We start from the raw sequence: 115343 nt of genomic DNA on the forward strand, positions 1-115343 counted from the left end.
CGCTTTTCGCCAAAGTTTTAATGGCAAATTAATTTGAGACGACAAATACCATTTCAGTTTCATAGCCTGCCCTGCATCAGAAAGTTGTTCATAGTTTACAGGCTTTCCAGAACCTAAGTTTACTTGTGCGTCTTTGTTCTTATTCACATTTAAAACGAGAACGATCTTGCTGCCCTTTTTGATTAGCTTTGAAGTAAAGCGAGCGTTAACTATAGGTACACGACGTTTTTGATTTGGGATTAATAAACGTCTTTTACCCATGTCTTCTGCGTAACTAACACGGCTTCGATAATTGTTTAGGTGGAAAACTTCACCACTGGCGGTAACTTCGTAATAGTTAAAGCCGATATCCACATCTCTCTTATTGATTGCTATGTCAAAGAATCCAGAGATCGCACCTGTGAGCTCCATATCCTGCTCAAATACAGGTGTCTCCAATTGAATGCCACCTTGCTTATCAATGTTGTTTTTAATGACTGGCCAGGGCGCTAGATTGCGTTGCTCAGTTCTGTCGGTCATATCAATGGTTTGTTCAATGTATTTATTGGCTTGTATTGAGGGCGCAATCCCCAATATATGATTTTGCTCTGCGTTTGGATTGGTCTCTTGAATGTAAAAGCTAACAGTTTGCTGGTTTAACGTTTGCAACGAGTCAGCATAGCGCCATTGGTTTGCGCCCATTACTTGATAGTTAACATTATTCTGAACTAACTTTGGCTTCGGTTTGCCATATAAAACGTGATCAAACCATTCAAACACTACTTCTTCGGAGTCCTTTTCAAGAGCGACGAGATCAAGCTCATAGTTGCTGTGGTGCGAACGAGGTTTGCCTTGTGCGGTCATGTGATTATAGGGACCAATTAACAACGCATGGTTAGCTCTATCGTTGTACTTGAAGTGCTCATACAAATACGTAAGTGCAGAAATTTGACCACCCTCAAAGTACCCCGTAATACTAAGCACCGGAATATCGATTCGTTGGTACTCTTCTCGATAAGGAACCATGTTTTGATAGAAAGTACTGTCTTCTGGGTGAGATAGCCACTTTTGAAGCCACGGACTCGGCTTGTTAGCTATTTTGTCAATATCTGAGATAGGCCGGCCACTGGTATACAGTTCATTTACAATATCTTCTGTACGCTGCCAGTCATTATAAATAGTGTTATCGACCGTTTTATTGTTGGTAACATACAAAGGCCATTCAAAGTTACCCGTCAACGCGATGTTGTTTTCATACGGTAAGCCAGTGATGAGATTAGCGGCCACATAAGGGGCCATCGCTTTTAAGCCCTTTGGCATGTATTTAGCTGTTGCCCATTGTGTAAAACCATTGTAACTACCACCGTACATAACAACGGTTCCATTGCTCCAAGCTTGCTCTGTGATCCAATTAATAAGTTGCGACGCATCTTCTCCTTCATGTTCCCAAGGCACTATCTTATTGCTGCTTGAGCGCTTTCCACGGGAGTTAGCCACGATACCAATATACCCGTGCGCAGCGGCATGCATGGCGGTTTTTATATGAGACGCTTCATCGGCATAGATTGTATATTGCAGAGCGGTACTTTTGGGTTTGAGTTGACTGCGACTGCGTACGATAGTGGTTGATAGCTCGATGCCGTTCTTTAATTTAACTAACACATCCGGTTGAATGATAAAACGACGTTGTTGTTCTTGCTTTATTATTTTGTCAGTTATTGGAATGATGCCGTGTAATACCTGATATAAATGACTGTTAACGGCAATAGAAATCATGTCACTTTGCGAAAGTTTTTGCTTATTTTGTAGGCGTTTGTACACGTTAAAAACGTAACTTTTAGCCCCCGAAACAGACCAGCCCAAAGCTAGAGACATTTGCACAAACGCTTCATCGTTCAGTTTCTCAAATTTATCTTTAATAAAGTCACTAGGCTCTTCTGCTAGACCAGTTTGGTGATATAGCTGGTAATGAGAAAATTCCAGTGTATTGTTTTGTTGTTTAATCGTGTTGGAGATTGCAGAAAGGTCGCCACGCAATGACAATAGCGCCATTTTATTAAACGTACTTTGTTGTTCGATTTCATCTACTGTTAAATTGTTTGCAAATGACTTGAGCTTTTTCGTTAGTTTTTCAGACGCTAAAATGGCATCGACGCCATCTGAGGTACTTAAATCAGTCACTGCAATAATAGCAGGCAATGGGTATTCACCAGAATTAGCAGCGTAGGTATTTGGCAAAAAGTTTAGTAAGATAATGAGCGAATAGATCACCAAAGACGTTTGACTTAATTGTTTCATTTGAATTTCCATTTTGAGTTCGCATAAATCGTGGGCCCACTGTATTGAGGTGTAAGTGATAAGTCCTGACAAAGCGGTGAATACTTGTGACTTTTTATGACCGCCCTGTTTTAAGGGCTTGTGAAGCAGATACAATGGATAGATATGCGCTGGCAAATTAAAGATTTTGAATTTTGTGAACAGCAACACACCTTAACGAATGAGCAAGATAGGGTCCGAATGGAGCCTATGATGAGTGAATTATTAGCGTATTTCTGTCAACATCAAAATCAAATTATCAGCAAAGAACAGTTGCTCGATGGTGTTTGGCATGGCCGTTATGTCAGCGACAATACGGTCAGCAAACTGATTACAAAACTCCGAAAAGCACTGCAAGATAGCGCTCGAAATCCTGAGTTCATTGTCACTGTGCCTAAAAGAGGTTACCGACTTGTCGCCACTGCCGCGCCAATTGACGATCAGGGAACGCCCCCTGCAGACATTGAAGGTTGTACGGAAAAGCGTCCTATAAACAAACATTTTCTATTTTTGATGGCGCTCTTTGCCATTGTCTTATCTATTGGTTTTTTGTCATCAAACTTTTCCTCTTCCAACGTCATTGTTTCTGCTAAAGCGGTCACCTCAGATAAAGGTAGAGAATATTTCCCTAGCTTTGCGTCAGATGGCGTTCGTCTGGCGTATATGAATCATGATGGCACAAGGTTCAGACTGTATATAAAAAACATTTATTCAGGTGAGCAAGTTGAAGTCCATCATGGCGAAGAGAATGGTGTTGGACCAGGCAGTTGGAACGATGCCGGTACAAAACTCGTGTATTTGGTTGCAACACAAGAACGTTGCCAATATTTTATTCGCGAATTTGATGGGCTAGAGATGTCTGATCCCCAATTAATATACACCTGCAAGCCTGGCAGTTTTGGGATTATTAAGTTTACCCATGACGATAATATGCTTATTTTCTCTGAGTCACCGGGGATGGGAAAACCCTACTCCCTATATTCTCTTGAGCTAGATTCCGGCAGCACTCAGTGGCTTCCTCAGCCAGATATACACCTAGGCGGTAATAATCAGTTTGACATGCACCCGACCCAAAATAAGTTGCTCATCTCTTCGCCAGATGAACAACAGTGGGAAGGTTTTTATCAGCTCGATTTAGAGACACAGCAGCTAAGTTTACTGTTTAAACTAAATGCCTATATTTGTTGTGGAATATGGGCTCATGATGGCGAGCACATTGTTATGATGGGCGAGCATCCGGCCCATGAAATAGTGCAATATGATCTCGATGGCAGCAATAAAACAGTCCTGTTTACAGGTCCTCAACAGCTGCGTCGACCAGAGCGGCATAGCAACGGTGTTGATTATGCGTTTACCGCTTTTAAGAATGATTTAAATGTCGACGAGTATAATATCTCGCACAATCAATCGTTTTCGATATTAGAGGACACTTTTGATGAAAGGTTGGCTGTGTTGTCACCAAACGCCAATCAAGTCGCTTATATTAGTTTAACTTCAGGCAACGAAGAACTCTGGTTGTATAATCGTGATACGCGTAAAAAGAAGAAAGTCAGTCAGTTTGCAGATGGCCGACATTATGTTGATTTAACTTGGTCACCAGATGAACGTAAAGTAGCAGGACTCACTTTAAATGCGATTCATATCATAGACATAAATTCAGGAGAGACAAGGTTATTGCCGTTACCTGAAAAAGAGTTTAGGGGGCTGTCTTTTAAGTCTCCAAACAAGGTAGCCTTTAGCATGAAACTGGGCTCAGACTGGCAAGTTGTCGAGTTTAATTTACAAGATAATTCAATGGAGAGGCTTGAGCCTCATTGGCAAAGCGTTCAATACGCCAATTCTGTAGATGACTGGCTTTGGGTTGATCAAGATGGCAAATGGTATCAAGGAGCACACCCAATACCATTAGAGCTACCTAAACCGAACATCAATGCTTTTTATGGCAGGCAGTTTAATGTCAAGAAAAGTGGCGAGCGCATCGCGTTTTATAACTGGCAGGACAGGAAATTTGAGGTATACCTCAAAGGTTCTCATAAACCTGTCCAAACCTTGAATAGTCAAGTAGGCCACTTTTCTATCAATGGTGACGTTTTACTCATTGGGCAAAAGTCGTCAAAAACCAATGACAGTGACATTTATCAAACTTATCGCGTGAACACTGAGTGAAAATTGTTCTACTTTCATTAGCGTTCGGCTGGCCTACGATAGCGGTAGACACACATATTTATCGTGTTTCAAACCGCACTAAGTTAGCAATGGGTAAAACCGTTGATGACGTTGAACAAAAGCTACTTTACTGATCGTAAGTCATCCATGACCTCCCAGCATCAGCATATACCTATGCTAGAAAAGTTGTCCCTAAAGAGTTCAAAGTAGACGTGCACCACTGACTTATTTTGCACGGTCGTTACGTTTGTGTGGCTAGAAAACCTAAATGTGGTGCCTGTTTGATTGAAGACTTGTGTGAATTTAAGGACAAAACTGAGTAAAAGACAGCCTAGCCCCTGATACTATCAACCTCTGTAGAATTACGACTTACAGAGAAGCTATAACAACAATATAAGCTCCTAAAAAAATAGACTATATTGAACAACTAAGCAATCGCTTCTAACCGCGTTTAACAATGTTAATAAGCCACAAATTAGTGTCATCAATTGTGCTACTGCAATGTTAACCTAGGCTTAATAAAGTCAATAAAAGCTGTCACTTTTTCTGCTACCGATGAAGACTTGTAGTAAACCACATTGACCAATTCACGGTCAGTACCATTTTGCCTATATGGCTCAAGCAATGATATTAGTCGACCTGACTTAATGTCGTTGCTAACCATAAAACCGGATAAGCAAGTGATTCCATTGCCTGTTAAAGCAAGTTGCCGAACATGGTTTGATGAATACACCTTGGGTAGGCGCTATAGTTGTTTTAGTTGCTCTTGTTTTAACTCGCTATAGTGGAATGCTTGATAAAAGTGCGACAAAAACAGTTGTAACTTAACGTCTGTATTTATATTTCACTTCATTATTTAAAGGGAAATTAATAATTATTAGCGATTTTCAAAGTATTAATTTCACAAGTCTATAACCTTTAGTTATTCTTCAATCATTATTAAATTTAAGTGCGAATCCACAATGCTACCTTTACTTCGAATATTGCTTATTGAGCAAGAACTTACGACGTTGCAAGAACTTACAACAAACCTATCAAAGACGATTCCTAACTTTGAGCGAGAAGATATTAACATCGATATAATCGAGTGTGATGATTTAGCTAGAGCATTAGAATATGTAAAAGATGATGGCGATATTCAGTCGGTCGTACTTAGCTGGGACGCACACAACAAAAGTGGCGAACAAATATATAGCCGCTTTATCGAGCAGTTAAAAGAAATTCGTCTTGAGCTTCCTGTTTATGTGATTGGAGACGACACGCAAGGATTAGAGATAGTCAATGAGTCAGAAGAAATAGAATCTTTTTTCTTTAAAGATGAAGTCATCTCGGATCCAGAAGCGATTTTAGGATATATGATCAATGATTTTGATGACCGAGCAGAAACGCCATTTTGGTCGGCATACCGTAGCTATGTTGGTGAATCAAACGACTCCTGGCACACTCCAGGTCATAGTGGCGGCTCAAGCTTTAGAAACTCTCCTTACATCAAGGACTTCTACCAATTTTATGGCCGAAATGTATTTGTAGGCGATCTGTCAGTTTCAGTGGACTCCTTAGGTTCGTTATCAGATAGCACAAATACAATTGGTCGAGCACAAGAATCCGCAGCCGCAACGTTTGAAGTGAAACGTACATACTTTGTCACTAACGGGTCTTCAACCTCGAATAAGATCATTCTACAAACCTTGCTTCGAAAAGGCGATAAAGTCATTATTGACCGAAATTGCCATAAATCAGTTCACTATGGCATTTTACAGTCGGGCAGTTACCCTATTTATTTATCGAGCGTTTTAAATCCGAAATACGGAATATTTGCACCGCCGTCTTTAGACGACATCAAGCAGACGATTGAACAAAATACCGATGCCAAATTATTGGTTCTTACAGGCTGTACTTACGACGGACTGCTAAGTGATTTGAAACAAGTGGTGGATTTTGCCCATCAACATGGTGTTAAAGTCTTTATTGACGAAGCTTGGTTTGCTTACTCTTTGTTCCATCCAAGTTTACGCTACTATTCCGCGATTCATGCTGGTGCCGATTACGTTACTCATTCAGCTCATAAAGTTGTATCAGCTTTTTCTCAAGCATCTTATATACATATCAACGATCCTGACTTTGATGCCGATTTCTTCAGAGAGATTTACAGTATCTATGCCAGTACATCGCCTAAATACCAACTTATCGCTTCTCTCGATGTATGTCAGAAGCAGCTAGAAATGGAAGGCTATAAGTTGCTTAATGCACTGTTAAATCATGTCGAAGAGTTTAAACAACAGATGGCCTCACTCAAATACATAAAAGTGTTAGGTAAACAAGACTTTATGGAGATATTTCCGCACTTTAGCGGCGATAATATGGGGCATGATCCGTTAAAAATTCTTATTGATATTAGTAGCTTACCGTATTCTTTAAAAGATATTCATAAGTTCTTACTGGATGAGATTGGACTGGAAATTGAAAAGTACACACACAGTACCATCTTGGTTTTACTTACATTGGGCGGTACCCGTTCGAAGATAATTCGTCTGTACAATGCATTAAAGAAACTAGACAGCGGCAAGGTAAAACTTTCAAAATCAACAAGACGCGCTCGTTTGCCGGAGAGTTTGCCGGCTATTGATTTGGCTTGTATTCCAAGCGATGCTTTTTATGGCGAGCGGGAATCGGTGCAGATAAGTAAGTGTAACAACCGCATTTGTGCGGGTTTAGTAACTCCTTATCCTCCGGGGATTCCATTGTTAGTCCCAGGTCAGCATATTACTCAAGATCATATCGACTACCTCAAAGAGTTAGCCGGACAAGGCTTGACGATTCAAGGAAGCTTTGACGGTGAAATCTACGTTTTAAAAGAACAAGTCGTTAACTAAAATATCCATTAAATATATCTATTCAGCCAGTATGAGTTATAACGCACTGGCTGAATAATAAATGGACAAAGTTGTTCGGGTTAGATTGTTCGACTTAAATTTTAGGTATTAAACTTTAGATAACTATATTTTTATCATCAGCAGTCACATTTGTCGGTTCATTTAAACGTGTGACCAAAAGTTGCTCGACTCGAATGCCGTTGACATCAATAGCCTCAAACTTAAACCCTTGGTAAATGACATAGTCAGTTCGTTTGGGTAATCGCTTTAACATATAGATCAAAAACCCAGCGAGTGTTTCATATTGACTATCATTAGGAAATTCATCAATACTCAATAGCTTCATTAAATCAACAATTGGCGTCGCTCCATCAACCAACCAAGAAGAAGCATCCCTCTGCACGATTTGTTCTTCACCTTGAAACGTGACTAAGTCACCCATAAAGCTGCTCATCAGATCTTTTAAAGTAACTAGTCCAACAACCATGGCATACTCATTAACCACTAGTGCAAAAGGTTGCACGGCGGACTTAAACTCGTTTAATGCCTCAGACAAAGTCAAAGTCTCAGGTAAATAAAACAAATCTTTTTGAATCATGCTGGGGTTTAAGTCAGTTGATTCACCTTTTAGTAATTGTCGCAATATCTGTTTCGACTCAACTGAACCAACAACTCGATCTAGGTGGCCATCACATACCAAGAAATAATTGTGTGGATGATCTAAGATTTTTGCGCTTATTGCTTGGCTGTCATCATTAACATCGAAATAGATAATTGCATCACGCTTCGTCATTGCTGAAGAGAGTGTTCGCCCTTCTAATTCAAATACGTTTCCTAACAACTGATACTCTTGTTGTTGCAACGAGCCGTGTTCCGCGCCGGCTTCCATCATGGCAACGATGTCTTCTGTTGTAACTACATCTTCCCGTACTGTTGGCATTCTAAAAAGGCGCAAAATGAGATTTGTAATACTGTTAAAAAACATCACTAACGGCGACAGTCCATAGGTGATCCCATTCATTAAACCAACAATACGTGAAGCTACAGCTTCTGGCATGATCATCGCGATACGTTTCGGTAATAAATCAGCAAATAAAATGAATAAAGACGTAATAGCTAAAAACGACAATATGAAACTAATTTGTTCAGCTAGCGGCCCAGTGTACATAAGTGCAACTAGCTCAGATGTATATGGAGTAAGGGTCTGTTCGCCAATTATGCCACCTAAAATTGCAATCGCGTTGAGAGCAATTTGGATCATGGCAAAAAAACTACCCGGCTGTTCCTGTAATCGTATCACCGCCGCGGCTTTTTCATTACCTTCATCGGCCATAACTTTTAATTTGATTTTGCGGGAAGCAGCGATTGAAATTTCTGACATAGCAAACAAAGCACCAAATAAAATCAATATGGCGATGCCTAATAAGTCATTCATGTTTTTCTCCAATTTCTTTGGTTTAGCGGACGCTAACCGTCATTTTGCTTCACTAAAAAGCGCGCAATTATTATTGAATATTAGTTATACAGCAATATATTTATCGCACCTGCTTTAAAATAAAAAAACAAAAAATCTTTCGAAAAAAAAGAAAGGTTACTCCTATTAAAAGCAGTTTACTTATAGCTAACTAGATATAAACTAAAAGCTTGTATAGAAAGGATATTTGGCCATGTTAAAAAATTCCACAGAAGGTTACGGGAAAATTCAAATCATATTTCATTGGCTTAGCGCCATAATAGTATTTGGTTTGTTTGGATTAGGCCTTTGGATGATGGACTTAAACTATTACAGTGAATGGTATCGGACCGCACCAGATTTGCATAAATCCATTGGGTTGACTTTGCTTATTCTGACGATATGCCGCGTCATTTGGAAATTAGTTAATCCAAGTCCAAAAGCACTGTCGACTAATAAAATTGAAAACAAAATGGCTAAAGTCGCTCATTTAGCCCTATACCTGTTGATGTTTGCGATTATGATCAGTGGCTACCTTATATCCACTGCAGATGGTCGCGGTATTGACTGGTTTTGGCTTTTTGAAGTGCCTAGTTTGGGTGAATTTATCCCTCAACAAGAAGAGGTAGCAGGTGATATTCACGAAATACTCGCTTACTCCCTAATCGGTTTAGTGGTTTTTCATGCTATAGCGGCATTGAAACATCACTTTATTAACAAAGATAAAACGTTAATCAGAATGGTTTCATTTAAAACTCAAGAAACCTCTAAAGATGACGTTTCTTAAATACAATAAACTTTAATTAATAGTCACAAAGGAAAACAACATGAATAAACTTCTAACTTCGCTAGTTGCTGTAGTAGCTTTAGGTGCAAGTGCTCTAGCCACAGCTGCTGAATACAAGGTAGATATCAAAGGTGCCCACGCATTTATTAACTTTAAAGCAAGCCACTTAGGTTATAGCTGGTTAACAGGTCGCTTTAATAAGTTTGATGGTACGTTTAATTACGACGCCAACAACCCTAATGCCAGCAAAATTGTTATTAACATTGACCCTTCTAGCGTTGATAGTAATCACGCTGAGCGCGATAAGCATTTGCGCAGTGCTGACTTTTTGTCGGTTGATAAATTTCCAGAGTCAAAATTCGTAAGTACGAAGATAACTGATTTAGGAGACAATAAACTAAAAGTAGAGGGTGACTTTACCCTACATGGCGTTACTAAACCTATCGTTATCGATGCAGTTAAAATTGGTGAAGGTAAAGATCCATGGGGTGGTTACAGAGCTGGATTTACTGGCAACACCACTATTAACGTTGCAGACTACGATTTTAAAAGCGCTTGGGTTGGCGACGTTCAATTAGAACTTCACATTGAAGGTATCAAGCAATAAGCAATAAGTAATAAGCAATAAGTAATAAGTAATAAGTAATAAGTAATAAGTAATAAGTAATAAGTAATAAGCTTATCTTTAATTAAAAAGGCCACTTTAAATTGTGGCCTTTTCGTTTTTAAAATATTACTTGTAAGCCAATTGACGGTATTGGCGACTCAGGAAATTGGTATTCTTCTTCTCTTTCTGAGTAATCGGCATTGTATTCATATCCTCGCACACTTTTTTGTCCGTATAGGTTCAATACTTCAAAATAGATATTTGCTTCTTTTCCCCACAATGTGGTCTCATAATCTAAACGAATATCAAGTCTATGAAAATACTCTAGGCGGTCTGAGTTAAAAGCGGCTTCAACCGGGTCATAAAAGATCGGTGGTTGGCTTGTGTCTGGTTGTCCATTATCGCTTTGCGGGTAAACCGGATCCGCACCAACGATAGGTGTATACAGGCTTCCGCTTTGCATACGCCAACGCCCACCAATTTGCCAGCGTTCATTAATTTCATAATTACTAACCAAATTAATAATCCACGGTAAGTCATATTGGTAACTAAACGCTTCGCCCGTTATTTGATTAACACGTTCGGTTTTACTGTACGCTATGCTCAACCAGCCATACCAGTCATTTGATATCGCTTTGTTTACTAATAGTTCTGCACCATAGGCATCGCCGACGCCTTCATTTAAGTAGTTGCTGTCTTGACTGCCATTTGGCACACCACCTAGACTCGTTACCTGTAAATCAGGGTTACTTACCACTAACTCGTCCATATCTTTATAATAAGTTTCAAGTCGCCATGCCCAATCAGATTCACCTAAGTATTCGATACCTAACACATAGTGGTTTGACTGACTTAACTTTAAGTCTGGGGCGCCAAACGTATCAGACAAGTATTTGTATTGTCTAAACCATTGATGGTGTTGCCCTGCAGCTAGCTTTAATCTGTACTCATCATTTAATTGATATCGTAACGTCAATCTAGGCTCAATAAATGTTTCTTCTGTGTAGTCATTGTAGGAATAAGCAACGCCTAATCGAGAAGACCAATCACTGTTGATATCCCAATCGTAATCTGCGTATAGATTGTAAAAATTAATGTCAATTTCACTACTTTCAAATTCAGTATCCGCATAATAACTTGGCGGACAGACCTCAAACTCGTTATTACAAGGTTGCTGCTTACCTGTCACCGAGTAATCAACTGTTTGACTTCTAACTTCTATTCCGCTGTAAAGAACACCATCGGCTACGTCTTGGTTATTCTTAACCTTAAACATATAGTCAGTTGTAGTAGCATCTAAATCTAACAACCTACCAATAACAATGTCGCCACTGCGCTCTAAACGGTTAACAATTGTTTTTGTTTCACCAAAACTACTGTAGTTTGTCCATATTACACTCTGATTGTGGTAGTACTGGTCTACACCAATGCCCCCTTTTAAATCAGGGTTCTGTAGTACTTCATCGGCATCATCATCAAACAATAACGCAACTTCATCGTTTGAACCGGTTGCCTGCACCGTTAGTTTGTTATTGTCGTCTATATAGTTAACGTATTTGAATTGGTAGTCGTTATTAATTGGCGCTTGGTCAAACTCAAACTGCTCCTCGTCATCAAGCACTTTTTCAATATATAAATGAACAAGGCTCTGTCGCATTGCAAAATAAAATGCCGAACTTTCATTAATTTTCGACTCGAACAATAGGCCTGTTCTTAAAAAGCTAATATCGAATATCGCAGTTGGGTCAACAATCTCAGGATCTTTAAGGCGAGTATCTATAACACCACCAATGGCATCATTAAATTCTGGTTCCCAAGCGCCTGTTTTTAATTCAAAGCTACGGATTAAGTTGGGATGAAATGTGCTAAAGCTATCAATATGGAATACGTTGCCCACAGGTACGTCGTCAGATTGATAGTACATGTCTTCCGGTGAACTACCTCTGACTGCTGGCGCAAAACCTCTTGCTAAAACAATACCAGGAAGGCTTTCTATTGCTCGAATAGGATCGTTACCAGCACCTGGTACTTTTAAAATTTTATCTGAGCTGAGTTCTAATCCAGCATCTTTGGAACCAACCACTCGAATTTTTTCAATCTTTGTGTTTTTTGCTGATTCGGTAGGTTCCTCGTTTAGACCATCAAAGTCTTTAGTTGGTAATGCTTTCGCATTAAAAGAATAAAGTATCGATAGGGTGATAAATGATAAAATAAAGCGTGAGTTCACGAAGATGTCCTTTCCAAAAAAAGCTTAACTAGCTGAATTACGTAGTAACTTAATTAATAGTTTATTTTATTTGGAAACGCCTAACATTAAATTTTATGTAAGATACGAACACTATTTTTTATGTTCGGAAAACAAATCCAACGTCGGCTCATTTTCAGGATTAACAACACCCTGTTCTTCCAAGTTATTAATTTGCTTAAGCTCAAGTTTTTTGGCTAACCAACGACGCTTTCTCATCTGACAGAGCTTGATGACATGGCGTTTGTGCTCATCTCCTAACTTGGTCCAGCCAAAACGCTCATCTCGACTTCTAAAACAACCATAACAATAACCATTGGGTCCGTTTTGACAGAGTCCAATACATGGGCTGGGAATTTGAAATAGTTCTAACTGAGGCATTACTTGAGTTTAAGTGACGGATTATTTTTATGCAACAATCGCTGTGTTTTGAGGATAAATAGTAATAACTAACTGTTTATACGTTAGGTTTTAACAAAGCAAAAAAAAGCCCTGCGTTTGCAAGGCCATTATATTATATTTGATTTATTCAATTAAATCGGTTGGGAACGCATCGCGCATTTGAGTCCATATTTTTCCCGAATCAATACCGTACTTTCGTATCATGTAAATTGATTCGTCGTGCTTTTCAGCACTCGCAAATTTTTCTAAATCCGCGTAATAGTCTCTTGCTAACTGTCGAGCTTCATCATTTGAGAAGTAATGACCTGCAATCTTTTCCCAAAAGCCTTTAAAGCCATTCAGTACTAATACATAAATTGCGTTGCCTGAAGCATGCGCTAATTCATGGTTTAGTCGATAGTCAAAGTCAGCAAACTGTTGAGGGTCGTCAGACACAGCTAATGCTTCTTGTGCTAATTCAATGACTCTCTGTGGGTTATTTTTAATCGCACCACGAATGTAAATTGCGCTTAAATTTGTACGTGCTGATAGTAGCTGATCAATTAAGTCCACTGCACCGTCGATATCCAATTTTGCAAGGGTGGATAAAATGTTAACGCCACAGGTGTCCCAATAGTTATTTACCCGAGTCGGTTTACCGTGCTGTATCGTAAGCCATCCATCACGAGCTAATCGCTGAAGAACTTCTCGAAGAGTTGTGCGAGTAACGCCAATAAGCTCAGAAAGCTCGCGTTCCGCGGGTAAAATTGAACCTGGAGGGAAGCGATCATTCCAAATAGAGTCTACAATATATTCTTCGGCAAATCCCGCTGGGCTCTGCGCTTTTATTATTTTCATGTAAATATTCGTATCTGGTTTTAGTAAAAAACTGATTGTACCAGATGCTTTAAATTGCACAACAAATCAATTTTTAGTGTTCAAAACTAACAAAAACCGTTAAAAAGCACTAAATTAGTTATCAATTCAATTTTATTTTTAGTACATTGCTATGATACTAAAAGTGAAAAACCTTAATAATCAGAAGGAAGGCTAGGAAAGTATGCAGCAAAGTTCTCTGAGTGCTTTTTATCAAAACTTTTTAGGAAACTCTCCTGAATGGTACAAGCTAGCAATTATTGCTTGTTTGATAATCAACCCTATTATATTCATGATAGACCCTTACGTAGCTGGCTGGGCGCTAGTTATAGAGTTTATCTTTACATTGGCTATGGCTTTAAAGTGCTACCCACTTCAACCTGGTGGACTACTAGTTATAGAGGCTGTTGCCATCGGAATGACCAGTCCGGGTCATGTTCAGCAGGAGATATCGGCGAACATAAGCGTACTATTGCTTCTTATCTTCATGGTTGCCGGCATATACTTTATGAAAGACTTACTGATGTATTCTTTCACAAAGATGTTACTTAGAGTTAAATCTAAAATCGCCCTCTCCTTATCTTTCACCTTTGCAGCCGCTTTTTTATCGGCTTTTCTAGACGCACTTACCGTTGTAGCCGTAATCATTACCGTTGTTACTGGCTTCTACATGATTTACCACAAGGTCGCATCGGGAAAACAGTTTAATCATATTGAACACGACCATACTTCGGACGACCATTTAGACAACTTAAAGCGTTCTGATTTAGAAGAGTTTCGAGCTTTCATGCGAAACATCATGATGCACGCTGGTGTTGGTACAGCTTTAGGTGGCGTTTGTACCATGGTTGGTGAACCACAAAACTTAGTAATTGCTGAACGCGCTGGATGGCAATTTGTAGAGTTTGCACTAAGAATGGCGCCAATTACTATTCCTACTCTTATTGCAGGCTTGTTAACTACCTATTTAGTCGAAAAGTTCAAGATCTTTGGCTACGGTGCGAAACTACCAGAACCTGTTCGCTTAATTCTTATGGATTACGACGCTGACAGTGACGCAAAAATGACAAAACGTGACAAAGTTAAGCTTGCGGCACAAGTTGTGATCGCGATCTGGCTTATTGTTGGATTAGCCCTTCACTTAGCTGAAGTTGGTTTAATAGGTTTAACAATTATCATTTTAGCAACATCAGCAGCTGGTATCACAGACGAACATCAAATTGGTAAAGCGTTCGAAGAAGCATTGCCATTTACCTCGTTACTGTGTGTGTTTTTTGCCGTTGTCGCGGTAATTATCGACCAAGGCTTGTTTGCTCCAGTAATCTCATGGGTACTCACCTTTGAGGGCAAAACTAAATTAGTCATGTTTTTCATAGCCAACGGCTTATTATCTATGGTCAGTGATAACGTGTTTGTTGGTACTGTTTATATTAATGAAGTAGCTGCGGCGCTTAAAAAAGGCATCATTACTCGTGATGAGTTTGACATGCTAGCCGTGGCAATTAATACAGGTACAAACTTACCTTCTGTTGCGACACCAAATGGTCAAGCCGCATTCTTGTTCCTACTAACATCTGCATTAGCGCCATTAATTAGATTGTCTTACGGTCGCATGGTATTCATGGCAATACCTTATACAATTGTACTGTCGGTAGTTGGTATATTGGCTACCTATTACGGCTTATATGAAGCAACCGAATGGCTGTACCAAAACCACTGGATTGAACATCATGTGGGCCTTGGTGAGCCGAGTTCTGCTGGACACTAATAATGTCGGTAGTAAATAACCTTTCCACTTGGCCAGCTTCGCGCTGGCCTTGGTTTATATTGGCGCTTAGTGCTCTCGTATTAGAGTTAACCGCTTTATATTTCCAATACGGCATGGGCTTAGAACCATGTATTATGTGTGTTTATCAACGCGTCGCGGTATTAGGTGTATTAATTGCGGCTATTCCTGCGTTAATTCGCCCTGATGTAATACTATTGCGTGCGGTGAGTTTTTTAGCATGGATTGTTGCATCTGTGTGGGGCCTAAAGCTAGCGATTGAACACGTTCGAATGCAAAATCCAGACAACTTTATGTTGCTTATGACCTGTGACATATATCCAAATTTCCCAAGTTGGCTTCAGTTACACCAATGGTTTCCAAACGTATTTGAACCACGAGGCACCTGCGGTGATATCGACTGGGTGTTTTTGTCGTTATCGATGCCGCAATGGATGGTGATCACCTTTAGCATTTACGTTTTGACGGCAATATTTTTCCTCTTTGTTCGCCTTGTCAAAAATAAGTCATTATAAACTCGGTTCTTTTTTCCCATCATAAATAGCTGGAGACTCCTGAAAACGTGAGCTTCCAGCGCTCCCCACCAAAAATAATATTTTTATTTAAACAGGCAAACTTTGGCACAAAAACTGCTTTTTATTTGTTTCATAATAATAATAAAAGGTTTTAAGCATTATGTTTTTACCAAGATTGAGCAATAAAAAATGGACTTTGTCGTTTGCTGTTGTAGGTCTTGTTGCAGTCGTATTAACTCTGACTGGAATGAAAAGCTACCAATCACACCAAGCATATATTTTGCAGGGTGCTAGCAAAGGTTCAATGATTTCATTAGTAAATGAAATTGGTGGTGAAGTTGTACATGACTTTGCCGTAATACCGGCAATTTCTGCCATGCTGACAGACGATCAAGTTTCAGCAATTAAAAAGAACAATCCACTAATTCGTCTTTTCTCAGACGCTAAAGTAAAGCTTGATGGTAAATCGGAAGAATGGCATAACAAAAAGCCTCTTCGTTTTAAAGCAAAACAGAGTAAAGTGGTTTGGACAGCAAAAAATAAAACTAGTGAAGATGCAGAACTAGAAAGCATCACTATTAACTGGCCTGCCGCAAACGGTGCGTTAAAAAACTTAAAAGTTAACGGTGAAAAGCTAGTTAAAAATGTAGACGGCAATTCTTACACTCACTATTTCGATAATTTAGTTTCTGTTCAAAGTGGTAGTAAAGTAAAACTGGCCATGAAGTTTGATTCTCTATCAAGTGTTTCAGACTCAGATTATTACATCGCTTTAAACTTATCTGATGGCTCTGTTGTTGAACTAGACTCGGTTAAGCAAAATATTACTCGCAATGAACAGCGTGATACCTACTTCCCGACTCAAGTACGTGCAAATGAGCTACACGAAATGGGTATTACTGGTCGCGGCGTCGGTGTTGCTGTAATAGACTCTGGCTTAGCTAATTTTGAACAACTTGAATACAATTCATTTGGCGAAAAACGTGAAATCCACCGTTTATCACTGGTTGGTGGTAAAAAAGACAAGTTTGGTCACGGTACTCACGTAACAAGCCTTATCGCAAATAGCGAAGTAACTTACACTGAAGATGGTCAACCTACTAACTCTTTCAACGGTATCGCTCCAGATGTTGACCTTATTTCTATCAAAGCATTTGATAAAAACGGTGACTCTACATATTCAGATATTTTATCTGCCATTATTTATGTTATCGAAAATAAAGATCGCCTAAATATTAAAGTTTTAAACTTATCTTTTGGTTCTGAAGTTCAATCCTTGTATTTCTACGATCCTATTAACGTTGCTTTAATGGCTGCATGGGATGCCGGTATTACAGTTATTACTTCTGCTGGCAACACAGGCCCTAACGGCATGACAGTTGGTGTTCCGGGTAACAACCCATATTTAATTACTGTCGGTGCAACTTCTGATAATTACACGCCTTTTAATTTTGAAGATGATTTTGTTGCTAGCTTCTCAAGCTCAGGTCCTACTCACGCTGGCTTTATCAAGCCTGAACTAGTTGCTCCTGGCGCGCACCTACAAGGCTTAATGTCTGAAAAATCATCGTTATTCAAAAACTATAGCGTTTACGACGACAACAATGGTTACTTCCTATTATCTGGCACGTCTCAAGCGACGGCAGTGACTTCTGGTATTGTTGCGCTTATGTTGCAAGACCAACCAAACCTTTCACCTGATGATGTTAAGTGTCGTTTAATTGACACCGCTCGTATGGCACAAACAAAAGAAGGCGATTTAGGTTTTAGTATTTTCCGTCAAGGCGCAGGTATGGTTGATGCCTATGAGGCAGTAATGAGCCAAGCTTCTGGCTGTGCTAATACGGGTATGGACATCAAGAAATCGCTTCAAGCAGAAGAGTTTTACTCTGGTCCAGCACGCTGGAACCCTGAAACTGAAGAATACTATGTTTTAGAAAACGATGGATTCGAATGGGATGGTACTGCTGAAGATGCACTAACAACTCAAGCGATTATTTGGCCTCCAGGAGGATCAAGTAAAGACTTGCCACACCCGAAGAAAAAGGAATCTACATCAAATGCTATTATTTGGCCTCCAGGTGGGTCTAGCAAAGATTTAAAAACGAGTGCTATTATTTGGCCTCCAGGTGGGTCTAGCAAAGATTTAAAGACAAATGCTATTATTTGGCCTCCAGGTGGGTCTAGCAAAGATTTGAAGACAAATGCTATTATTTGGCCTCCAGGAGGGTCTAGTAAAGACTTGAAGACAAATGCTATTATTTGGCCTCCGGGTGGGTCTAGTAAAGATTTAAAAACAAATGCTATTATTTGGCCTCCGGGTGGCTCTAGTAAAGACTTACCTCATAAGAAAGTGACTACGAATTGGGTAAATCAAGAATAAAAATAAAAGGCTCCTCATGAATTGAGGGGCCTTTTTTTGTCATGTGACATATTAGTTTTTACATGATATAAACTAACAACTTCTCACTTTTTTTTGGTCGTTATGAGTTTTCCAAAGTTTTTTAGAACTATCTGTACATTTTCTATTGCATTAGTCTCAGTATTAACAAACTTCGCTTCTCAAGCATCAGAGAAGAATATTTCGAGTATCAACCAAAGCGAGCCAAAAACGTTTCTCCAATCCACAATTATATTCTCATCTCTAGATTCCAATAACCTTCTATCGAATAATACAGTCAATGACATTGCTCAAGATAAACTTGGCTTTATTTGGATTGGTACAAATGACGGTTTAATCAAATATGATGGTAGAGTCGCTCAACACTTTAAATTTAAAATTGGCGAAAAACTAAAGCTCAATAGTAACCTCATCAGAACTATATTTAGAGATTCAGAGGAAAGACTATGGATTGGACGTGATGGAGGCTTGAGTTTATTTTTACCTGAAAAAAATACGTTTTTAAGCTTCGAGGAGCATAAAGACTACAATTACATTAAAGGATTAGAGTTTGTAACAATCGCCGAGGGTCCAGATAAAACAATTTGGTTTGGCACGTCAAAGTCAGGTTTAGTTCAGTTTAATCCGAGCTCAAATTCATTCACGAAGTATACTTCTGACGAAAAGTCGAATCTATCATCTAACCGTATTAGTGATTTAACCTTCGATGCTCATGGAACAATGTACGTCGCAACCTATGATGAGGGAATAAACGTCAAAAACTTTTCCGATTTAAAGTTCCAGCAGTTAACAATAGAGTCTAGCTCTAAATCACAAATAAACGACATAAGAACACTTCATGTAACACAAGACGATCACCTTTGGGCTGGCACAGAATACCACGGCGTTCTTTTAGTTAATTTAAATACAAGAGAAACGAGACATTTCCAGCCAGATAAATCTAACCCATACTCTTTTTGTGACAATATGGTAAATGATGTCATGGAAGACTCTAACGGTTCGTCGTGGTTTGCTACGCAAAATGGCCTTTGCAAGTTTAATTCTCAGTCTCAAAGTTTCACACGATATATTGCAGAAAACAATCGAAATACAAGCTTATTAAGCAATCAGATTAGCTCAATATTTGAAGATGATGGGGGAGTAATTTGGTTAGGTTCTATTAAAGGAGTTAACTACTGGAACGCGTCTAGCAGACCTTTCCAACATATCAGTAGTGCCACATCACCTTTAATGGAAAGTGATGACATTTTATCGTTTGCAGAAACGGACGATAATACTTTTTATATTGGTAGTTTGGAGGGGGGAATAAGTAAATATGAAAAAGTATCTAATTCGCTCACTCATTTTTCGCTTTCTGATGAACTAGGACCAAAACAGCCGATTGCTGTGCCAAGTTTAAATGTTTCATCTTCCAACCGGTTGTGGATTGGCACAATGGACGCTGGTGTTTATGTCAAAAATTTAGAGAACGGGCAATTAGCTCAATACAACATTGAAAATAGTTCTAATACTGAAAACGCACTATCCTCAAATGCAATATCCAAAATAATAGAAACCAAAGAAAGATCGACTGTGGTATCTACTTATGGTGGGGGCCTGAATATTTTCGATTCTGAAATGAACCTTTCTAAAGTTACTGCTTCCGACGGCCTGTCTTCGAATTATATTATAGACGTAACACAAGATGAAAAAGGAAATATCTGGGCTGGTACGCTCGGTGACGGACTAAACAAAATAAACTTGGCGACTGGTGAAGTTGAAGTCTTCAAAATTGATAAAAACAATCCAAATACAATAAAATCCAATTCGATTCTAGGCTTGTTAGATACTAAAGACTACCTATGGATGGCGACTAAAGATGCGGGTGTAGCGAGACTGGACAAGGCAAAACTTGAGCAAGGTATTGTCGACTTTTTGCATATTGGCACAGACCAAGGTTTAGCCAGCAGCTTCACCTATGGTGTGCTAGAAGACGAAAACGGTTTAATTTGGATTAGCCATTCTAAAGGGCTCAGTCGTTTAAATCCGGTTAACCTCTTTTCGGTCAATTTCAACACCAGTCATGGTTTACAAGGCAATGACTTCCACAGTGGCTCATTTTTTAAATCAAAATCAGGCCGCATGTTTTTTGGCGGACCAAATGGCTTTAACACCTTTATACCAAGTGAAGTTTCGTTAAACACGTACAAGCCCCCTATTAGGCTTACTAAATTTAGCCAATCAAATAATGAAACCCCAATACACCAACTCTTTAATAAGAATGGTACTTTAGTTTTAGATTACGATGAAACTGTAATCGATTTTGAATTTGCAGCATTAGACTACACAAAGCCAGAGCTAAACCGTTATAAATACAAAATGGAAGGCTTAAGCGAAATTTGGTCCGACCTTGGGACCAGCAACCACGTATCATTTTCATCGCTGCCAGATGGTTTTTATACGCTTAAAGTAAAGGGTAGTAACAACGGTGGGGTTTGGAGTGACGAACTCGCTATTCCAATTCGAGTTATGCCTCCTTTATGGCGCACATGGTACGCTTATTTATTCTATTTCATTGCCGCCAGTATTTTATTTTTAATACTTGTTAGACAGCAGCAGATTAAAATCCAACAACAAATCGCTAATGAGAAAAAACTGCATAAACTCGCTTATTTTGACAGCTTGACTGGACTGCCTAATCGTCAAAGTTTCTATGAGAGTATGGAACGCTTTTTATCTTTAGCTAAGCGCGGCAATTATAATGCTGGCGTAATGTTTATCGACTTAGACCGATTTAAACGAATAAACGATACTTTAGGTCACAATTTTGGTGACAAAGTATTAATGCAAGTTGCTGAACGGTTACGCCAAAGCGTTAGGAACAGTGACTTTGTCGGCCGAAACTACGATGTAAAGTCATTTAAAAATGAAATAGCTCGATTGGGCGGTGATGAATTTACCGTCTTCCTGAGTCATTTAGACAGCCCAGAAGAAACAACCAATGTTACTCAACGCATTATTGAAAGTATTTCTAAACCAATTACGGTAGATGGCTACGAGGTTTCAGTGACGCCTAGTATTGGTATTGCCATGTACCCGGAAAATGGAAGCACGGTTCAAGAACTGATGAAGCATGCTGACGTCGCAATGTACCAAGCCAAAGAAGACGGACGCAGAACCTTCAAATACTATTCTAACTCTCTCAATGATAGAGCAATGGAGCGACTGCAACTTGAAGAGTACCTACGTTCAGCACTAAAAAACCAAGAGTTTGAGCTTTACTATCAGCCACAAGTAGATTTAAAGACCAACCAAATCACCAAGGCCGAGGCGCTACTTCGTTGGATTCACCCTGAGTTAGGCTTTGTATCACCCGCTGACTTTATTCCTATTGCCGAAGAGTCTGGAATAATTGTTGAACTAGGAGACTGGATCCTTCAGCAAGCGTGTATGCAAGCAAAAGAATGGCGTGACGCAGGACATGATATTCGCGTGTCGGTCAATGTATCTAGTATTCAGTTTAAACAAACCAACTTAGTTGATAACGTGAAAAACGCTTTAGAATTAAGTGAGTTACCAAAACACTTACTTGAGTTGGAGTTAACTGAAAGCGCCGTCATGTCCGATGTAGAAGACAACATAGGTCGTTTACAGATGTTTAAAGACATGGGCATTCGAATCGCCGTTGATGATTTTGGAACAGGTTATTCATCGCTAAGTTATTTGAAGAAATTCCCAATTGATACACTCAAAATCGATCGTTCCTTTATTATTGATATTGATACCAATGAAAATGATGCCGCTATTGTAAAAGCGATTATGCTGCTTGCTGAAACAATGCAGTTAAATGTAGTTGCTGAAGGCGTCGAAACATTGGAGCAATTACGAATTATTGATAGCTACGGCTGTCAATATATCCAAGGCTACTTCTTCAGTCGCCCTCTTCCACATGCTGACTTTATGAAATTTGTGAGCGAAGAGTTTGTTGATAAAAGTACCTGGAAATTAGACCTCATTGGTTAACTCAGTAGCTACTAATTACCATATAAGCTAGTGCTGATTATATGTGAGACATTAAAAAAGGGCTTATCGCCCTTTTTTGCTATTCACTTGTCGCTTTAGAGTAGCCCTAGTTGGCATACTGCAGTGACCCAAGCATGCCTATATCTAACCTTATCCGGCTAAATATTTAATCAAACGGTTTAACATGTCATTAACCGTCACAACATCATTTTGCTCTAACTCACCGTTCTTAATTGCTTTGTTTACACTTTTCTCTACATCATCAACCAATGAGTCTAGAGTTAGCGTTTCTTGTTTAACAATAGCGGTGCCAATAACTAAATCAACATGCCCTCTTAAATAACCACTTGCAAACAATTGATCATCAGTACCTTCTGCTACATAACCATCAAAATATTCTTGAGCCTTATCACTCAATGCTTCTAAATCAACCATCTATAACTCCTCGTAGCCGACTGGGTAAATAACTTGATCATGGTAGCCAGTTACAACTGCAATTGGCCCCGATAACATTTTATCCAACTCAACATCACCGGTATCAGCAATGAGTGGACGACCTTGTAGTGCTTGTAATTTTGTCTTAGTTGCCACAACAATAATATTGTCCCGGCCTATTTCTTTAATTAGCTGTGGAGACAACTGCTGATTACCGCGACCGAAAATATGACCTTGGCCACCTATTAACGTAATAACGAGCTTAGCGCGCTTTCCAGCCACTATATCGAGCAATTGCGCGGCCGTTGCATCAGATGCTATAACTTGTTGATCTAGCAGAACGTCAACGCCAAGCAAGGTATTGTCGCAACCTAGCTCCTCCATAATAAAAGCAACGGTACTGCCTGAGCCCATCACATACAGCTCGTCTTCTTCCATTTCTTCGATAACGTGAGCCGCTATATCTTGAAGCACTAATTCGTCGCTTTCTTTTCCACCCATTTTGACATTCTGCACATAACGCAACTCAGCAGGAATTTGTAACTCTCCATAGCGTTTTGCTTTTACGATGCCTTGTCTAAATAGCGTCTCATCAATATCCATAACATCGGCATCCGTCAAGGACACTAACTCACCAGCCACTAGCATTTTTACAATTCGACCCGCAGCTTTAGGTGTTATTGCATATACACCTGAATGAATCTTACAGCCTGCAGGGACGCCTAAAACAGTGGTTTTATCGACAGATGCGCATATATTACGCGCGGTTCCATCTCCACCAGCAAACAATATCAAGTCAAGATTTAGATCAGACATTATTCGAGATGCAGACTCTGTGTCCTCAAAACTAGTAGTACCATGTTGATTTAAGGTTGGAGAATAAACAATTTGATATGGTATGCCGAGTGCGTGACACGTGCTTTCGCCCATATCACCAGAAACGGTGAACACTTCTAGATTTTGGTAGTAATCACTTACTTCATTAAGTGCTATTTTAATTCGCTCGTTCGCTAGGGGTTTTGCCCCCTTTTGCAATGCTAACTCCGCGGTTTCTGGCCCGTCAGACCCCTTCAAGCCAACCGTGCCTCCAAGGCCAGCTAGCGGATTGACAATGAGACCCAAGCGAAACTTACGCTGCAGTTTGTTTGTCATTATCTTCTCTACTACTATTTTGTTGTTCAAATTGATAGGTAATCTGCTTTATGTCGGTAATGGCTGGTCTTTTGTAATACTGTGCAAGAACCTTCATAAATAATTGAGCGCGCGAAGGAAAGCCATTTTGAAAATAGATTTTCAGTTGCTCAACAATATCGAGTTGGAATGCATGTCGATCTGGCTGCCGCCCTAATTCGTCGCCCGCCAAGTTATCGCAGCTCACTTGAAACGGAAAACCAGCAGAAGCTGATAGAGCCCACTCAATGGCTTGCGGTTTAATTTCAACCGATTGAAATTTTGCTTGTTGTTCAGATGTTCGCCCATCTGGGCAATACCAATAACCATAATCGATTAAGGTTCTACGTTGTTCGCCCGCCAAGCACCAATGTGCTATTTCATGCAAAGCGCTTGCATAAAAGCCGTGAGCGAACACCACTTGAGCATAAGGTTGGGCAACGATTTGATCGTCACCCTGATTTGCAGGTAAGTAAATTGGCTCATCTGCGCCTTTGATTAGCCTCGTATTAAACGTCTCTGAAAAGCATTCATCAAACAAGCGAATAATATCTCTTATCTGGTGCCTTGACTGACTCTCTTTTTGACTATTTATTACTTGATCACTCATCGTTAACTACAACATAAACAGCAGTTAGTAAGACGCTGGTATAACTGGCGTAGAAACCACTACATCTGAATTCTGCGCCCTATTTCTTAAGAAATGATCCATTATAGTAAGTGCTAACATTGCTTCAGCGATGGGTACAGCTCTAATACCAACACAAGGATCATGGCGACCTTTTGTAATTACGTCTTGTGACTGGCCGTGAATATCAATAGTTTTACCTGGAACACTAATGCTTGATGTTGGTTTAAGCGCTATGTGTGCAACTAAGTCTTGCCCTGTAGAAATACCACCTAAAACACCGCCACTATGGTTTGCTGAAAAGCCATTTGGTGTTAGCTCATCTCTATGCTCCGAGCCCTTTTGTGACACAACTGCAAAACCGTCACCAATCTCAACCCCTTTTACGGCGTTAATGCTCATTAATGACTTAGCTACATCGGCGTCTAATCGATCAAAAACAGGCTCACCGAGTCCAACTGGCATACCAGAAGCGACCACAGTAATTTTGGCGCCAACAGAATCACCGGCTTTTTTCAAATCTCTCATATACTGGTCCCACTTTGGAACCGTAGTAATATCTGGGCAGAAAAAGTCATTATTGCGAATTTCACGTTCGTCTACCGATTCAATGGCAATCGGTCCCAATTGTGACATATAACCAACAATCGTAATGCCTTTAGACTTTAACCAAGCCTGTGCAATCGCCCCGGCTGCAACTCTCATCGCCGTTTCACGTGCAGATGAACGACCACCACCTCTGTAGTCTCGAATTCCATGTTTATGCAGATACGTATAATCAGCATGGCCTGGTCGAAACTTATCTTTTATTTCTGAGTAATCTTTTGAACGCTGGTCTGTATTTTCTATTATCAAACCTATCGGTGTGCCCGTGGTTTTCCCTTCAAATACGCCACTTAAAATCTTAACTTCATCTGCCTCACGACGTTGTGTTGTAAATCGCGAAGTGCCAGGCTTGCGCTTGTCCAATTCGATTTGGATTAAGGCTTCATCTATTTCTAGGCCTGGAGGACAACCATCTATTATGCAGCCAAGACCTGCGCCATGACTTTCACCAAAAGTTGTTACTCTAAATACATCGCCTATCGTATTGCCTGCCATTGCTTTTTGTATCCTTTACTTAAAGAGTAGAATTAATCACTTCTTGATATTCATCAAGCTGAGACTTAGTAATTGAGAACACACCCAAACCGCCATTTTTAAACTCTATCCAGTTAAATGGAACTGTTGGCAATAACTCAACTAAATGAATCATGGAGTTTCCAACTTCAACAATTAAAACGCCTTGTTCGGTAAGATATTGTGACGCTTCTTTTAGGATGATTCGCGTCAAATCTAGCCCATCTGGGCCACTACCTAAACCGATTTCTGGTTCATGATGAAACTCTTCCGGCATATCGCCAATGTCTTCTGCATCCACATACGGTGGATTTGAAACAATTAGATCATATCGCTGACCGCCTAAACCGGAGAAAACATCAGACAATAAAGGGACGACTCTATCCGATACGCCTAAGCGATGAATATTTTCATCTGCGATAGCAAGTGCATCAGGACTAATATCAGCAGCATCCACATAGGCTTCTTCAAAAGCATATGCACAAGCCACTGCAATACAACCGGAGCCTGTACATAAATCTAAGATTGAATTTGGCGTAAAATCGATAACCGATTTAAATTGTTCTTTAATAAGCTCACCGATCGGCGAGCGAGGTACCAGTACGTTTTCATCAACATAAAAAGGTAAGTCGACAAAATAGGCTTGATTGGTTAAATAGGCCGCCGGCTTTTTAGATTCAATTCGAGCAACAATGACATCAATAATGCGCTTTCTTTCGCTTATTGTTAGTCGTGATGATAATACCTCACTGTTTAGCATTGGGCCGATGTTTAACCCCCACGCCAACAGAGAAAAGGCTTCATCCCAAGGGTTATCTGTACCATGACCGTAATAGACATCCGACTCGTTAAATCGACTGACCGCCCAGCGTAAAATATCGTTTGCTGTTAAAAGTTCTTCTATCGCTTCTTGAGCCAGTAGAGACAACGTTGGTTGTTCAGACATTTAATTAAACCTAATAAGTAGTAGTCGTTAAGATTTCTGTATTTTACAATAGACGGCCAAGGCTGCGCCATTAGGAAATGAGTTTCATGTCAAAAAAATCAACTTTTCAATCTTTACTAGAGCAAACGGACAATAAGGCCGACGATACTGAGTTCGATTTTGCTTCAGAAATGAAAGGAATTAAGCCAATTAAACAAGATAAACTTCATTTCCGTCACAATACCAATAAGCGTGCGCAAGATAAACCGTCAAATCACAGTGATATCGATAAATTTGCTTTGAGCGATCAAGCGAAGTCTGCACAACGGTTTGAGTTTTCCGATGAATACGAGCCATTTATTGATGAATCTCAAACGTTGAGTTTTGTCCGTGAAGGGTTTCCTAGCTATTTAACTAAAGTATTGAGACGTGGCGATGTGGTCCCGGAATTGATTCTTGATTTGCATGGCTATACCAAACTACAAGCTCAAAAAGACATCTCAGATCTAGTATTAGATTGCATCAAACAACATATACCTTGTGCGTGCATTGTACATGGTGTGAGCGGTGGCGTTTTAAAAAGAAAAGTGCCGCACTATTTAATGCAACACCCAGATATATTAGCCTTTCATCAAGCGCCACTAGAGTGGGGCGGACAAGGCGCTATCGTACTTATTATAAATTTAGGCGAGGAGCTAACGCACTTATTAGGCCGAGACTTATAATCGGTAACAATGCGTTGAAATTAACGTGTGTTATTATTCCATTTGTTCCGGCGAGATAATAGTCTCAAGCTGCCCGTTCCACTTGTTTATATCTAATTTCAACTTCGCCACAGCGGCTGTTGCCATAATAGGGGTGCTTCCTGAAAGTTCACCAATCAAATAGCTAACAAGAGGCATATGCGAAACACACAGTATATGTTGGTCTTGTTTGTTAATTTTTTGCGCATAGGCAAAAATTTCATCAGCCGCAGCAGTCGGAATACTTGAAGGAATAAAGGATGATGAGGTCACTTCGTCTGAAGCTTCACATTCAGTTAAGATGATATTTTTTGTTTCTTGAGCACGCACATAAGGACTGCAAAGCACCAAATCGAAGATACTTGTTTGGCTTTTTAACCAGTTGCCCGTTTTTTTTGCTTCTATCTTACCGATTTCGGTTAGCACCCGAGTTTCATCGTTTACTTGGATAGATTCAGCCTCTCCATGTCGAACCACATAAAGAAAAATTGACATAACACATCTCAATAAAAATCAGTTCAGAGCGAACTTAACAAACTAGGTACATAGACTACGACAGTTTCGTAAAAATTAACAATTTTATCCTTTTATTTTGTTAACTTAATTTAAATAAGTTCGATTTTTGTTAAAAACAAGCTAGGATAAATAAACGGATATTTATTGTATTTGCGCAAGGACATCAAGCATTTATTACAACAAGGCTATTAATGAAAAAAAGTCCAAACGACAACAGGAATTATCAGTCTGTTACATTAAGTAACGGCATTAGGCTTGTATATGTTGAGGATAAAGCATGTAATAAGAGCGCATGTTCATTAGTGGTTAATACGGGTAGTTTTGATGACCCAACAGACCGCCCAGGCTTTGCCCACTTTATTGAACACCTTCTTTTTAATGGCAACAAAAAATACCCGACTCCTAACTCTCTACCAGATTTTGTTGCTAAACATGGTGGTCATATAAACGCTTGGACCGCGACTGAGCATAGTAGCTTCCACTTTGACGTTAACCATGAAAGCTTTGCCTCAGCTTTGGACCAGTTTGCAAATTTATTCATTTCACCTTTATTCACTGACGAGGCGATAAAACGAGAGCAAGAGGCAATTCACGCCGAATACAAACTTAAATTACGAGATGATAGTCGTCGCATACAGCAGGTGCACAAAGAAACATGCAACCCTAAGCATCCATTTCATAAGTTTGCAGTGGGTAATCGGCAAACCCTATCTGACTTACCTCAACGCCCTGTCAAAGACGAAATATTAACGTTTTGGAAAAATAATTATCAGGCCCAGTTTATGACGGTCGCCATTGTTGCTCAGAGTTTTGAATGGTTCGATTTAGCACAGCAACTTTTATCGGAAATTAGTTCGAAAAATCCACTACAATCGAAACCGGTAATAACCCAACCACTTTATTCGAAAAAAGACTTAGGCCGTTTTATCTGTATTCGCCCAGTTAAAGAACTGCACAAACTAAATTTAACCTTTGCGTTGCCGTCCATAGATCATTTATACCAACATAAAATGGTGAGTTTTATTGCTCATATCATTGGGCATGAGGGCAGTGGTTCACTATACGAAAGCCTGAAGCGTCAGGGATTAATTAATGGTTTGTCGGCTGGAAATGGAATTTCTGGTCAGAACTTTAAAGACTTTAATATCTCGGTCGAATTAACCGAGTTAGGCGAAAGTCGTTTAGACTTAATAATGACCCAACTATTTAGCTTTATTAATTACATGAAAGCTAATTTGCCGCCAGAGTATCTCTATATTGAGCAACAAAAAATGGCTCAAATAGGCTTTGATTACCAAGAAGCAACAAAAGCAATCAAGCTTTCTAATCAAATTGCATTGAATATGCATCATTACCCTGAAGAAGATTTCTTATATGGCGACTTTCGCATGGACGGTTTTGAGCTAGGCCATTGGAATCAAATCTTTAACTTCTTTGAACCTGACAATATTCGAATTACTTTAGCAAGTCAGAACATTTCGCCCGATAAAGAAGCGCATTGGTATCATACGCCCTACTCCGAACAAGAGATTGATAAAAGCGTTATTAACGAGCTCAAAGCCCTTTGTCCAAATGACGGGACGTTTGCATACCCGAGTCCTAATCCATATCTAGAACACGACATCCAAATTGAGCAAAAAGACTTTCACTCAACTATACCTATTAGTTTAAATGAAGAGCTCGGTTGGCAATGCTGGTTTAAGCAAGATTTACGTTTCATGGTTCCTAAGGGCAACATATATATAGGTCTTGATCTACCCCGAGGCGTTTCATCTAATAAAAATCAAGCTCTGATGCGTTTATTTTGCGAACTTTTCATGGACGAAATGGCAGATGTGCATTATCAATCGGAAATGGCTGGGCTACATTACAATTTATACGCCCATACCTCCGGAATTACTTTGTATACCTCAGGTCTTAGCGCAAACCAATCTAGTTTAATCAATAAACTGGTATCGAGTCTTCCTACCATTTCGCCAACAAGAAGTCGATTTGAAGAAGTTAAACGCCAACTTGTTAAGCACTGGCGCAATTCAGAATCTAATAAACCTATTAGCCAATTGTTCAGTTTACTGAACGCTCACCTGTTACCGACCACCGCAACATCACAACAGTTGGCACAAGAGCTGGAGCATATATCCGTTGAAGAGTATAACGAGTTTGCTACTACGTTATTCAGTGAGGTTTATGCTGAAATTTTGATCTATGGTAACTGGACAACATCACAAGCCACTGCAATCAATGAAGATGTAAAACATTTATTTGAAAACAGTACTCGAGTCGACGAGTTGCCTAAGCAATTTCGCTTACTTGAAGATAATGGCATTTTAGAATTAAGCAAAAAAATAGAGCATCAAGACTCAGCGTCTCTACTCTACTTGCAAGGGCTTCATACAGAATCTATTACTAACAATGAAATAGAAAAAGCGTACTTTATCTTAGCAAGTCAAATTCTCGCCCCTTACACATTTAATTTATTAAGAACAGAAAAACAACTAGGTTATATGGTGGGCGGTGGCTACATGCCTATTTCTAATATCCCAGGCTTAGCGGTTTATGTGCAATCTCATGACTACAGCAGCGAAAGATTAACGTCAGAATTACATGACTGTTTACTAAATTTTATTGGTGAAATTGAGTCGTTGTCACTTGAAGACTTCGAACGCCATAAGTCAGCAGTCATTATGCAATACAAAGAAAAACCAACTAATCTTGCACAGCAGAGCCAGCAACTTTGGGTGGCAATTAGCAATAAAGACTATCAGTTCAACCAAAAAGACAAAATCGTAAATGAGCTTTTAGGGCTGACTAAGCAACATATGATTAGTTGGTACTCTGCGTTATTTTCACCTTTGCTTAACAAAGGAATATTGGTGAATAGCAAGTAGCTAAATATTTACTAATTGCTTTGACACTTCTATTTTCATTGGTTATCTTGGCAATGCATTCCAATTGTAGTATTTAAGATTTTTTGTGTGCCTAAAAAATAAAAATAATAATAACGTTTTATCGTTTATTCCTTTGCTGTTTGTTAGTAATTATTCTCTGGCGACTCAAGCAAATAATGAAAGTGTTGCAAGCTCAAGTTTTGCAGGTTTGTCTATGCTTGTACCTTTGCTTTTTTGTCTTTGTATAATACTAGCCTTCATCTCTTTTTACGGCATTATGCGTTTTAAGCGATATCAAAAAGCAATGCTGCATAGCGATCAACGTTTAAACTTTTCCTTATGGGCCAGCGGCGACGAAATGTGGGATTGGCACATCAATGAAGGTAAATTATTCAGAACAAACTCTCGCGGCACCTACCCTCTCTCAAAAGTAAACCCAAACGTATTTCCACCAAACAAGCAATATATCCACCCAAGCGATATAGAGCGTGTACGAATAAAACTTGCTAATCATATTAACGGCAGCACAGACTCTTTTGAGTGTGTATATCGGTTACGAGACAAAGAGGGATGGCGCTGGGTTTTAGATAAAGGTCGCATTGTAATTCGAAGCGAACGTGGTAAACCACTCAGAATGACAGGTATCTTTAAAGATATTCAACAGTTAAAAACGGCTGAATCTGAATTAGAAATTTTTGCCAAAAGTATTGAAAACATATCCGAAGGCGTCATTATTTTTGACCCTTTATTAAATGTTGTTCATGTTAATCCAGGTTACACAAAAATCACTGGCTACAGTTCTAACGAAGTGCTTGGCGACAAAATTAGACTTACTAGCCTTTCTTCGTCAGTAATAAACGACATAAAAACAGAAGTTGACCGAACTGGTAATTGGCGTGGTGATATTACCGGTCAGAACAAAGATGGCTCAATGTTTTTGGCATACATCACGGCAAACTGTATTAGAGATAATGAAGGCACTATAACGAATTATGTTGCCATCGTATCTGACACAACAAGACGAAAGACCGCGGAGGCGAAACTTCTTAAACTAGCAAGTACCGACTCCTTAACCAAGCTCCCAAATAGAAACGTATTCTTCTCTAACCTCCAAACCTGTGTTGACAAAAAAAATCCAACAGCTGTACTTGTTTTTGACTTAGATGATTTTAAGAAGATTAATGACTCTTTAGGGCATCAGCTCGGTGATACATTATTGATAGAAATAGCTAAAAGAATGAAACCTCTTACAAATAACTTGAATACTCTTTACCGCTTAGGTGGCGACGAGTTTGCATTAGTTATGGAAAAGACCAACGATGTTTCATCAGTAACAACAGCAGCAAAACAAATACTGAAAAAGTTATCTACACCTTTTAGAATCGACAAACATGAATTTGTTGTCGCCGGTAGTATAGGTATCGTGTTGTATCCAGATGACGGTAAGCAACCTGAAACACTGCTAAGAAATGCCGACACGGCTATGTACCACGCTAAAGACGGCGGTAATCGCTATTTGTTTTTTAGTGACGAAATGAATAAAAAAGCGGTCAAACGACTTCAAGTCGAAAACTTAATTCGCTTAGGATTAAAAGAAGATTATTTTCAAGTCTACTACCAGCCAAAAATGAGTTTTGCTAATGGTGGTTTAATGGGTATGGAAGCCTTAGTTCGATTTATAACTCCTAAAAATGGCGTAGTAAGTCCGGGTACTTTTATTCCTATTGCTGAGGAAACTGGCCAAATTGTAGAGATTGGAGATCTTGTATTACGAAAGGCATGCATCGACATGAAGCGCTGGTTAGATGAAGGCATTGTTGAAGGTCGTGTTGCGGTAAACCTTTCAGCTCGCCAGTTTAACTTGCCGGATTTAATGCAACGAATTGATCGTATTCTTTTTGAGACAGGCCTTAGCCCTCATAACCTGGAACTTGAAATTACCGAGGGCACAGTTATGAATAATGCCAAGCATGCTATCGAAACAATGTATCAAATAAGAGACCGAGGCATACATTTAGCTATGGATGACTTTGGAACTGGATACTCAAGCCTATCTTATTTAAGAAAATTCCCATTAAACACACTAAAAATTGATAAAGCTTTTGTTGATGATGCAGGCTCTGATATAGGCAAAGCAATGATTGATACGATTGTAACGATCGCCCGAAACCTTGGCCTTTCTACCGTTGCAGAAGGCGTAGAAACTGCGGAGCAAAAAGAGTTCATGACATTAATGGAGTGTGACGTTTTACAAGGATATTTATACTCAAAGCCATTATCGGCCTTAGAGTTCAGTCAATTTGCGATGATGGATAAAATGAGTAGCGCTAAACTGCCTTATGAAGAGACAGCTTAGCCTTTAATATTTCTTTAAGGTTGCCGTTTACTAAGCTTTTAAGAATACAATTGTGGAGCCGGTTTGTTTACGTAGCATCATTTGCTTTTTTACATTAAGCATCGGCCACACTATTGGCCCGAGTAATAGCCCAGAAAAAAACCAACGTTTTTTACCTAAGCCATTTTTCATTGCTTCCACTGATAATAAACAAGCCGACAACAACAAAACTATCAGAACAACAAAAAACAACATAAATCACCTCTACTGCAAATGTAAGGGCGCATATTGTACAGCAATCTGTGTGTTTTTCGAGCTATTTGTTCTATTTAAATACAACGTTCTTTGTTGTTCTTCGGTAAACTCTTGATTCAGGCTCAGTCCATACGCCATTCTTTAAGTATGATGTCGACACAGTCATTGTGTCTTTTTCAAGCTTAGATGTTGATTTCACTTGTGAAATACCTGAACTCATCGCACTTTCACCACTAACATTTTCGTAAGCGACAAAAGTATTCTCAGAAATAAACTCCATCCATCCCGAAGTAAAAAAGTCAGCCGTTGTAAAATAATAAAATTCAAGTTTTTGGCTTTTATTATTCCAATAGACCATCGACTCGCCACCGTAAGCGCCATTGTTAATAGAGTGAGTGGTTCTTAATGCTTTTCCCTTTAATACCTTCTCAAATAACGTCACATCCGTTACTGGTGGTTTATCTGCTGATCCTCCAAAGGTCGACGTCCAGCCCCCTAAGTAGTTTTCAAACTTTGCTAAGTTTGAATCAAAAGGCAAGGTGTTCGCGTTTACGACTTTTGTTTCTTCAGTATTCAAATTAGCGTTTGCGGCTATCGAATAACTACTAAGTGCAGTCAATGCGATAGTAAAGGTGGTTGATATAAATATTTTCATATTAGTCTCGATTGTTTACTTGCTAATAATTGTTCAATTAGCGATTATGAAACTCACTGGCGACAGCAAGCATATTTACGTTGCCATCAGACATTAGAGATGGTCAAAATTATATGTTTAGATTTACACAGACATTAAAGTATTTTCAACTAATTATATTACTCACTTTAATGTTGCCCAATATTAGTTTGGCTTCATCAACTGAAATTACACTCAAGAATACATTTCCTAATAATACAAATAGAGTTTTAGATGTCGTTGTCGGTCTGGCTAAGCCTCCATATGTGATCCCTAAAGGCGATAAAGGGTATGAGTTGGAGCTTATTAGCGCTGTACTTGAAGCTATGGAAATCTCACCTCGATATATATACGTGCCATTAGGGCGCAGTGTTAGTTTATTAGATCAAGGGATGGGCGAAGCCTTATTAACGATCAATAAGTTTATTGTGCCAAATGACGAAATTAGGACGGTTCCATATATTACTTATAAAAATGTTGCCATCTCTCTAAAAAATAAAGCATTAAAAGTAAATAGCATTGCGGATCTCGATGAGAAAAAGGTGGCTGCATTTCAATATGCCCACAAATATTTAGGTTACGAATTTTCTCAAATTGCCTCCAAGAATCAAAGTTACATTGAAGTACCGAATCAATTTCAACAAGTTCAATTATTACTCGAAGGACGCGTGGATATTGTAGTAATGGACATCAATATTTTTAATCATATATATCGAACATTAGCAGAAAAAGAAACGACTGATGAACTAAGCATTCATCCTATATTTCCAGATAGTCCCTATTCCATGGCTTTTAAGGATCCGAATCTAGTAGAAACATTCAATTCTGCTTTTAAAAAATACTCTCTAACAAAAGAATATCGGTCACTCAAAGACAGGTATGAAATTTATAATTAGCCGGTTTTTATGTCAAAAAAAAAGAGCCTTTTTAGGCTCTTTCTCAATTGTTTACTGTCTATTTTAGAAGAAACTTTGTTGATGCACGCGAACAAAAAGGGGTGTTCCAGCTTTTGAATAATCAACTTTGTATTCTTTACCATTTAAACACTGAATGAACAGTAGTGTTTTAGGCTCACCGAACACGTCTGGGCTTGATATGTTAACTACTTCTACATAGGCATCTTTAGCTTCACGTCGATTACGAGGCACATCACCTGAATACTCAATTACGCCATTTTGAGTAACTTTAACTACTGGGTTTTCAAGATCATTAACCAGTAACAAGTCTAGTTTTCTAACTTTATGGATGATGGTATTTCGTCCACTTCTTATATACGGAGCATCTGTCATAATGGTGTTCTACCAAAAAATTCAAAGAAAATATTTCTACCTCAACCTTAGCCTTTTGCAATAAAATGATCAAGGTTGTCTGTAGTTTAGATGCACATTTGTTAACTTTTTAGCCGACATTAGCCTATTTAGGACTACATCGATTTCATCATGAAAAGCGTTCCCGGAAATAAACACATGATAACCAAGATACTGGCTTAGCAATTCGCTACGATTTGCGTACATAGCGACTAAGCCCTCAAACTTATTGCCAGCCTTATCAGCCCACTCAATTTGATCTACAAATGATTCAAAACTACAGCCACCTTTACCGCAGTTTTCTTTAACAATTAAAGTTTGCAGCTCTCGTTGTTCTAACAATACCCTACTTGCCATTCTAAGTGGGATAGATTCGTAGTGTTGAACCGAATGCTTTAACTTTATACCGATATAATTAAGTTCCTTCTGCGACAAAAAGTCATAAGTTGTGGGGATACCAATCCTTTGGATATTATTCCAAGGAAAAAACACCGAACCGTACTTGTGACTATATTTAATACCTTCTTCAGTTAATGACAGCGTATTCTCAGGCTCTTGAGAAAAAATATAGCCAATAAAAAATGCAATAATACAAACAGCGTAGACAATTAATAACACTGTACTATTAAACACATCAAGTAAGGCAAATGCTATAGTGAAAACAGCAGCAACTGCAAAAGCAATTAATCTCATAATATAAAGATGAGACGATACTTTTGATGGGATATTGATTGGAAACATGAGGTTTCCCAACTAAAACGGCTTAAATATAAAATAAATTAACAAACAGATGCCCCCCCAGAGGAGAATTGCACGTATTGTATTACAGTATGGACAATCTGACTTAAAGATCATTAATAACTCCAATTTAGGACCTATAAAGTATATGGCAAAAACAAAGATAGCAACATTTGGTGGCGGTTGTTTTTGGTGCATTGAAGCTGCACTAAACCAAGTGCGAGGCGTAATTAGGGCTACATCCGGCTTTTCCGGTGGACATCGTGTCAACCCAACGTACCAACAAGTAATAACCGGTGTAAGCGGTCATGCGGAGGTTGTGCAAGTGGAATATAACAGCGATTTATTAAGTTTTGAGCAGCTATTAAACATGTTTTTCCAGCTACACGACCCTACCACATTAAACAGACAAGGTAATGACAAGGGCCCACAGTACCGTTCAATTATTCTGTATCATGATTCAGAGCAGCTTAAAACGGCCGAACATATGATACAGACGCTTACGGAAGATAAAATATGGGATGATGCGATTGTTACTGAATTAAAGAAATATGAAGCGTTTTATGCAGCAGAGGATTATCACCAAGGTTATGCTTTAAAAAACCCTGATCAACCATACTGTGCGATTTTAATAGGCCCCAAGCTAGCTCGATTCAAAACCAAGTATGCAGATTGGTTAAAATAGACATTCGGAGGGTATGAATCAGCACGGAAGTAGCAATGCTGATGGGAGACATACCCTCCTAGAACCGAAGTCCTGTAATAAATATACTTGTTTCAATTTTAGAAATCCTTTGAAAAATCTAGTGAATAACCAGCCCAACTTTTGTTACCTTTTTGGGCACAAATGAATCAACAAAAAGACTAAATTAAATCCATAACCTATTGTTTATGATAAACATAAAAGTCATCGCTTATTTTTAAAGCGAAATCATAAAACAATCATTACATTTGACTTTCAATACTTAAAAGCAGGAACTGACCGCCGGTCATATTAAAACATATAATTAAACTGCCAGTTTTTATTCGTTTTAGCTGTCATTTTGTTACAATCCATTCACCTAACCAAACGTGTTGATTTATGAAAAGTATTGAACTTCCTTTTAAAATATTATTTTTCTTATTTTTATTCATTTCAACGTATTATTTTCTAGTACCATTAGAGAATGTTGGGCCTGGTATCCCACATTTTGATAAGGTCGCTCATTTTGGAGTGTTTTTTGTCCTTTCTGGCTTACTTACCTTTGGCTTTAAACCAACTAATAAAACAGTTTACATACTTGCGTTTTGTTACGGCCTTGCGGTGGAGCTAACTCAAGGGTTGTTAGCCTATAGAAGCGCATCAGTTCCAGACTTAGTTGCCGATATGTTAGGTGTTATTGCATTTGTATATTTACAGCCAAAAATACAGCAAATTCTCATAATGAGAAATGATGATTGAGTTTCCTATTCACATTGTCGGTAGTGGCGCTGTTGGAAGCTTGATTACCGCAAAAGCAATACAGCAAAACATAGAGGCGATTCAAATAGTAAGGCACTCATCTCTTACTAACAGCGTCGTTGTTTTAGATAATGAAAGCATAGCGTTGACGAATAAAACGCTAATAAGTCATGTTTCACAAATTGAGTTCTTAGTTGTACCAGTAAAAGCGTTTGACGTAGAGCCGGTTTTGACCAGCATAAAACCACTATTAAAATACGGTGCACAAGTAGTTATCACCCACAATGGACTTGGCACCTTAGAGCTAAGTAAGCGTTTAATAGGCGATATTGCCGATATTTACTTTTGTACAACAAGTACAGGCGCCTACACTGATGGCAACACAGTCATTCAAGCTGGCAAAGGTCAGTCCCAATGGAGCCTTATTTCTCTTTGTCCTTATAAAACAAAAACTAGAGCAATAGTAAATCAAATCGTGAATGCTCTTTTTTATGATGCTTCGTACGTCGAAAACCTAAATCTTGTGCTTTGGAACAAGCTCGCTGTTAACTCGGTCATAAACCCAATTACAGCGATAGAAAATATCAATAACGGCGATGTCTTAAAATCGCAATACAATGAACTCATAGACAATGTGTTGTTCGAACTGTTTATGGTTGCAAATAAAAGTGGAATATCACTATCACTTCAGCAGCTAAAGGAAAATGTTATAAATGTTGCGACTAATACAAAAAACAACTCGTCATCCATGAGGCAAGACATATTAGCGCACAGAAAAACAGAAATTGACTTCATTAATGGTTATATTGTGGAGCTTGCGAAACAATACGAGATTGACGTTCCTACGAATAGCTACTTAGTGGAAAAAGTAAAAGAGTTGGTTTTACTTTAGATCAGTAGAGTAATAAACTGCTTATGTTAAGAACTGTTAATAGAGATGTCTGTGGAACAACAAATTCAATCAATTATCGATAAAGCAAAAATAAACTGCGCAGAAGAAGGCGTAAAACTCACGACCAAGCGCGAGAATATTTTAATCTCTATTATCAAAGCCGGTGAGGCAGTATCAGCTTATGAATTAGCTGACATTTACCGAGACGAATTTAAACAAACTATCCCCGCTATGTCTGTTTATCGAATTTTAGACTTTTTGGTTGAACTGTCTTTGGTGCACAAGCTGACATCTGCAAACAAATATATTGCGTGTTCACATATCTCTTGCTCACACAACCATGAAATACCGCAATTTTTGATTTGTGAAGAGTGTCAATCAGTGACAGAAATTGGCGTGATCAATAATGTTATTGATGAACTTAGGGCGAGTGTCGAAAAAACAGGATTTAAGCTGACTACACAGCAATTAGAGTTGCAAGGAATATGCTCAGATTGTAATGCAAAATAAAGCGCCAATTGGCGCTTTTTTACAATATGTAAACCACGTTTAGATGGTTACGTTTGAGTTACCTTCTAAACGGAGAGCCTTATCTAAAATAAGACTCTGCTGTAAAGTTTAATAGAACGTTTTATTTTCTTTTGCCATGTTTTTCAGTAAATCACATGGTGCAAAACGATCGCCATATTTAGCTTCATAACCTTCTAGTTTTTCAACTAGAGTGGCAATACCCATGCTATCCATATAACGGAAAGGACCGCCTTGGAATGGAGGGTAACCAGTACCAAATATCATACCGATATCACCATCACGCGGGTTACGAACAATGCCTGCATCTAAACAACGAGCGGCTTCGTTTAGTAGTTGAACCACACAACGTTCAGCAATAGCTTCTTCGCTCATCTTGCTCTTAGGTGACACACCTAATACACGGTATACAGACTCATCAACTTGTTTGCCTTTTTTCTTGAACGTGATTTTGTCCATTAGACTAGGCTGTGCAGCTTTACCGTAAACATAAAAACCTTTTTGGTTCTTCTTACCTTTACGCTCATCTTTAGTTAACTTGTCCATTGCAGTTGGCAACGCAAAACGTTCACCAAAGGCATCGTATAAGATACCAGCAACTTTTGAGCCTACATCAATACCAACTTCATCAAGCAACGTCATTGGCCCTACAGGGAAACCAAACTTAACTAACGCTTTGTCGATTTTCTCAACCGGCTCACCTTCCATAACAACGTTCGCAGCTTCATTCATGTATAAACCAAGAATACGGTTAACAAAGAAGCCTGCTTCGTCTTTTACAACGATTGGTGTTTTACCTTGACGACGTGCAAACTCTACCGTTGTAGAAATTGTTTCGTCAGATGTTTTTTCCGTCGCGATTACTTCAACTAGTGGCATTTTATCCACTGGTGAGAAGTAGTGAAGACCAATTACATTTTCTGGACGAGCCGCTTTTTCCGCTATGTTTTTAATTGGTAACGAAGACGTATTTGAAGCAAAAATTGTACTTTCGTTACAGTTTTCTTCAATGTCAGCAACCATACGCTGCTTCAGGTTTAAGTCTTCAAATACCGCTTCAACAATAATGTCAGCATCTTTAAAGCCTACAAAATCAGTACCAGCACTTAACATGCCTAACTGTTTTTGCATTTCTGATTTACGCATAAAACGACGCTTAACTTTTTTGTTCAAAATGTCGTAGCTATATTTAAAAGCGTTGCGAATACCTTCTTGCGCTATATCTTTGATACGCGCAGGAACGCCAGCTTTAGTGACAGTAACAAAAGCGATACCGCCGCCCATTAGGCCGCCACCTAATATGCCCGCTTTTTTCACTTTCTTAGGCTCAACACCTGCAACACCGTTCTCTTTTTTCATTTCGGTCGTTGCAAAGAATAAACCACGTAGTGCTTTAGATTCTGGCGTCATGCATAGTTCAGAAAAACGCTGAGCTTCAATCTCAAGACCTTTTTTAGTGCCTTTAGACACACCTGTGCGAATACACTCGATAATGCGAAGTGGCGCTGGGTAATTACCCTTAGTTTGACGCATAACTTGTTTTGTCGCTTGGTCAAAAACAATTTTTTGTCCTACTGACGTATTTTCTAAGAATTTGGCCATCATCGGCTTTTTCTTCGCTTTGCGAACTTTTTTACCGTGACGCATCGCATCAACCATTTCAGCTGCCGTGTCCATCAAAATACTATGAGGAACAATGTCTTCAGCTAATCCAGCTTTTACCGCTTGTTTTGCGCGTAATTGCTTACCGGTTAACATCATGTCTAAGGCTTTTTGCAAACCAACTAATTTAGGTAAACGTTGTGTTCCACCTGAACCAGGAAGAAGACCTAATTGTACTTCTGGTAAACCAAGTACTGTTTTGTTGTCGTCTGAAACTACACGCGCGTGACACGCCATTGCTAACTCTAAACCACCACCTAACGCAGGGCCATGAATTGCAGCAACCACTGGCATTTTCATATTTTCAATTTTATCAAAAAGCTCTTGACCAATTTTGGCAATGGCTCTTACTTCTTCAGCACTTTCGCACGCATCCAACATAGATACGTCTGCGCCAGCAACAAACGAGTTAGATTTACCTGAAGTAATGATTAAACCTGAAACGTGTGTGTTGTTTTCAACTTCTGCAAAAACCGCATTAATCTGTTCAGCGAATTCTGCTTTTAATACATTCATTGACTCATTTGGAACGTCAATTGTGATCACACCAATGCCATTTTCTAGCGTTGATAATGTAAATGCTGACGTGTTATTTGATTCTGTCGTCATCGTTTTATCCTTTCCTTATAAGTCCGCTATTAACCGTCTACTTCAACAATCATAGATGCACCTAAACCACCAGCAGCACATGCTGTAGTTAGACCAACACCACCGCCACGACGACGCAGCTCATTGATTGTTTGCGTAATTAAGCGAGTACCAGTAGCAGCAAATGGGTGACCGTATGCTAGTGAACCACCATTAACGTTAAACTTAGTCATATCGATATCGCCAATAGCTTCACCACGACCAAGCTTGTCTTGTGCAAATTTCTTACTCGCAAACATTTTCATATTCGCTAGTGTTTGAGCTGCAAATGCTTCGTGCATTTCAATTAAGTCTAAATCTGACAACTTCATACCAGCGCGCTCAAGTGCAATAGGTGTTGCGTAAGAAGGACCCATTAACATGTCTTCCCAAACGTCAATGGCCGCAAAACCAAAGCTACGTATGTAACCTAAAGGCTCGTAGCCTAACGCTTTTGCTTTGCTTTCTGTCATCATTAAGATAGCAGATGCACCGTCTGTTAATGCTGTTGAGTTTGCCGCTGTTACTGAGCCGTGTTTACGGTCAAATACAGGACGTAACTTTGAATAACCATCAGCTGTAGAATTAGTACGGATAGTATTGTCCATTTCAATGAATTGGCTGAATGGCTCTGGGTGTGCGGCCATTACTTCATCTTTAAAAATGCCACTTTCCCAAGCCTTAGTCGCCAAAGAGTGTGAACGGTGTGCCAATGCATCTTGATCTTCACGGCTAATGTTATGCGTTTTAGCCATTTGCTCGGCCGTTTGGCCCATGCTCAATCCAGTTGAATACTCTGCAACTGCAGGTGGTTGAGGTGCAAGGTCAGCTAAACGTAATTTTTTAAGAATGTTCCAACGTTGACCAAGAGTACGAGCCTTGTTTAAGTCAACTAAAGCGCGCGCTAATTTTTTAGTCACACCAATTGGTAAAACAGAAGAAGAGTCAGCACCACCGGCAACACCAACATCAATAGAGCCAGCCATCATAGACTCTGCAATATTCACTGTTGATTGAAAACTTGTCGCACAAGCTCTAGAAACAGAATAAGCATCGGTATTTACATCCATGCCAGTACCCAAAACGATTTCACGAGCAATGTTTGGCGCTTCTGGCATTTGCACAACTTGTCCGTATACAAGCTGTTGAATTTCTTTAGGGTCTAATTCTGCACGTTGTAACATTTCGCCAACAACCATTTTACCTAGGTCTAATGCTGGCACACCGTGGTAAGCTGTAGCTTGTTTTGCAAAAGGCGTTCTAAGGCCCGAAACAACCGCTATGCGATCGCCATTTCTAGTTAGTAGTTTGTTTGCTGTCATGTTCTTTCCTATTATCGAATCTGTAACAAATCTGGTCAGACCTGTAATTATTGCCCGATTTTAACGAGATCTTGTCTAAAGTCAAAGTTCTACGCACTTTTATCACTCACCGGCATTATTTAAATAAGAAACGTTGTAATTTTTTCGAATAAAAAACATCCACTTGTTTTTTATTCATTGAACCTTATATTCACAAACGTGTCGTAAGTGGTATTGTAAACATCACTATGATAAGCGTTATTGCAAGTCGCTTTAAAATCAAACTTTTTTTCAATTTTATCGGCCATTTAAGTGTTAGCCGTAGAGGAAGTGTAGGATAAATGTCAGTATCTCGATTTGAACAACTAAAGAAATATCTAGATTCGCAAGTTATCGGTCAACCCCAGTTTACCAAAGCTATTATAGTTGCATTACTGGCAGACGGACATTTATTGGTTGAGGGTCCTCCGGGATTAGCAAAAACTCGAGCTATTAATGCACTTGCCAATGGTCTCGAAGGCGACTTCCATAGAGTTCAATTTACTCCCGATCTATTACCCGCTGACTTAACGGGAACAGATATATACCGTCCAGAAACAGGTGTGTTTGTTTTTGAAGCCGGGCCACTTTTTCATAATTTGGTGCTTGCCGATGAGATTAACCGTGCACCAGCCAAAGTTCAATCAGCGCTACTTGAAGCAATGGCTGAGAGACAAGTCACCGTGGGGAAAACCACCTACCCGCTTCCTTCTCTATTTATGGTTATGGCAACACAAAACCCGTTAGAACAAGAAGGCACATACCCACTTCCTGAAGCACAGCTTGACCGTTTTTTAATGCATCTAGAAATAGATTATCCAGGTGCTGAAACTGAGATTGAAATTCTACGTTTGACCCGTGGTGAGGCATTATCAGAAAGAGTTGAACCTCCTACACCACTTACACAACTTGAAATATTTGATGCTCGGAAAGAAGTATTGTCCATTCATCTAGCAGAAGAATTAGAGCAATATTTGGTTGATCTTATTATTGCGACAAGACAACCAGCCAAATACGACGCAGAGCTTGCGAAGTGGATAGCCTTTGGTGCATCACCTAGGGCAACCATAAGCTTGGATAAATGTGCAAGAGCAAACGCCTGGATTGACGGCCGAAACTACGTTACGCCTGATGATATCCAAACCGTGTTTTTTGATTGTCTACGCCACCGCCTACTTTTAAGTTATGAGGCCGAAGCGGCGGGCATTGATGCAAACCAAGTGCTACGAAAAATCCTGCAACTAGTTGCAGTACCTTAACGTTAATAGCAACGAATACAATTAAAGCGGCCTCTAGGTTAGTCGATAAATTATTGTTTAATAGATGTTTAAGGTAATAATGACAGTTAATGCGCATTTAGAATGGATGAATACGAACAGAATTAGCGGCGTTCAATGTGAGTTGGACGAGTTGCTAATGTATCAACGTTATATTCATTTGCTCAACACTAAGCCCAGTTCAAATGTTAAACACCATTTATCAGGGCAGTACCTCGCCAAAACTAAAGGTCGCGGTATGGAGTTTGATGAGGCTAGACATTATCAACCGGGTGATGATGTTCGTACTATTGACTGGCGAGTAACAGCTCGAACAGGAAAAACCCATACTAAAATCTTCCGTGAAGAAAAAGATCGCCCTATTTTTATTTTGTGTGACCTGTTACCGACCATGTATTTTGGTAGTGAATTACTATTTAAATCTGTGCAAGCTTGCCACTTGGCTTCACTCATAGCATGGAAAGCAAAAAAAAATGGCGATAAAGTCGGTGGGCTGGTCTTAACAGAACAACAATTATTTGAGTCTAAACCAAGGGCCCGACAACAAGCTCTATTGCATTGGCTAAACCAATTGGTAATAGGCCATCAAAACTTAAATACTCAAAAAGACTCAACACCTCGTTCCGACAGCTCACCAGTGTTATCAAACAATTTTCAACTACACTTTGAAAATGCTTGTAAACATTTACGCCAAGTAGCACATCCTGGTAGCTTAATCTATATCATTAGCGACTTTCAAAATATGTCGGAACAAGCGTTACAGCACCTTTTCCAGCTACAAAAGCACTGCGAAGTAAGCGCTTGTGCTATTTACGATCCCATCGAACAGGCTTTACCGCAGTATGCTGAAAACAACCTTGCTATAACCGATGGCAATAAGATTAAGGTTATTTCCAGTGCCACACAAATTGCCCAGTATAACGATAATGCGCAGAAACGTTTTTTTGCTCAAAAACAGCATTTACAGCAATTTAACATTAAATGGTTACCAATCAGTGCTGGTCTTCCGTTGCACGAGCAGTTGTAGGGTTAACTATGCAGAACAATCCACTATATCAATTAAAAGACATACAAACTCCAGAGCCTATCGGTCTATGGCCACTCGCATGGGGATGGTGGCTAATTATTGTGTTATCTATTGTTACTATCGCGTTAATAATTAAATGGCTAGTCAAATACATCAATGACAGCAGAGCCAAAAAACAAGCTCTAGCAATGCTTGCCGAAATTAGTAAAGAACCGCACCCGCACAAAACGGTTATCGCAATCAACGACACCTTAAAGCGCGTTATGTTGGTTTATTTGTCTCGAGAGCAAGTGGCCAGTTTGAATAGCGCAAGTTGGGCTAATCTACTAAATACATTGGCCAACGATGAACATAAGATCTCTGCAGAATTTGTTGACCTCGCGTATCAACCAAAATGTTCCGCCCAAAAAGCTGACGCTTATTTAGAGCAAGCTAAAAGTTGGATAAAACATACGCTACCTCTATCTTCTGCTCAAAAACTAGCAGCGCACAATGTGGCAAAGGAGCAAAGCAATGTTTAGTTTTGAGTGGGTTTGGTTAGCCGTGCTATTGCCTTTACCTTTTATTATTTGGCTTTTACCTGCAAAAGAGTCTGACAAGCCAGCGTTATATTTACCTACCTTTGGTCTTTTAAGTGAACAACAGCAAAAGTCAAATCCGTTGCGCTTTCCATGGTTGTGGTTTTTGGTATGGTCGGCCTTAGTATTTGCAAGTATGCGTCCCCAGTGGTTAGGTGAGCCGATCACAGTCCCACAAGAAGGACGGGAAATGATTGTTGCTGTTGATTTATCTGCGTCTATGAACGAAGAAGACATGAAAATTCAAGGCCAAACGGTTAACCGATTAACAATGTTAAAGTACGTTCTAAATGACTTTATTGAGCGTCGCGTTGGTGACCGACTAGGGCTTATCTTATTTGCCGATACAGCCTACGTACAAACTCCGCTAACTTTTGATCGTGCGACCGTGAAACAAATGCTCGTGGAGGCGGAGCTTGGTTTAGTTGGAGATAAAACGGCTATCGGCGACGCACTTGGACTTGCAGCTAAAAGATTTTATGACAAAGGTGAATCTAATCGTATTTTAATATTACTTACCGATGGTCAGAATACCGCAGGTAACATCACGCCAAATGAAGCGTTAGAAATTGCCAAACAAACCGGTATAAAAGTTTATACCATAGGCATCGGCGCCGATGAGATGTTAGTTAGAAGCTTTTTCGGTACTCGTAAGGTAAACCCATCCGCTGATTTAGATGAAAACTTATTAACAAAAATTGCAAAAGAAACGGGTGGCCAATACTTTAGAGCTCGAAATACTTCTGAGTTAGCCACTATTTACGACTTGTTAGATAAATTAGAGCCGGTGGAAGATGATCCTATTCAACTGCGACCGCAGCAAGCACTCTTTTACTGGCCTTTAGGTTTTGCTCTACTTTTATCTGCTAGTTACATTTTATTGTTATTACTGAAAAGGCGAATCAGATCATGAATGACTTTCATTTTATTCGTCCAGAATGGTTTTTACTCTTGGTTCCGTTGGCTGTTATCTGGTTTTTTAAACTTAGAGATAAACAACAAAGTGATTGGCAACAGTGGATCCCAGAACATTTAGCTAACACCTTATTTGCAAATACTAAACAGCTATCCAGTAACCGGCTTGTGATTGGCTTAGGTATCGTTTGGGTGATTTCAACCATCGCACTAGCTGGACCTACTTGGCAAAAAATTGAAAAGCCGGTATTTAAGTCTCAAGTAGCGAATGTCATCGTTCTTGATATGTCGATGTCAATGAGAAGCACAGATGTAAAACCTGATAGGCTCACCAAAGCGAAGTTTAAAGCGATCGATTTAGCTAAGTCTTTAGGCGATAGTGAAGTTGGTTTAGTCGCATACGCCGGAGATGCATTTACCATTTCACCATTAACACAAGATGCTCGAAATATTGCTGCATTAATTCCAAGCTTAGCGCCTGAAATTATGCCAATTCCAGGTAGTTATCCGTTACTAGGGTTAGAACAAGCGCAATCATTAATGCAACAGGCCGGATATCTCTCGGGTCAAATTTTTTGGATTACTGACGGTGTTGAATATGGTGACGTTGCCGAACTAAATAAGTTAGCAGCGACAACAGCTTACCAAATAAATGTCTTGTCTGTCGGCACCAGATCTGGCGCACCGATTAAAATGCTCGATGGTAGTTTATTAAAAGACGATACCGGCAGTATCGTCATGCCAAAAGTAAATGAGTCTGCTTTAGCTGATATTGCCAATACATCGGGGGGCACCTATCAACGTTTTACCGCCAATGATAAAGATATTACAACTCTAGTCGGTCGCTCCCAGCAACAGAAATTAAGCAATAGCGCTAATAAATTAGAGTCAACAAACAGCGAGATCACCGGTGACGATTGGCAAGAATTTGGCCCTTATCTAATTTTAATTGTAATGCCATTGATCTTAGTCTTGTTTCGACGCGGAATGACACTGTCTGTCTTTTTATGTGGCATTTTATTTATTGGCGGTCTGACACCAAACATTGTCATAGCTGCGGCAAATACAAATGTAAATGCTCCAGAGTCGAATGTTGAAGCATCTGGTGACTCAATATTAAATAGCATGTTTAAAACCGATGACCAGCTGGCCAGTCAAGCCTTTAAACAACAACAATACGCCAAAGCTAAAAACTTATTTGAAAATGAACAGTGGAAAGGCGCAGCCGCTTACAAAGCAGCGGACTATGAACAAGCACTAGAGTATTTCAGTAAAGACAACAGCGCCGAGGGTTATTACAACCAAGGTAATGCTCTGGCACAAATGATGGAAATAGATAAAGCAATCGAGGCCTATGATAAGGCGATTCAACTGAATCCTAATTTTCAAGATGCCAAATCAAACAAAGACGTACTAGAAAAATTTAAAGAACAACAACAGCAACAAAACGACAGTCAGCAACAGAATGAAGGCAAGAATTCCGACAAGTCTAATTCTGAATCAGACAAGAAACAACAATCAGAATCAGAGCAATCTGAGTCAGAAGAGTCAGAACCATCTGATTCGGCGCAATCTCAACAAGAGAAGGCTCAACAAGAGAAAGCTCAACAACAAAATGAGTCTGACAAAAATCAGTCACAACAAAGCGACCAACAAAATACGCCGTCTGAACAACAAAGCAACAATGAGAGTGAGTCACAACAAAACCAACAACAAAATTCTGAGCAGCAAGCTCAACAACAAAGTGAACTTGATGATCAAAGCGGCGAACAAGGCGAACAAAATCAACAGCCACTAACGCCGGAGCAAATTGCCGAAAAAGAGCAACAACAAAAAATAAAGCAGTTACTTAGAAAAGTAGATGATGACCCTTCTGTGTTACTCAGAAATAAAATGATTTTAGAAAGTCGTCGTCGTCAACAAGAGCGAAGAAGAGTGAAAGGAGCAACAAAGTCGTGGTAAGCCATTCAAGTGTATCGATATCCAGTTTGTTAATTAAAGCGTTTGTTGCTTTTGCCCTTTTTATTAGTTTACAAACATCTGCAGCAACAACTTTGACCGCAAGTGTTGATAGAAATCCAGTTATGGAGCGAGAGTCGTTTGTATTAAAAATTGAAGTTAATGACTCGGTAAACACTAACGATCTAGATTTATCTCAACTTCAAAAAACAGGTTTTATCGTTGGGCGAACAGCCACTGGCTCTCAAACTCAAATTATTAACGGTACGATACAAAAGAGCACAACTTGGAGTGTCGTTTTAGTAGCAAAGTCCGCTGGCAATTACACTATCCCTTCATTTTCAGTGCAGGGCGCGAGTAGCCAACCTATAAATGTAAAGGTGGTAAAAACATCGACTGCTAACAACACTCGAAATGAAAGTATTTTTATTCAAAACAATATTGAAACCAATGAACTCTACGTCCAACAATCTATAAAATTAACAACCAAACTATTCATTTCGCCGCAAGTTGACTTACAAAGCGGTAGCTTATCCGAACCAAAGCTAGATGGTGCGTTTATTCAACAACAAGGCAAAGACAAAGATACAAGTGAAATAGTGAACGGTATACGATATCGAGTCATTGAGCGTATATATACTATTACGCCTCAATCAAGCGGCAAGTTCTCTCTTGAATCACCCACCTTTAATGGCGATGTAATAACTAATACTCGACGACGCTCTAGCTTTTCAAGTTTTTCACAAAGCAAGCCTGTTACCGCATTTGGTGAAGATTTTAGTATTGATGTAAAACCCATTCCGACCAACTATACAGGTGTTTGGTTACCAAGCTCTATTGTACAGCTAAATGAAGAGTGGTCGCCAAACAAAGAAACCTTCGAAGTAGGTGAACCTATTACTCGAACCATTACACTGACTGCATTGAATGTGAATGAAGAGCAATTACCTGAAATTAAAGGAAATTACCCTAGTAATGTTAAAGTTTATCCGGATCAGTCTTCGACTTACTCAGCGGTAAGACAAAACGCTTTGGTTTCGCAAAGAACAAACACAGAAGCAATTGTCGCTAATGCGCCTGGAACGTACACCTTCCCTGAAATTAGAATTAGTTGGTTTAATACTAAGACTAAGCGCCAAGATGTAGCAGTACTACCGGCAAAGACCGTTAAGGTAACAGGAAATGCTTCAGTACCTGCGCCGTTAGATACAGGTGCAAGTAATACGTCAGCAAATGACTCCGACAACATGGCTAGTGAATGTAATTGTGACCAAGCGGCTCCTCTACTTAAAGAGAAAAGTAACGAATTGAGTTACTGGTTAATATTATTAAGCGGTTGGTTGGCGTTTGTCATTAGCATAATCATCTCTATTTACACGCGACGTAAATATGCAAAATCACCGATTATTGAAAACTACAACGCTATGACGTCGCCAGTTAATAATTTTGATTTAAAGGTCTTTAAACGAGCTTGCCTGAGTCACCAAAAGGAAGTCGTAAGTAACCTTCTTAAACAATGGATTCCAATTCAGTTCTCAGGGTGTAAGTCCTATGATGATGCGAAGCCTTTTATGAGCAAAGAATTAATAGTGGCGATTAATGAGTTAAATGAAGCTCGTTTTAGCAACACCCAAAAAGACTGGAAAGGCGAAGCATTGTGGCAGGCAGTAAAATCTGCTGGATCGTCTACTGAAAAGCCTGAAGCTAATTCTACGCTACCGCCTCTAAATTAACCGTTGTTTTGCGTAGGCTGCCAAGTAAGCGCCTTGGCAGCCGATAGTGGCTTACTATAGAAGTAACCTTGAATTAAATCACAACCGTTATCTGCTAAATATTTTACCTGCTCTTTGGTTTCAGCGCCCTCGGCAATGACCTTAAGGCCAAGTTTTTGTGCCATTGCAATGATGGCGGCGGTAATTTCCATGTCATTTTCATCATCTGGAATATCTTGAATAAACGATCTGTCTATTTTAAGCGTTTCGACTGGAAACCTTTTAATGTATGAAAGCGACGAATACCCGGTACCAAAGTCGTCAATGGATATACCAACGCCTAAGGCTTTTATGCTGTATAACTGTCGAATCGCATCTTCAACATCCTTCATTAAACTCGACTCGGTAATTTCAACTTCAATTAAGCTTGGACTAATACTGTAACGGTCAAGGGCATCTTTAATTTCATTTATAACGTTACCAGACTCAAACTGCTTGGCGCTTAAATTAATTGAAACTGTTACCTTATTACTTAACTGACTAACAAATGCGACGGCTTGCTGAATGACCCAATGCCCTATGTTTAATATTAGGTTACTTTGTTCCGCAAGGGGAATGAAGTGTGCTGGAGAAACGTAACCAAGTTCGTCATTGTGCCATCGTAACAATGCCTCAAAACCAACTAACTCCGAAGTTTTGCTGTTAACTTTGGGTTGAAAATACAACTCTAACTCATCATTTTCAATCGCTTTGGATAACGCATTTTCCATTTGAATTCGAAGACGTGTCGTGTCATTTAACGCTTTGGTATAGAAATGATAAGTATTCTTGCCAAGTGATTTTGCTTCATGCATCGCTAAGTCAGCATGTTGTAACAACAGCTCCGGATCTTGAGTATCCGTTTGTGACATCGTCAAACCAATACTAACGCCAGACGTAATTACATGCTCTTTTATCATAAACGGTTGATTAGCTGCGTTAATTATTGAATTCACTTTTACTATGACATCTTGCTCAGACTTAATGCCTCCTAATAACATGGCAAACTCATCACCACTCATTCTTGCCAGCGTGTCTTCATTTCTAATTTCTTGTTTTAACCTTAACGAAAACTCTTTTAATAATAGATCACCTACTTCATGGCCAAATAAATCGTTCACCTTTTTAAAATCATCAATATCAAAATATACTAGAGCGAAGTCATAACGGCCTCGTTTGCTGATCTCAACTAGCTTTTCAAGCTGGGCGACAAAAAACGTTCTATTTGAAAGTCCCGTTAAATCATCTGAATAAGCTAAACGCTCAATTTTATTCTGTGAGTCCTTTATCGAAGAGATATCTTGTAGCGAAATCACGTAGCGAAAAACTTTACCATCATCATCTCGCATAGGTGAAATTGTACAGTTGCTCCATATTTCTGCGTCACTTTTAACGCCCATTAAAGTAAGCTCTCCTCGCCAACTTTGTTTTCGACGTATTTCATTTGTTATTTGCTCAGTCATAAATGCCATATGAGGATGCACTAAATCAAAATAACTCTGCCCAACCATCGAGTCTCGCTCCATTCCAAGCAAGCGAAGGGCTTTGGCGTCGACATAAATAATTTTAAAGTCTGTATCCATAGTAATCACTGCACTGTCTGAGTAGCTAATGGCTTGAGCTAGCCCTCGACTCTCAAGAAACTTATCTCCCAGCTCCTGAGCTTTTTTAGTTGATTGGGTTACTTCATGTTGTAACGTCGCGATTCTAGTGACTGTTGCATCGACCATGATGGAAAACTCATCATCAACTTTACGCCGCTTTTTCAATGATGATAATGAGTTATCATTTTTAATCATTGTCGATATGTTATTAATTTCTTTGATAAGAAATAGCTTTACGCAAAAGGCGACCACTAGTGAAGACAACAAAATCACTGTAACGCTTATAAAAAAATAGCGGAGAGCATTTTGATTGAGTTCATGTAAAACGTCGTGTTTATTCTGGTAAGTAACTACCGTCCAACCAATAGTGTCTAACGTAGCACTATTAACTAAATATCGATTTTGTCTTTCATTAAAAGTTTGAGGATTTAAACCTTGCAGGTTTTGTTTTATGTATGACGCTAGTCCGGTTGTTAAGTACCCCTGTGCAGAAAATCCTGCTCCATAGCTATCGCTTTCCCGAATAAACTTAAGCCCGTAGCCTGGGTGATAAATCAAGTCGCCTTCATCGTTGTGAATAAAAACTTCAACGTCATTAGTTGTTTTTGTAGCCTCGATAATGATTGGATCTACTGCTATCAATATACCTACTGTGCCTTCAAATTCGCCTTGAATGTATACCGGCGTAGAATAAGTCATCACATACTGCTTGATGTGCTCGTCAAGATAAATAGCCGACCAAGGACCTTCTGCTGAACTGTCGCTACCTCGGACTTTGCTGAATTTAGAATATTGATTTTCGTCCAACTTTATAAAGCTTTCTTGCGCTGAAGACCATTCCTGATCTGAACTAAACAGCTCGCCTTTTACGCTAACGAAAAATACAACAGCTTCTTTTTGAGGTGATAAAGCGATTATGTTTTTTATCTCGTCTGCTGATAAATTCTTTTTTGATTGCAGCAAAATACGCACTTCATTTAGTGAGTCAGCGCTAGTTCTAAGCCGTCCTTCTAGTTGTTTTACTTTTTCGGCCAAGATTAATTCACGCTCTAATAATGCTTTATCAGTTAGATGATTTTGTTCTACTTTGAAAAACATAAAAAACAGTAGTAATAAAATACAAATAACTAATGAAACAACTGCCAAAATGAATTTAAAACTAATGCTTTTAAATTTCAAAAATACTAACAAGCATAACCCCTTGACCAGATTTGATATTTGCTGAACTGATATGGTGTATATTTAAATAAAATGATAGTTTAATTACCAACTAGACATCTCAATACATCGACTAAAAATGAGAAAAATATAATGACTTGGTTAACACGATCTTTAAAGGCCATTCTGATTCTAATAATTCTTTTTTTCATTCTAGTCTATGTTGGCTTAAATTCGAGTAAGCCGACGTTAAACGGTCAAATTGAAACACCAATTTTGGTGCCCGCCACTATAGAACGAGATAAAAATGGCATAGCCACAATCAGCTCGTCAACTCGCGAGGGTGTGGCCTATTCACTTGGCTTTTTGCACGCTCAAGAACGTTTTTTTCAAATGGATTTATTAAGAAAAAACTCTGCTGGAGAACTATCCGAATTGTTTGGCAAAGTAGCGCTGGGTTTTGACTCAAAAGTAAGATTACATCAATTTAGAAAAAGAGCGTCTCAATATCTGCATAATCTTCCAGAGCAACACAAGCGCATACTCGAGCACTACACCAACGGCGTAAATGCCGGCTTAAAGCAACTAGCCCTTCGCCCCTTTGAATACCTTTTACTTAATAAAACGCCAAGTAAGTGGGCGTCAGAAGATAGCCTGCTGGTTTTGTACAGCATGTATATTGACCTACAGTATGAATTTGGTGAACGTGAGCAACTCCTTGGCATATTAAAAGACAATTTAATGGGCGATGTGTATGACTTCTTAAACCCCAAAGGCTCACGCTGGGATGCGCCTATTGATAATACCAAAATGACTGCAAGCCCTATCCCCAAAAACAGCTTTCAACCGGTTCCTATTATTGACGCACTTGCTAAAACACAACAGCCACTAAACTTGTTTGAATCACGTCATGAGGCCTTATCAGGCAGTAATAGTTGGGTAGTTGCGGGAAAGCTCACATCTAGTGGCGCTGCGTTGCTGGCTAACGATATGCATTTAGGCATCCGAGTCCCCAATATTTGGTATCGCGCTGGCTTTAAGTACTTTAATGATCAAACAAAAGTTGAAATTGATGGGGTGACGCTACCCGGAACGCCCGCCATGGTAGTTGGCTCTAATAGACATGTTGCATGGGGTTTTACCAACAGCTATGGCGACTGGAGCGAACTAATAGCCTTAAAAACAACTCCAGACGGTAGTCAGTATTTAACTCCAGAAGGTTATAAGCCGTTTGGCTATGAGAGTGAAATTATTCGAGTCAAAGGTCAACAAGAACCCCGTAAAATTAATATTAAAGTTACACAATGGGGTCCTGTCGTATCGCAAGATACCAGTGGTCAGCAATATGCATTACGGTGGACAGCACACGACTCAGAAGGCATCAATTTTAATTTACTTAATTTAGAAACGGCCGCAACTACTCAAAATGCTATTGATGTTGCCCACACAATGGCTATTCCAGCGCAGAACATTGTTGTTGCTGATAAGTACGGCGATATTGCTTGGACAATTGCGGGCCCTATGCCAAATAAAATCTCTAAAATTGACTCACCAGATTGGCAAACGCCGCAAGATTGGAGCAACGGAGATTATAACTGGTTAGGGTATTTACCTGCCTCAGAAAAACCTACTGTTTTTAACCCTAAATCCAATAGAATTTGGACCGCTAATAGCCGTATTGTCGGCAATAAAATGCTAGAAAAAATAGGCAACGGTGGTTATGCATTAGGTGCAAGAGGCCAACAAATAAGGGATGGACTGTTTGATCGTCAACTATTCTCTGAACAAGACTTCTTAAATATACAAAACGATCACAGGGCATTATTTTTGGCTCGCTGGCATGACTTAATATTAAAAAAAGTACTAACCGAAAGCTATGTTAACCAGCAGAACTTACATTCAGCTTTAACGTATATAAAAGACTGGCAACAGTCCGCTTCAGTTGACTCTGTCGGATATACTATTGTGGAAGCATTTAGAAGAAACGTGCGCCAATCTTTGTTTGACAACTTACTATCACCCATTAAAAAAGTGAATGTTCGTGATTTAGACATTCGCCCTATTCGACATCAACTTGAAACCCCAATGTGGGCATTAGTTACAGAGCAGCCAGAACATATAATGCCAAGCGGTTTTAATAGTTGGAGCGACTTTTTGCAAAGTCAGATATTATTTACCATTAACGAACTAAAAGAAAAACATGGCACACTGGCTAACGCTAATTGGGGAAATGTGAACCGGACGAATATTCAACACCCATTATCGAAAGCAATTCCAGCACTTAGCTGGCTATTAGATATGCCATCACAAGAAGTCACTGGCGACAGTTATATGCCTAGAGTTCAAGGCCCAGCATTTGGTGCATCAGAGCGATTTGTTGTCTCTCCTAGTAACGAAAGCTCAGCAATTCTGCATATGCCAAGCGGGCAATCCGCACATCCGTTAAGTCCTTATTATGGAAATGGGCATGACGATTGGGCTGATGGAACGGCAACACCATTGCTTCCAAGCAAAACAAAATACAAATTAATATTACAACCATCACTACAGGATTAAGTTTTTGAACAATACGGTTAACCCTTTATCAAATATTCGAGATCAAATTTCCGAATTAGACTCCTCGCTGTTAAATATTTTAGCGCAACGACGAGCCTTATCAAAAGCAGTGGCAGAGCAAAAAATAAAAAACAACAAGCCCGTTAGAGATCTGCAACGAGAAGAACATATGCTAATCGACCTGATAGAGCGTGGCCAAAAACTTGAGTTAGATCCCTATTACGTCAAGCAAGTTTTCCAAACTATCATTGAAGATTCAGTGTTACATCAGCAAGCACTGTTGCAACAGCACCTTAACATGCCAGCAGGTGAAAATGGGGTTAACCGAGTCGCTTATTTAGGTAGTCATGGCTCATACAGCAATTTGGCTTGTCATAAATATTTTTCAAGATTTCCGGGACAATTAAAAGCGATGGGGTGTTCTAGCTTTTTCGAAATCATAGAAAAGGTAGAGCATAAGCATGCTGATTATGGCATTTTACCAATCGAAAATACCTCATCTGGCAGCATTAACGACGTTTACGACTTATTACAACATACCGATTTATCAATTGTTGGTGAGATTACTCAGCCGATAAATCATTGCATGGTTAGCGCTGTACCTACATCCTTGGATAAAATCACTAAATTATATGCTCACCCTCAGGTATACGCACAATGTAGTCACTTCCTAGCCCAATTTGATGGTGTTGATATTGAGCACTGTGAAGCCTCCTCTGCCGCATTTGAAGCGATACAAGATGACACAACTGGAACAGTAGCAGCGTTAGGTAGTGGCGAAGGTGCGCGGTTATATGGACTGCATATCATCGCGGAGGCGTTGGCTAATCAAAAGAAAAACTATAGCCGTTTTATTGTGTTGGCCAACCAACCAATCGCAGTAGCTAATCAGGTCCCTGCAAAATCTACATGGATAATGTCTACTGAGCAAAAGCCTGGTGCGCTCGTTGATGCGTTACTAATCCTAAAATCGCATGGTGTGAATATGTGTAAGTTGGAGTCTAGACCAATAACTGGCAATCCATGGGAAGAAATGTTTTATGTGGATGTAGACGGCAATATTAGAGACAGTAACTTGCATAATGCGATAGAAGAGCTTCGAGCGACAACAAGATTTTTGAAGGTTCTTGGCTGCTATCCTACCGAAGATGTTCCGCCTGCAAAAGTAACCGCTTGAGTGCCTGGCAAAGTCTACTTTGGCTAAATTTTGATAACAAAAAAGGTAACCTTAGTTACCTTTTTTGTTTTATCTGACTGACTAGTCTTAGATTACGTGGTGACTTTTCTTGTCACTATATTAACCACATTCATCGACATAACGAATCGGAGATGACTCGTGTTGAGTTAGACTTTGTTTGATAAACTCAACATGATCTTGCACCTGACTTAACGTTTTATGAAGGTTCTCAACGCTATGACTATCGACGCATTGAGCGCTAATATTATGTTCTAATGCCTCAGTTGCTTCTCTAAGCTTGTCCAATGACTCTTTAATTTGAGACATATTTCTTCCTAATTGTCTTATTTCTAGTGAAATCTTGCCCTAACAAATCGCTTTTATCAATGTCTAAAATTGTAATATTATTTTTCCAATAAACTTAACAACTTAGGATAAAAGTTTAGTTATTGATTGTTTTTATTATAAGGCTGACGTTCACAAAATGGCGTTAATGCTTCTAATCTAGCTTGAATGTCTCTAACTACTGCCGTTTTGCGGTTTTTCTTTTCAGGGTGATGTAGGGCGTCTTTGTAATCATCAATCGATAAGATTTCCATGTTTATTTTTATCTTTTTAAACAGCCTAGGAAAGGTTTGACCTGGAATTTGAATATGATGCATGCCACCACTATATACAAATAATACATTCCCACCTTCAAGCTCTTCAACAATATCAGCTACGCCAGCTCTTACTGTCATAGGGTTACCATGTTTGTCGTTGCCGTCATGACGACGCATGCGCCCTTCTGGCAAAATAGCGACAATGGCGTCATCGTTAGCTCGTTTTAAAAAGTTTTCCCATGACTCATCTCTTTTGCGACTAATTGGAACCAAACCTGGCACCAAAGCGTGAAAAAACTTCCCTACAATTGGACGACTAGCAGTAATATCTGCTATCGGAATTAACAAATGTCTGGCAATTTTCCACAAAAAACGAAACGGTGCCAGTCGCACAAACAGTGCTTCAAACAAACTTGTATGGTTTAACAAAACAATCAGTTTAACGTCATCAAGTTCCTCGAATTTTTTTTCACTTAACCACTTGATTTCGAACTTATAAAACAGAAAACTAATTATCTTTACTGTTGACATAACAGTAAAACTGAAACATTGCGCAAAGCGATTCGCACGCATTTTAAACCCTTCTATTGATCGTTTCTAAAAGCTAAATAACTTTCTAATCCGTTAGCTAGGTATTGTTTTAATGATTTTTGGGGAGCACTTGGTAAATGAACACTCAGCAACATACCTGGAGTGTCATTAAAATTCTGGTCTATACCTATGCAGTAGAACCGAGCCGCCATTTTTTGATATTGCTTCATCAATACCGGAATATCTTTTTTATCTCGCTCGATTCCTTGAACGAGCGCTGATAATACAACATTTTGATCTCGATGTTTAGCGATAAACTCCGACAACTCGGGGTTGTTCGGCACATTAAACGGCCATTTCGCCTCAACTTTCGCACTTGGACGTAATGCGAGTTGTCGCATACACTCCACACTTATTGGTGAATATAGTTTGCTAATTGATACTGTGCCATACAAGGTTCGATAGCGCGGATAACGAACTACATATTCACCAATACCACGCCAAAGAAGATATAAACCATAAAAACTTCGTTGGTGCTCTGGAACTATAAATGAACGGCCCATTTCTAAACACGGCTCCCGTTGATTTATAAATTCCTTTTTAAAGTTAAACATTTTACTAAGGTATAAACTTTTTAGACCACCCTCTTTCAATAATACATCCGTTTGTCCCATTCGATAGGCGCCAATAATATTCAACGTGTCGTCTTCTACAATAAACAAATGTACGTAGCTAGCGTCAAACAGGTCTGTGTCGATAGGGTTGCCAGAGCCTTCATTATGAAGCCTAAAGACTCTTTCGCGTTCCCTTGCTATATCTTCAACTATCGACGGAGTCTGTTGTTGGTAACTGTAATAAACGCTGAAGCCTTTATATTTGGTAAGGTGCTGATCAACGGGCAGTTGCTCAAGCTCGGTTCTAATTTTTTCTCTTGGAAGCTTTAGAGCTAGTGGCTGCAGAGTGTCGATTTCGTCCTCTGGCCATGTTTGAATATATTGTGGATTTAAAGCGTAGGTCTGCGCTCTTAAATAGTCATTAATCGTATTTACGTTTTTAAGCTTTGCCAGTTGTTTTGGTGTAAGCAATTGGCCTACCTGCATTTTAATTGGCGTGCCGCGTCGCTTTAGTACTTCTCTAAACAACATCAACAATTTGAGCTTCGACCAAAGCATGGCCAAACGGATAAACCGTTTACTATTATGCCCCTCGAAAAAAACTGGTAATACACTCGCCTCACACGATCTGGCCAACTGCGCCGCGACTCTGTTCCAGTTATCGTCACAGATACGTCGTTTTAGAAAGTAATATTCCGATACCTTGCCGCTTGGAAAGATAATTAACACGCCCCCTTGTTTTAGATGCGTTTTACACTGTTTTAATGCTGTCATGTTTTTAGGGTCTTTTGGGCGTAATGGATCTATGAAGATAAAGAGCTCTTCTAATTCAGTGAACATTGACAATGCTTTATTCGCTAAGACTTTTACATCAGGTCTAATTTTCCCTACCTCGTGCGCTAGCGCAACACCCTCTAAACAGCCAAAGGGATGATTTGCGACAATTATTGTTGGACCAGTATCAGGTAGGTTTGCGTGTAAATCCTTTGTTCCCATTAAAGGTGTTTTCAACAACGCCAAGAGTTCTTTACAAAAAATATGCGGCGCTAACCCAGGAAGGTGACTATTTGTGTAAATACTATTGAGCTTTTTTAGCCCCATAATTTTATCTGCGAAGTTTAGTAGGTGCTTACCTAAAAAGTGCGATGAGCAGTTTGGATAAATTGAATGTAAACTAATGTGAGAAGTCGTATATTTTAATGTCATAGTTAATGCTATTTACACTCAGTACTGTTGTCGATTTTAATTATTTTTAAATTAAACCATTTCATTGCGATGGTTGGGAAATTTTTTTTGAGGCCATAGGGTCTATTACTACATGAAATCAAAATACTTAACTTACGAAACACTAGTCCGTGCTTACAGCAAGGATTTGTATCGCTATGCCTATTGGCTGTGTCGCGATGCAAATGTAGTGGATGACATTGTTCAAGAAACTTTTTTGCGCGCTTGGCGGTCATTGGAATCATTAAAAGACACTAATGCAGCGAAAGCATGGTTAATTACAATATTACGAAGAGAAAATGCAAGACGTTTTGAGCGTAAGCAACTAGACCTAGTTGATATTGATGACTTTGAAGTTAGTGACTCTGTAACACCAAGCGCAGATCAAGAGATAGAAAATCATTTATTACAGCGACAAATTTTAAAATTAGCTGATGAATACCGGGAGCCTCTGGTACTCCAAGTTATTGGTGGGTTCTCGGGTGATGAGATAGCAGCAATTTTAGACTTAAACAAGAACACAGTAATGACTAGACTTTTTAGAGCGCGGAATCAGTTGAAAGAACTACTTGATACAAATAATTTACAAAAAGGGGCACAAAATGGATGAGTTAACATTCCGAAGACGAATTTATGCTGACCCTCAAGATTCAGGCGCTGATATTAAAGAAGCCTGCATATCTGATCCTAAAAAAGCGAAATTTAAGGCAGAGCTGCTCGACTTTGACGAAAAAATTAGTCGCGCTATGTACGTTGATGTTCCGGACAATCTTGCAGAACGAATTTTGTTAAATAAACATATACAAAATCAAAACAATATAGCTAAAAAACGCAAAACGCATTGGCTTGTTGCGGCTTCTGTCATTTTTTCAGTCGGCTTGGGTAGTGTCTTTTTTAATATTAACAAGTCAACTAACCAGCTAGTTACGCATGCTTTAATGCATATGCAATCTGAGCTAGACCATATTCCGACTGAAGGTAGTTATACACTTGCTCAAGTTAACGCAAAATTAGCTGAGTTTGGCGGAACCTTGGTTGATAATATTGGGACAATAAAATTTGTAAGCTTTTGTCGATTTGAAGGGACTCGAAGTTTACATATTGTCATGACAGATGAAGGTAAAGATGTCACCGTGTTTGTTGTTCCAAAAAGCAGTGGCCTGTTGGCTCAATCTGATATAAACGATGGCAATTATTACGGTGCTAGCGTTTCAAAAGCCAATGCGGATTTAGTTGTGATAACACCCGATTCTTCAACAGCAAACAGCTTAAAACAAAAGCTTATTAGCAAAATTAATTGGCAAAAAGCCTAATGAAAGGTTTGGTACGATGAGAAGAGGTATTATTTGGTTATCGCTTCTATTCAAGGCAGAATTTTCTGGCTATCATACCTGTTATCGGTAGATATAATTACTATACAGGACTAGGAGAGTAAATATGGATAGTTTTGATCGTCACATTCTTGCGTTATTACAAGAAGACGGGTCGCGCTCATTGGCTGAGATCTCTGAAAAAATTGGATTAAGTCAAACCCCTTGTTGGAGAAGAATTCAACAGTTAGAACAAAGTGGTGTCATTCGAAAGCGAGTGGCTTTATTGGACTCTGATAAACTCAATGTTGGTTTAACTGTCTTTGTGAGTTTAAAGACGAACCAACACACTCCAGAATGGGCAGAGTCAGTTCAAGCTTTTGCAAATAGTTCTTCTGAGATCGTTGAGTTTTATCGGTTAAGTGGTGAAACAGATTACCTTATGAAAGTATTAGTTCCTGACATGAAAGCCTACGACAACTTTTACCAAAAGCTTATTCGCCAAGCTGGATTTAGCGATGTTAGCTCAAGTTTTGCTATGGAAAAAATGAAATACTCTACAGAAGTACCGTTAACTTATAGCTAAGACTACGGCTCCGCAAAATAAAGTTTTAATTACTAATCACCAAGCCTTTGAGGAAATATTTTTCTCAAAGGCTTTTTATTATCGACGAATTAACAAAAACATTTTTCAGCATTAACTCATAATACATCTAGAACATTTAGGTTGGGAGTTGATATGTTAGAAGAATATTTTTCTACATTTAGAAAAAACACGGTAGGTCATGAACTACGAAGTTTAACAGGAAAGCACAATTTACTATACACCGACTGGACGGCTAGTGGCAGGCTCTATCGTCCTATCGAAGATTTTCTAGTAAATGAAATAGGACCATACGTTGCCAACCCTCACACAGAAAATACCGAGACAGGTCGTCACATTACTAACGCCTATAAAGAAGCTCGTGCAAAAATAAAAAAACATGTAAACGCCAATGCTAATGATGTACTTATTTGTACGGGCGCTGGAGCAACCTCAGCGATAAATAAATTACAGCGATTAATGGGTCTTACTCAAAACTTAACAAAAGATACCAGCTTATCACTCTTAAATCGGCTAAACCCTTTTCGTCCCTCAAAAAAAGCCGTTGAGGCTGTTGTGTTTGTCAGTCATATGGAACACCACTCAAATCATACAAGTTGGAACACACTGAATGTTATCGTCGAGGTTATCAAACGAGCGCCTGATGGCCAGCCTTGTATTAAAGACTTGCAGTTACGACTTAAAGAGCACAAAAATACTAAATTAAAAATTGGGGCATTTACCGCATGTAGCAATGTCACAGGAATAAAAACTAACGTAGGGTTGTTAGCAAAGACAATGCATTTAGCCGGTGGCGTATGTTTAATTGACTATGCATGTTCCGCGCCCTACGTAGATATAGATATGCACCCTAGCGACCCTCTTGAACAACTAGACGCGATCTACTTTTCTCCTCATAAGTTTTTAGGCGGACCAGGTACTTGCGGTATTTTGGTGTTTAATAAACAGCTTTATACCCGTCACAATCAAGTACCTGACAAGCCTGGTGGTGGCACTGTGTTATGGACCAATCCATGGGGTGAACAAGCTTTTTATGAAAATATCGAAAAGCGTGAAGATGGAGGCACACCTGCCTTTTTACAGACAATTAAAGTAGCTCTTGCTATGGAGTTAAAAGATAAAATGGGTGTGGCTAATATCGAACAACGAGAAAATCACCTACGAAAAATTCTTATGGATGGGTTTGAATTAATCCCAAAGCTAAAGATTTTAGAACCCAATAATAGAAATAGGCTTTGTATCGTTTCTTTCTATATTGAAGGTCTGCACCACAACTTGATTGTTCGCCTATTAAATGACAAATTCGGCATTCAAGCGAGAGGCGGCTGTAGTTGTGCTGGCACCTATGGTCATATTTTATTAAATGTCGATAAATACCAATCTAAAAAAATTGTTGATCAAGTATCTAATGGTGACTTGTCTCACAAGCCTGGCTGGGTTCGTATTTCTTTACACCCTACGAACACAGACGAAGAAGCTAAATTTGTCATTGATAGCTTAGCTAGTATTGTAAAGAACGCAGATGACTGGAAAAACGAATACACATTCGACAGCTGTTTAGGTGACTTTTTGCCAAACGCAGCTGACAAAAGTTCAGAGGAGCAAATGCCCTTGTTATCTCTCGTGTCCTAGCGACAGAAGCTTATTCACTGTAGGCTTACACAAATATTTGGGGCAAAAAAAAGAGAGCAACCGCTCTCTTTTTGTTTTTATTACTTGGATTAATTAAGCTACGATTTCTAAAAGCTCAACATCAAATACAAGTGTCTGGAAAGGACCAATCGCGCCACCAGCACCTTGCTCACCATATGCAAGCTCATAAGGAATCGCTAAACGCCATTTTGAGCCAACAGTCATCATCTGAAGCGCTTCAGTCCAGCCTTTAATTACGCCACCTACTGGGAATTCAACAGGCTCGCCACGGTCATAAGAGCTATCAAAAACAGTACCGTCAATTAATGTACCGTGGTAATGAGTTTTAACTGTGCTCGCCGCAGTTGGCTTCTCACCAGAACCTTCAGTAATTACTTCAAATTGAAGACCAGACTCAGTTACTGTAACGCCATCACGCTTTGCGTTGTCGTCTAAGAATTTTTGACCTTCAGCAGATGCTTCTTTTGCTTTTTCTGCTTGTGCAGCTTGCATACGCTCGTTAATTACGCCAAAAGCAGCACGTAAATCTTCAACTTCAACTGCATAATCATTACCTTCTAAAGAATCGATAACACCTTGAGCTACAGCATTAGCATCTAGGCCTTCAAAAGGGTTGCTTGCTACTTGGTCGCCAATTTGACGGCCAATGCCGTAGCTTGCTTGTTGTTCTACTGATGTAAACTGAGACATAAAAACCTTTCTCTTTTCTGCTTAAAATAAAAAGCGGATGTTAGCACAGTGAGGTTTTTTATAAAGGTGCAGTTTATTCTTTATCGAAGCTATCGACTATAATTGCGCCCATTGACGCCGGCATCGTAATGACGATTAAACGTCTTAATGCTATAGCTGGGTCGTCGAGTATAGGAAATTTGTTTAATGATAATAGAATTAAAGCGACGACTAACGCCGCTAGTAAATAAGCAATGATGATTCGAGAAACAAACACTGGAACTCTATATTTAATGTTCCCTTGAAATACACTGCCGTAGGCAAATAGCGCCAAAAATGCAATGGACAAAGTAAACACTAACAACAGGTTCATTAGTGGTAATGTTTCACCAAGATTCCAAGCCTCTTCTGAAAATGACACCGGCACAGCAAGTGCAAAAGCACCTATAGTAACTTGTCCCGCATCTTCTAAATTAAAACTCAGCTGCATACGGCTTCCTGCGACAGTAACGGATGTTTACTCATCACCTTCTAATAAGTTATATAGTATCTTCCTGACGTTATCAGACTCAAACGGTTTATCACAAAGCGCGTTCACTCCAGCTTTCTCAATGTTTGCTAGATGCGTGTCATTCGCTTCTGAACTAACCATTAAAATAGGAATATGAGATTGGCCGCTTTGCGTTCTAATAAAGCGAGTAAGCTCTTCACCATTTACTTCTGGCATATTGTAATCAGTGACCACCAAGTCAAACATTTCATGACCTAGAATTTCTATCGCTTCTGAGCCATCAGTAACCTGAGTTATTTTTTCAATTCCCAAGTTTGATAATACGCGACTAATAAAGTTTCTTGCCATTCGGCTATCATCAACAACTAAAACGCGCACTGATTTAATATCGAAGTAAGACAATTCAAGTTCATCTGCACTTAGTAAATCAATTGTGGTGTTTAAGGCAGTCCCGAGGTGTTCCGGTGTGAAAGGTTTAGGTAAAATGGCAACAACGCCAGATTGTCTAAATACTTCAAGTTGCTCTTTTTTGTGTTCACTAGAAACCAACATGAACGGAATATCTGCAAATGCAGCATTGCTTTTTAATTGTTGGACTAATTCTAACGCCGTGCCGTCTTCATAATACATGGCGCTTGTAATCAAGTCTGGAACAGAGTTGCCAATTTGTTCGAGCGCGGCTTGTACACCATCGGCGAAGTCCACTTGGGTGATTTCCTCTTTTGCCAATTCTTTAGCAATAAACTTTTGCTGTGTTCTTGATGGCTCAACTACAAGTATTGATAAATCACTTGGGGATAAATTCGACATAAAACTTTCTCTTAAATTAAAGAATACACTATAAATTGCTAACCGCCGGCTAGTTTACTTTTATAGCCTAAAGATTCTAAAACGGTTTTAATTTGCTCTCGATCATCTCCTTGGATCTCTATCGTTCCATCCTTCACTGCGCCACCTTTGCCACATTTTTTCTTGATCGTCTGTGCTAACTGTTTGAACTCATCACTTGGTAATTCAATACCCGTAATGACGCTAACGCCTTTACCTTTACGACCTTTTGTTTGTCTTTGAATGCGCAAATAACCGTCGTTGTATGACTCACCAATAATTTCAACTTCATTGTCTTTATCATCAACTTTGCCACTTTCTGTTGAGTATACAAGTTTGCTCAATTGATTTTGCCAATCAGACATATTTGTCCTTTTTAAACAATTACAAAGGGGCAGGAATTTACCACACCTCATTTTAATTAAAAATGCTTTTATCTCAGTAGTTAAGATTTGTCAGCTACCCACATTTGGTCTATAAACTTTAAGAGGTTAATTCTTTTATAAACCTTTTTGAGTATAGATGGTATTTTGAGAGCATCTATTAAATTTACGAAAATTCAAAAATAAAGGGCTAATAAATGAGCTTAAATACATCAATATCATCAGATGGCACTAAATTTAGCATTCATGTAAAAGGAAAGTTTGATTTTAATTTAGTTCAAGATTTTAGACTCGCCTACGCGAATGTAGGACAAGATGTTGATACTGTCATTGTTGATTTGCGAGAAACCGAATATATGGATAGCTCTGCACTTGGCATGTTATTGAACATGCAAAAGTTATTATGTGAAAAAGTGCAAACATTCAAAATTTCCAACTGCCGCCCTCAAATAAAAAAAATATTACAAATATCTCGCTTTGATAAGAAGTTTGATATTGATTAAGGCCTAACAAATGGCATTAAAAATATTGGTTGTTGATGATCAAAACATCAATCGAACCATTTTAACTCGCTCATTAGAGTTGCACGGCCATTCTGTTGTCACTGCGGCAAATGGCCAAGAAGCCATAGAGCAATACACATTAGAGTCGCCAGACATTGTGTTACTCGATGTAATAATGCCGGTAATGGATGGATTCGAAGCCGCTCCTCGCTTAAAAGCGCTTTCTCCGACAGTATACTTACCGATTATATTTTTAACGGCACTTGATGATCAAAACAGTTTAAAAGAGTGCCTAGAAGTTGGTGGTGACGATTTTTTAAGTAAACCGTTTGATCAGGTAATTCTTGCAGCAAAGATTGAAGCTCACGCCAGAACGAGAGAGTTAAGCATAAAAACGTTCCAACAAAAAAAGAAGCTTGATTACTATAAATACCAAACGGAACGAGAATTCCAAATAATTGAACATATTTACGAACGAGCATTATCAGACAATTATATTAATGAAGACATAATTACCACTCATTTGGCTCCCGCTGAAACTTTTAATGGGGATATAGTACTAACCGCACTGAGTCCAAGCGGTAATGTCTATGTTTTTTTGGGGGATTTTACTGGCCATGGCTTAGCAGCTTCTATTGGTACCTTGCCTGTTTCAAAAGCTTTTTATGCGCTAACGCGCAAAGGCTTATCGGTACCTGATATTGCTAATGAAATTAACAAAATATTATATGGCCTTTTACCAACCGAAATGTTTTGTGCGGCGGCTATCGTTGAGATGAATTATAGCGCGAGCCACATCTCTATATGGGCAGGCGGCGTGCCAGATCTGTACTTAGTTAACAAACTAACCGGTATTCGCGAAATTATTGAGTCAAAACATATGCCTCTAGGCATATTAGATAATCAAGAATTTGACGATGAAATTGAGGTATTCAAAATTGAAAATACTGATAGAGTATTTATTTGTTCCGACGGTGTGATCGAGCTAGAAAATCCGCATGCTGAGCTGTTTGGCGAGAATCGCTTGCGTTCAATTTTAAACGACGGAAATAACTCTTGTGTATCGAGTCTTATAGAAACACTTGATGTATTTAAAGAAAACGCACGTCAAAATGACGACATAACGATAATTGAACTAAAGTGTCAGAAGGTAAAATTACCACGTCAAAGCGATCCCAACTTTTCAAAAATCCCACATCAATATCAATTTAAATTTAACGCTGACGATATAAAAACGGTTAATCCAATTGATGAAATAACAGAAAGTATCTGCTCTATCAAAGGCGTTCTTCGTCACAAATCGAATATATTTTTAATTCTTTCTGAAGCCTATAACAATGCACTTGAACATGGTGTATTAAAAATGAATTCGGCGCTAAAAAGGCAAAAGGACGGGTTCTTTAAATATTATGCAGAGAGAGCAGAGAAGCTTGCCGCATTAGAAAACCACTTTATCGATATTAAAATTAACTACCGACCTAATTTTCATATTCTTAATATTGAAATCACGGATAGTGGAGATGGGTTTGAAGTAAATTCAAATACCACTTTTAGTAATGAAAACGACGACTTCGGTAGAGGAATTAAGTTACTCAACGAAATAGCGACTGAGGTCCGTTATAACAAGGCGGGCAATGCAGTCTCTATCGACTATCTATTATTAGAATAAATAAAGTTATACGACACCTTTTTGTTTACTTTCTTAGAATCATGATCTAGCATTCCTAACGTTTAGACGTCTAAACGTTTGTATGGACATTTTAGGATTGTAAAGTCGTGATTGAAACAAATAAATACTTAGAGCAAATTAATCAGTGGTGTGAGTCTCACAAGCCTGCTCTAAATCTATCTTATCAAGTTCCTTTGCTTGGCGAAGGGGGAACTTGCTCTTTGTTTGGTGAGTTAGATGAGACGCCGTTTGACCTAGCGTCGGAGTTACAAGCTCATGAATTGGACGTTTTAGAACAAGTACAAGCCGTAGTTGATTGGGTTCATGCAAATACCGACGTTGACTGGTTCGGTGTTTACTTGGCAAGAGATAATAAGTCGTTAGAGCGTGTGCTGACAAAACTAGCCTATTTTGGTGTACCTTCTCGAGCTGAGTTCCCGCTTAATGAGGATTTTTCGAAAATCAGTAACAATGTCACCGTTGCGTTAACGGGCCACCACAAAGTAATAAACGATGTAAGCGAATACAGAGCTAGTGGTGGAGAGTATTATACCTGCGACCCGAAGGTGCAATCTGAATTATGTTGGCCAATCTTTTCGCAGCACAACAATTGTTTACAGCCATTTAAAAATAATAATCTTGTTGAGACTAGCCCTAATCAAAAAATAGTTGGTATTATAGACGCAGAATGTTTTGCAACTCATAGTTTTGATGAACAAACGCAACAAAAATTCGTTGCGGTATGTGCGAAGTTATCAAGTCTACTGTCGTTGCCTTAGCCCGCCATTTATGGCCGAACTGCAAGAGACCTTTTATGTTTGAGCAATTAAAACCTGTACCAACTGACCCTATTTTGGGACTAATGACCGAATATAAAGCGGACACTAATCCTAAAAAAGTAGATTTAAGCGTTGGTGTTTATAAAAATGAATCAGGTGATACTCCTGTCATGCGCGCTGTAAAAAAAGCTGAGCAACAGCGATTAGACACTGAAACAACGAAGTCTTATCTAGGTCTTGCCGGTGATGTCCAGTTTAACGATTTAATGACGTCACTTGTGTTTGGTGATCACGATGCAGTTAAAGCTGGTCGTATTAAAACAGCACAAACACCAGGTGGTACAGGGTCACTAAGAGTGGCTGCGGAATTCATTAAGCGCTCTAACCCGAATGCCACAATTTGGGTTACAAATCCAACATGGGCAAACCACTTCAGTATTTTTGGTGCTGCTGGGTTAACGACCAACGAGTTTCCTTATTTTGATTTTGACACTATGGGGTTAAAATTTGAGGAAATGGTTGCCTCTCTTAATACAATCCCTGCGGGTGACGTAGTGCTCCTTCATGCTTGTTGTCATAACCCAAGTGGGATGGACCTAACAATTGAACAATGGCAAATTGTTGCTGATATTGCTAAAAAACAAAAATTTACTTTTTTAATAGATTCAGCGTATCAAGGCTTCGGCGAAGGTCTAGATGAAGATGCTGCAGGCGTTAGGCTATTAGCAAACCAGCTAGACGAGCTATTAGTGAGTGCATCATGCTCTAAAAACTTTGGCTTATATAGAGACCGTGTTGGTACATTCAGTGTAATGACTGCCACTGCAGCACAAGCTGATATAGCTTATAGTGTCGCTTTAAACGTTATCCGAGCTATCTACTCTATGCCTCCAGCACATGGTGCGGCCGTTGTTGCTCATATTCTTTCAACGCCAGAGTTAAGAGCTCTTTGGGAGCAAGAGTTAACAGAAAAGCGCACTCGAATTAACGGCTTAAGAAGTTTTATTGTTGAGAAGTTTAAAGAACATAACGTTCCAGGAAATTTTGACTTTATTGCTAAACAAAATGGTATGTTTTCATTTTTAGGCATAAGCAAAGAAGCAATTCAAACACTTAAAGATGAGTACAGCATATATATTGTCGGTTCTAGCCGTATAAATGTAGCTGGAGTTAACGATAACAATGCCGACTACCTAGCAAAAGCGCTAGCAGACGTATTGAGCAGATAGCTATTTGAAATAGCCGACCGTTACTTTCTTTAAAGTGATAGTAAAAAAGGAAAGCATTTTGCTTTCCTTTTTTGTTATTGCTATTCAGTATTTTGGCAATACAAACCATAGCTATCTCAACAAGTCTTCCTTTGAACGTCTTACAAACATAACGAACAAACTCACCACAAATAATATCAAGCAGTACCAAACATGCGAAACTACTTCTAACGGTGATATCCCAAAGCTAGCGGCAGCCAGCAGAGCTTGCGCGCCATAAGGAACTAAACCTTGAGTTATACAGCTGAAAATATCTAACAAACTAGCACTACGTCTTGGTGTAATTTGAGCTTCTTGGGCAAGCTGTTTCGCCGATTCACCTGAAACTATGATCGCTACTGTATTATTTGCTATTGCACTATTTGTTACTAACCCTAGCGACGCGATTGCCAACTGGTTTTTGAAATATAATGCCGAGTTTGAAACTTTAGATAATGATTTGCTAATGGCCGCTACCAAAAATCTTAATCCACCTTGATGTTTCATCAATTCACTTAAACCACCAATGAGTAAACTCAGTAAAAATATTTCCTGCATATTAGAGAAACCAGCATAAATATCTTGGCCTAACGATCCAAATGCATAATCTCCAACCAATACTCCCGATAACGCCGACAATAGAATTCCCAACAACAATACGACAAAAACATTAAGTCCCATCACCGCAAGTATTATTATAAAGAAGTAAGGAAGTGCTAAAAGAGGACTGTATTCGGCAGTACTATCTATACTCTGCGTTGGCTCTCCGCCGAGTATTAGGTAAACGACAAGAACAATTAATGCCGCAGGCAAAGCAAATATTAAGTTTTCCTTAAACTTGTCTTTTAACTCTGCTCCTTGAGTTTTGGTAGAGGCGATCGTGGTATCTGAAATAAAACTCAAATTATCTCCAAACATTGCCCCACCAACAATAGCACCGGCCATTACTGCAGCATCAATTTGGGTCGCCTCGATAACACCAAACGCAATTGGCGCTACCGCTCCTATTGTCCCCATGGAAGTTCCCATTGCTGTTGCCACTATCGCTGAAATAACAAATAAACCAGCAATTAGGTAAGCACTAGGGATAACACTTAGCCCTAAATTTACCACAGCTGTGACTCCGCCTGTTTCTTTTGCAACTGATGCAAACGCGCCTGCTAATAAGTAAATCAAACACATAGTTATAACATTGTTGTTACCCATTCCTTTAATTAGAACGGCAATGCCATCGTCTAACGTATTTTTTTCTGTTGTTAATATTTTATTAAAGTAAAGCGCTAGTAGTAGAGCAGGTATAATAGCAACGGGGGCTGGTAGCTGATAGAAGGCGTATTCAACACCAATAGATTGTAAATAGATCCCTGTCCCTAAAAATAACAGGATGAAGACTCCGAGGGGCAATAATGCCCACCCAGATTTTTGCGTTTCAGTCATACTTATCCTCGGCATATTTGCACGTATTAATTCAATAGCGCGAATGTAGCACATGGATAGCCAAACGTATAGACGTCTATATGTTTAACTTTTTTGACGTTGCCTAAGTGATTCGGCTCGTTGTTGTCGCGGTTCTACATTCTGCTCGACTTCCCAGCCCAATAGTTGCTGTTCAATAATTTCAGCAATAGCTTCTACATGCTCTGGCTCATCATTTAAACAACTAATATAGGTGAACTTTTCTCCGCCTGCTTCCAAAAAGTAGTCTCTATTTTCTTCACCTATTTCTTCTATTGTTTCTAAACAATCAGCCGAAAAGCCAGGACAGACTACTTGTACTGATTTTACGCCCTGCTTTGGCAAGCCTTTTAAAGTGTGATCTAAATAGGGTTTTACCCACTCTTCTTTACCAAATCTAGATTGAAAACACGTCATAAACTCGTCACTTGTTAACCCTAATTCTTCCGCTAACAAACGAGATGTTTTATGGCATTGACAGGCATAAGGGTCGCCGTTATGCCAATACCGGTTTGGGATACCATGATATGAAAAGATTAATTTGTCAGCTCGCCCTTCTACTTCCCACGTTTTTCTAATTTTATTCGCTATTGCAACAATCAACTTTTTAGAATCTGTGTAATGATTGATAAATCGTAACTCAGGAATAAAACGTATTTTGCGGAACACGTCTGCAACCGCATCAAAGGTTGACGCTGTCGTCGTCGCTGAATATTGAGGATATAAAGGCAACACTATAACTTTACGAGCGCCCTGATTGAGTAAACCTTGTAACTTGCTATCAATTGATGGATTGCCGTATCTCATAGCAAAGTCGATGATCAGATTATTATTCTCGGAAAAATGCTCAGCTATTTTATTGCTTAAGTTTTGAGTGTTCACCAATAAAGGAGAGCCCTGCTCAGTCCAAACTCCTTCATAGGCTTTAGCTGAGCGACGTGAACGAAGTGGCAATATTACCCCGTTTAAAATACACCACCAAATTACTCTAGGAATCTCAACAACTCTAGGGTCTGACAAGAACTCCTTTAGGTAAGGCTTTAAGGCACCTTTGGTTGGCGCATCTGGCGTTCCGAGATTTGTTAGCAAAATACCGATTTTATCGGCCTGTCCATGACTAAAGTTTGGTGTATTTTGGTACTTCATTTATTTCTCTTTACTAAAAATATGACTGAGACCACTACGTATCAAATTGATTTTTCGTTTACTTTTCATAATATCCGGAAAAGGATTTCAGATTCCGAAACATATGCCGATATGAGTAATTAGTAGCGACTCCATTGAGATTTATATGTATTCTAGCGTGTTAAAACTAGTTTTGTTGATAACTTTTATGCTTAACAGCTATTTAGTGTCTGCCACGACGGGTTCTGACACAACAAAATCGACGTTATCAGAACAACTCGATATCGGCTCGCTATTGTTTCAAGATTTAAAACGCTATATTCCAGAGCAAAATATAAAAGTACTCGAAACAGCATCGAGTAATCAATTTATCGCACTCCACAAAGAGCAAACCACTGGTATCCCCAAAGGTATCGCTTTTATTTTACCCGATATAAATCAGACTATTTTCAGGCAAGCCACTACAAGTGCTTTGTACCAAGACTTGGACAATTATGGATGGACAAGTATTTCATTAACCATGCCACACATTACTGAGATTGAAGCTAAATTTGTAGACGAACAAAATCAAAGTAATGCCCAATCAGACCCGGAAACGCCCGATACCAGCGCAAACGGTACTGCTGAAAAAGAGAATGCTAATTCGCCAAATAATTACGCCGAATACCAAGATGTACCTACTACATTTGACGATTCACTTAATGAGCAACTCGAACTAGAAATTGGCGAACGACTCGACTCAGCATTTAATTTTGCTCGTTCTTTTCCTGGTTTCTATTTAATTATATGCGAGGGAAAATCTTGTTTTTGGCTAACCAACCTAATAGAAAAAAATATTGTGCCACAACCTGATGCACTAATAATGATAGGCGCACATATGCCTCAAAAAGAACTTAATTTGAAGTTTGCTGAACAAGTTGCTAAAACCGAATTCCCTGTTTTAGATATCATTTTTGAGCGAAGTAACCACTGGGCTATCGCAGTTAAAGAATGGCGACAAAAAATGGCACGCAAGAACTTTAAAACTAATTACAGGCAACGTGAACTGACGTACTTTTTTGACTACAAAGATCAGCAGCGTCGTTTGATAAAAGAAATCTATGGTTTCACAGTCGCCGTAGGTATGTAGCGCAATTAAAAATCACGCGCTTTTTTGATTATTTCATAGGCTGATTGAATGTCTTGGGTTTTTTGTTTTGCCACTTCCATCATTTCTGGTGGTAAGCCTTTCGCTACTAATTTATCAGGATGATTCTGAGACATTAACCTTTTATAAGCTCGTTTTATATCTCTAACGGAATCTCGATCACTAACCCCGATAACAGCATAGGCATCAAGTAAACTTGGCGCTTTAGCTTGATTTACTGAGCTGTCTTTACGATCGTATTGTTTATACTTTTCTTGTTGCTGCTGCTTGTAGTTTTGAAAACGCATTTCCGCTTCCCACATAGCAATAAGTTGAGACAAATGCCGCTTATTGAAACCTAACTGTTTCGCTATATCCTCAAGTAAATTATATTCAGCCGGTTCTAAAATCGCGTCGGAATATGCAGTCTGAATTTGAATTTCTAGAAAAAACTGACATAAATCACGCCTATTGCCAAAATGCTCCTTAAACTGCTTAATTTTCTTTTTTAGTGGGAACCCAAGAAGCTTACCTTCGCGAAATGCGTCTCTTGCTTCTGCAACTTGCTGCTCAGACAATCGCATTTGAGCCATAAAATCGTTAGCAGTTTTAATATGTTCCGGCGTAACACGGCCACTTGATTTTGCCATCTGCCCCATTACTGAAAATGTTGTATAAAAGAAGATCGATTGTTTTGCATCATTACTGATTAACCATTCTTCAACATTGCCTTTGTCATTCATTCGCTGCATTGCTTTATCGAATAAATGCCCAATCCACAGTCCAACTAGCGCACCCACAAAGTGCCTAATTAACAAGAATCCAAATACTGTACCTGCAATTTTTCCTATCACTACAATTCACTTCCAACTAATAAAACGTTTAAACCGGATTATTTATACTCAAATTCCGTTCGTTGCGTAGTATACAGTAAAAAAATCATATAGAATTCATCGGCTATTAAAATTATTTTTCACCAGCGAATTTACGCGTTCCACGCTTCTGGTATGGTTGATAGAGGTTATCGAAAGTTTGAACAAACAAACAAAAAATACAGCGTTATTTTTCACTCTATGGTCTGCATCTTTGCCGGCCTTAGCAGAGACGATCTGCCAACAACCTTTACAATCCAAAAAGGCACTTATCTCAGTGTCTAATGGCTTCGCAAATACTATTCCAAATGATACGTTTGTTGTTCAAAGTGACTCCACTGATATAATTAGAGGCGAACGAATACAATTTGATGGCGATGTCATCATTTTTCAAAAACAGCAAACTGTGCAAGCGGATCAAGCCACTTTCGATGAAGAAACAGGGCAATTTTTAGCGCAAGGTAATGTTGAATTAACGTCAAAAACGGCAACTGTGTTTGGCGAATCTATTTTTATCGACGAAAAAAACAAAAACTTTGAGCTACTTGATGCCGATTACCGATTTGGCTTTAATGCTGGTCGCGGTACTGCGCAATCTTTTGCAATTAAAGATAATAATCAGCTTTCTTTAGACTCGGCAACGTTTACAACTTGCCCAAGTGACGACCCGAGTTGGTTGTTTCAGTCTAGCGAAATAAACATCAAACAAGATGAAGGCTGGGGTGAAGCATGGAATACGGTATTTAAAATTGCTGATGTACCGGTTTTATATGTACCTTATATTACTTTCCCACTAACCGACGTAAGAAAAAGTGGATTACTTTTCCCTGAGTTTGGCAGTTCTAGTAGATTTGGCGCTTATTACGCGCAACCTATTTATTTTAACTTAGCAAACAACTACGACTTAACACTAACTCCTGTCTATATGTCTCAGCGAGGGTGGCAGCTAGAAAGTAATTTCCGTCATTTGTCAGAATCATCAGAGAATATTTTACAACTCGAATATATTAATGAAGATCAACAGTATGTAGATCTGGAAGAGCGTTATCTAGGCTTTATTCAACATGAATCAACTTTAGGTAAAAATTGGAATTTACAAGTACAGTGGACAGAACTCAGTGATGATAACTATATCAGTGAGTTTAAGAGTGACTACCACCATCAAGCAGATACTCATCTAAATAATTTTGCGTTTTTACGCTATACAACTGATACGTTGCAATTTAACCTATTTACACAAGATATGGTTGAACTTGGACAGCATGATCCGTCGTATAAAATTCCAGTGCAACTCGATGCTAACTGGTCAACTTTTGCAGGTGGTAATGGCTTCAAGGCTCAGTTGAAAACCAGCTATACTCAGTTTAGCAATAATAATAAGAATGTTTATAAAGTAGACCGTCTTCACTTAGAGCCGGAGTTAAGTTATCAATATTACCAACCTAGCTTTCAATTTGAGTCAAGTTTCTCCTATCTTGCAACTCGCTATGAGCAAGAGTTTAAAGATGATTTAAACAAAAACACAGTCGATCGAGGCGTTGGTAAATTTAGACTGCTCACAGGGCTAAGCTTTGAAAAACAAACGAGCTACTTTGGTAAAAGTGTTAGACAAACATTAGAGCCTAAACTGCAATACGTATATGTAGAAAGCTCAGAACAAAGTGAGATCGGCCTATATGATTCTCAACGTTTAAAAGAAGATTACTTTGCCCTCTTTCGTGATCAAACTTATTCTAGCATCGACCGCATAGAAGCAATGGATCAAGTAACCCTCGGCGTATCTACCAGTATTTTTGATGAACAAAACCAAGAACTATTTCGCTTTGGCATAGGACAAGTTCATAAATTCTCTACTGTTCAGCTAAATGAGGGAACTAATACAGAGTCAACTGCCTCTAAGCCAGCATTAGCAGTAGAAGTGTTCGGTCAGTTATCTACAAACTGGCAAGTAGACGGTGGTATTTTATACAACCGTGATAGTAATAAAGTTGATACTGGCTTTATAGCGTTAGACTATTGGTTAGATGAAAATAAAAACATCCAGTTAAATCAACGTTATGTACGAGATGTGGCAGACATTACGATTAACCAAACCGGTTTGTTTGGTAGCTATAAGTTAAATGAGAGTTGGTCGCTTGCGGCAAGTTATCATTATGATTCAGAAAGAAATATAAATTTAGATGGGCTTGTGGGGTTTGAATACCGGTCTTGTTGTTGGAGTGTACAAGTTTCAGCACAACGTCAGGTAGTTTTGGATTTAAACAATCCCGATTTTAACGTAAATTCTAATGTTGAGTATGAAAATGGCATCAGCATTAATTTCACATTAAGTGGTTTAGGTGGCGACACGGCATCAAGGATATCAAAAATGTTCTCAAACAGTATTTTTGCATATCGCCGACCTTACCTAATTACAAAATAACGAACGAGAGTAAATATGTTTAGAAATACGTTTATGGCTACTCTAGTAGCTCTTACTGCACTTGTAAGTGTTACTGCGAATGCAGAATTAAAACGATTGGACAATGTTGCAGTTATTGTAAATGACGGTGTAATTTTGGAAGGTGAAATTAAGTCGATCATTGCTGATGTTAAAGCTAAAGCGGCTCTAGCAAACCAAGTATTGCCAAGTGACAAAGCGCTAAGAGCTCAAGCAATTGATAAATTAGTATTAACTAGCATTCAATTACAAATGGCGGAACGCATGGGTATTCAGATCAGTGATGCCCATTTAGACTCAGTATTACAAAGTATCGCTGAACGTCAGAGTATCTCTGTTGACGAGTTTCGCCAAAAGTTAGAGTCAACAGGCGAGAATTTTGAGCGCTATAGAGAGCAACTACGTGAAGAAATCGCATTAAATGAAGTCGTCCGAGCTAACGTGAGGCGTCGCGTCAATGTATCAGACCAAGAAATTGACTCGCTAGTAAATGTAATTGAACAACAAACAAGTAAAGAAGAGTACCAAATTGGTCATATTCTTATTGCTGTTGATAGTGATGCAACACAAACTGAAGTTCAAGAAAGACGTGAAGTTGCAAATAAAGTAATTGAATTACTAAACGAAGGTAGTGACTTCAAACAAGTAGCAATTGCTAGTTCATCTGGTATTAAGGCATTAGAAGGTGGTGACTGGGGTTACATGAGTGTAAACGAAATGCCTTCGTTATTTTCTAAAAATGTTAAAGGCCAGCCAAAAGGCTCACTTCATGGCCCACTTCGTTCTGGAGCTGGTTTTCACATTGTAAAAGTTCTTGATGTTCGAGGTCGTCAAACAGTAGAAATTAAAGAGGTGAACGCTCGCCATATCCTACTAACACCTTCTATAATATTGAGTGAAGAAAAAGCAAAAAACATGCTTAGCCAATTTGTACGTGATGTAAAAGAAGGTAAAGCAGATTTTGCAGAATTAGCCAAAGAACACTCAGAAGATCCTGGTTCAGCCCTGCGCGGCGGCAACCTTGGTTGGGCTAACCCAGATATTTATGCAACCCAATTTAAAGAAACTTTGGCTGGACTAGAAGTCGGCGAATATAGTGCACCTTTTAGAACGCAGTTCGGTTGGCATGTTGTCCAATTAGTAGAAACAAGAACGGCAGACACTACGGAACAAAGCAAAAAAGACCGTGCTTATCAAATAATTTTTAAACGTAAATTTGCAGAAGAACAAGAGAGTTGGTTACGTGAGATTCGAGAGCAAGCCTTTATCGAGGTCATCACTGGGTAATGATTAATATTCCTAGAATTGCAATCACACCGGGCGAGCCTGCAGGCATAGGCCCGGACTTAGTATTAAAAATAGCCCAGCAAGAATGGCCAGCACAACTAATTGCTTTAGCCGATATGGAGCTAATGCAGCAACGTGCCAGCGCATTAGGGTTAAATATTGTCCTAAAGATTTTTGATGAGACTCAACCGCCGATACAACATACACCTGGCGAATTATTCATTGTACCTCACGAGCTTGCTACACCTGCCCAAATTGGTGTACTTGACGAAAAGAATGGGCGATATGTAGTAGATACTTTAACGACTGCCAGCGTTGGTAACATGAGCGGACTGTTTGATGCTATTGTTACCGGCCCTGTCCATAAGGGCATTATAAACCAGGCTGGCGTTCCCTTTAGCGGGCATACTGAGTTTTTTGCTAATCACTCAAACACATCAGATGTGGTTATGTTATTAGCGACTGAAGGGTTACGAGTTGCACTAGTTACTACACATATTCCGCTAGCTTACGTAGCAAAAGCAATCACACCTGAACGTATTAGAAAAGTAGCAACCATTTTATACCAAGATCTTCAGATTAAGTTCGGTATAAACAAGCCCAAAGTATTGGTTTGTGGCTTAAACCCGCATGCCGGTGAAGGTGGGCACTTAGGCAAAGAAGAAATACAGATCATAGAACCTATACTAAAAGAACTGAACAACGAAGGTATGGAGTTTATCGGCCCTTTACCTGCCGATACGCTATTTCAACCTAAGTATTTAGACGATGCAGATGCGGTATTAGCAATGTATCACGACCAAGGTTTACCCGTTTTAAAATACAAAGGGTTTGGTAACGCTGTCAATATTACTCTAGGCTTACCTTACATTAGAACATCAGTGGACCATGGCACTGCTTTAGACTTAGCAGGAACCGGAACTGCAAATACAGGAAGTATGGAAGTTGCAATTGCACACGCTATAAAAATGGCATTAGAAAACAAGGCTAAACGCTAAATGAGCAAACATAAAACATCAAATAAAAAACATTTTGATCCAGCAAAAGGCATTCACCAAGGTCACAAAGCTAGAAAGCGTTTTGGTCAAAACTTTTTAACTGATGAAGATATTATTGAAAGAATTGTAAGAGCTATTGCCCCAAAAGAAGGCGATAATATAGTTGAAATTGGTCCAGGTTTAGGTGCAATAACTGAACCTGTTGCAGAGCGCACCGATATCCTTAACGTTGTTGAGCTTGATAAAGACCTTGCTGAACGACTAAAAACCCACCCTTTTATTGGCAACAAGCTAAACATCTATCAAGCCGATGCGTTGAAGTTTGATTTTAGCCAAGTCGTGCGTGAAGATAAAAAACTAAAAGTGTTTGGTAACCTGCCATACAACATTTCGACACCATTGCTGTTTCACCTATACGAATACCTAGACAACATCGAAAACATGCATTTTATGTTACAAAAAGAAGTTGTGAACAGAATGTGTGCTGCACCAAATACCAAAGCTTTTGGTCGACTCAGCGTAATGACACAATACTACTGCCGAACAGTGCCGGTTACTGATGTTCCACCATCGTCTTTCGTGCCGCCACCAAAAGTAGACTCTGCTGTAATTAGATTAATACCTAAAGAGCACGATGCAAGAAATCAAGTATCGCCAGCGATGTTAAATACTGTATGTTTAGAAGCCTTTAATCAACGCCGAAAAACGCTCAGAAACAGCCTGCAAAATATCATAACCGTAGAACAACTAGAGTCTTTAGGTATTGATGCTTCAGTAAGGGCGGAAAACTTATCCCTTGATGATTATATAAAAATCGCTCAGTGGTATGAAAAAACAAAGAGCGAAAAGTAATGAACATCGAAGTAAAAGTGGTTACTAAAGACATTCCCGAACAAAGTGATGCCGCTCAGCATCGCTTTGTTTTTGCCTACACTATTACCATTACAAACAATGATACTCATAGTGCCCAGTTACTAAGCCGATATTGGCTAATCACTGATGCAAATGGTAAAAAAGTAGAAGTTAAAGGGGCCGGCGTTGTAGGTGAACAACCTACTATTGAACCTGGCGAAAGCTACACATACACTAGCGGATGTATACTGGAAACCGAAGTAGGGACTATGGAAGGCTTTTATGAGTTTAAAGCCGATACAAATAGCATCCAAGTGCCAATTCCTGTATTTCGATTAGCAGTTCCAAATATATTGCATTAAGGAAAAGTTCGTGGCCGATTATTTTATCGGAGATATTCAAGGGTGTTTCAATGGATTACAAAATGCCCTTGCTGAAATAGGTTATTGCAGTGGTAAAGACACTCTTTGGTTAACGGGTGATTTAGTAGCGCGTGGGGAAAACTCACTGGCGACCATAGAGTTTATTCTTAAAAACGATAGCCACATTCGAACGGTATTAGGGAATCACGACTTACACTTATTATCCGTTGCAAAACGAGTAAAAAGCGCAAACCCAAAAGACAAGCTTCAAGACTTACTGTCCTCTCCTAATATTGTCAACATTTGTGACTGGCTTAGACAACAACCTCTCTTATTAGAATTACCTGATAACACAGGTTTTATGAGTCACGCTGGATTACCACCGAACTGGTCGATTGATGATGCAAAAACATTCGCAAAAAAAATACATAAGCAATTAGTTCATAAAAATTATGTTCGGTTTTTACAAGGCATGTACAGCAATAAGCCAGACTTTTGGCAACGTGATTTATCAGTTTCAGAACAACTGGTCTATGCTGTTAATGGCCTAACTCGAATGCGTTATTGTACAAAAGAAGGTAAACTGGACTTGTCTTATAAAGAGGCGCCTAACACTTTATCTCCAGACTCAAAACTAGTGCCTTGGTTCGAATTTCAAGCTGATAGATTTAATGATACTAAATGGGTATTTGGACATTGGGCGTCTCTTATGGGGAAAAGTGTTAATCCAAACATTATCCCTTTAGATACAGGATATGTTTGGGGCAATTACTTAACTGTCTTAAATTGGCAAACCAAGCAAACAATTAAAATAATGGCTGAGAGCAGGCCGTAGACGTGGTAAATTTACCGAACAACCAAGTTGTTTAAACAATTTAATCTAATAAAAATATAAATTTGGCCGATAACCTTTGAATAATTAAAAAGTTAGCAGTCCGCCCATGGAGAACTTATGAAATTAACCGTTGCAATGAGAGTAATTGGAGGCTTTTCAATTACAGCTATTCTATTACTATTTTTAGGATTTAGCTCAGTTGCAGTTTTAAATGACATTTCGAAGTCGACAGAAACCGTAAATAATCTTTCTGTTCCTGCGATGGAGTCAAGTGCAGCTTTACAGCAACAGTTTGTTGCTATGAGTAAAACCACTCTATTAGATTATTATGCTGACAATTATGATGACATTGAGCGTTCCGTCGCTACATTTAATAGTCAAGCTTCTGAAATGGACAAGGAGCTAAAAAGCCTCACTTCAATTGTCGCCGGTGTCGATATTTTGGAATCACAAGTTCCAAAAGTTAAAAAGTCATTCCAAGAGTTTACAGCATCAGCGTATAAGCTTTTTACAGCAAAAAAGAATACCCTGGAGTTAGCTGATAAAGTGACATCGCAATTAGAGGAAACTGAGTTTGCAGCCGATGATGCAGCAACTTTTATTCTTGATTTCACAGACTTAAATGAGCTTCCGAGTGACAACCCAGCAGCGCAAGCTGCAGCTTCTATAGAAGCAAACATGCTGAGCATCATTACGGCTATTACTGATATCAGTAAAAACAACAACAGAGATACGGTAATTACTATTCGTAAAGAGCTCGACTTTTTACAAGACAATATGAACAAGTCAGTCGCGATTTTAAAAACTGAAACGGCCGGCAAAGGTTATGAGGGTGTATCATCTTTACTTGAGCAAATCGACCTTGTAAACGGCATGATTGATTCAAATGACTCGGTTGGTGCAACAAAAATTGCGTTACTAAACAAAATCGATGAAACCAGAGCTCTACTAAATAAAACGACTCAACTTTCTGAGCAAAGTATTGTTCAACTTAAGTCTTTAGGTACAAAAGTAAAAGAAGAGTTGCAAATAACTACCGAGAGCGTGAAAGAAGCAGTTAGTAGTGGTGTGTCGCAAAACTGGGCGGTAATGGGCGTGTCATTATTGTTGTCGATTTTCATCGGTTACAAAACAGTTGTGCGTGTTACGCGACCTTTACGAGAAGTAAATGAAGTACTTAATGTTGTATCAACAGGTGATTTGACTGTTAAATTAGATGATAGCAATAATGATGAATTTGGTGAATTAGCGAAAAACTGTAACAAGCTTATTGATAGCTTACGCGAATTGATCCACGGCATTGTAAGTCGTTCAAATCAACTTGCTACCGCGTCTGAAGAAACCTCTATGGTTGTTAAAGAGTCAACTGTCGCAATAAACGAACAGCGCTCTCAAGTAGAACAGGCAGCAACAGCGACAACGGAAATGGCGAGCACTTCCTACTCTGTAATGGATAGAGCTAACGAAGCATTAGCCGATATAAAACAAGCTGACGAAGATGCTGAACGCGTTAAAACAATTTCTGATAACAACAAACAAACCATCTTAAGCTTAGCTAGCGAAATCGAACAGGCCTCTGGCGTTATACATGAAGTAAACGAGCATAGTGCTGCAATCGGCGGTATCTTAGATGTTATCCGCGGTATCGCAGAACAAACCAATTTACTTGCTTTAAACGCTGCAATTGAAGCTGCTCGCGCCGGTGAACAAGGCCGAGGCTTTGCGGTCGTAGCCGATGAAGTTCGTTCTTTAGCGAGTAAAACGCAAGAGTCTACTCAAGAAATACAAAATATGATTGAGCAGTTACAACGCGGTTCGAAATCAGCCGTTAGTGTAATGAACCATAGCAAAACACAAGCTGACTTATGTGTAACACAAACAGAACAAGCAACATTAGCATTGAATAATATTACCGATTCAGTGCACCAGGCTAACGACATGAGTGAACAAATCGTGTCTGCAGCTCAAGAGCAAAATCAAGTTAGTAACGAGATTAGTGAACGTCTTGAGTCTATCGTAGCGATTGCAGAGCAAACCGCTTCAGGGGCTACACAAACTGACTTATCTTCTCAAGAAGTAGCTCGTTTAGCTGAGGAGCTTAGACAGTCTGTAGAGCAGTTTAGGCTTTAAGACTCAATAGCTAGCTCTTTAGTAAAGCGTTAGATTAAGCTTACTTTTATGCACTAATAAAAAAACGCCCTAGGGCGTTTTTTTTATTTGAATCAATCGTGTAAATTTACAGCTAAAGTAGCTTTTCAATTTTTGCTTTTAGCTTTTCTGGTTTAGTTGTTGAGCCAAATCGCTCAACCACATCACCCTCTTTGTTAATTAAGAATTTTGTGAAATTCCACTTAATGCCTTCTGTGCCCAATACACCTCGTTTTTCTGACTTTAAGTGTTGATAAATCGGGTGAGCATCAGGTCCGTTAACATTAATTTTCTCAAACATTGGAAAGTTAACCCCGAAGTTTAAGCGACAAAACTCTTGTATTTCACTATTTCCGCCCTTTTCTTGCTCGCCAAACTGATTACAAGGAAAGCCCAAAATAACTAAACCTTGATCTTTATATTGCTCATAAAGCTCTTGAAGGCCGTCATACTGTTTTGTAAAACCGCACTTACTTGCAGTATTAACAACAAGCACAACCTTGCCTTTATAGTCTGACATTTCAATCTTTTCGCCGCTAATTGATGTTGCGGAAAAACCATAAAACTTACTCATTGGAATCCTTATTTATACTTAAATTATTGTTTTAACTTAGCGCCGCAAGAGTCCCGAACAATGAGTTCGGTTTGCATAAAGTTACTCGATGTTTCTTCACCATTTATCAAAGCAACTAACTTATCAACCAATAAAACTCCAGCTCTAGCTGAGTCTTGTCGGCATGTTGTTAAAGCCGGTTTTGTATACCTAGCAACAGGAATATCATCAAAGCCCACGATAGCTATATCCTCTGGAACTCTTACGCCTTTATCTTCTAAAGCACGAAGTACACCTGTCGCAATCAAATCACTCGCCACTACAATTGCATCAATATCTATTTGTGTATTTAACAGACTTGTCGTAGCTAAATATCCGGCCTCTTCCGTATTCACAGCATCACGCTGAAGATTTTTGTCTACATTTAATCGAGCCTCTTTTAAAGCAGCACAATGTCCCTGGTATCGAGCAAGAAATTCTGGAGAGCCATCATCAACATTACCAACAAAAGCAAAACGTTTTCTGCCTAAACCGACTAAGTGTTCTGTAATTTGCTGGCCACCATGAAAGTTATCGCAACCTATGGAGCTTGCTTTAACACTCTGTGTTTCAGCCCCCCATCGAACAAATGGCGTACCATGATTTACTAGCTCGTGTAGCTTTGATTCATAATCTAAGTAATTACCATAACCAAGTAAAATCAGACCGTCAGCTTTATTACTATCTTTAAACACCGAGTGCCAATCAGCATCTAACTCTTGAAACGACACAAGCAGGTCATATCCAAGTATTCCGCATTCTTTAGTAATACTTCCTAACATAGAAAGAAAAAATGGGTTCACTAAGGAATCATCACTGCTTGGATCTTCAAACAATAGCAACGCAAGTGTAGTACTAGTTTGAGAACGCAAACTGCTAGCGTTTTTATCAACGGTATAATTCAGTTCTTTAGCTATTTCGCGAATTTTTTCTTTGGTCTTTTCGCTAACTAGAGGGCTGTTTCTTAACGCCCTCGATACCGTAGATTGAGAAACACCGGCTCGATAGGCAATATCAAATGAGGTTGCTTTACCTTTCACAAATAATTCACATATGTAGGGAATGATAGTGTCATAGTACCTAGCTAAAAAATGGGTGTAAACTACATTTAGCTAAATTAATCAAGTAGTAGCACTGCAGTGCATACGTATTCAAGATTTAAAAATAAGGAAGATAATAAGTGTGATATCTAAATGCATTTTATGCATAAAGGGCATGACGGACAATAGCAAAGTGAACGAACTTCGCTACTGCCCAACTTTATGGTTAATTAAACACCATTTGGAAAGCGTTTCTCTAGTACAATGTCACTTTTTCGAATGACTTGGAAAGCACTTCCATACTCTAGAAGCAATTTGAGTCCTTCATCTACTCTATTAGCGACAAACTGCTTTTCGCCGATGTAATTGCCATCTTCGTCAATAATGCTATTAACTCGGTCAATAACCGTATTTACAGGAATGAAGTTTAAGTAAGTATTCTTATACACAGTAGAGCGTAACTCTTGAATTGGGTAACGCCCACCTGTACCGGCTGATATAGACACGATAAACGCAGGCTTGTGTCTAAACACGCCAGTAAACAAAAAGAATAAATTTTTCAATGCAGGTGGCGCCATGCCGTGCCATTCAGGCACCACAAACACAAAAGCGTCCGACGCTTCAAGCGAGTCAGCATGAGCAGACAATGTAGTTAAGTCTAAGGACTCCTCCCAAAGAGGCAGTTGCGTTTCTGATAAGTCAAAAATATCAACGGTATTTTTGTTGTTAATCTCTAACAATTGATTTTTTAAATAGCGAGAGGTTTTTGAGCTTGCTGAGTTATTTCTTGTACTACCCGAGATAATTGTAATTTTCATAGTTCGCCTAGTCTTTGTTCTTGTTAATAAAAACCCAGCAAATGCTGGGTTTAATTTTATTAATACTAACCTTAAGCGGACACTTTGTCTTCTAACACTATAGATTCTTTTTTGGGCTCACTGTCACGAACAAACAACACTGATATTGCCCCCAAGATCATTGAGACCCCAGCCAGGATAATGATATATATTGCTTCATTAGCAAAAACAGTACCTAAAATCCAACCACTCACTAAGCCTGAAATGATTTGTGGAGCAGCAATTGTGAAGTTAAATATGCCCATATAAACACCGGTTTTATCTGCAGGCAATGCACCCGCTAAAATAGCATAAGGCATAGCAAGTATTGCAGCCCAAGCGATACCAACACCAATCATCGAAAGTACAATGCCAATAGCCCCTTGTGGCACCGTTACAGACGTTATATATAGATTAACTTCGGTAATTGTCGGATCAGTAAATAAAATCATGCTGATGTAGCCTAAACCACCAGCCAGTAACGATAGGGAATATACTAACTTTCGGCCAAATGTATCCGCAAGCTTAGTCAAGACAACAGCAAATGCGACAGAAAATAGTGCTTGTGCTGCATATAAAATACCAACCCAGTCCCCTGCTGCACCTTTCGCTTTTGATATGGACTCTGGAACCGGATTACTCGCTAAATAACTTGGATCGAACCAGTGTATGGCAACTCCCCATGTATTTTGTGTGAGTGCAGCCGGTAGATAAGTCCACATGATAAAAAGTGAAAACCAAGAGAAAAACTGCACAACGGCCAATTGCTTCATTATTTCCGGAGACTCTTTTAATAGCGCCCAAAAACCAGATAGCTTGGCAAACATTGATAGCTTTTGTTCAGACATATTGTTGCTTTGCTCGACCGTAAGTCCTTTGTACTCATTATATTGCGCCGGCGCATACTCTTTTGTTCTAAAGACGGTCCAAAGCACAGAGCCTAATAAAATGGTTGCACCAATATAGAAGGCCCAAACGACAGAAGGTGCAACTTCACCAGCTTTTGAAGCATTCTCTAGGCCAATAACATTCGTTAACACAAACGGTAAAATAGATCCTACAACCGCACCAATGTTAATTAATAAGGTTTGTACTGAATAACCCATATTGTGTTGTTCTTTTGGAACCATATCGGAAACCAAAGAACGAAAAGGTTGGAAGGTGACATTAAACGCAGCATCTTTTATAGCGAATATGATCAAGCCAAAAATCATCGGCGGTATAAATGCCACTAGTAGCGAAGCGTTTGGCAGTAAAGCCATTGCTAGCGCAGCGACAATAGCGCCACCAAAAATGAATGGTAGACGTCGGCCCATTCGGTTCCAAGTTCGATCTGACAGTGCACCAACAATAGGTTGAACCAATAGCCCCATAATTGGCGCTGCTAACCAAAAAAGTGAGAGTGAAGAAAGGTCGGCGCCGAGGTCTGATAAAATTCGGCTGACATTACCATTTTGAAGTGCAAAGCCTATTTGTACTCCAAGAAAGCCAAAGCTGACGTTCCAAACTTGCCAAAAGGAGAGTTTCGGTTGATTCATATTGTTGTCCTGTTGTAAACGCACATGATTATTATTGTTTTTTATATTTATTATTAATGACTTTAAAATAACGCTTCAGACTATAACGAAGCACAACTGCAAACAAATAAGTACATACGTATTCAAAGCAATAGAAATTGGAACTTGAATGTTAATTCCATGACACATTTAGCTTAAATTTAAAATCGTCGCAGTTACAACATTTTACCTAAAATACATACTTTTTTTATTCTTTTTACTGGCAAAAACTCAATCTACTGCAAAACTTAGAAGTCTTCACTGGATAAATTTTACAACTCTAAGAATTGTTAAACAGCTGTACCAGTTTAAATTAATAAGAATAATTCAGCCCGAATGGCTTAGATATATACATCTAAAGCGGGCAAATAAGAGAGTAGATACCATGATTGCATTATATTTAGCAGCCGGAATGGCTGTCAGTCTTATACTTTATGTGTTCCGAGATAAATCGACAGTCGCCACAGTATCAAAAAGTGCCACTGTAATTAAGGCTATATTTTTAACCGCCTTATTCTGGCCATTTGTATTACTGTTTATATTTTTTGAATCAACGCCAGAAATCGGCGTCAAAAAATCTAGAGTAAAAAGAAAGGATTTGTTGTTACCAGTTAACATAAACTCTGTCGAAGAACGCGAACTCGTTAGAGACCCAAACAACATTGCACCAGAGTTACCGTTCGGTCGTTTGCATTCGCAATGGCAAGCACTAAAACAACAAACGGATGACAACAATACGATATGGTCGTTTAAAACACATGCGCCAGTCAGGCACAATAATGAAATTATTGAAGGTTATGCTCTAGTAGATGAGCATAGAAACATTATTGATTACTTGGTGGTCTCTAAATACAAAGAAAATTACCAAACCAATAAAGTTATTCACTAAACGAATTTGATGAAACAACCCTTAGATGATTTCGTAAAGGGTTGCTTGTCGATTTAGGATTAACGTTATCGGTAATTTCATTATCTTGTTGAGTTCGGTGCCAGATTAATACCGACTCAACTTCTAATGGGTGCTTAATGCCTAGGGCGGCCATGTGAGCTTCACCATGAGTACGATAGACCTTTGCGCGGTCTAATTCACCAAACATTTCAGGACCTTTATATCCTGTGTAGTAACCCAACTGGTCATTGACCAATAAAAACTGCCAAGCTTTTTTAACTTGCATAATAAATCCTTGTAACCAAGAGAAGATCAATCCGTTGATCGAGCGAAAAGCGACTATCCGTAAACTAGTATTAAAGATAGTTGCTTTTCAGCTAGCCGCAAGTACCGAATTACTTAATCATTAACGACGCGACCTTATTCGCTTGTTGATGATTCCAATTAAATTTAACAATAACAAGATTATTCTTTTTATCAAATAAAGCGCCTCTTTGGGCTAGCCTAAATTCGTTAAAATTAGTAAATAATGCTATTTCATCGTCGTCAAACGTTATATTTATTGGCGTTGTCGGCCAATGATGAACTCGAATAGATAGGTTGCGTTTCTCTGGCATACCAGCATAAGCCTTTGCGCTGCCCAATTGACGTTCCATACTAAGAGAGTACCGATTAGCACCATTTTGTTGGTATGCCGCACCGTTAAAAATCAGTTTCTCGTATTTTCCCGCTGCTATTGCATTCTCCGACACACCATCATCTTCATACACTTCGCTAACGGTAGATAGTTGGTTTTTGTCATAATAAACGTCGAGGTTTAACGCTTGGCTAGAATATGACTCTGTTGTCATTAAATCATTAACCGTAGGTATGATTGCGCCGCCTCTAACAAACACAGGTATATTTTCTAGTGTCACGGGATAATCTATCACTGTTCCACCGTCATATACCGTGTCGGTCCAATAGTCTGTCCACTGACCTTTTGGTAAAGTTACTTTGGTTGACTCTACTCCCGGGTCCGTAATCGCTTTCACTAAAAAAGCGTCACCCCACATAAATTGGTCCGTCATGTTAAAAAACTTCGCACTTCCCTCTTCAAAAAACATTGGACGCATTAACGGCATTCCGGTCATAGAATTTTGATAAGCCATTGAGTATAAGTAAGGCAACAAGCGGTATCTTAGCTTGATATATTTGCCAACAATTTGTTGGGTCGCTTTGTCATGGAAAACCACTTCTGGTGCGATATTATCTTGCGCGTGGGGACGGTAAATAGGTTGAAATACACCATATTGTAACCAGCGAGTATACATTTCTGCATCAAAGGTCTCACCACCAGCAAACCCGCCTAAATCCGAATGTGTGTAAGCCATTCCTAATAAGCCCATTTGCATTGTAAGCTCTGGCTGTGGTTTTAAGCCTGACCAGGTTCTGGCGACATCTCCGGTCCAAGGAATCATCCCAAAACGCTGCGAGCCAGCATAACCAGCCCGCATTAGAATAAACGGACGAGTATTAGGCGTGGCTTCATTAATCGCGTCACGGACTAATTTAGCCCACTGATGGCCATAAGCGTTGTGCACTTCATCACTCGTAGCAGTAATGCCATACTCCGATAACGTATGTAACATATCTGATGGGTGGACTTCCGGCTCACCTAAGTCGCCCCATACACCTGAGACGCCTTGCTGAGCTAACTCTTTATAAATATCTTTAAACCACATTGTAGCTGGTTCATTAAACACATCTATAAGGCCAGTATTACCAAAATAAAAATCAAACGTCTTTACTCCAGTATTTGAAATATTTTTTGTTAGCACATCTTTTTCTAAGGCTTCCAGCCAACGATTGCTGGAAGTTAAAATAAATGGTTCAGTAATTAACGTTGTTTTGACATTAAGTTCAGCTAAATCGGAGAGCATTTTATCTGGATTAGAAAAGGCGTTTCGGTCCCAATCTAAGTTGCCCATATGGCCTTTTATATCCTTACCAAACCAATATAAATCTAAAATCACTGAGTCCACTGGAATTTCTGCTTGGCGGAACCGCTCTACTGTATCAACAACTTGTTCCTGAGAACGATATCCAAACCTAGATGCATGATTACCAAAAGCCCAACGCGGCGGTAACGGTTGCTTACCAGTAACTTTAACAAATTGATGGATAAGGTCCGGATAAGTGTCACCAGCTATAAATATATAGGCTTGTCGGCCACCAACAGCCTCAAACTGCAAAATATCTGTTTCTGATTTACCAAGATCTATAAATCCTTTTGCGGGATTGTCATATAAAATGATGTATTTTTTAGTAGACATGACTGCAGGAATACTGAAATTCATCTGCTCAGAATAAGTCTCATACCCATAATGAGCACGATTGTATAGTGGTAACTTGTGTCCACGTCTATTCATACCTAAGACGCGTTCACCTGTGCCCATTAAGGCTTCTTCTTCATCCAACTTAAATCGAAAGCCTTGTAAGCTATGAGTAGCAAAAAAGCCGGCTTCTTCTGCTAAAATAACTTTATCATTTTTAACAAACGACAGTTGAAGCGTTGCCTTATCAATTTCTACTGCCAACTTTTTAGTGGCGAAAGTCAGTGATGTTTTACTGTTGATAACTTTTATTGCAGGACGAAATTGCTGTTCAGGATCTTTAGCAAAACTAGGAAAGTCTTCGCGCACTAACGAACTACCTAATGGCCTTACCTCAAAAGCAAGATCATGCAAGGCAGTAATTTCTAACATACCTTGCTCATGCTGCACTAATAGTGATTGGTCTTTTAAGGTATGGCTAATATACGAATCTGCGAAACTGTTATTTGAATAACACAACAGAACAACTAACCAACTAAAAAAAATACCCGCTCTCATTTTACCTATCCCTTTGAATACATTAGCGCTAGCATTATGGTGCAAGCCACTAACTACTCTTGTTGTAATACTTGTTCAAACTTCAATCCAGTTAAGCGGGTAATCGTTTTTACAACGTAAACCATGATACCTATCAACATAATCAATGATGGTATTGCAATAACTGGATAACTAATTAATGTCATTTCGCCTAACTGCTCATTAAACTCTACCGTACCGGCGTTACTCGTCACTATAATTTTAGCGAGTATGTAGTTTGCCGATGCTGAAAATACAAAAGTAGAAGCTAACAAGTGATTAGCGCGATTGATTTTTGCCTTAAAAACCGAGGTATTATTCTTCTCTGCCAAGGCGTCATATATAACGTTTAGATTAAATAACGTTGGGTTTAACATCAGCTTCGCCAATAGTGGCTTACCACTAAAGCCCGAAACTAAAACAACCAAACCAATGATGGCAGGAATCGCCGCTTCTTTTATCGCGAGCCATTCAGCGTCTAATTCAAATAAGCCGATGCCGCCCGTTAATAACGTGCTTAAAAAACCAAGCAACGATATAAAGTTAAACGTTCGGGTAGTAACAAAGTCATAAATGCCGTAAACAACGGGAAATGCAAGCGCCACTAATAAACCAGGAACTATCCCCAAATACTCTTCACCTGATAACTTCATCAGGATCAGTGAGGGTATAATAATATTAAAAATAAGCTCCAAAAACGTGTTGTTTTTTGGCTTGGTAGGACGTTGCTGTGATGTTGAATTGTCAGTCATATTACTACTTATTACTAATCTTCATTTAAATATGAGCTAGATATTACCCCAGCGAATTAATAAGTGCGAGCGCTAACAAAAGCGGCTAAATAGCCGCTTTATAAATGACCTATTTTTAAGTCAGTCTGTTAGTTACTGCATTGCTCAATAAGTAATGTTCCTACGCCTTCACCTTGCGTCGGATTTGCTTCATTAAGTGTTAACTTAAAACTATAAACGCCAGCGGCCAAAGTGGCGCTGTTATTATCAGTGCCTGAATTACCGTAGGCAACGTCATAGCTGGTTCCAACAACTAAATCACTCGTTTTAATTGTACCATCGTTGTTTTGTACCCAAAGCTGAGTGCTCCAATTTCCATCGCTAGAGGCAAGTTTAAACGCCATCGGACCATCAAAATTTGCTACGGCTTGATAAACATTATTGCCTTTATATTTTAACTGATAATCACTTACCGCATTCCACGAAGAGTGATCACCCTTCACGTACAAATTGCCATCACCCGATACGGTAAATGGTCCTGCTGTTGCAGCATTTTGCAAAGCACAGGCGTTGTCAAACTCAATAGACAAAACAGGCGTACTCGACTCCACATTTAAGGACACAGAGTAAGCACCAGACTGAGTAACCGTGACAGCAAAACTATCAGTATTACCAGCCACAATAGTTTGTGAGTTCGCGCCTATGGTTACATCTGTGAAAGTAATGTTCTCAATGCTTAATGTGGCATCTCCAAGGTTAAACTCGTAAGTGCCAGGCTCTAGAGTTACTGAGCCTAAATACGTACCACGTTGATCGTATTCTAATGCGGTAAAATCAATATTGTTTAGACCTTCAATACCAATCACAGTTTCGTTATATGGTGATGCAACTCGATCCGGGTCCGTAGCCAACCCTTCACCTTGCGCGCCTGTTTGTGGTTTAACAAACACAGCAACGGTATGGCCAGGTACCGTGAACGTGCCATTGGTCGCATCTTCGCTAAAGCTCGCTGTTTTTACTATTAAATCGGCTGAAGCTAACTGTTCATCATGTAAAACAAAACCGCTCGCCGACTTAACGTCTAAATTTTGAGTTGCTGCGGTACCGTTAATTACCACCACAATCGCATCAAAATTACTATCTAAATCGGTAAGACCAATACCATCATCAATGCTCATGACAATAACGCCAGCCGTTTGTGCGCTACCCGTATTATGAAAACCAACGCGGTTAATGACATCTTGTTCTGTTGTTAAGCTAAATAACGGACTGCCAGTGCGAATTTTCAAAAACTCTTTAAATACGGCACTTGACTGCTGAATGTCAGTCATTGCTACTTGTGCGTTCGGATTTGAGCTTAAGGCAACATTGTACTGACCATCACGTTCAATTGGTAAACCAACATTCCAGTTGTTTGAATTGTTTGTATAGTCGACGTAGTTATACCAATCACCTGCATCATAGGTATTTCTATCCATTGATTTTGAACGAATTTTATCAACGCCCAATTGGAAAAATGGAATACCTTGGCTCATTAATGGAATCGCAGCAGATAACATGTGCACACGAGCTCTCGTTGTTGCAGTAGCACTTTCGTCAAAGTTATATTGTAAATAATCATATAACGTTTCGTTATCATGCTTTGATACATAATTGATGATATCAGCAGGGTCTAGACCATAAGATGACTTATCAAAATTAATGCCTTTTTTAACCACCCCTGATTTATCTTCCAGTTCGAAGTTTTGTAAGGTGCCTGCTAAACCTAAACGAATATGATCCGATTTATTTAAGTCTGGTGATGCAATTGATAACGCTTGCTCTCGAATAGAGTCTCGAGGACGATCGTTAAATGTACCAATTTGTGTGTCGGCTAGATTATATTGAGTTGCTTGTTTAAATAGACGGTCGTTCGCTACTTCACCTAGATTCCAACCTTCCCCATAAAAATATGTATCGGCGTCAATAGCAGCAACTGCGGCACGGCCATCTAATAATAACTGAGCCGGTAAGTGACCCATTACATCAAAACGAAAGCCATCCATACCGTAATGTTGAGCCCAATGTACAAGCGAATCAACCACAAACTTACTCATCATTTTGTGTTCTGTGGCCACATTATCGCAACAGGTAGAGTTCTCGATAATGCCAGTAACTTCGTTATATCTGTGATAATACCCTGGCACTAATTTATCAAATACCGAATTGTCATAAACACCCGATGCGCTGGTATGGTTATAAACAACGTCTAAAACTACTCTTAACCCAGTTTCATGAAGTGCCAATACCATTTCACGAAACTCTTTTATACGAGCTACGCCCTCTGGAGTAGACGCATAACTGCCTTCTACAGTGTTAAAGTGATGAGGATCATAGCCCCAGTTAAAACCATCAAACCCACGAAAGCTTTCTACAAGTTTTTTTGCGTCGTCAGTGTCTGCAGAATAGCCCTCTAGAACGGACAGTAAAGTATCGGAATTAGACGCCACACCGCACACTGGCGCAGAACTATTTTTCGCACATAATTCGCCAACGGTGTTTTGTAAATCTATACGTTTTGAAACATCTTCTTCAATCGTGGCAATATCATTGGCTGGTAACATATGGAAATGGGTTACTCCAGCGCTGGTCATCTCGCTAAGGTAAGTCATTGCACCTGATCCCGCTTCAGTAAATGCTTTGTATTTACCGCGATTACTTACAGACGTATTTTCATCACGAATACTAAAATCGCGAATATGTGCTTCTAACAGCACAGCCTGCTCCGGTTGCTCAATGGTAGGGACTGCATGACCTTGCCAACCGGCTGGATACAAGTCGGCGTCTGTCATGTTTACAAATTGAGAATAACGTCCATTAGTCGAAGTGTTAACTGAATAAGGGTCAGTCACCCAAAGGTCTTCTACTTTTTTAGTTAACGGATGATATACCTGAATAGCAAATCGATAATACAAGCGGTCATAGTTCATCGAGCTGTCGGTTTCAAAATGCCACACACCCGTCGCTTTATTTTCTATCATGTCATGAGTCGCGACTAACTCTTTAGCCGAGTTAAACACTTTTAATTGCAAACTCTGAGCACTTGGCGCCCAAGCGTCTAATTCTATATTGCCATTGGCGTTATAAAACAGTCCTAAACGTTGCTCGTCTGCATCGTTTGCATCAGTTGTGTATATATCGTCAAAGGCTTTTGCTTTTTGAACGTATGTTGCTGTTTCTGGTTCACCGTTACCATCGAGTGATGTTAGTACCAACTGACTCTTAACTAGCTGATCTTGTTGTGCAGCTGTTGCTTCAAACTGATATGCTTGCCAGCTTGTTAAATGAGGTACGACTGCTTTTAACGCATCAGGAAATTCAACTTTAGATAAGTCTAAACTGTTTGCCATTGAGAAGTTATCGTCTAAGTCACCGTCCATTGACCACAATAATTTTGCACTGTCGCTGGTTCCGTTCCATACAATGGTATTTTTGTTTAACCAGTGCGCTGACGCATCTTTAATTTGAAACGGTGGCACTAAACTAACATCAGCAGGATCAGTAAATACACCCACATCAGAAACAACAAACGCCCATCTATCTCCGTTTAGAGACAGTTGTTGATCTGATTCAGGATCTTTTAAATCACCTTTATGAACAATAAAATTGGCGCAAGTGGCTTGGTCTTTAGTATCAAAAAGCCAGTAAACACCATAGTTCTCATCGGTATCTGTCGGCACCAGTCCAGCAGTCCATTCGGTACCCGTTCCGCTAGAGGCATCAGGATCAGCAAATTGTGCATAAGCATTACACGCCTCGTTATTCCAAGCATGCAAAACAAAACCTGTATAGTCACCATCGGCACGGTAATAATATACAACGCCTTGTGACTCACTTGGTTTTACGGCAGGCTGAGGATAAGAAACCGCTGCCTCGGTAATCGTTACAACAATTACTAGATCTGCCGATTTAGCTGGCGAACCATTGTCTGTGGCCGTAATGGTAATGGTGTAACCCGCAGAGTTGCTTGCTACTAAGTTATTTTGATTATCAACCGTAATAGCACCTGTTGCAGGGTTGATAGTAAACGCTGACTTCGGGTCTAGCAAAGAGTAAGTAATAGTGTTGCTTTCGGCGTCAGTGGCAGACGCTGTATAAACAAGCGTACCGTTAGCCGTTGCCTCTTCTACACTAAGTGTTGCTGACGATGTAAAAGTAGGCGCGGTATTTTCCGCTTCAACCTCAGGGGTAATACAGGCATTTTTTGCTTCGTTTAATACTTTTGGTGCTGTGCACTGAAGTGGCTTAACGCCATCATCTCCGCCACCGCCACCACAGGCGGTTAAAGCGACGGACATTGCTGATAATAACAAGGTCCGACTAAACCATGACTTATTTAACATAGTGTATTCCTGTTGATAGATTCTTATTTTTTATTGTATTTATAGGTATTTTTATTGCCCTACTATAAAAAGAACCGTGACAAGTATCTGTTGAATACGTATGTAAATGAACGCCTTTGAGATGAATGGCGTGTTCTGTTGATTCAAGCTGTATATTTAGTTCTGTTGGCTACGTAAAGCCTTTCGCAACTCCGGTAAGTTTTGCTTCACCACACTGTTATTTGGCTCTAGCTTTTGCACCGATAATAACCACTGCTCTGCCTGCTTGTAGTCGTTTATTTCAGCACTGGCATGCGCCAATGCAAGTTGTGCATTAATATAATTAGGTTTATGACGTAGCGCACGTTTTAAGTAACGAAACGATTGCTCCGCTTGTTTAGTATAGATCAACATTGAACCGGCTTGATAAGCAAACTCGGGGTTATTTGGTATTGCATCAGAGATAAGCTTCGCTGCTTTAACCATGCTTTTAGTATCGCCCTTTTTCTCAGCTTGCTTTAGTGAGCTTTGTGCAACATCAAGCCACGATATTTTTTGTTGATGAAGCTTAAGACCCAGTCGCTCTTGCTCATTTCTAACGGGCGGTAACACCGAGATTTGAGGCTCTGCACTAAATGGATAATCAGCCTTTAAACCCGCTATTATTGCGTGTCCTTTGTACACCTCCGCATCAAAAATAGGTAAGTCTTGAATAGCATTAAAACGAGCAACTTTATTCGAGGCTTTAGGTAGCGCTTCAGACTCAATTATTTGGTTGTAAAAGGCATCTGAGATCTCAAAATAACCTTTTATTGTTGGGTGTAAATGCTCCAACATCAAAGCTTGGCCAATAATGCCATTTTTAGCAACAGCTGATAATTGCGCTTCGGCATCAACCAAAGTGACATTAGTATCGAGTGCCAATTGACGAATGACTTGATTAATTTCTAATGGCGCGCGAAATCTTAATAAATCATGTTGTCTGGCATTTTCATAGGCTGCTTTTGCTTTTGCATAATCACCTAAATATTCGTATCTTTTCCCTAGTTTAAAATAGGCTTCAGCACTGCCCTTTTGAATTTGGACCTGCCGCTCTATTATTAACTCATTAACCGTTGACCACGACTCTACCGGTTGTTGTAAAATGTCTTTATATTCATCGGGTAGAGACTTAGATTCAAAGGGTGGTTGATCTGACAAGTTACTGGCAATTGTGCTCAAAAAAACAGGAATGCCAGCTTGTTTATACTTATCTAATAACAAGATCATGTTTTGCTTAAATTGCTCTATCCCTGCTGAAAATAGCGGATGATCAATATCAATATTTTTATGTTTAGCAACCTTCGCCATCACAGTTCTAGATTGACGTTTTTCAGCGACCGCAATGGCCTCTGAATCCTTTTGAACACTGTCATAAGCCAATTGCATAAGCTGAAATAAACGTAAGTCCTTGAGCTTTAAAAATAATAAATTCGCACTTCTTGAATTGTACGTTGAATATGTAGAGCCAACTCCCATGATCCCTAGAAACTCGTTGTGACCTGCGTAGATAACAACCGCATCTGGCGCTTGAGCAATAATCTCATCGGCAAAATCTAACAAGGTGTAGCTGTTTACGGCCGACAAAGCGGTGTTTATCACTTCAACCTCTTTATTTGGGTAAGTTTGCTTAAGTCGGTAATCCAACATACCTGCAATGGATGCGCCAAAGCCGTATGGAAAACCTGCGGCGGTTGAACCACCCTGTACAAATATTCTTAATCCGTTTTCAGGTTTTTGTTTCAAAAAAAAGTTAGTTTCGATTGTGACATTTGGGCCATGTTCTGGCTTAGAAAAGTACCGATTCACTACATCCGGCTTTGGCAATAAATACTCAGGTGCTTGTGGGTTCTGGATAAATAACGGCGAGGTTTGTCCGAACCCACCTACTCGCAAAACCAATTCAAGCATTCCTAAAATCAAAAAGGGTAACAATATAGCAATAATTCTAAATGCCCATAATTTCGACTTGCTCGCTTGCATTTAACGCTCCGGTAATTCTTTGAGTTTGGCAAAAGCTTCTTTCGCAGTGCTCACTTTATCAATAAAAAACTTAACTCTAGGCAAGTCCTGAGTATTTTGTTTGACGCTATGCAATAGTGACAAACTTTCATCAAACCGATTAGCTAAAAACAAATCAAACGCTAAGTTCATCTGATATTTTTCTGAGTCGGGATCGATTCGTAAGGACTGACGCTGATGGTACAAGGCCAAATTCAGCTGGTTTGCTCTACGAAACAGGTTCGCGGCGGTATTGTGACTTTCTGCCGAGGCGACTAATGCGTCAGCAATAATTCCTGCGACCAACGCTGCTTGTTTTAAGTTATTGGCTTGAAGATAAAATTTCAGTAAGTCTTGTTGCAACAACAACCAGTTTTCACCCTGTAATCTGCGCAATAACAATTGGTCAAAAGCGGTTTCCACGGTTATTTTTGGTAAGACTTTCGGAGTGTCAGTAAAGGGAAAACCATTCATCAGATTTTGCATTTTTAATACTGCATACCGTTCATTAAGCTCACTAATCGGCGACCATTCTTTGGCGTTATTGGTTTCAAGATTAGCTCCCCAAGATATTTCACTTGTTACTAAAGACTCAAAAAATGCTTCGGCGAGTAAAAAGTATCCCAGCTTGGTCGGGTGAACATGCTCCAATAATAAACTGTGGTCAAGAATACCTTGTGGCGCTGCCTCTCTAAATTTAGTCTCTACATCCACCAGCGTGGCATCATACTCTAAGGCTTTTGCTTTAATAATGTCATTAAACTTCGATGGCGCTCGAAATCTAAGCTCATCGAGATCTTTAGCAAGGATAAAAGACTGCTTTGCCTGTTCATAATCTTTAGCCTCAAAGAACCCAAGTGCATTCTGATAGGCTTGGTTCATGCCTGAAAACGGAATTAAATCTTTCTCAATACTCACTAAGTTACCAATATAAACCGGCACGCCTTCCTGTTTGTATTTTGATAGTAATAGGTCTAAATTACCGGAAAACTGATGGATGCCTTGTTGATAAATGGCACTGTCCATTGGAATATTCTGTCCTTTAGCTGCACTGGCCATAACCGTTCTGTTCGCTTGGTCCGATGGAACTGCATCTGCCTTAAAATGCTGGTAGCTAGCTTCTAAAAACTTGAATAACCGCAGTGACTTTAACTTCAAATACATCAGTGTTGTGCCGTAACTACTTTGCGCTCCCATAACAGAGCCAGCTCCTAACACACCTAAATATTCATTATGGCCTGCATAAACGAGTACAAGGTCTGGCTCAAGTTGAAGTATTTCATCTTGTATATCCACTAGTGTGAACGTATTCACCGCCGCCATCGCTGTGTTAATGATTTCAATATTTTTGTCTGGATAGGCGAGTTTAAAGCGCTGCTGCAACATGCCTTGTAAAGAGCCAAATCGACCAAACGGAAAACCAGCGGCCGACGAGCCTCCTTGGATAATAATTCGAAAGGTGTCTTTGTCTTTTTGCGCTTTAAAATACACGGTATCTGAACTTACTTTAGGCGCCAGTTCAGGAACAGAGAAATAACGTTCAATTAAGCGTGGATTTGGTTGTAAATATCCTGACAATTGCGGAACCGGAATAAACGCAGCAGGTTTTTCGCCGTAATTTAATACTCGAAGCAAAGACTCCAAGCCAACTAAAACCACAATAGGGATTAAAATCGCTATCAAATAAAAGAGCGGTTTTGTTGATTTAACGGCCTTGTTTGAATTCACTAAAAACACTCGTTTGTTAAGGTGAGAAAAATACCATAATGAACCTGTAACGTTATCCAATTGACACTATTCTCGCAAGCCTAAAATGCTATATACTGCTTAAAAATGTCACGATTTAATAAGATGACTTATAAAGGAATTTTGGGGTTAGATGAGTAAACGTATTTTAGGAATCTCCGCGCATTATCACGACAGCGCAGCGGCACTGATTGTAGATGGTAAAATTGTAGCTGCGGCTCAAGAAGAGCGGTTTACTAGACTTAAGCACGACCCTAGTTTTCCAGCACAAGCTATTGATTACTGTCTAACAGAAGGCAATTTAAAACTTGCCGATATCGATGCCATTATCTTCTACGACAAACCACTACTTAAGTTTGAGCGTTTACTAGAAACATATCTTGCGAATGCCCCTCGCGGGATCAGATCTTTTATTAGAGCTATGCCTATTTGGTTAAAAGAAAAGCTCTATCTAAAAACCGTATTAAGGCGTGAATTTCGACAACTCGCGGGCCTAGAGAAAAAAGCCAAAATACCTCAACTCCTTTTTTCAGAACATCACCTATCGCATGCAGGCTCTGCTTATTTCCCATCACCGTATGAGGAAGCCGCTGTGCTCTGTCTTGATGGCGTTGGAGAGTGGGCAACGTCCACTGCTTGGAAAGGAAAGGGAAATCAATTAACGCCGTTATGGGAAATTCAATTTCCACACTCGTTAGGCTTACTTTATTCTGCGTTTACCTATTACTGCGGGTTTAAAGTTAATTCTGGTGAATATAAATTGATGGGCTTAGCACCATACGGTGAACCTAAGTACGTTGATGTCATTTTAGAAAAACTTGTAACCCTGCACGATGACGGTAGCTTTCACTTAAATATGAGCTTTTTTGACTTTGCCGTTGGTAACACTATGACCAATAGTAAGTTTGATGAATTATTTGGCGGACCGCGCCAACCTGATGATGCAGAAGTGACCCAGAAACAAATGGACTTAGCACGCTCTATTCAGGTAGTTACAGAAGAAATTGTTCTAAAAATTGTTCATCATTTATATACCTTAGCGCCAAGTGATAACCTCTGTTTAGCGGGCGGTGTTGCTTTAAACTGTGTATCCAACGGACGCTTGTTGCGTGAAGGCCCTTATAAAAACATTTGGATTCAACCCGCTGCGGGTGATGCAGGTGGCGCACTCGGCGCAGCTTTAGTGGCATATCATCATTATTTTGACGGCAAAAGAACCGTCAACCAAAACCAAGATAGTCAACAAGGGAGCTATTTGGGCCCTGCCTATAGCAATGAAGAAGTGCTCAATGCCGTCAAAGAAAAAGGCTTAGTCGCACATATCCAAGAGGATTTATATGCTTTTACAGCCAATCTATTGGAACAAGGCAATGTAGTGGGATGGTTTCAGGGTCGTATGGAATTTGGGCCTAGAGCACTTGGTAACCGAAGCATTATTGGCGATCCCCGCAATACCAAAATGCAAAGCACCATGAACTTAAAAATCAAATACCGCGAATCGTTTAGGCCTTTTGCTCCTGCGGTATTGGCAGAAGACGTTAGTGAATATTTTGAGCACGAATGCCCAAGCCCATATATGTTATTAGTAGCTAATGTTAAAAAGGCGCTTCGACTGCAAACTGACGAATCCTTGTTTGGTATTGATAAGCTATTACAGCAACGTTCCACTTTGCCCGCCATCACACATGTTGATTATTCAGCACGAATTCAAACGGTACACGCTGACTCTAACCCTGAATTTCATGCTCTCATTTCTGCTTTTAAAGAAAAAACAGACTGTGCAGTCGTTGTGAATACCAGCTTTAATGTACGTGGTGAACCTCCTGTTTGTTCTCCTGATGATGCTATTCGCTGCTTTTTAGCCACGGAAATGGATTACTTAGTCATGAATAATGTTGTGCTTAAAAAAACTGATCAGCCAGAGTTCGCCATTGCTTTGGCAAAACAAACTAAATTTGACAGAGACTAAGCCTTATACCGAAAGGAACTTAAAGGGACTCACACAAGGAGTCACTATTAGATTATGAAAATGAGTAAATTGAGTTTAAAACAAAATAATCGCAAACCAGACTTAAAAGAACTGAAAGAGTTTGCGTTAACCATTAGCTGGGCGTTTCCGCTGTTTTTTTCAGTGCTATTACCGTGGCTATTTAGTTATGCATGGCAGCTTTGGCCTTTGGCTATTAGCTTTGTATTGATGAGTTTGTATTTGATGAAGCCTGCGTGGTTATGGCTACCGCATCGTATTTGGATGACTATTGCAGGAGCTATTGGTTGGTTTAATACTCGGGTTATTTTAGGACTATGCTTTTATCTGTTAATTGCGCCTATTGGCTTTATTTTAAGAATTTTTGGCAAGCTTCAGTACAAAAACTCAATTAGCGAAAAATCAAGTCAAAACGCCCCTTCTAATTACGTAAAGGTTGAGGCAAAATCAGATAAAAAGAACCTGGAGTATCCTTTTTAATGTTGGAATTTATGTCAGATTTATGGACGTTTTTACGCGTTCGTAAAAAGATTTGGTTATTACCGATCATTGTGATTTTAAGCCTACTAGGTGGTCTTGTTGTTGCTACTCAGCAAAGTGCATTAGCAACCTTTATTTACACACTATTTTAAGACGCTGTTGTAGGTGATGCTAAAGTTAGATAATTCTGAGTGAGACGTTACTTAAGTTAAATGACGCTAACGATAAGCGATACTAATGTAAGCCCATGAATAAACCCATGGGCTTTTTTATTGCCTACCGCTTCGGTTATATATCGCCTAGAAAATACAGCTGTATTCCGAATGAATATAATATTCTAGCAATAAAAAACCCAGCCGAAGCTGGGTTTTAAAATTGACGTTAAGTAACAAATTAGTCGTTAGATATCGTCAACGTTTTCGTTTTATCATTAAATATAAATTTAAAGTCACCGGCGGCAGCAGGATCAAATGACAAGTTATTATCATTCGCTCCACCTAGTACCACTGGTGTATCAACTGTTAGCGCTTCAACACCGTCAGTTGCAGAGCCAAGGTTAATGGTTGCCCAATCACCTGTCGCCACTTTAAAGAACACATTATCAGCACCAAGGCTTAACGTTGCTGTGTACTCATGGCCAGCTTCTTTATCTTCACCAGTACTAGCCGGAGTAACTGCATTGAAGGCAAGTTTGTCTACTTCACCCCAGCCGTTCATACCACCACGAATAAAGATTGGTAGTTTTGACACTTTAAGCACAGGCTTCTTCTCAAAATCAGCAGCATCGTAAGTTAATTCAAATTTATACGAAGTAGACTCATCAGCAATTACTTGCATGTTGCCACCAGCTTCAGTAATAGTCAGTGCATCATCATCTTCTGAGATAGTTACTGCGCCAAAACCGATATCAACTGATGACCAATCTTCAGAAGCAAATTTAAATGCGTGTGCGTCTGTAGAAGCTTCTAAACCATAAATTACAGAGTAAGAAACCGAGTCCTCATTATAAATGATTTCATCTGATGCTGGTGCACCCCAACCATTTATTGAACCACGAATGTAAGCTACATTTGCACCAAGTGGCTTAGACGGTTGTGCTTTAAACACAGGCTTGTCCGCGTCCGATAGATCAAGCAAGAAATCATACTTTTCATCTACAGGTATCGTTAGTGTAATCACCGAACCATCCGCTTTTAACATAACCTCTTCGTTTACATCAGCAGCGTTGTCTGTGTCAGCACCAAGCGCAAAGTCATTTGCAGTATCTGCGAATGCAACGGTGTAAGTACCCGCGGTTAATTCTCGCTTAGTAACTTGATAAACACTATCACCTTTGTAATTCATGCTAATCGTATCGCTACCTAAAAGTAGATTTGGATAAGCATTAACCGGCACTTGGTCTACTTCTAGTGTAGCTTCATTTGCAGCTGGAGCTCTAAATACAAACTGGTAATAACTTGTGTCTTGCATCTTGATACCAAGATCTTGACCAACGTTTTCACCGGCTGTTAAAGGTTTAGGACTACCACCAACCACAAGTGCATCACCACCGCTTACACCGCCGTATGAAGCAGGTTCAGACCAGTCCGCATCAGCAATTTTAAAGCTATAGCTAGTTAGACAGTCTTCTGTACATGCGAAATCGCTATGATTTGCGCCTGCTGCAAGCGTTAACAATGTGCCTTCAGGAAGTGTAATTGCAAGTTCTTCAACCGCTGGAGTTGTCGCACCCTCTGGTAACGTAACAACATTGCCATTGTCAGCAAAAGTCACTTGAGTGCCATCAGCCATTGTTAACACTGTGTCTTTAGGAATGTTATTTAGTTCAAGTGTGAAATCAACCGCTGCACCTTCCTCGTCAACTGGTTGCACAAACGTTAATGTTGCACCCACACCTGTCGTTACTTCAACCGACGCATCTGAAGCAAACTCTAATGGCGCATCAGCAGGATGTTCACCGTAAGTGAAAATTTTACGGTATTCGCCATCCGCTACTTTTTCAAACTCAGTGCCTTCCGTTGGATTACCCCAACCGTTAAAGCCACCTCGTAATAAAAACGTCGTTTCAGAGTCAAATTCTGCGACACACTTTGATGGTATATCAACTTGACCAACACCTACTGCGTAAGTGCCTTCAGGACAGTTATCTATAGCTTGACCGACACAGGCTTCACCTGCTTCATCTAAGCTTGTACCCCAACCACATGACTTGCTTCCTGCGGCCGCACCAAAATATGGATGTTGGTTAGCTAAGTAAGCACCGTCTAATAAGTTTGCTGGGAATCCGTCTTGGAAGTATGAGATTTTATCCAAGTTATGGAACACAACGTCGCCTGACTTCCCTAGCGGGATCATAGCGTCGTTTTGTGTAATGAATTTATCGCCTGTGCTCTTGTTGTAAACAATCATGTTGCCACAAGAGTCGTGACCTTCTTGAAGATCAAGAATCCAGTACATACCGAAATTATCATCTATTCCAGTTGCAGCTAAGCCTGAACCCCATTGAGTAGTAGACGTTTCTTCGTTGTAAGCGGTACAGTTTGTATCATTCCAGCTATGAATCGTAATATTTTCGTAGTTTGCACCTGTTTGCTCGCCATTTTTACGGTAGAAAACAACCGCTTTTTCCCCTGTTGCTGCTGTAACAACAGCTTGTGGAAGTGCAGGCACATCTTCAATTGGGTTTTCTTCAGGAATAATACAGTTGTATTTGCCAGACTCATCAATAACTTGATAGTTAGGACATTCTGTCGGCGGTGTATAACATGCTTCTTCACCGTTATTAGTGGCAGATAAAGATAACTGCATGCCTAATGCGGCTTTAGGTAAGCGCTGAGATTTACCAAGGTAATCCGTATATGGAACCGTATCAAACCAAGCGTCAAACCAAGTATCAAAGTCATCACCAAAGATAACATCTTGCTTTTGACCTATTTTGAATTCACGCGCTTCAGCTTTTGCCACTAAACGACGAGCTTCTTCTTCCATAGTTAAACCAAGAGTTTGATATAGGTCATAAGTTCCATAATCAAAGTCATAAGGATTAAAAGAGGCTTTAAAGTCTTCTATTTCTTGATCAGTAAATGTGTCATCTGCATTAGCAATTGATAATGCAACTGTTTCTAGTGCATCAATCTCTGCTTCTGTTAGAGGATGGAAATCAGCATCAACCGTTTGCACGATGTCCGGCAGTTTACACCAAAGACCCGTTTTTGTTTCATTATCAAAAACTTTGGTCTTTTGAATCGTTTCTTCCTCTGTGCCACAACCACTCAGGACTGTAGCCGTCGCTAACGCAGCTAGCGACAAAGGCTTTAACTTAAAATTCATAGGAAATAACTCCAATTAACTAGTGTTTTAGTTTTTAGGTGCTATTAAAATATGTTGTCCACCCGCTGACGGCGAAATAGCGAGGTGTAGGTAATTGATTAACCCTGTTAATATTTATTATATCGTTGTGATTGGTGTTGCCTGGTCACAACTTATTAATTACCGGTCCGAAAAACGTTGATTGCAATACACTCAACATATCGAATTTAAACAAGCGATGATGCTTTGTATATACTGTTATATAGGCTTGAAGCATGAATACGTATGCGTGCAACTGCGCTCTTGTATATTTATTAACAACTCTTTATCTTTGCATACGTTGCCAAAAAAAATAAACGTTATATAAGTGTATATAAACGCTATTAAAGTGAATTGTTTAGTCCGACAAGCGAAATCACACTCTTCAAAAACATAACAACAACTTGTTTTGAGGAACACACATGAAAAAGTTCAAGCCAAGTGCGCTAACGTTAGCTTTAATGCTAGGCGGCGTCACTATCGCTTCGATGCCTTCTATGGCGGTTGAAGAAACCGACAAAGACAAAAAGGCAATCGCTGAGGCAAAAGCCAAAGCTGAAGCAGAAAAGGAATCTGGTGTAGAGGTTATCGAAGTTCGCGGCTTTAGACGCAGCTTAATTCAATCACTTAATACCAAACGTTATTCAGATACTGTTGTAGAAGCAGTTTCTGCCGATGACATGGGCTCGTTACCTGACGTTTCCATCGCCGACTCAATTTCTCGACTACCTGGTGTTACTGCTGTTCGCTCTGGCGGTCAGTCTAGTGAATTAAACATTCGTGGTATGTCTGGCGGTTTTGTATTTGCAACATTGAATGGCCGTGAAGTGGTTACCGATCAGGGCGGTCGCTCTGTTCAGTTTGACCAGTATCCTTCTGAGCTTATTAACCAGGTTCAAGTTTACAAATCACAAAAAGCATCGTTAGTTGAAGGTGGTGTTGCCGGTTCAATTGAACTGCAAACGGCTGACGCACTTGATAACGAGCAAGAGCATACCTTCACTGTACAGACAAAACTGAGTTACAACGACTCTGCAGACGAGCATCCAGACGCCGATCCACTTGGTAATCGTTTTAGTGTTTCTTACCAAGGTAAGTTCATGGACGACACCGTTGGTGTTTCCCTTGGTTATGCTCGTTTACAACAACCTCGTATTTCTACGCAGTTTGTTAACTATCAGCCACGCTTAGGCGTATTGCCTTTTGACGGCGCGCAAGATGGTGGCCTAACGTTACCAACTTACGACGAAAATGGCGTACAAGACGGTACTCAATCTGGTAATTATATCGTTCCTCAGGGCTTTGAATTAATGGCTCGTGGTGGTGAAGAGCTTCGCCAAGGCGTAATGGGTTCTATCTCTTTTAGACCTAACGACTCGTTAACAATTAAAGCAGATGGCTTTTACTCTAAGTTTGATTCACAAGGCATCGACCGAGGTTACCGTGTAAACGGCATCGGCTCTATTTTAGATGGTTCATCTATCGACTTTGAAAATCCAATATTAGCCGGTGATAATGGCGAATATATTGTGGGCGGTACGTATTATCGTGACCGTGGCGATGTTAATGACAATCCTCCGTATCCTCGTTTTAACAATACATTAACCTTGCAAACACAAGCTGATGACAACACCACTGAAAGTGAAGTTATGTCGTTTGGTGTAAATGCAGAATGGATTGTTAATGATAGCCTTGTTATTGATTTTGATATTGCTCACTCAGAAGGTGAGTCGGACTATCGCGATGAAGTTATGCGCCTTGCTATTTTCCAAGATGCATCTGCGATGAATCCAGTAGTAACCGATGACATTGTTGTTAATATTGAAACTAATGGTTTAAATTTACCAAACCTTTCATTTAATCAAGATGTAACTAATGCACTGACCGACCCAAATCGTATGATGGTTGGCTCGCTAGAAAAGTACCCACATCTAGAAAACAATGAATCAAATTCAGCTCGCGTTGATTTTAAATATACCTTAGACAATGACCACCTATCATCACTTGAAGCTGGTGTTCGTTGGGCAGATCGTAGCTACAAAAGTGCTCGTAAAGCTTACAACTATGGTGACATTGCTGGATACGGAATCAACCTTCGAAATGGTAACTATATCCTAGGTTATGACGAAAATGGCCAACCAATTGAGAGTGAGACTTATCGTCCATATCAATTACAAGCTGGCGATTATGAAATCGTTCAACTTGAAGGTGAGTTTGCCAACTTCCCGGCCTTTATTTCCGTTGATAACTCATACATTGAAGGTGTGTGGTTAGGTAGCGAAGATACTCAGGCTCGAAAAGACTGGCGTTATGACTGGACGATTTGGCAAGAAAGCGAAATCAAAGAAGAAACGTTGACGGCTTATTTCCAAGCAAACTTAGATACTGAGATGTTTGGTTTACCGCTTACCGGTAACGTTGGTGTTCGTGTAATTCATACCGAGCAAAATGCAATTGGTGTTGAAGATCCTGTAATTAAAAACGACGGTGACCCAATTACCGACGACTTTGGTGTGACAAAAACGGTATATAAACATACTACATTAGGTATTGATTATACTGATGTTTTACCATCGATTAACCTGAACTTCCAATTGACAGATCAAGATCAACTTCGCTTTGCAGCTGCAAAAGTTATGTCACGTCCAAACATGAGTGACATGGCTGTGAGCGGTGCTTGGTCATACAATACAGACGAGTTTGATGAGTCTGTTAAAGAAGCCGACTTAAATCGTGATACGTCTCCTGAAGTTCGTCCTTTCTACGCTACACAGTTTGATCTTTCATTAGAGCACTACTTTGTAGACACGGATGGCGCCATTGTTTTTGCTCTTTATTACAAAGACATTGAAAACTTCCCTGAGAAAGTAACTATTCAAAACTATGACTTCGCGGCCGATGGCATCACAGCGCCAAGTGTTGATAATAACGGTGTACCGGTTGCCTCTGGTGACTACTCGGTATTGTTAAACAACGGTAAAGGCGGTTACTTCCGCGGTGCAGAGATTGCCTATACGCAAACCTTCAGTTTCTTACCTGAATTATGGCAAGGGCTTGGGGTAGCGGCGAGCTTCTCTTATACAGACAGTGAAGTTACTTCAGAGTTTGAAGCGGTTTCTGGTTTAGGCGATCAAACTACGCCTTACCCATTCCTTTCACCACGTGTTTGGTCTGCTACTGTGTTCTATGATTATGACGACACCTTCTCGACTCGCGTAAATGCGCGTTACCGTGAAGAGTATGTTGGAAACCAGATTGCTATCGGTGATGAGCAAAAAGCTTACTTCGCCGAAGAACTCGTTGTTGATTTCCAAGCGTCTTATCAATTTACAGAAGAGCTTCAGGGCGTATTCTCAGTAAATAACCTTACTGATGAGCCTAACCGTTCGTACTTTGGTAATGAAGCTGCGACAGGTACCTTGCAGTACTTTGGTCGTCAGTTCTATTTTGGACTGAACGCTAAGTTCTAATCCAACATTGATATTCCTTGATGTAAAACTGTCGCTTATGCGGCAGTTTTTTTATCTGGAGTTCATGATTTAATCTAGTTAATCTAATTAGAAATCTCAAAGTTAACACAAAGTCGAAAACAGACTTTAACCAAACTTGAATCGGAAAGTACTTAGCATGTCAAAGATACAAAGCCCCTCTTTGGACAACAGTCAACATATTAAAAACATTGTCATAGTAGGCGGTGGTAGCGCAGGTTGGATGACAGCTGCGATGTTAGCCAAACAATTAGGACAAAGCGTCTCGATCACTTTGGTTGAGTCTGACGAAATTGGCACCATAGGTGTTGGCGAAGCGACCATTCCACCGATTAAAAACTTTAACCGAATTTTAGGTATAGACGAAACTGAGTTTTTATCATTTTGTAACGGCAGCATTAAGCTTGCTATCGAGTTTGAGAATTGGACCCGTGTCGGCCACAAATATATGCATCCGTTTGGAAGCTTTGCTGCTGATTTTGATTATATGTCGTTTCCCTATTATTGGTTAAAGGCAAAAGCAGAGGGTTATCAACGTAATCTTGAAGAGTTTTCTTATGCTTGGCACTTGGCCAGTAATAATAAATTCCACCCGCCAAGTCTAGACCGCAATTCATTGGCATCAACCTTTGACTATGCCTTTCATTTTGACGCTAGCCAATACGCGTTATTTTTAAGAAACTATTCTGAAGGTCTAGGTGTTAAACGAATTGAAGGGAAGGTATCGAACGTTAAGTTATGCCCTCATTCAGGTAATATTAGTGAGCTTGAGTTAGAGCAAAACCCCGGGCATTCTCGCGGTGATGTTTTATCGGCGGATTTTTTTATTGATTGTTCAGGGCAACGGGCTTTATTACTTGGCGATGCCTTAGGCGTTGAGTTTGAGTCTTGGCAACAATATTTACTAAATGACAGAGCGGTAGCTGTTCAAACTGCTCATATGAAAACACTTAACCCATACACTCGTTCCATTGCGCACCATGCAGGCTGGCAATGGCGTATCCCACTGCAAACCAGAATGGGTAATGGTAATGTTTACTCAAGCCAATATATGAGTGAACAAGAAGCGGAAGCCCTGTTGCTCAGCACCGTTGAAGGGCCTAAATTAACCGAGCCTAAACACATTAAATTTAAAACAGGTCGTCGCCAGCAGTTTTGGCAAAAGAACTGTGTGGCAATAGGCTTATCTGCTGGTTTTTTAGAGCCTCTGGAGTCGACGAGCTTACATCTAATTCAATCGGGCATCATGAGACTTATCAGGCTATTCCCGGATATGTCAATGAATAAACGCCTTCAACAAGAATACAATAAGTCGACCATTAAAGAATATGAGGCTATTAGAGACTTTATTATTTTGCACTATAAAGCTACTGAGCGAGACGATAGCGAATATTGGCGCCAATGCTCAAACATGGATATTCCGGAGTCACTAGAGTCTCGTATAGCGCTATACAAAGAGCATGGTCATTTAACGATTCATGATAAAGAGTTGTTTAAGCATGAAAACTGGATGGCAGTGTTAGCTGGACAAAACGTATTACCGCAATCAGTGGGGCCAGTTATGGCATCGCGAAATGCATTAGATTTGAATAAAACGTTAGAGTCGATATACAACAACATGAAACAAACCGCAGCGAGTGCGGTCAGTCATGAAATGTATTTAATGAAGAACTGTCCCTTTAAAGCTTAATTTACCGGCACAAATAAGTGCTAAATTACGTCAAAGCTAATAACAAAAAAGTGAGTTATGCCAGGGTAAATGTCGGTTATAACCTGCCTAAGTTGAGGCAATGTCATGTTCTCTTGCAGAGCATGACGTTCATTTAAATTAGCGAAACTAATAGGTTCAACTGATTTAATTTTTATTCGACAAAAATGACGGTTATCCTCAAACGTTGCTACATCGACTTCACTGCCTGGCTTAAAATGAGACTCGGCTTCATCGCGGATTGTTATGGTTTTAACACCACTTAAAATGTCCGCTTCGAAGCGTTGAAAAAAGGTGATTTTATTCACGCTAAGAGACTCGCTTCATTGGTTGAAGTTTCATATACGTTGCACATCGCCATAACCATTCAAGTGGACCATAGTTAAATACCCTTAACCATAAACTACTAACAATAGCTTGGAATACGATTATCGCGACAACCATCAGCATCTGTTCACTTCTTGGAATGTTACCGAACTGCGCAAAACCATATCCATAAAAAATACTTGATAGGATAACCGAATGCATAATGTAATTAGTTAATGCCATTTTACCAATAGGTGATAACCAACCAAACCAACGTACAAACCCAGCTTTTAAACTTAATAAAGCAATTGCACCAAGATAACCTGCACATAATGCAAATTGGCCAAAGTAAAATAAACTATTACTCACCGAGTTAATTTCAACAGCGCCCTTGGTCGCTGGATGATTCATAATTAATGCTGCGCCAATACTGACCGGAATACCAAATGCTAGCCCGCCAACACACATGACTTTAAAGAAGGTTCTATGCTCTTCTATGTTGCTCATTTTACCGCTCGCGACTAGCCAATAGCCTACGAGAAATAATGGCAAGATAACGCCTAAACCAAAAATAATAGAGTTTGATAAATTACTTACCGCGTAATCCCAACGGTACTTAGTCACTTCCAAAAAGCTTGGATTTAATAACGATTCAGCTTCTTTAGCATAACGGAACTCTCTCTTCTGAGCCGCTTCAAGCCGTTTTTGTGCCAGTTGCTCGTTTGTTAACTCAGGTTCAATAAGCTCTTGGGTGTCTGTCACGGCATCGCTGTCGGTCAGAGCTTCTGTATTAACGTCATGGTTTGTTTCATTAATTGTTCCAGGTTCTTGTTCAGTGTCCTCTGTAACAATACCTTCTGTAACAGTGCCTTCCGTAATAGCATCAGCTGTAACTGTGCCTTCTGAAGAAATGTCATCTGAAGCATAATCATATTCACTGCTATCAGTATTTTTTAGTGCGTCATATTGAGCTTGGGTGAGGTTAAAAGTACCGTTCTCTTTGCTTTCAGCGATCATTTTATCCGCCAACAAAATGACTTGTTGCTCCTTTTGCCAACCAACCTTCATCTCGGTTTGATCTTTCAATGTTCCGTATACCGCGCCTGCGATTACAGATATTGTCAGTGGGATGAAAATCATATAAAAGCCAATTTTGGCATACACTGCAGGACGGTTTCGCTTGGCAAAGCGCTTTGTGCGCATTAACAAAACAACACCTAGTAACATCATGCCGCCGACAGCATAGTCATGTAAAATGTCACCCCCCCATAAAAATGCCATATGCGCTAAACCAATTAAGTACAACACCAGCATTCTTCGTGTAAACCAGGCTTTAAACGGTCGACCAACTTGCTCCGCTCTAAGTAGCATCACCGCAAAACCCATACCAAATAACAGTGCAAATAATTTATAAAACTTACCTTGCACAAACACTAATACTAACCAACTAGAGGCATAATCAGCTCCAGTAGAGCTATAGTCAAAACTCAGTAACTCCGAAATTGGTCGGTTAAACCATTCGATGTTCATTAGCAAAATACCAATTAACGCAAAACCTCTTAGTAGGTCCATTATAACGATGCGTTCTTGTGTTTTTACCGGGGCGAGTTCTTGCGGTTGAAGAGGTTCATTGGTTGTCATTTCTGCGTTTCCATTCTTATACAACTGATACTTTTTATTGTGACGAAGAATAGCGCGATTAAGAAAACATACAATTTTTAATTGTTACAAACTGTTAGTCGCAAAGCGCAATCAAGTTTAAAGATTAGCAACTATTCCGCTAAGCAGTTTCGGCCGGCTTGTTTCGCTCTGTATAAAGCCTCATCCGCTTGCTTTAAGACTTGGTCAAAGTCTTTTAGTTGCCCTTCTCGCTCTGCAACACCAATACTGATTGTGACGTTTACAAACTTGGTTTTCGACTCTGACTTTTTACGAGAAGACTTGCCTTTCTTTTGATCTTCAGGGCGATCATCGTTTCGTATTGCCATCTGGTAGTTTGCAATGTCTTCGCGTACTTGCTCTAAAAAAGGAATAGCATAACTTACAGACTTATTGGGGAATATAATCGTGAATTCTTCGCCACCATATCGATAGGCCTTGCCACCGCCTTTAACATCATTAATTTTACTGGCGACCAATCGCAATACCTGATCACCAACATCATGACCATAAGTGTCGTTAAACTTCTTAAAGTGATCTACATCCATCATTGCTACCGTGTATCGCTTACCCAATGAAATAGATGATTGTAGTAGTGCTCTGCGCGCAGACAAACCGGTGAGCTCATCTGAGAATGCCATTTGATATGAGTCGGTAAGCACAGCATGAATGATAAGGACGCCAAATAAGCAATAGCTCACAATTGTTGTGTAATAAGTAAAGTCACCAAATTGGATCACAATAATGCCAAAAGCCAGCGCCCAAATGCTCGCGTTTAATTGACTCGGTTTCATTATTTGACGAGTTGCTAAAGTAAATAAACAAATAGCTGAAACAATAAACTCTATTTGAAAATAAGGTGATATTTTTGAATCAGCTGACAGTGTAATGACTTGTGAGGATAAGATTTCATTAACCGTTATTGAGTGATTAAATTTGTAATTGATAAATACCAAGGCAAACAAAACTAAAACTCGAGTTAGACCATGACGCCCCCAAACCATTTTATTTTGATCAAAACTAAAGGCCATGAGCACAAATAGTTGTGAGATAAAAAACAAGCTAGGATGAAAAGAGAAATAGTCGATGTTCTCGACCTTACCGCTGTTAGCCCATGCTAATGCTAGGAACAGCACTATGTAGATAACTCGGGTTTGATTAAATCTTAATGCAAGAATAATAGTCGCGGCGAACAACAATAGTGGTGTCTGTAAGATGAGGTCTTGCCAAGGTGTAAGGTTTGCAAAACCCGTTTCGACAGCGGTTATAACACCAATAAATAAAAGTGTTGGAAACGCGATAGCGCGGAAAAATGCTTGTAGAGAATACGACAATTTTAGACCCTATTATTATTGTTCTTCTTAGTTTTATAGTGCGGTATTTTTTTGTTTTTTGTTTTAGCTAATGCTTTGGTATTTCATCACCGTTAAGCTGAAGAAACCCAAGCTCCTAATACCGCAGGCTTAGACGTACCAGTAATTGTCGGCAGTGTAGCTGGCACATTTTCAACCCTACATTTTGCCAACCAAGCAAAAGCCATCGCTTCCATGTTATCAGGGCAAATGCCGAACTTCGCGGTGCTACACACTTTAACATTAGGCAATGCAACGGCTAATCTAGCCATTAAAAGTTGATTATGCACCCCTCCCCCGCAGACTGCCAGCACTTTTGTTTTGGCTAATTGCTTTATTGCTAGTGCAACGCTTTCTACCGTTAACTGAACCAGTGTTGCTTGAATATCTTGAGGCTCAAGGACTGCATTACGTTTTAAAAACACCGATAATTTAGCGTCTAACCAAGACTCGTTAAAATATTCTTTACCTGTACTTTTTGGATATGGTTGACGAAAATAGTCATCGTCTAATAAGCAACTAAGTAACGCTGTATTTACAGTGCCAGTGCTAGCCCAGTGACCGTCTTTATCATAAGCAAGGTTTTGATGCTTTTGTATCCAAAAGTCTAACAAGGTATTGGCAGGCCCCGTATCAAAACCAATTATATTGTCTTTTGACGCCCACTTTGTCACATTGGCAATACCGCCTAAATTCAGAACCGCGATTTCTAGTTCGGTATTTTTAAACACTGAATAATGAAACATTGGAACTAAAGGCGCTCCCTGACCGCCAAGCGCAACATCTTTGCTTCGGAAATCATAAACGACATCCGTATTTAGCCTTGCAGCAATCTTGTGACCGTCCACTAATTGCCACGTAAATGGCATAGTTAAATTAGGCTCATGAGAAATCGTCACCCCGTGTATACCAATAGCTTTTATATTACTGCGAACCGTTTTTACTGAGGGTGTGGCAAGAAATAAGTTTAAAGCGGTAATAACACAATTAGTGTAAGACTGTTCTAGCGTTTTAATTGCTACTAAAGATTCAATTTGAGCATTCGGTAAGCTTATATCTGATAAGTCTCTTTTCAACATATCAGGTAACCGAACC

90 protein-coding genes and 1 pseudogene (2 of these 91 cut by a window edge) are annotated in these 115343 nt (G+C 39.5%); 47 read left to right on the top strand and 44 right to left on the bottom strand.

From position 1 onward, the window contains the following. A protein-coding gene (locus tag ACZ1GV_RS09010) for a CocE/NonD family hydrolase (protein WP_472673867.1) crosses the window boundary here: on the bottom strand, positions 1-2277 show its 5' portion. 6 nt of this gene lie to the left of the window's left edge; only the first 2277 of its 2283 coding nucleotides appear in the window; it begins with the start codon at positions 2275-2277; its stop codon lies beyond the left edge, outside the window. Between the two features lie 144 nt (positions 2278-2421). On the opposite strand from ACZ1GV_RS09010, the gene ACZ1GV_RS09015 reads away from it, so the two are divergent. Both ACZ1GV_RS09015 and ACZ1GV_RS09020 read left to right on the top strand, forming a co-directional pair. Further along, a complete protein-coding gene (locus ACZ1GV_RS09015) occupies positions 2422-4461 on the top strand; it encodes a winged helix-turn-helix domain-containing protein (RefSeq protein ID WP_472673868.1) in 2040 nt (679 codons plus the stop codon). A 5-nt stretch (positions 4462-4466) separates the two neighbouring features. After that, positions 4467-4784: pseudogene (locus ACZ1GV_RS09020) on the top strand (hypothetical protein); the annotation flags it as partial. Positions 4785-4954: 170 nt separating this feature from the next. Here ACZ1GV_RS09020 and ACZ1GV_RS09025 read toward each other — a convergent pair. Continuing rightward, complete coding sequence (locus ACZ1GV_RS09025; RefSeq protein ID WP_472673869.1) at positions 4955-5194, bottom strand: LysR substrate-binding domain-containing protein; 240 nt, start codon at positions 5192-5194, stop codon at positions 4955-4957. A 229-nt stretch (positions 5195-5423) separates the two neighbouring features. Between ACZ1GV_RS09025 and ACZ1GV_RS09030 the strand changes: the two genes are divergently transcribed. After that, positions 5424-7334 carry an aminotransferase class V-fold PLP-dependent enzyme gene (locus tag ACZ1GV_RS09030; protein ID WP_472673870.1) on the top strand — a complete coding sequence of 637 codons (1911 nt, stop codon included), beginning with the start codon at positions 5424-5426 and terminating at the stop codon, positions 7332-7334. Positions 7335-7449: 115 nt separating this feature from the next. Here ACZ1GV_RS09030 and paeA read toward each other — a convergent pair whose 3' ends face one another. Continuing rightward, complete coding sequence (gene paeA / locus ACZ1GV_RS09035) at positions 7450-8769, bottom strand: polyamine export protein PaeA (RefSeq protein ID WP_472673871.1); 1320 nt, start codon at positions 8767-8769, stop codon at positions 7450-7452. Positions 8770-9001: 232 nt separating this feature from the next. Between paeA and ACZ1GV_RS09040 the strand changes: the two genes are divergently transcribed. Both ACZ1GV_RS09040 and ACZ1GV_RS09045 read left to right on the top strand, forming a co-directional pair. Continuing rightward, the gene (locus ACZ1GV_RS09040; protein WP_472673872.1) at positions 9002-9574 is read left to right on the top strand and encodes a cytochrome b; all 573 of its coding nucleotides are present in this window, start codon (positions 9002-9004) and stop codon (positions 9572-9574) included. A gap of 40 nt (positions 9575-9614) precedes the next feature. Next, a complete protein-coding gene (locus ACZ1GV_RS09045) occupies positions 9615-10181 on the top strand; it encodes a YceI family protein (RefSeq protein ID WP_472673873.1) in 567 nt (188 codons plus the stop codon). A gap of 118 nt (positions 10182-10299) precedes the next feature. Here the strand turns inward: ACZ1GV_RS09045 and ACZ1GV_RS09050 are convergent, their stop codons facing one another. The 3 genes from ACZ1GV_RS09050 to fadR form a co-directional block, all read right to left on the bottom strand. Next, entirely contained in the window at positions 10300-12408 is a 2109-nt protein-coding gene (locus ACZ1GV_RS09050; RefSeq protein ID WP_472673874.1) for a TonB-dependent receptor plug domain-containing protein, read from the bottom strand. 111 nt (positions 12409-12519) lie between these two features. Beyond that, complete coding sequence (locus ACZ1GV_RS09055; RefSeq protein ID WP_472673875.1) at positions 12520-12807, bottom strand: DUF1289 domain-containing protein; 288 nt, start codon at positions 12805-12807, stop codon at positions 12520-12522. Positions 12808-12951: 144 nt separating this feature from the next. Next, entirely contained in the window at positions 12952-13665 is a 714-nt protein-coding gene (gene fadR / locus ACZ1GV_RS09060; protein WP_472673876.1) for a fatty acid metabolism transcriptional regulator FadR, read from the bottom strand. Between the two features lie 202 nt (positions 13666-13867). On the opposite strand from fadR, the gene nhaB reads away from it, so the two are divergent. From nhaB to ACZ1GV_RS09080, 4 genes are all read left to right on the top strand, one after another. After that, positions 13868-15451: a sodium/proton antiporter NhaB gene (gene nhaB / locus ACZ1GV_RS09065; RefSeq protein WP_472673877.1), complete on the top strand. Its 1584-nt coding sequence runs from the start codon at positions 13868-13870 to the stop codon at positions 15449-15451. Between the two features lie 2 nt (positions 15452-15453). After that, entirely contained in the window at positions 15454-15984 is a 531-nt protein-coding gene (gene dsbB / locus ACZ1GV_RS09070) for a disulfide bond formation protein DsbB (RefSeq protein ID WP_472673878.1), read from the top strand. Positions 15985-16144: 160 nt separating this feature from the next. Further along, on the top strand, positions 16145-18367 hold the full coding sequence (locus ACZ1GV_RS09075; RefSeq protein ID WP_472673879.1) for a S8 family peptidase: 2223 nt from the start codon (positions 16145-16147) through the stop codon (positions 18365-18367). Between the two features lie 102 nt (positions 18368-18469). Next, positions 18470-22387 (top strand): EAL domain-containing protein, encoded by a 3918-nt coding sequence (locus ACZ1GV_RS09080; protein WP_472673880.1) that lies wholly within the window; start codon positions 18470-18472, stop codon positions 22385-22387. Positions 22388-22537: 150 nt separating this feature from the next. On the opposite strand, the gene ACZ1GV_RS09085 is transcribed toward ACZ1GV_RS09080, so the two are convergent. Genes ACZ1GV_RS09085 through prmB form a run of 5 tightly spaced genes read right to left on the bottom strand, consistent with a single transcriptional unit; the run spans position 22538 to position 26685 of the window. After that, the gene (locus ACZ1GV_RS09085; RefSeq protein WP_472673881.1) at positions 22538-22822 is read right to left on the bottom strand and encodes a YfcL family protein; all 285 of its coding nucleotides are present in this window, start codon (positions 22820-22822) and stop codon (positions 22538-22540) included. Then, positions 22823-23974 (bottom strand): ATP-NAD kinase family protein, encoded by a 1152-nt coding sequence (locus ACZ1GV_RS09090; RefSeq protein ID WP_472673882.1) that lies wholly within the window; start codon positions 23972-23974, stop codon positions 22823-22825. Beyond that, positions 23952-24602 (bottom strand): elongation factor P hydroxylase, encoded by a 651-nt coding sequence (locus ACZ1GV_RS09095; RefSeq protein WP_472673883.1) that lies wholly within the window; start codon positions 24600-24602, stop codon positions 23952-23954. Before ACZ1GV_RS09095 ends, ACZ1GV_RS09090 begins: the two co-directional genes overlap by 23 nt. Positions 24603-24626: 24 nt before the next feature. Then, positions 24627-25721: a chorismate synthase gene (gene aroC, locus ACZ1GV_RS09100; protein WP_472673884.1), complete on the bottom strand. Its 1095-nt coding sequence runs from the start codon at positions 25719-25721 to the stop codon at positions 24627-24629. Between the two features lie 19 nt (positions 25722-25740). After that, positions 25741-26685, bottom strand: coding sequence for a 50S ribosomal protein L3 N(5)-glutamine methyltransferase (gene prmB / locus ACZ1GV_RS09105; protein WP_210562055.1), 945 nt, complete (start codon positions 26683-26685; stop codon positions 25741-25743). Between the two features lie 86 nt (positions 26686-26771). Between prmB and smrB the strand changes: the two genes are divergently transcribed. Beyond that, positions 26772-27389, top strand: coding sequence for an endonuclease SmrB (gene smrB, locus ACZ1GV_RS09110; RefSeq protein WP_210562054.1), 618 nt, complete (start codon positions 26772-26774; stop codon positions 27387-27389). Positions 27390-27422: 33 nt separating this feature from the next. Here the strand turns inward: smrB and sixA are convergent, their stop codons facing one another. Further along, entirely contained in the window at positions 27423-27902 is a 480-nt protein-coding gene (sixA, locus tag ACZ1GV_RS09115; protein WP_472673885.1) for a phosphohistidine phosphatase SixA, read from the bottom strand. A gap of 212 nt (positions 27903-28114) precedes the next feature. Between sixA and ACZ1GV_RS09120 the strand changes: the two genes are divergently transcribed. Both ACZ1GV_RS09120 and ACZ1GV_RS09125 read left to right on the top strand, forming a co-directional pair. After that, positions 28115-30811 (top strand): insulinase family protein, encoded by a 2697-nt coding sequence (locus ACZ1GV_RS09120; protein WP_472673886.1) that lies wholly within the window; start codon positions 28115-28117, stop codon positions 30809-30811. Between the two features lie 85 nt (positions 30812-30896). After that, positions 30897-33167 carry a sensor domain-containing protein gene (locus ACZ1GV_RS09125; protein ID WP_472673887.1) on the top strand — a complete coding sequence of 757 codons (2271 nt, stop codon included), beginning with the start codon at positions 30897-30899 and terminating at the stop codon, positions 33165-33167. A gap of 30 nt (positions 33168-33197) precedes the next feature. Here ACZ1GV_RS09125 and ACZ1GV_RS09130 read toward each other — a convergent pair whose 3' ends face one another. Both ACZ1GV_RS09130 and ACZ1GV_RS09135 read right to left on the bottom strand, forming a co-directional pair. Continuing rightward, entirely contained in the window at positions 33198-33401 is a 204-nt protein-coding gene (locus tag ACZ1GV_RS09130) for a hypothetical protein (protein ID WP_472673888.1), read from the bottom strand. Positions 33402-33471: 70 nt separating this feature from the next. Continuing rightward, positions 33472-34056: a hypothetical protein gene (locus ACZ1GV_RS09135; RefSeq protein ID WP_472673889.1), complete on the bottom strand. Its 585-nt coding sequence runs from the start codon at positions 34054-34056 to the stop codon at positions 33472-33474. A 113-nt stretch (positions 34057-34169) separates the two neighbouring features. On the opposite strand from ACZ1GV_RS09135, the gene ACZ1GV_RS09140 reads away from it, so the two are divergent. Further along, positions 34170-34970 carry a substrate-binding periplasmic protein gene (locus ACZ1GV_RS09140; protein WP_472673890.1) on the top strand — a complete coding sequence of 267 codons (801 nt, stop codon included), beginning with the start codon at positions 34170-34172 and terminating at the stop codon, positions 34968-34970. A gap of 63 nt (positions 34971-35033) precedes the next feature. Here the strand turns inward: ACZ1GV_RS09140 and ACZ1GV_RS09145 are convergent, their stop codons facing one another. Together ACZ1GV_RS09145 and ACZ1GV_RS09150 are read right to left on the bottom strand one after the other, a co-directional pair. After that, positions 35034-35363: a hypothetical protein gene (locus ACZ1GV_RS09145; RefSeq protein ID WP_210562048.1), complete on the bottom strand. Its 330-nt coding sequence runs from the start codon at positions 35361-35363 to the stop codon at positions 35034-35036. 69 nt (positions 35364-35432) lie between these two features. Next, positions 35433-36122, bottom strand: coding sequence for a DUF2982 domain-containing protein (locus ACZ1GV_RS09150; protein WP_472673891.1), 690 nt, complete (start codon positions 36120-36122; stop codon positions 35433-35435). Between the two features lie 145 nt (positions 36123-36267). Here ACZ1GV_RS09150 and msrA point away from each other — a divergent pair, with 145 nt between their 5' ends. From msrA to ACZ1GV_RS09170, 4 genes are all read left to right on the top strand, one after another. Then, the gene (msrA, locus tag ACZ1GV_RS09155; RefSeq protein WP_472673892.1) at positions 36268-36804 is read left to right on the top strand and encodes a peptide-methionine (S)-S-oxide reductase MsrA; all 537 of its coding nucleotides are present in this window, start codon (positions 36268-36270) and stop codon (positions 36802-36804) included. Between the two features lie 396 nt (positions 36805-37200). Continuing rightward, positions 37201-37560, top strand: a complete 360-nt coding sequence (locus ACZ1GV_RS09160; protein ID WP_472673893.1) for a VanZ family protein — start codon at positions 37201-37203, stop codon at positions 37558-37560. After that, positions 37553-38452 (top strand): ketopantoate reductase family protein, encoded by a 900-nt coding sequence (locus ACZ1GV_RS09165; protein WP_472673894.1) that lies wholly within the window; start codon positions 37553-37555, stop codon positions 38450-38452. Before ACZ1GV_RS09160 ends, ACZ1GV_RS09165 begins: the two co-directional genes overlap by 8 nt. A 51-nt stretch (positions 38453-38503) precedes the next feature. Continuing rightward, positions 38504-38962, top strand: a complete 459-nt coding sequence (locus ACZ1GV_RS09170) for a Fur family transcriptional regulator (RefSeq protein ID WP_472673895.1) — start codon at positions 38504-38506, stop codon at positions 38960-38962. A 108-nt stretch (positions 38963-39070) separates the two neighbouring features. Here ACZ1GV_RS09170 and fadJ read toward each other — a convergent pair whose 3' ends face one another. Together fadJ and fadI are read right to left on the bottom strand one after the other, a co-directional pair. Next, positions 39071-41251 carry a fatty acid oxidation complex subunit alpha FadJ gene (gene fadJ / locus ACZ1GV_RS09175; RefSeq protein WP_472673896.1) on the bottom strand — a complete coding sequence of 727 codons (2181 nt, stop codon included), beginning with the start codon at positions 41249-41251 and terminating at the stop codon, positions 39071-39073. A 29-nt stretch (positions 41252-41280) separates the two neighbouring features. Further along, positions 41281-42591: an acetyl-CoA C-acyltransferase FadI gene (gene fadI / locus ACZ1GV_RS09180; protein ID WP_210562041.1), complete on the bottom strand. Its 1311-nt coding sequence runs from the start codon at positions 42589-42591 to the stop codon at positions 41281-41283. A gap of 320 nt (positions 42592-42911) precedes the next feature. On the opposite strand from fadI, the gene ACZ1GV_RS09185 reads away from it, so the two are divergent. The 6 genes from ACZ1GV_RS09185 (at position 42912) to ACZ1GV_RS09210 (ending at position 50098) form a co-directional block, all read left to right on the top strand. Beyond that, entirely contained in the window at positions 42912-43868 is a 957-nt protein-coding gene (locus tag ACZ1GV_RS09185) for an AAA family ATPase (RefSeq protein WP_472673897.1), read from the top strand. Between the two features lie 79 nt (positions 43869-43947). Then, positions 43948-44913 carry a DUF58 domain-containing protein gene (locus ACZ1GV_RS09190; protein WP_472673898.1) on the top strand — a complete coding sequence of 322 codons (966 nt, stop codon included), beginning with the start codon at positions 43948-43950 and terminating at the stop codon, positions 44911-44913. Between the two features lie 8 nt (positions 44914-44921). Continuing rightward, positions 44922-45434 (top strand): DUF4381 domain-containing protein, encoded by a 513-nt coding sequence (locus ACZ1GV_RS09195; RefSeq protein WP_472673899.1) that lies wholly within the window; start codon positions 44922-44924, stop codon positions 45432-45434. Further along, a complete protein-coding gene (locus tag ACZ1GV_RS09200) occupies positions 45427-46404 on the top strand; it encodes a vWA domain-containing protein (protein ID WP_472673900.1) in 978 nt (325 codons plus the stop codon). Before ACZ1GV_RS09195 ends, ACZ1GV_RS09200 begins: the two co-directional genes overlap by 8 nt. Beyond that, positions 46401-48368, top strand: a complete 1968-nt coding sequence (locus ACZ1GV_RS09205; RefSeq protein WP_472673901.1) for a VWA domain-containing protein — start codon at positions 46401-46403, stop codon at positions 48366-48368. The genes ACZ1GV_RS09200 and ACZ1GV_RS09205 overlap by 4 nt, the downstream gene beginning before the upstream one ends. Further along, a complete protein-coding gene (locus ACZ1GV_RS09210; protein ID WP_472673902.1) occupies positions 48362-50098 on the top strand; it encodes a BatD family protein in 1737 nt (578 codons plus the stop codon). Before ACZ1GV_RS09205 ends, ACZ1GV_RS09210 begins: the two co-directional genes overlap by 7 nt. Here the strand turns inward: ACZ1GV_RS09210 and ACZ1GV_RS09215 are convergent. Further along, positions 50095-52911, bottom strand: a complete 2817-nt coding sequence (locus tag ACZ1GV_RS09215; RefSeq protein ID WP_472673903.1) for a bifunctional diguanylate cyclase/phosphodiesterase — start codon at positions 52909-52911, stop codon at positions 50095-50097. The genes ACZ1GV_RS09210 and ACZ1GV_RS09215 overlap by 4 nt on opposite strands. 120 nt (positions 52912-53031) lie before the next feature. Between ACZ1GV_RS09215 and ACZ1GV_RS09220 the strand changes: the two genes are divergently transcribed. Together ACZ1GV_RS09220 and ACZ1GV_RS09225 are read left to right on the top strand one after the other, a co-directional pair. Then, positions 53032-55434 carry a penicillin acylase family protein gene (locus tag ACZ1GV_RS09220; RefSeq protein WP_472673904.1) on the top strand — a complete coding sequence of 801 codons (2403 nt, stop codon included), beginning with the start codon at positions 53032-53034 and terminating at the stop codon, positions 55432-55434. Beyond that, positions 55430-56611, top strand: coding sequence for a chorismate mutase (locus ACZ1GV_RS09225; protein ID WP_472675882.1), 1182 nt, complete (start codon positions 55430-55432; stop codon positions 56609-56611). The genes ACZ1GV_RS09220 and ACZ1GV_RS09225 overlap by 5 nt, the downstream gene beginning before the upstream one ends. A 120-nt stretch (positions 56612-56731) precedes the next feature. Here the strand turns inward: ACZ1GV_RS09225 and ACZ1GV_RS09230 are convergent, their stop codons facing one another. The 3 genes from ACZ1GV_RS09230 to ACZ1GV_RS09240 all read right to left on the bottom strand — a co-directional run bounded on the left by ACZ1GV_RS09230 (position 56732) and on the right by ACZ1GV_RS09240 (position 59564). Then, positions 56732-56938: a hypothetical protein gene (locus ACZ1GV_RS09230; RefSeq protein WP_472673905.1), complete on the bottom strand. Its 207-nt coding sequence runs from the start codon at positions 56936-56938 to the stop codon at positions 56732-56734. A 119-nt stretch (positions 56939-57057) separates the two neighbouring features. Then, positions 57058-57786, bottom strand: coding sequence for a 1-acyl-sn-glycerol-3-phosphate acyltransferase (locus ACZ1GV_RS09235; protein ID WP_472673906.1), 729 nt, complete (start codon positions 57784-57786; stop codon positions 57058-57060). Between the two features lie 11 nt (positions 57787-57797). Next, entirely contained in the window at positions 57798-59564 is a 1767-nt protein-coding gene (locus ACZ1GV_RS09240; protein WP_472673907.1) for a lysophospholipid acyltransferase family protein, read from the bottom strand. A gap of 112 nt (positions 59565-59676) precedes the next feature. Between ACZ1GV_RS09240 and ACZ1GV_RS09245 the strand changes: the two genes are divergently transcribed. The 4 genes from ACZ1GV_RS09245 (at position 59677) to ACZ1GV_RS09260 (ending at position 63128) form a co-directional block, all read left to right on the top strand. After that, a complete protein-coding gene (locus ACZ1GV_RS09245) occupies positions 59677-60192 on the top strand; it encodes a sigma-70 family RNA polymerase sigma factor (RefSeq protein WP_472673908.1) in 516 nt (171 codons plus the stop codon). Further along, a complete protein-coding gene (locus ACZ1GV_RS09250; protein ID WP_472673909.1) occupies positions 60185-60895 on the top strand; it encodes a DUF3379 family protein in 711 nt (236 codons plus the stop codon). The genes ACZ1GV_RS09245 and ACZ1GV_RS09250 overlap by 8 nt, the downstream gene beginning before the upstream one ends. A gap of 124 nt (positions 60896-61019) precedes the next feature. Next, entirely contained in the window at positions 61020-61478 is a 459-nt protein-coding gene (locus ACZ1GV_RS09255) for an Lrp/AsnC family transcriptional regulator (protein ID WP_472673910.1), read from the top strand. A 153-nt stretch (positions 61479-61631) separates the two neighbouring features. Beyond that, positions 61632-63128, top strand: a complete 1497-nt coding sequence (locus ACZ1GV_RS09260) for an aminotransferase class V-fold PLP-dependent enzyme (RefSeq protein ID WP_472673911.1) — start codon at positions 61632-61634, stop codon at positions 63126-63128. A gap of 93 nt (positions 63129-63221) precedes the next feature. Here ACZ1GV_RS09260 and ACZ1GV_RS09265 read toward each other — a convergent pair whose 3' ends face one another. From ACZ1GV_RS09265 to ACZ1GV_RS09280, 4 genes are all read right to left on the bottom strand, one after another. After that, the gene (locus ACZ1GV_RS09265) at positions 63222-63839 is read right to left on the bottom strand and encodes an FKBP-type peptidyl-prolyl cis-trans isomerase (protein ID WP_210562025.1); all 618 of its coding nucleotides are present in this window, start codon (positions 63837-63839) and stop codon (positions 63222-63224) included. 73 nt (positions 63840-63912) lie between these two features. Next, positions 63913-64308, bottom strand: a complete 396-nt coding sequence (locus ACZ1GV_RS09270) for a DUF2391 family protein (RefSeq protein WP_472673912.1) — start codon at positions 64306-64308, stop codon at positions 63913-63915. 27 nt (positions 64309-64335) lie between these two features. Then, positions 64336-65139 (bottom strand): response regulator, encoded by an 804-nt coding sequence (locus ACZ1GV_RS09275; protein WP_472673913.1) that lies wholly within the window; start codon positions 65137-65139, stop codon positions 64336-64338. Between the two features lie 38 nt (positions 65140-65177). Further along, entirely contained in the window at positions 65178-65522 is a 345-nt protein-coding gene (locus ACZ1GV_RS09280) for an SUI1 family translation initiation factor (protein ID WP_472673914.1), read from the bottom strand. Between the two features lie 215 nt (positions 65523-65737). On the opposite strand from ACZ1GV_RS09280, the gene ACZ1GV_RS09285 reads away from it, so the two are divergent. The 4 genes from ACZ1GV_RS09285 (at position 65738) to ACZ1GV_RS09300 (ending at position 69720) form a co-directional block, all read left to right on the top strand. Next, entirely contained in the window at positions 65738-66043 is a 306-nt protein-coding gene (locus ACZ1GV_RS09285; protein ID WP_472673915.1) for an STAS domain-containing protein, read from the top strand. A 10-nt stretch (positions 66044-66053) separates the two neighbouring features. Then, complete coding sequence (locus ACZ1GV_RS09290; protein WP_472673916.1) at positions 66054-67712, top strand: ATP-binding SpoIIE family protein phosphatase; 1659 nt, start codon at positions 66054-66056, stop codon at positions 67710-67712. Positions 67713-67819: 107 nt separating this feature from the next. After that, on the top strand, positions 67820-68491 hold the full coding sequence (locus ACZ1GV_RS09295; RefSeq protein WP_472673917.1) for a GAF domain-containing protein: 672 nt from the start codon (positions 67820-67822) through the stop codon (positions 68489-68491). A 35-nt stretch (positions 68492-68526) separates the two neighbouring features. Then, entirely contained in the window at positions 68527-69720 is a 1194-nt protein-coding gene (locus ACZ1GV_RS09300; RefSeq protein WP_472673918.1) for an amino acid aminotransferase, read from the top strand. A 111-nt stretch (positions 69721-69831) separates the two neighbouring features. Here the strand turns inward: ACZ1GV_RS09300 and ACZ1GV_RS09305 are convergent, their stop codons facing one another. Continuing rightward, on the bottom strand, positions 69832-71175 hold the full coding sequence (locus ACZ1GV_RS09305) for a Na+/H+ antiporter NhaC family protein (protein ID WP_472673919.1): 1344 nt from the start codon (positions 71173-71175) through the stop codon (positions 69832-69834). An 84-nt stretch (positions 71176-71259) separates the two neighbouring features. Next, complete coding sequence (gene hemH / locus ACZ1GV_RS09310) at positions 71260-72339, bottom strand: ferrochelatase (RefSeq protein ID WP_472673920.1); 1080 nt, start codon at positions 72337-72339, stop codon at positions 71260-71262. A 145-nt stretch (positions 72340-72484) separates the two neighbouring features. Between hemH and ACZ1GV_RS09315 the strand changes: the two genes are divergently transcribed. Next, complete coding sequence (locus tag ACZ1GV_RS09315) at positions 72485-73447, top strand: DUF3530 family protein (protein ID WP_472673921.1); 963 nt, start codon at positions 72485-72487, stop codon at positions 73445-73447. A gap of 5 nt (positions 73448-73452) precedes the next feature. Here the strand turns inward: ACZ1GV_RS09315 and djlA are convergent, their stop codons facing one another. Then, entirely contained in the window at positions 73453-74298 is an 846-nt protein-coding gene (gene djlA / locus ACZ1GV_RS09320) for a co-chaperone DjlA (RefSeq protein ID WP_472673922.1), read from the bottom strand. Between the two features lie 178 nt (positions 74299-74476). Between djlA and ACZ1GV_RS09325 the strand changes: the two genes are divergently transcribed. The 7 genes from ACZ1GV_RS09325 to ACZ1GV_RS09355 all read left to right on the top strand — a co-directional run bounded on the left by ACZ1GV_RS09325 (position 74477) and on the right by ACZ1GV_RS09355 (position 83220). Continuing rightward, positions 74477-76738 carry an LPS-assembly protein LptD gene (locus tag ACZ1GV_RS09325; RefSeq protein ID WP_472673923.1) on the top strand — a complete coding sequence of 754 codons (2262 nt, stop codon included), beginning with the start codon at positions 74477-74479 and terminating at the stop codon, positions 76736-76738. Positions 76739-76753: 15 nt separating this feature from the next. Further along, positions 76754-78043 carry a peptidylprolyl isomerase SurA gene (gene surA / locus ACZ1GV_RS09330; RefSeq protein WP_472673924.1) on the top strand — a complete coding sequence of 430 codons (1290 nt, stop codon included), beginning with the start codon at positions 76754-76756 and terminating at the stop codon, positions 78041-78043. Beyond that, positions 78043-79041: a 4-hydroxythreonine-4-phosphate dehydrogenase PdxA gene (gene pdxA / locus ACZ1GV_RS09335; RefSeq protein ID WP_472673925.1), complete on the top strand. Its 999-nt coding sequence runs from the start codon at positions 78043-78045 to the stop codon at positions 79039-79041. The genes surA and pdxA overlap by 1 nt, the downstream gene beginning before the upstream one ends. Then, a complete protein-coding gene (gene rsmA, locus ACZ1GV_RS09340; RefSeq protein WP_472673926.1) occupies positions 79042-79893 on the top strand; it encodes a 16S rRNA (adenine(1518)-N(6)/adenine(1519)-N(6))-dimethyltransferase RsmA in 852 nt (283 codons plus the stop codon). It abuts the gene before it with no gap. Further along, positions 79893-80255, top strand: coding sequence for a Co2+/Mg2+ efflux protein ApaG (gene apaG / locus ACZ1GV_RS09345; protein WP_472673927.1), 363 nt, complete (start codon positions 79893-79895; stop codon positions 80253-80255). Before rsmA ends, apaG begins: the two co-directional genes overlap by 1 nt. 10 nt (positions 80256-80265) lie before the next feature. After that, the gene (locus ACZ1GV_RS09350) at positions 80266-81090 is read left to right on the top strand and encodes a symmetrical bis(5'-nucleosyl)-tetraphosphatase (RefSeq protein ID WP_472673928.1); all 825 of its coding nucleotides are present in this window, start codon (positions 80266-80268) and stop codon (positions 81088-81090) included. Between the two features lie 117 nt (positions 81091-81207). Beyond that, positions 81208-83220, top strand: coding sequence for a methyl-accepting chemotaxis protein (locus tag ACZ1GV_RS09355; RefSeq protein WP_472673929.1), 2013 nt, complete (start codon positions 81208-81210; stop codon positions 83218-83220). A gap of 112 nt (positions 83221-83332) precedes the next feature. Here ACZ1GV_RS09355 and ACZ1GV_RS09360 read toward each other — a convergent pair whose 3' ends face one another. The 4 genes from ACZ1GV_RS09360 to ACZ1GV_RS09375 form a co-directional block, all read right to left on the bottom strand. After that, positions 83333-83812: a glutathione peroxidase gene (locus ACZ1GV_RS09360; RefSeq protein ID WP_472673930.1), complete on the bottom strand. Its 480-nt coding sequence runs from the start codon at positions 83810-83812 to the stop codon at positions 83333-83335. 23 nt (positions 83813-83835) lie between these two features. Beyond that, positions 83836-84870, bottom strand: a complete 1035-nt coding sequence (locus ACZ1GV_RS09365) for a LacI family DNA-binding transcriptional regulator (protein WP_472673931.1) — start codon at positions 84868-84870, stop codon at positions 83836-83838. Positions 84871-85100: 230 nt separating this feature from the next. Then, a complete protein-coding gene (locus tag ACZ1GV_RS09370; protein ID WP_472673932.1) occupies positions 85101-85688 on the bottom strand; it encodes an NADPH-dependent FMN reductase in 588 nt (195 codons plus the stop codon). Between the two features lie 71 nt (positions 85689-85759). Beyond that, on the bottom strand, positions 85760-87244 hold the full coding sequence (locus ACZ1GV_RS09375) for an MFS transporter (RefSeq protein WP_472673933.1): 1485 nt from the start codon (positions 87242-87244) through the stop codon (positions 85760-85762). A 403-nt stretch (positions 87245-87647) separates the two neighbouring features. Between ACZ1GV_RS09375 and ACZ1GV_RS09380 the strand changes: the two genes are divergently transcribed. Then, a complete protein-coding gene (locus ACZ1GV_RS09380) occupies positions 87648-88151 on the top strand; it encodes a hypothetical protein (RefSeq protein WP_472673934.1) in 504 nt (167 codons plus the stop codon). Here ACZ1GV_RS09380 and ACZ1GV_RS09385 read toward each other — a convergent pair. From ACZ1GV_RS09385 to ACZ1GV_RS09410, 6 genes are all read right to left on the bottom strand, one after another. Then, positions 88141-88437 carry a hypothetical protein gene (locus tag ACZ1GV_RS09385; protein ID WP_472673935.1) on the bottom strand — a complete coding sequence of 99 codons (297 nt, stop codon included), beginning with the start codon at positions 88435-88437 and terminating at the stop codon, positions 88141-88143. The two genes, ACZ1GV_RS09380 and ACZ1GV_RS09385, sit on opposite strands and share 11 nt — an antisense overlap. A gap of 109 nt (positions 88438-88546) precedes the next feature. Beyond that, positions 88547-91024, bottom strand: coding sequence for a glycoside hydrolase family 31 protein (locus ACZ1GV_RS09390; RefSeq protein WP_472673936.1), 2478 nt, complete (start codon positions 91022-91024; stop codon positions 88547-88549). 53 nt (positions 91025-91077) lie between these two features. Further along, positions 91078-91794 carry a VC0807 family protein gene (locus ACZ1GV_RS09395; protein ID WP_472673937.1) on the bottom strand — a complete coding sequence of 239 codons (717 nt, stop codon included), beginning with the start codon at positions 91792-91794 and terminating at the stop codon, positions 91078-91080. 128 nt (positions 91795-91922) lie between these two features. Further along, complete coding sequence (locus ACZ1GV_RS09400; RefSeq protein WP_472673938.1) at positions 91923-96155, bottom strand: alpha-1,6-glucosidase domain-containing protein; 4233 nt, start codon at positions 96153-96155, stop codon at positions 91923-91925. A gap of 156 nt (positions 96156-96311) precedes the next feature. Next, positions 96312-98156: a tetratricopeptide repeat protein gene (locus tag ACZ1GV_RS09405; protein ID WP_472673939.1), complete on the bottom strand. Its 1845-nt coding sequence runs from the start codon at positions 98154-98156 to the stop codon at positions 96312-96314. Continuing rightward, complete coding sequence (locus tag ACZ1GV_RS09410) at positions 98157-99902, bottom strand: SGNH/GDSL hydrolase family protein (RefSeq protein WP_472673940.1); 1746 nt, start codon at positions 99900-99902, stop codon at positions 98157-98159. Positions 99903-100053: 151 nt separating this feature from the next. Between ACZ1GV_RS09410 and ACZ1GV_RS09415 the strand changes: the two genes are divergently transcribed. Genes ACZ1GV_RS09415 through ACZ1GV_RS09425 form a run of 3 tightly spaced genes read left to right on the top strand, consistent with a single transcriptional unit; the run spans position 100054 to position 102539 of the window. Then, positions 100054-101889, top strand: coding sequence for a carbamoyltransferase family protein (locus ACZ1GV_RS09415; protein WP_472673941.1), 1836 nt, complete (start codon positions 100054-100056; stop codon positions 101887-101889). Positions 101890-101943: 54 nt separating this feature from the next. Next, a complete protein-coding gene (locus ACZ1GV_RS09420; protein ID WP_472673942.1) occupies positions 101944-102387 on the top strand; it encodes an SxtJ family membrane protein in 444 nt (147 codons plus the stop codon). Then, positions 102387-102539, top strand: coding sequence for a DUF5989 family protein (locus tag ACZ1GV_RS09425; RefSeq protein WP_472673943.1), 153 nt, complete (start codon positions 102387-102389; stop codon positions 102537-102539). Before ACZ1GV_RS09420 ends, ACZ1GV_RS09425 begins: the two co-directional genes overlap by 1 nt. A gap of 241 nt (positions 102540-102780) precedes the next feature. Here ACZ1GV_RS09425 and ACZ1GV_RS09430 read toward each other — a convergent pair whose 3' ends face one another. Further along, entirely contained in the window at positions 102781-105717 is a 2937-nt protein-coding gene (locus ACZ1GV_RS09430) for a pullulanase-associated domain-containing protein (RefSeq protein WP_472673944.1), read from the bottom strand. Positions 105718-106157: 440 nt separating this feature from the next. Here ACZ1GV_RS09430 and ACZ1GV_RS09435 point away from each other — a divergent pair, with 440 nt between their 5' ends. Both ACZ1GV_RS09435 and ACZ1GV_RS09440 read left to right on the top strand, forming a co-directional pair. Further along, the gene (locus ACZ1GV_RS09435; RefSeq protein ID WP_472673945.1) at positions 106158-109205 is read left to right on the top strand and encodes a TonB-dependent receptor; all 3048 of its coding nucleotides are present in this window, start codon (positions 106158-106160) and stop codon (positions 109203-109205) included. A 157-nt stretch (positions 109206-109362) separates the two neighbouring features. After that, a complete protein-coding gene (locus ACZ1GV_RS09440) occupies positions 109363-110913 on the top strand; it encodes a tryptophan halogenase family protein (protein ID WP_472673946.1) in 1551 nt (516 codons plus the stop codon). Between the two features lie 20 nt (positions 110914-110933). Here ACZ1GV_RS09440 and yqfB read toward each other — a convergent pair whose 3' ends face one another. From yqfB to ACZ1GV_RS09460, 4 genes are all read right to left on the bottom strand, one after another. Next, on the bottom strand, positions 110934-111239 hold the full coding sequence (gene yqfB / locus ACZ1GV_RS09445; protein WP_472673947.1) for a N(4)-acetylcytidine aminohydrolase: 306 nt from the start codon (positions 111237-111239) through the stop codon (positions 110934-110936). Position 111240: 1 nt separating this feature from the next. After that, positions 111241-112878: a DUF418 domain-containing protein gene (locus tag ACZ1GV_RS09450; protein WP_472673948.1), complete on the bottom strand. Its 1638-nt coding sequence runs from the start codon at positions 112876-112878 to the stop codon at positions 111241-111243. 131 nt (positions 112879-113009) lie between these two features. Continuing rightward, entirely contained in the window at positions 113010-114230 is a 1221-nt protein-coding gene (locus ACZ1GV_RS09455) for a GGDEF domain-containing protein (protein ID WP_472673949.1), read from the bottom strand. Between the two features lie 92 nt (positions 114231-114322). Further along, positions 114323-115343, bottom strand: partial view of an anhydro-N-acetylmuramic acid kinase gene (locus ACZ1GV_RS09460; RefSeq protein WP_472673950.1) — the 3' portion only. Its footprint extends 104 nt past the window's final position; 1021 of the gene's 1125 nt are visible here — the last part of the coding sequence; the start codon falls outside the window, past its right edge; the stop codon is at positions 114323-114325.

The organism is Psychrosphaera sp. HA2-10 (genome assembly GCF_055693745.1).

Bases quoted from the DNA above. Each gene is read 5' to 3' on its own strand.
- fadR (WP_472673876.1), bottom strand. From the start codon at position 13,665: ATGAAAATAATAAAAGCGCAGAGCCCAGCGGGATTTGCCGAAGAATAT.
- ACZ1GV_RS09255 (WP_472673910.1), top strand. From the start codon at position 61,020: ATGGATAGTTTTGATCGTCACATTCTTGCGTTATTACAAGAAGACGGG.
- surA (WP_472673924.1), top strand. From the start codon at position 76,754: ATGTTTAGAAATACGTTTATGGCTACTCTAGTAGCTCTTACTGCACTT.
- ACZ1GV_RS09190 (WP_472673898.1), top strand. From the start codon at position 43,948: ATGACAGTTAATGCGCATTTAGAATGGATGAATACGAACAGAATTAGC.
- ACZ1GV_RS09080 (WP_472673880.1), top strand. From the start codon at position 18,470: ATGAGTTTTCCAAAGTTTTTTAGAACTATCTGTACATTTTCTATTGCA.
- ACZ1GV_RS09130 (WP_472673888.1), bottom strand. From the start codon at position 33,401: ATGTTGTTTTTTGTTGTTCTGATAGTTTTGTTGTTGTCGGCTTGTTTA.
- ACZ1GV_RS09040 (WP_472673872.1), top strand. From the start codon at position 9,002: ATGTTAAAAAATTCCACAGAAGGTTACGGGAAAATTCAAATCATATTT.
- dsbB (WP_472673878.1), top strand. From the start codon at position 15,454: ATGTCGGTAGTAAATAACCTTTCCACTTGGCCAGCTTCGCGCTGGCCT.
- ACZ1GV_RS09260 (WP_472673911.1), top strand. From the start codon at position 61,632: ATGTTAGAAGAATATTTTTCTACATTTAGAAAAAACACGGTAGGTCAT.
- ACZ1GV_RS09305 (WP_472673919.1), bottom strand. From the start codon at position 71,175: ATGACTGAAACGCAAAAATCTGGGTGGGCATTATTGCCCCTCGGAGTC.
- ACZ1GV_RS09135 (WP_472673889.1), bottom strand. From the start codon at position 34,056: ATGAAAATATTTATATCAACCACCTTTACTATCGCATTGACTGCACTT.
- fadJ (WP_472673896.1), bottom strand. From the start codon at position 41,251: ATGACGACAGAATCAAATAACACGTCAGCATTTACATTATCAACGCTA.
- ACZ1GV_RS09030 (WP_472673870.1), top strand. From the start codon at position 5,424: ATGCTACCTTTACTTCGAATATTGCTTATTGAGCAAGAACTTACGACG.
- ACZ1GV_RS09280 (WP_472673914.1), bottom strand. From the start codon at position 65,522: ATGTCTGATTGGCAAAATCAATTGAGCAAACTTGTATACTCAACAGAA.
- ACZ1GV_RS09290 (WP_472673916.1), top strand. From the start codon at position 66,054: ATGGCATTAAAAATATTGGTTGTTGATGATCAAAACATCAATCGAACC.
- fadI (WP_210562041.1), bottom strand. From the start codon at position 42,591: ATGACAGCAAACAAACTACTAACTAGAAATGGCGATCGCATAGCGGTT.
- hemH (WP_472673920.1), bottom strand. From the start codon at position 72,339: ATGAAGTACCAAAATACACCAAACTTTAGTCATGGACAGGCCGATAAA.
- paeA (WP_472673871.1), bottom strand. From the start codon at position 8,769: ATGAATGACTTATTAGGCATCGCCATATTGATTTTATTTGGTGCTTTG.
- ACZ1GV_RS09285 (WP_472673915.1), top strand. From the start codon at position 65,738: ATGAGCTTAAATACATCAATATCATCAGATGGCACTAAATTTAGCATT.
- ACZ1GV_RS09120 (WP_472673886.1), top strand. From the start codon at position 28,115: ATGAAAAAAAGTCCAAACGACAACAGGAATTATCAGTCTGTTACATTA.
- ACZ1GV_RS09205 (WP_472673901.1), top strand. From the start codon at position 46,401: ATGAATGACTTTCATTTTATTCGTCCAGAATGGTTTTTACTCTTGGTT.
- apaG (WP_472673927.1), top strand. From the start codon at position 79,893: ATGAACATCGAAGTAAAAGTGGTTACTAAAGACATTCCCGAACAAAGT.
- ACZ1GV_RS09435 (WP_472673945.1), top strand. From the start codon at position 106,158: ATGAAAAAGTTCAAGCCAAGTGCGCTAACGTTAGCTTTAATGCTAGGC.
- ACZ1GV_RS09045 (WP_472673873.1), top strand. From the start codon at position 9,615: ATGAATAAACTTCTAACTTCGCTAGTTGCTGTAGTAGCTTTAGGTGCA.
- ACZ1GV_RS09385 (WP_472673935.1), bottom strand. From the start codon at position 88,437: ATGCAAGTTAAAAAAGCTTGGCAGTTTTTATTGGTCAATGACCAGTTG.
- ACZ1GV_RS09420 (WP_472673942.1), top strand. From the start codon at position 101,944: ATGAAAATGAGTAAATTGAGTTTAAAACAAAATAATCGCAAACCAGAC.
- ACZ1GV_RS09250 (WP_472673909.1), top strand. From the start codon at position 60,185: ATGGATGAGTTAACATTCCGAAGACGAATTTATGCTGACCCTCAAGAT.
- ACZ1GV_RS09090 (WP_472673882.1), bottom strand. From the start codon at position 23,974: ATGACAAACAAACTGCAGCGTAAGTTTCGCTTGGGTCTCATTGTCAAT.
- ACZ1GV_RS09380 (WP_472673934.1), top strand. From the start codon at position 87,648: ATGATTGCATTATATTTAGCAGCCGGAATGGCTGTCAGTCTTATACTT.
- ACZ1GV_RS09245 (WP_472673908.1), top strand. From the start codon at position 59,677: ATGAAATCAAAATACTTAACTTACGAAACACTAGTCCGTGCTTACAGC.
- rsmA (WP_472673926.1), top strand. From the start codon at position 79,042: ATGAGCAAACATAAAACATCAAATAAAAAACATTTTGATCCAGCAAAA.
- ACZ1GV_RS09165 (WP_472673894.1), top strand. From the start codon at position 37,553: ATGATTGAGTTTCCTATTCACATTGTCGGTAGTGGCGCTGTTGGAAGC.
- ACZ1GV_RS09315 (WP_472673921.1), top strand. From the start codon at position 72,485: ATGTATTCTAGCGTGTTAAAACTAGTTTTGTTGATAACTTTTATGCTT.
- ACZ1GV_RS09430 (WP_472673944.1), bottom strand. From the start codon at position 105,717: ATGAATTTTAAGTTAAAGCCTTTGTCGCTAGCTGCGTTAGCGACGGCT.
- ACZ1GV_RS09140 (WP_472673890.1), top strand. From the start codon at position 34,170: ATGTTTAGATTTACACAGACATTAAAGTATTTTCAACTAATTATATTA.
- ACZ1GV_RS09395 (WP_472673937.1), bottom strand. From the start codon at position 91,794: ATGACTGACAATTCAACATCACAGCAACGTCCTACCAAGCCAAAAAAC.
- ACZ1GV_RS09240 (WP_472673907.1), bottom strand. From the start codon at position 59,564: ATGACATTAAAATATACGACTTCTCACATTAGTTTACATTCAATTTAT.
- ACZ1GV_RS09235 (WP_472673906.1), bottom strand. From the start codon at position 57,786: ATGCGTGCGAATCGCTTTGCGCAATGTTTCAGTTTTACTGTTATGTCA.
- ACZ1GV_RS09150 (WP_472673891.1), bottom strand. From the start codon at position 36,122: ATGTTTCCAATCAATATCCCATCAAAAGTATCGTCTCATCTTTATATT.
- smrB (WP_210562054.1), top strand. From the start codon at position 26,772: ATGTCAAAAAAATCAACTTTTCAATCTTTACTAGAGCAAACGGACAAT.
- ACZ1GV_RS09390 (WP_472673936.1), bottom strand. From the start codon at position 91,024: ATGAGAGCGGGTATTTTTTTTAGTTGGTTAGTTGTTCTGTTGTGTTAT.
- ACZ1GV_RS09275 (WP_472673913.1), bottom strand. From the start codon at position 65,139: ATGTCGAATTTATCCCCAAGTGATTTATCAATACTTGTAGTTGAGCCA.
- ACZ1GV_RS09360 (WP_472673930.1), bottom strand. From the start codon at position 83,812: ATGAGTAAGTTTTATGGTTTTTCCGCAACATCAATTAGCGGCGAAAAG.
- ACZ1GV_RS09440 (WP_472673946.1), top strand. From the start codon at position 109,363: ATGTCAAAGATACAAAGCCCCTCTTTGGACAACAGTCAACATATTAAA.
- ACZ1GV_RS09405 (WP_472673939.1), bottom strand. From the start codon at position 98,156: ATGCAAGCGAGCAAGTCGAAATTATGGGCATTTAGAATTATTGCTATA.
- ACZ1GV_RS09230 (WP_472673905.1), bottom strand. From the start codon at position 56,938: ATGTCTCAAATTAAAGAGTCATTGGACAAGCTTAGAGAAGCAACTGAG.
- ACZ1GV_RS09160 (WP_472673893.1), top strand. From the start codon at position 37,201: ATGAAAAGTATTGAACTTCCTTTTAAAATATTATTTTTCTTATTTTTA.
- ACZ1GV_RS09425 (WP_472673943.1), top strand. From the start codon at position 102,387: ATGTTGGAATTTATGTCAGATTTATGGACGTTTTTACGCGTTCGTAAA.
- prmB (WP_210562055.1), bottom strand. From the start codon at position 26,685: ATGTCTGAACAACCAACGTTGTCTCTACTGGCTCAAGAAGCGATAGAA.
- ACZ1GV_RS09085 (WP_472673881.1), bottom strand. From the start codon at position 22,822: ATGGTTGATTTAGAAGCATTGAGTGATAAGGCTCAAGAATATTTTGAT.
- ACZ1GV_RS09375 (WP_472673933.1), bottom strand. From the start codon at position 87,244: ATGAATCAACCGAAACTCTCCTTTTGGCAAGTTTGGAACGTCAGCTTT.
- ACZ1GV_RS09265 (WP_210562025.1), bottom strand. From the start codon at position 63,839: ATGTCTCAGTTTACATCAGTAGAACAACAAGCAAGCTACGGCATTGGC.
- ACZ1GV_RS09355 (WP_472673929.1), top strand. From the start codon at position 81,208: ATGAAATTAACCGTTGCAATGAGAGTAATTGGAGGCTTTTCAATTACA.
- aroC (WP_472673884.1), bottom strand. From the start codon at position 25,721: ATGGCAGGCAATACGATAGGCGATGTATTTAGAGTAACAACTTTTGGT.
- ACZ1GV_RS09415 (WP_472673941.1), top strand. From the start codon at position 100,054: ATGAGTAAACGTATTTTAGGAATCTCCGCGCATTATCACGACAGCGCA.
- ACZ1GV_RS09400 (WP_472673938.1), bottom strand. From the start codon at position 96,155: ATGTTAAATAAGTCATGGTTTAGTCGGACCTTGTTATTATCAGCAATG.
- ACZ1GV_RS09300 (WP_472673918.1), top strand. From the start codon at position 68,527: ATGTTTGAGCAATTAAAACCTGTACCAACTGACCCTATTTTGGGACTA.
- ACZ1GV_RS09270 (WP_472673912.1), bottom strand. From the start codon at position 64,308: ATGCAGCTGAGTTTTAATTTAGAAGATGCGGGACAAGTTACTATAGGT.
- ACZ1GV_RS09220 (WP_472673904.1), top strand. From the start codon at position 53,032: ATGACTTGGTTAACACGATCTTTAAAGGCCATTCTGATTCTAATAATT.
- pdxA (WP_472673925.1), top strand. From the start codon at position 78,043: ATGATTAATATTCCTAGAATTGCAATCACACCGGGCGAGCCTGCAGGC.
- ACZ1GV_RS09195 (WP_472673899.1), top strand. From the start codon at position 44,922: ATGCAGAACAATCCACTATATCAATTAAAAGACATACAAACTCCAGAG.
- ACZ1GV_RS09095 (WP_472673883.1), bottom strand. From the start codon at position 24,602: ATGAGTGATCAAGTAATAAATAGTCAAAAAGAGAGTCAGTCAAGGCAC.
- ACZ1GV_RS09200 (WP_472673900.1), top strand. From the start codon at position 45,427: ATGTTTAGTTTTGAGTGGGTTTGGTTAGCCGTGCTATTGCCTTTACCT.
- msrA (WP_472673892.1), top strand. From the start codon at position 36,268: ATGGCAAAAACAAAGATAGCAACATTTGGTGGCGGTTGTTTTTGGTGC.
- ACZ1GV_RS09055 (WP_472673875.1), bottom strand. From the start codon at position 12,807: ATGCCTCAGTTAGAACTATTTCAAATTCCCAGCCCATGTATTGGACTC.
- ACZ1GV_RS09075 (WP_472673879.1), top strand. From the start codon at position 16,145: ATGTTTTTACCAAGATTGAGCAATAAAAAATGGACTTTGTCGTTTGCT.
- ACZ1GV_RS09450 (WP_472673948.1), bottom strand. From the start codon at position 112,878: ATGACAACCAATGAACCTCTTCAACCGCAAGAACTCGCCCCGGTAAAA.
- sixA (WP_472673885.1), bottom strand. From the start codon at position 27,902: ATGTCAATTTTTCTTTATGTGGTTCGACATGGAGAGGCTGAATCTATC.
- ACZ1GV_RS09145 (WP_210562048.1), bottom strand. From the start codon at position 35,363: ATGACAGATGCTCCGTATATAAGAAGTGGACGAAATACCATCATCCAT.
- nhaB (WP_472673877.1), top strand. From the start codon at position 13,868: ATGCAGCAAAGTTCTCTGAGTGCTTTTTATCAAAACTTTTTAGGAAAC.
- ACZ1GV_RS09370 (WP_472673932.1), bottom strand. From the start codon at position 85,688: ATGAAAATTACAATTATCTCGGGTAGTACAAGAAATAACTCAGCAAGC.
- ACZ1GV_RS09015 (WP_472673868.1), top strand. From the start codon at position 2,422: ATGCGCTGGCAAATTAAAGATTTTGAATTTTGTGAACAGCAACACACC.
- ACZ1GV_RS09185 (WP_472673897.1), top strand. From the start codon at position 42,912: ATGTCAGTATCTCGATTTGAACAACTAAAGAAATATCTAGATTCGCAA.